The sequence below is a fragment of the Phormidesmis sp. 146-20 genome, assembly GCF_052939475.1.
The window spans coordinates 1-115,343 of the sequence record NZ_JBJPHT010000015.1 but is presented as its reverse complement, the minus strand read 5'-3'; the positions used below and the strand labels follow the sequence as shown (position 1 = coordinate 115,343).

Below are 115,343 nucleotides of genomic sequence, written 5' to 3'. Positions count from 1 at the left end.
AAGATTCTCTCGTATTGACACCCGTTTTGGAATTTGTGCCTTGAGCAACCTGACAAAGTTCTCGAATTTGGGCACCGTCTAAAACAGCGTTGGTGAAGTCGGTTCCGTTAATGTTGATGTCTTTAAAGGTGGAGCGCAACAAAATTGCATCGGTCAAAATCGCATCACTCAAATTCGTGCGAGTAAACTTGACTTGATCCATGAATGCGTTGGTTAAGTCGGCTCCCTGTAAGTCGGTCATCGTCAACACAGAGGCACTTAACACGACCCCTTTCATATCAGCGTTGGCAAAATTGGTGCTTTCGAGATTGGCGTTAGAAAACTCCGCCGATCGCAACGTCTGCCCCGAAAAGTCTTTCCTCGCCAATTCCGCATTGCTGTAAGAAAGGGGTGGCGGATAGTCTAACGCTTGAGCCGGGAGCGAACAGAACCAGAGAATCAGCGCTAACAGAAAGGCAGCCGATCGCCAAAGCATCATAAGATTTCTCGATCGTGAATAAAGTCAGCTTACCTCACGAATGAAACCTTAAATCGACCCCTTGCGGGTAACTCGAAGAGATCGTGCCAAATGCCGAACGAGAACTCAGAAATGCCATCATCTCTAAATCAACCAAACCGTCTTTTCATCTCTCCTCGCGAAGCGGATTACCCCCAAAGGGGGAACAGATCATCGAAGTTCTCCCTCATCCCTTTCTCAACGACAACCCAACGATTCTCTCGTATCAACTCCTGTTTTTGAATTTGTGCCGCTGGCTGATTTGCAAAGCTCTTTGACCTGAAGGGCACTCAAGATTGCACCACTAAAGTCTGCGCCCGTCACGTTGGCATCGCGAAACTCAGTCCGCAGCAGCATAGCGTCGGTAAGAACGGCATCACTCAGATTCACGTTCAGAAGACGAACTTGATCCATCATGGCCTGATTGAGATTTGCGCCCTGAAAGTTGGTTTCTCTAAGCGTTGAGGTGCTGAATACGGCTCCTTCTAAGTTGCTGTTTGAGAAATTGGCTTTATCGAGATCAGCGCCCGGAAATTCTTCGGTTCGCAAATCTCTGCCTGAGAAATCTTTGTTTCCAGATGCGTCGCTGGCAAAGTCGAGGGATTTACCACTGGCCGCAGTCGAGGCGGCCGCATTTGCGGGAAGCGTCCCATTTAGGCAGAAAAGAACGGCAAGAACGATCGACAAAATCAAAGTTCGCAGCCGAGGCATCAACGGTGTGCAGATCATTGCTGAATGTTAAGAGAGTCCATTCTTAGTTTATGAGGAAGGGGCGCTTTGTTGGCCGCTGTCTTCTGTGTATTCCTGGTCTGCATATTCCTGGTTTGATTGAGCGACGGCGATCGTCACGGCTCCAGATCCTTCAACTCGAAAGATTTTCTTGGCAATCAAGAGATCAGGGTTTCCACTTCCCAAAATGGCGGCCGCTTCTGAGACGCTGGGCGTTCCCGATCTGCTGTCAACCACGGCTGAGGGATTGGGGACGCGAATCGATCGCAGCGCCTCAGCAGAAAAGTAACGCAAAGGGAGATGACGCTGACCGCAAAATTCCAGTAGTCCGGCTTCATTGGATTTGGTGTCGATCGTGGTCAAGGCGGCGATCGCCAACTCAGCTAAATGATTCGCTTGAAAAATCTCTTGAATCGCCTGATCAATCAGCGCTGAAGAAACACCCCGCTCACAGCCAACGCCCACCCACAACACTCGCGGATGCCACTGCACTTTGGGTAACTTTGACTCTGGAGCAAACCGCCGCTGAATCGCACTAATCCAAATTCGCGCTTTGGGCGTTGGGGGGTGATCTCGTTGGGTCGCCGTGTATTCAGGAAAGCCAAAATAGAACGAATGATCAGACGGTAATTCAGTTTGCCACTGCGTTGAGCCTGCTTCTTGAATGACTTGAATGGGATCTTGATGAGCGATTGCTTCCCTCACGCCTTCCCAATCTCCGCTGCCTTTTTGCCAGCCGTACAGACTTCCCAAACGGACGATTTCTAGCATGAGCGATCGTTCAAATCCTACTTTTTGAAATTAGTACAACGAGAGGCTTGACAAACACTGAAAGGAGGTGTCATATTTTACGCATAGCGAAAGACATAAACGTTAGGCGCAAGGCTTGGGTTTCCGTCTCATGTGCAGCATCTCAAAGTTTCAGATTAATGTGTAGCTCGTATTTTGGCTCAACATTTATCTAGCTAGAGATTCAGAAGGTCAAAATTTAGATGGATGCTGGTTCAGAATACTGGCTGTACATCAATTTGAAGCTCTGAGATACTGTTTTTGAGACGATAACCATCAAGGTTACTAAGTAATTCGATCGGATTTCTCTTAGAGGATTCGATTTTGTGCCTGGGTTTCTCTTAGAGAATTCAGGTCGCGCCAAATAAATGTCCGACGCTTCTAACAAAATTATTAGGAGCTTACGCATGATGAACATGCAAAATTTTGGCAATTCAACTCCCTCTTGCGCTTTGTATTGGGACTGGCAAAACGTTAGATGTACTGACAACGAAGCAGATTATTTGTTGAGTTGGGCAGACATTGTATTTAACCTGAAGAGCAAAAAAGCTTACGCTTACTGGCGGCGTGAAAACGAGCAACGCGAAGAGTTCCTCTACAAAATTGGACTTGAGTGCGTCAACATCCCTTCCCGCCAAAAGAACAGTGTAGATGACCAACTGATTCAAGATTGTAGAAGCCAAGCTTTGAATAATCCACAGATTAATGTTGTGATTCTCGTCTCTGGAGATAAAGATTTTGCACCATTAGTTCGTGATCTAAAAGCTAAAGGGAAATGGGTCATTATCATCGCTCAAGGCAACGTTAGTAAGAAACTACGTGAACTGGCTAACGAGTTTTATTACGTGAGTGAGCTTTTCAAACAAGCTGCTTAATCAGGTAGAAAATCTACTCAAGAGAGAAGGGATTACAATGCACAAACTTCTGACATTTCACAATGAAAACCTGTTGCGTCATGCACTGACCCATCGTTCTTATATCAACGAAAATCCGGGGGAAATGCAGAATGAACGGCTGGAATTTTTGGGAGACGCAATCCTGACTTTCTTGAGTGGAGAATATCTGTATCGTCGCCATCCAGAAATGGGAGAAGACGAAATGACCCGACGACGATCGGCACTCGTTGACGAAAGACAATTAGCCAAATTTGCCATCGAAGTCGGCATCGATTTTAGAATGCGGTTGGGCAGAGGCACGATTCAAGACGGGGGCTATCAAAATCCAAATTTGTTGAGCAGTACCTTTGAGGCAGTTGTCGCTGCTTACTATTTGGATTGCGATCGAGATATTGAAAAAGTTCGTCCTTTGATCGAGCAATTTTTTGACTCAGTTCCTGAAGGAATCGTCGTGTCTCGCTCTAGCGTAGATTCTAAAAATCGACTTCAAGAAGTGGTACAGGCAAACATCAGTTCAACGCCACCTAAATACCTCACAGAAAAAGCTGGAGGAATGGATCACAAACCAGAATTTGTCTCTAAAGTTTTGGTCGGTGACAAAGTGTATGGAGAAGGCAAAGGCACCAGCAAAAAAGATGCTGAAAAACGAGCAGCCGAAGATGCACTTGCCAAACTCAAAAAACGAGGCTTGATTTGAGCGATCGAGATTAAGACGATCGCTCCTCCAAATCCCTCACAATAAAGAAGCCGCTTTTTGCTTGAGAAATCGCTATGACGCTCAAAGAACTTCAGGCCCAGCTACTTTCGCTCAGTCCTTCCGAAAAAGCCGAAGCGATTTAGATCTTGACGCGCAGCCTCAGCAGCAATTGGCGCGGCATCACCAAAACGCCAGGAGTCTGTGGGGGCGACGCTTGCATCGAAGGAACGCGCATTCCAGTCTGGGTGCTGGTAGAAGCGAGAAATCTGGGAATCAGCGAAATGGATCTTCTGAAAGACTACCTCACTCTCTCTGCAACGGATCTAGCAAACGCTTGGGTCTATGCAGACGCGCATTCTGAGGAAATTGCAGCGACGATTCGAGAAAATGAGGAAGCGTGATTAGTGGCTGACCTCTATGCCGATGAGCAATTTCCTCAACGAGTGGTTGAAGGGCTACGATTCCTACAGCACAACGTACTCACCGTTCAAGAAGCAAACAATCGAGGACTGTCTGACGAGGAAGTTTTGAGCTTTGCCACGATGACTGGAAGAGCCGTTTTGACCCTCAATCGTCGTCACTTGATTCGATTGCATCAGGTGCAACCCGACCATGCTGGGATTGTGATTTGTCGAGACGAGTCCGATCGCGCAAGCATGGCAAATCGAATCAGTGAAGCGACCCCTTGCGGGTAACTCGAAGAGATCGCCCTTTCTGAACCTCTAAATGGCAAGTTAATTCGAGTTAATCGTCCTGGTTAATGACACAAAAAAATCGCCCTCAAGTTTAAGCACTCAAGAGCGATCGGTCTTCAAGCCAAAATTTACAGATTCAAGGGAGATCTCTCTACATCTTTGCTCACTTGCAGAGCAGGTTTGTCAGCCGCTTGCAGCATCGGCGTTTGTGTCACCGAGTTGTTTGCCAGCGTGAAGAGCGGATTGGAGAGAATGCCAGCCACCGTCGTCGCGATCAGCGTCATGATCAAACCGACTTGCAAGGGACGCATTCCCGGCAAATCCCAGCGAATCGCAGGATAGTTTTTCACCGATTCAGACATTTCCTGCGGCTCTTTGACGACCATCATCTTCACCACACGAATGTAGTAGTAGATCGAAATCACACTCGCTACCAAACCCAACAGCACCAACGGATACGCGCCCGCTTGCCAACCTGCCCAAAAGAGATACAGCTTACCAAAGAAGCCAGCCAGAGGCGGAATGCCACCCAGAGACAGGAGACAGACGCTGAGAGCCAGAGTCAAAAGCGGATCTTTCTGATACAAACCAGAGTATTCGCTGATCTGGTCAGTTCCCGTTCTCAACGTGAAGAGAATAATGCAGGTAAACGCGCCCAAGTTCATGAACAGATAGATCATCAGGTAGAAGATCATGCTGGCATATCCGGCATCGGTGCCAATCACCAGCCCAATCATGACGAAACCTGCTTGACCGATCGACGAATAGGCCAAAAGCCGCTTCATACTCGTTTGCGCCAGGGCGACCACGTTGCCCAACACCATACTCAAGAGAGCGAGAGTTGTCATGACCAGGTGCCACTGCTCCGTCACCAGCGGGAAGGCCGTCACAAGCAGCCGAATCGCCAGCGCAAATCCAGCCGCCTTTGACCCCACCGATAAGAAGGCAACCACGGGAGTCGGTGACCCTTCATACACATCCGGAGTCCACTGGTGAAAGGGAACGGCGGCAATTTTGAAAGCGATGCCTGCGATCGCAAATACCAGCGCAATCACCAGACCGATCGAGTTCTCTAAGCCCGCTGCCCCAATGCTGGTAGAGATGGCACTCAGACGAGTTTCTCCACCCGATAGCCCATACAGCAACGACGCACCATAGAGGAAAATCGCCGAACTTGATGCCCCAATCAGCAGATATTTGAGCGCAGCCTCATTCGATCGCGGGTCACGTTTGGTATAGCCCGTTAACAAATAAGAAGAAATACTGAGCGTTTCGAGCGAGACATAGACCGACACTAGCTCGTCTGAGCCAGAGAGGAACATGCCGCCCAAAACAGCCGTGAGCAAGATGGTGAGAAATTCTGCCAGAGCTGTGCCCGACTGCTCGACATAGCGAATCGACATCAAAATTGTCACAGCCGCCGAGAGCGCAATGATCCCCCGGAAGACCACACTCATGTTGTCGGCGTTGAACTCTCCAAAAAAAGAAATTGGGCTGGTGGAGTCCCAGCGCTGGTAGAGGGCGAAGACGGCGGACAGCAAGCCCCCGATCGCCACATAAGGAGTCCAACGGGCGGAGGCGGTGCGCCCCACAATCAAGTCACCCACGATCACCAACAGAATCGTGACGATGACGATTCCCTCTGGCAAGATCGTTCCCGCGTTTAACTGGGCTGCAAGAGTAGCAAAGTCCATAAAGCTGAGTCCGATTGAGCGGTTAATGAAAATTTAGGAACTCAACGCCTTAAAGACAGGAGAATCCTAAGTTAGTACAGATCTTTTACGGATTTTAACGTGCCCGGTACTCTAGATCCCGTTAATTTCTGCGATCCGTGCTCAAACCGAGATTGGTTCTCTTAGAAGCTGGCATCTAATTAAGCTTATGGATCTCGATGATGCATAGAGAAAGCACAAGGGACAAGAGAACGGTTTATCTTGGGTTGACGACTAGAGATTAAAACTTAACGTTGAGAAGAAACCCTCGTAAAGTTTACGCTTTCTGGAGAGAAAACCTGCGGTTGAGCGAGAAAGCCGGCGCAGATTGTAGAGAGATCCGCCAAAAATCTTTGTGGTGAAATCTCCTGGGCTGTGGGTATGGTTATAAGTTAGGAGAGATAGGCTCTTCGATTGTGCGTTTTGTCAATTGTCGAAATCCCCTATAAAAATGGAGATTTAGCAATCTTTTTAGATTTGAGGCACAAAAAGCCTTTAACTTAGTTTCTACACTGGACTTACCAAATCCAAGATTCTGCAATCTACTCAGATTTGGTGTTATTGATGAGATACGTCATCCTGAAATCGCCCTCACTGATTTAATCGCCTGCCCGATCGCTCTTTTCTCTGGAAGCTAACGAGACTCATGTCAACGCTTGTCATCGTCGAATCTCCAACTAAAGCCCGCACCATTCGCAACTATCTGCCGTCTAGCTACCGGGTAGAAGCATCGATGGGGCATGTCCGCGATTTGCCTCAGTCTACTAGCGACGTTCCTGCCTCGATCACTGATAAGAAGGTCAGAGAGATGGGCGTGAATGTGGATGCGGACTTTGAGCCGATTTATCTAGTGCCCAAAGACAAAGCCAAAATTGTCAAAACCCTAAAGGATGCCCTTAAGGACGCGACGGAGTTGGTACTGGCGACTGACGAAGACCGTGAAGGAGAAAGCATTAGCTGGCATCTGTTGCAGATTCTCAAGCCCAAGGTGCCCGTCAAGCGCATGGTGTTTCACGAGATCACGCAAGAAGCGATCCGAGAAGCGATCAATAATTGTCGAGATATTGACGAAGGACTGGTCAGGGCGCAAGAGACGCGGCGCATCCTCGATCGCTTAGTTGGCTACACGCTCTCTCCGCTGCTCTGGAAGAAAGTCGCTTACGGGCTGTCTGCTGGGCGGGTGCAATCCGTTGCGGTGCGGCTGTTGGTGACTCGTGAACGGCAGCGTCGAGCCTTCCGCAAAGGGGCTTACTGGGATCTCAAAGCGCTGTTGGCAGTGGGCGAATCTTCTAGTCTAGAAAAGCCCGACAACCAGTTTGAGGCAAAGCTGACCACCTTGGCCGGACGCAAACTCGCCACCGGAGCCGACTTTGACGAAGCTACCGGACAAGTTGCCGCAGGTCGCAATGTCGTTTTGCTCAACGAAATCGAAGCCAGAGCGCTCCAAGAACGACTGACAGACAAAGCTTGGACAGTTTCAGACCTCGAAGAGCGCCCCGTCACGCGCAAACCTTCCCCGCCCTTCACAACCTCAACGCTGCAACAAGAATCAAACCGCAAGCTGAGTCTCTCGGCTCGTGACACAATGCGGACGGCGCAAAGTTTGTATGAGCAGGGCTACATTACCTACATGAGAACGGATTCAGTACATTTGTCGAGTCAGGCCGTTTCTGCTGCTCGTGAGTGTGTTGAGCAAATGTATGGTGCCAACTATCTCAGTCCTCAGCCACGTCAGTTCACGACCAAGAGCAAAGGCGCACAGGAGGCCCACGAGGCGATTCGTCCGGCAGGTAGTAGTTTCCGCACGCCTCAGCAGACTGGACTGAGTGGGCGAGAGTTTCAACTCTACGATCTGATCTGGAAGCGGACTGTGGCGACTCAAATGGCCGATGCTCGTCAGACCCAGATCTCGGTGCAGATTCAGGTAGAGGATGCTGGATTTCGGGCCAGCGGTAAGCGGATTGACTTTCCGGGCTTCTTTCGAGCATACGTTGAAGGCTCCGATGATCCCAATGCGGCGATCGAGAACCAGGAAATCATTCTCCCCGCCATGCGTGTCGGCGACCATCCCAACTGCCGCAACCTGGACGCGATCGGACACGAAACCCAACCCCCCGCCCGCTACACCGAAGCTTCCCTCGTCAAAATGCTCGAAAGTGAAGGCATTGGCCGTCCGAGTACCTACGCCAGCATTATCAGCACGATTATCGATCGCGGCTACGCTCAATTGGTCAGCAATGCGTTGATCCCCACCTTTACCGCCTTTGCTGTCACCTCTTTATTAGAGAAGCATTTCCCTGATCTGGTAGACACCAGTTTTACCGCCAAAATGGAGCGCACGCTGGATGATATCTCAACAGGTGAGGTGCAGTGGCTGCCTTATCTCAAGGAATTTTATCTGGGTGACGATGGATTGGAAACGCAGGTACGCGATCGCGAAAGCCAGATTGATCCGACCGAAGCCCGCACGGTTGAACTAGAACAACTCGCTGCCAAAGTTCGGATTGGTCGCTATGGGGCCTACATCGAAGTCGAGAACGGCGATGGGATGGTCAAAGCCTCCATTCCAAAAGATCTCACTCCCGCTGATCTTGATCCCGAACAGGTCGAAACGCTTCTCCGACAAAAGACAGAAGGCCCGGACAAACTCGGTTTTCATCCTGAGACGGGTGAACCAATCTACGTTCTGATTGGCGCGTATGGCCCTTACGTTCAGCTTGGCGACGCGACGGATGAAAATCCCAAACCCAAACGGGCTTCCTTACCCAAAGGCGTGACCACCGATACCGTCACTTTAGAGCAAGCAGTTGGGCTACTCGCGCTGCCTCGCAACTTGGGAATGCACCCCGACGGCGGCAAGGTTCAGGCAAGCTTGGGACGATTTGGCCCTTACATCGTGCATGACCAGGGCAAAGGCGTGAAGGAATACCGATCGCTCAAAGGGGATGATGATGTGTTGTCGATTAGCTTCGATCGCGCCTTAGCACTCCTAGCCGAACCCAAAGTCACCCGTGGTAAACGAGGCGCAGCCAAACCGTTGCGAGAACTTGGTGCCCACCCTGAAGACAATGAGCCTGTGAACATTTACGACGGGCCCTATGGAGCTTACATCAAGCATGGCAAGGTGAATGCCTCACTGCCAGAAGGTCAGACCGTCGAGGAAATCTCAATGGAGGTGGCGGTAGAAGCGCTCAATGCCAAAGCAGGCACCAAAGGCAAAAAATCTGGCACGACTAAATCAAAAGCCGCTACCTCCAAAACAACCGCATCCAAAAAGACCGCATCCAAAAAGACCGCAGACGACGATTCTGAAGTAGCTGAAAAGAAAACTACCAAGAAGGCAGCTACCAAGTCTACCGCCAAAAAAACAACCACTCGCAAGACTGCCGCAGCCGCCAAAAAAACGACCAGTACAACCCGCAAAAAGCTACAAACGGCTGAAGAGTAGAAGGTTCTGTCGAGGAGCGATCGTTCACATGGTCGTTTCCACAGGATTGTTTCAAATCGTGGTAAGCGCAAGACGGTTTCTATTTGCACTCTATTTGCAGAATTATGACAAAGCGCGATCGCCCGTTTGCAAATTCTCAAACACCTTCTGATTGCTCAAGCTCAACGACTCGTCGCTGGTTAGAAAGGTTTGCTAACGCGAAATGATTACTCTGCTGCAAATTGTTTTGCTGGTTCTAATTGCTGGCTCGATCGTCTTCTATGTTGCCTGCGCCCTGGTTGCCTATCAGTTTTTTACGGCTCCTAAATCGCTCACAACTTCCGTCCAGGATGCCGCCGTGTCTCTGATGGTGCCAATCTGTGGTCTAGACGAGGCAGCCTGGGAAAACTGGTCAGCTTTTTGTAAACAAGATTATCCCTGCTATGAAGTGCTGTTTGGGGTGGTCGATTTGGATGATCCGGCTATTCCGATGCTTGAAAAGCTGGTCAACCTGTTTCCCGATCACGTCCACCTTTTCACCGGACTCACGCCTCGCGGCATCAACCACAAAGACAGCACCCTCAGCTATCTGCTGGAAGAAGCGCAACATGAGGTAATTATCTTTGCAGACAGTGATATTCAGGTTAGCCCCGACTACATTCAGACGGTGACGGCTCCTCTTGCTGATCCAAAAGTGGGGCTTGTCACCTGCGCGTTTGTGGCTCACAATCCCAAATTCTTAGGATCGGCGCTGGCTGCTTTGGGGCGTTGCTGTGATTTTATTCCTAGTGCGCTGGTGGCTCAGAAGCTCGATCGCGGTCTAAAATTTGCCATCGGAGCCACGATCGCCACGCGCAAATCAACGCTGTCAGACTTTGGCGGACTCCATCTCGATCGCATTGGCTCAGACTACAACCTGGGTAAACGGGCCGCTCAAGCAGGATATCAAATCAAGCTCTCTGATTTGCTGCTGGAATCTGACACCGGACGCGAAAGCATTGATCAACTGTTTCAGCGAGAGTTGCGCTGGTCAAGAACCATTCGCTTTAATCGGGGTGCCATTTACTATACGATCGTCTTTTGTTACGGCGTGATCTTTTGCGTTCCTTTACTTCTGATTTCAGGGTTTGCAAGCTGGGCGATCGCGGTGACTCTCTTCACGTTCGCCGTTCGCTACCTTCAAGCATTCATCGCTGCGTTGAGTATGGGTTGTCCGAAGCTGGTGCGCTGGTTTTGGGCGTTGCCGTTGCGAGATGCACTGAGTTTGGGTGTTTGGGCGATCGGTGCCTTTGGGCGAGGCGTATATTGGCGGGGTCGCAGACTGAGAATTGAAGGCGACGGCATCATCAAACCCTGGGAGTCGAGCAATTAAACGAACTGGCTTGAATTTGGCTTTATGTCATAGATTCAGATTGGTCTAAAATCTTGCTGTAGGTCTCCAGGAGATACTTTGGGTTTTGAGCCGTGATGAAATAACCCATGTAGATGAGAATTGCTGAAGCAATCATAATCGGAATGGCAAATGGAAAGAAAATGGCATGGCGCAGATCATTCTTGAATAACTTGCGGATGCGATCGCTAAAAATCTGAATTTTCCCCTGACTTGACATAGCGGGATCGTTGACTTTTTGAAATCCTCGCGCTCTGAGAATTCGCTTTTGCCAATAGTAATCATGCCCAATCAGCAAAAATCGCCAAAAGAAATGAGATAGCCCGTTGGGAGGGGCGTGGGTCGCTCGTGCTTGAGGCTGTCGCCAAATGGTGTAAGCCTTCTCAGATAGCTCCTGAGCGTGAATGACACAGTTGCCTCGATAAAGTGGCAGATCAGTGGGGATGGGGTTGGCTAAGAGAAACGATCGCCGAAACGCCACGTTATTCAAAAAGTACTGAGAACTGGGGATCAGGGTTTTCTGACCGGAATATTGCGGAAAAATGTAAGTCATAGACATCGCTGTCTCATAAGGGCCAACGCCGCGAGTGGTGGTTTCTCCAGCGATGATTTGGGGGGCAGAGGCGTGAGAAAAACTGGTGAGCATTGTTCTCAACCAGGTTGGCTCGTAGATGCAGTCTGAGTCGTAGTAAACAATGATGTCGCCTGTTGCCAGCGTTGCCCCTAGCATTTTGGAGGCATAGTAGCCTGTCCCTGGAGGTGCCTCGTGAACCTTGATCCAGGCATATTGTTGACACAAACGATCGAGCAACTCAGTTGGCGTATCTCCACTGTCGATCAGCAACACCTCATTGGCACAGGTCGGGGGCGGATCTTGTTGCGCTAAAGATTCGATCGACTTCACCAATCCATTGAAATCCGCATTTGCCAAATTCTCAGTTTCGAGAATGATCGAAAAACTCAACCCCTCAACCGTTTTTACATCCCACTGACGCGCCTCACCCCTCACCCCACACACCTCACTTTATCGACGAAACTTTTGCGAATAAAACGACGCGGATTCTTCTCCGATCGCACACTCCTGCGTAAACTGAATCAGATGATGGGCCACCAATCCGATGTGAATCACCTGTTCGATCTGTCCTTTTTGCAGCGCAGGTTTGGCCATTTTCCAGAACGTTTTGCGATAGTTGCCCAACACGCCCACCCGCAGCAAAATCTTGCTCAACATCGTCAAACCCTTGATGATATTCGCTTTTGACACCCGCGCTGGACTGTTGGGCACCTGAATGCGATTGGGATAGGTGTGTTCGCACTGATAAGCAAATCGCTCAAATAAAAATTCGGGATCGTAAGCCTCAGTGATGCACCGCCGCCACATTTCGATGACTCGCTCGTAAGGCATCAAAAACGCCACGTTCGATTCTCGTCCCTCGTCCAAAATCAGTCGTCCTTCTGCCTCAAGCCGTCGCCAGAGAGGAGTCTTGGGCAACGCATACAGCAGATTGATCGTCAGCATGGGAATCTGAGAAAGCCGGATAAATTCTAGAATGCGATCGCCCGTTTCTGGCGTGTCGGTATCCAATCCCAAAATAATCCCAGAAACCACCTCCATGCCGTATCGATTTAACGTTTTCACAGCTTCGACGATCGGCATACTCAAATTCTGGTCTTTAGAAATTGACTTCAGCGCTTGCGGCTCTGGCGTTTCGATCCCACAAAAAACAGTGCAAAAATACGCTTCCCGCATCATTTCCAGCAGTTTTGGACTCTGGGCCAGATTGAGCGTCGCTTCACAGGCAAACTGTACAGGATAGCCATTTTGTTTTTGCCAGTCGATCAGATGGGGTAACAGATTCATCGCGGCACGACGATCGCCCACAAAGTTGTCATCCACAAAATACACAGCCCCCGGATTGCCCACCTTGAGCATGGCATCCAGCTCACGCATCACTTGTTCTGGCGTTTTCATTCGAGGATTGCGCCCGTAGAGTTCGGGAATGTCGCAAAACTCACAGCGGTAAGGGCACCCACTCGAAAACTGAATGTTGGTCAAAAAATACCGATTTAATTCTAGCTTGTCGTAGGCGGGAACCGGAAAATCACTCAAGGGCAGCCGATTCTGCGTCTCAAATCGAAGCTGCTGATCGGGACGTTCAATCCTCTGATCCAGCCATTTGATCAACCGATCGGTCGCGTCTCCCAATTCGCCAATGTGCAAAATATCAAAGTCAGGATAATACTCTGGACAGCCTGAAACCGATGGGCCACCCACGATCGTCAGCTTTCCTGCCTGATGCGCCAGTTGATTAATTCGATTAATTTGAGGACGCTGAATGTGCATTCCACTTACGATCACAACATCGGCCCACTGATAATCGCTGGGAGTTGTTGCTCGCACATTTTCGTCCACAAATTGCACGTCCCACGCTTGGGGTAAATAAGCGGCCACAATCAACAGACCCTGCGGCGGCATAAAGGCTCGCACATTCCGCATCAAGGGGTAGGCGTGGTGTAGTGTGCCAAACGATCGACTGTATTCAGGAAATACACACAGAACTTTGCGATGGTTTTGTGGCGTATAAAACTTTTGTCTGGACTCAAAAGAAGGGTTAGAAGTCGTCTTTTGGGAAGATGCAAGCAAACCTGTCATTTCGGTTCCTTCTCACACAACAAAGAAGAGGGCTTAGAGGTTTTGGTCAACCTACCCAATTATGAAGTGAACTCCCTTGTTACGCCAGACGCGATCGCCCATTCAATTCCTGACCCCAGTGCAACCTGCCAAAATCTGAGGAGACCGAACCCGAAATGAAGACTACCTGACTGCTTCATCCCTTATCCCTCATCCTTCATCGCAAGTGGATTACCCCAAAAGGGGGAACAGATCATCAAAGTTCTCCCTCATCCCTACTAAAGCGCTCTCCCTTCTGCTGTATCTCGAATCAAAGGCAATCGTTGTTGAATATAAGAATTGAGATAAACGGCGGCTTGATCGTCGATCGGCTGCTGATCTGTAAATTGGTTGAGCAACAACTGCACCAGAGCCGAGTCTTCAAACTGAAGCAGGATAGTGGTTTGGGTCGATTCGATCAGTGTCCACAGACGACGAATCATGGTTGGAGTCAGCATAGATTCTGTATCTCTTAAGCTTTTCTTTATATTTACACAGTTTTTCAGTTTGTGGTGAGTTTTGACACAACATTCACGGATCAATACAGAACGACACGACCACGAGAGCAGCGGCTTCAACGCTTACAACGTCTGCATTTCATGGCTTTCGCGATTCACTGATTCAATCCAATAAATCCCAGACTTGTCAACCGCTAAAGAGAGAAATCTCAGCAAGTCTAGTAAGAGATTTTGGACGCTGAACTTTAGACCTTGAACTCTAGATTTTGGAAAAGTAGTTTTAGAGGCCTTTAATTTTCGGTGCCTCGGTCTTCTGTCAAAGGTTCAACGCCTAAAGCTCTTCCGCAGATTTTTCGTAGAATTTGCACTGTTCGCACAGCCCAGCGGGATTAACTGCACAGCGAATCAGTTCAGAATGGGCGTTAAACCGACAGGTAGCATCTCCCAACACCCAACGCCCCTCAAATAAAGTTCGTTCACTCGGACGTTGAGCCACCTGCACATACAGCGCAACTTTGTGAAGATGATAGCGCCCTGCCTTAAGCTGATAGCGATGATGGCGCTCTAAGACTGCGTAAGTTTCGCCCTCCACATCGAGATAGGCTCCTGGTTGAGGTGACCAATCCAATTGCAGCATCTTGATCGTGCGAAGCGGATGCGTCAAAATCAACTCCGTCGGCAGTGAGGGTTGCTCCATAGGGATAGAGGTGTTGTGGCTGACATCAAAGCTTCTTGATGGTATCGCGATCGTTCCCAAGATGACTTTGAGTTTAGATTCTGCACAGAATTAGTGAGGGGTCAGGGGTGAGGCGTAAAGAGCATCCACAAACCCCACTAACAAACCCCACTTTTTTCCTCACTTTTGCGCTACCGTCTCCCATGCCACGGGTTGACCTGCAAGACACCACTGGGTTTGAAGACAACTTTAAACGAAGCCAGCGATTCAGAAGGAGTCGCGTTTGGATCAGCTGGCTTGCTCAGTTGTGGAAGAGGCGTAGCTTTGGTGTTGTCGTTGGCGAGTTGGCTGTCAGGCTCATAGTCAGCGATCGTGCCATCTGCTTTGACCCTGACACGAAACACCAAATCTTTTTCAAACGAAGGCGTTCCCTTCCAGTTTTGGTCGATCTGGTCGTACAGTTTGGGCTGCAAGTTCTCAAGCTGAGACTTTTCTGTAATCTCTACAGGTGATCCCGAAACAGCACTCACCGCTGCCTCCGGACTGGGCAATGCCTCCGGACTGGGAGAAGCCGCCACCTGCGGGCTGGGTGATGTTTCAGGAGCAGGCGAAGTGCTGACAGAAGCCCCTTCCCAGGGAGTCACTTCTAGCTTGCCTTGGGGCGTAAAGATTACTTTGAACTGAGCGATCGGGTCTTGAGACGGCACACTTCCCCCGACTGGCAGGTAGAGCAAATCCAATAGGGGCGTTTGTTTTACCTGGTCGAGTGCGGCTTGATTGTCGGGTTTGTAGCCCACGATCGCGCCATCTTTACCCACGCCGACTCGATAGACCAAATTTTCTGTAAAGGTTGGAGTTGCCTTCCATTTGCTGCTGATTTGATCAGTGAGCTTTTGTCTCAAAGCATCCAACTCTTGAGGGTCGGTGATCGCAGGAGCCGCGTTCAAGGCAGTTTCTAACTGAGCCAGGTCGGGCGAGGCAGTGGCGATCGGGCTAGAAGTCGGACTGGCCGTTGGGCTGGATGTTGGGCTGGGGCTGACCGCAGGACTGGCCGTTGGATTGGGCGAGGCGGTCGAAGTCGGGCATTCTCCAGCCGTCAAACAGGCGGGTTTGTTGACTCTGGGCATGGGCAACGCGAGAAAAGCGATCGCCGCCAGCGCTAATCCAGACACTCCGATCGCCGCTGGAACAGCCTGCTTGGACACAGATTCACGAGACCCGGCATACTTTTTGGGCACTGGGGCCAGATTGAGCGACCAGAACGGTAAGGTTTGGGTATCAGCCACAAACTGGTCGATCGCTTCTACCAGATCAAAGAGTTGAACGGTATTGATATCAACCGCTTGAGCAGAAGTCGTTTTGTGGTCGGCGCTGGGTTCTACACTGATGCGGTGATGGGTGCGGTTGATCCGCTCTAACTTCACAAACGAAGGCTTATCGCTGTAGGTGTGGCGCGGCAAATGGACTCCACTCAAAAATTCTTGAGCATACAAGCTCACCGCCGTCACCAAACTTTCAAAAAACTCACGCCCTCCGCTCAAAGGCTTTTCTTGACCTGGGAGATGGCATTCTGCATTGATCAGCAGAGACATCACGGGACGAAACTCAGTTTGAGCCGCTGCTGCATCAGACAACCCCTCCAAAACCAGGGTGCAATTGGGCAAACTGTACTGGCGCTGGATGGTCATGACACTTCTCCGTCAAACAAGCTGATCCACAAACGCTGTATTCCTGACGTTCCGGTGCAAAACAGCAGTTGTCCGAGCAATTCGAGCGCCAGTTCATTCAGCGTTTCGTCAGAACTGTACGCCATCACGCCCGCACGACGCGAATTCATTCGGCTGCGAAAATGGGCGCGGAAGCGTTCTAAATACTCAGCCAGTCGGAAATGATGATCAGGAGAAAGCTGTTTGTCGCTGAGTTGCTGATAAGCGAGGAGCAATTGGCGAATCAAAACCGTCAGCCGCCTGGCCAGAGAGCAGGTAATCACCACCAGGGCTTTTGCTTCTAGTAAGGTCAAAGGCCGGCGCTGGCTGTAGCGTCTAAAGGGGTTGGTGCTGCGTAATCTCCAGAGAACTACCCGATTTTTGATCACGCTCCGAAGATCTAGATCAGCGGCAACCGCCAAAATTGCTTCTGAGCCACCCAGATCTAACGCCTCGATCGCCAGCAGCAGCAAATCGATCTGTAACCGAGTCCGCCGGGGACAAACACCCTCTGAGACGGGCGGATCGGGCAAACTGTCTAAAATTAGCGGAGTTGTCGGGGCGGATGGACTATTCAACTGCATTACGCTCACGGAAACACTCATTCCAATTGCGAGTAGGGGGTCTGTCGAAGGCGATCGGAAAACAAAAGTCGTCAATCTGGATACAGATTAATTTCTCAAAGTTCCTGTTTCCAGGCTGGGCAATTTGGCTCAACAATTAACCCTAGTGGCTCAACATCCAGAAGCATTCTACCGAAATCAGGATCTCAGGTGAAAAATCCTGGAAATTAACGAGAATCCTTGCCATTTGTTAGTCAACAATTTAAGAAGGAGCCTGCGCCCATGCCAATTTAGCAGCAGAAACGTTAAAATTCCGAACTATATTGCAGAGTGCCTCGTTTAGAAGAACATCTAACCCACGTTTGAGGGATTAGAACGTCCAACATTCAATTCTAAGGTTTCTTTGAAAATACGTGTAAAAAATATTCAGAGATAGGTGGATTCATTTACTCATTCCCGATTGATCGGTGCAGCAGAGATGGGAGAATAGAAAAATTGGGTCGAATAGGGACGTAGCTCACTTCGTACCTACAGCCAAGTTGATAGGAAATAGGGAAATGCTCAAACGATTCGTCGCGGTATTGCTGGTGGTCTTTAGTCTCGGTTTGCAGGGCTGTGTGTCGGGAGTCGGAGGCTTAAAAAGCTTTGCAGACAGTACGGATGGCTATCGGTTTTTGTACCCCAACGGTTGGTCGCAGGTGCAGGTTGCCAACGGCCCGGATGTGGTGTTTCACGATATTATCCAGCCGACGGAGAATGTCAGCGTTGTGATCAATCCTACGCAGGGTCAGAAAAAACTGACGGATCTGGGGACTCCGAGTGAAGTGGGCTATCGATTGGGCAAGAGCGCGATCGCCCCTCCTGATTCGGGACGCACCGCTGAGTTAGTCAATGCTGAACAGCGCGAAATGGGCGACAAGCTCTATTATTTGCTGGAATATGTGGTCAAGCTCCCTAACAATCAAGAGCGGCATAATTTGGCAAGCGCAACCGTTTATCGAGGCAAACTCTACACCTTTAACGCTTCGACCCCCGAAGACCGCTGGGACAGAATGAAGGATCTGCTGCAATTGGCGGTGAAGTCCTTTTCGGTTGATTAGTGGTTAGTGATACGTCTAGGCGATTTGGTCATGGATTAGAAAGCGATCGGTGACGGGCGGTTTGTAGAATTGTACAGATAGCCCGTTTGTTTTTAGCTGACATTTTTGTATGAGCCTGCCCCAATTTGTCCTGGCTTCTGCTTCTCCTGCTCGACGGCGACTGCTGCAAATGGTGGGGATTGAGCCGATCGTTCACCCTAGCGATTTTGATGAATCTCAGATCCAGTCCAGCGATCCGGCTGAGTTGGTGAAGATTTTGGCAGAACAAAAGGCTGCAACTTCGATGCGATCGCTCTGGGACAAGCGGGGAGAGTTGCAGTTAGCAGGAATCGGACGGCTGTTTTCTCGCACTCCGGGCGTAATTTTGGGATGCGATTCTGTCCTATCTATCCAGGGAGAAATTCACGGTAAGCCCGCCAATCCTAATGAAGCGATCGCGCGTTGGCAAAAGATGCGCGGCCAGGTAGGCGAACTCTACACAGGTCACGCTTTGTTTGCACCCTATTCTGAACATGGGCTGTTGGTGCCCCAAGCGGCGATCGTGCGGGCCCAGGTGACGCGCGTTTTTTTTGCAACTGTGAGCGATCGTCAAATCGCCGCCTATGTCGCTACTGGGGAGCCGCTCAGTTGTGCTGGATGTTTTGCACTAGAAGGGAAGGGAAGTCTGTTTATCGAAAAAATTGAGGGTTGTCATACAAATGTCATTGGGTTGAGTATGCCGCTTCTTAGACAAATGCTGGCAGAATTGGGGCATGACGTAACGGACTTTTGGGCATCTTGAGTTTTGAAGATCTTAAGTTTAAGGATCTTAAGTTTAAAGATTTCACCAGTTCCTCGAATCAATACTTAGACTGGTAGCAATTCAGAATCCTGGTATGACTCAACCGTGACCGCGATGAACCGTCCGCCCGCTAGTTTCTCTAACTTTCGCTCTGATGTATTACACAACACATACTTAGGGCAGATCTGTGGTTCTCAACAGTTGTTTCGCGATCGCTATGAGATTCACAAGATTTTGGGCAGAGGCGGGTTTGGCGTAACGTTTTTGGCGCGCGATCGCAAACTGCCAGCCCAACCCTGGTGTGTGATCAAGCAACTGTGCCCCAAAGTCCAAGATCCTGCTTCTCTCAAAAAGGCTCGCCAACGGTTTGAGCAGGAGGCCAAAACCCTCAGTAAGCTGGGTTGTCATTCTCAAATTCCGCAACTGCTGGACTACTTTGAGGTAAATGGCGAGTTTTATCTAGTGCAGGAATATATTCGCGGCAGCACATTGAATAAAGAAGTGCGGCGATCGGGCTTATTTTCAGAAGCAGAAGTCAAAGATTTTTTGGTGGAGTTTTTGCCGCTGTTGCAGTACGTTCACAAAAATCGCGTCATTCATCGAGACATCAAGCCGCCCAATCTGTTGCGCTGTGAAGACGACGGACGGCTGGTATTAATCGATTTTGGAGCGGTCAAAGAACGGATTATTGGCATTGAGCAGTCCAGCGTTCGCACTTCAACTCAGTTTGTGGGTACGGTTGGGTTTGCGCCGCCAGAGCAGTTGTCGATGCGTCCTTTGTTTGCCAGCGATGTGTATGCGTTGGGCATGACCTGTCTCTATTTGTTGACGGGCAAGGCTCCTCTAGAGTTTGAGTACGAATTTACGACGGGTGAGGTGAAGTGGCGCGGTCTGGTGCGAGTCAGCGACCATTTTGCAAAAGTTTTGGACAAGATGCTGAGGATTTCTCCTCGCGATCGCTACCAATCTGCCGAAGAAGTGCTGCGATCGATCGAACTAGAACCCTACCTCGATCATCTTTTGCCCTGCATGACGAGTCAGCCTCGCTCCTCCAGTGGTCTGCCATCGACCAACAATCAGGGCTACATTCCCCCTTTGATTCGGACGGCGATCGCGATTCGCGAGTGGCAAGAGCGTTTGCAAGCGAGACGAGAACTCCAGGCGGCGATCGAGCAGTTGTCTTCGGAAGGGTGATTGCAGGGGTTTGTCGGGTAGGGCGATTGCGCTTTCAGTGCATTCACATTGTTTCAAACTTCTGTGATCGCACACTTTACGACTTTTTTGCGGTTTTGGAGCGGCGCGATCGTGGTTTTGGCTCCGATTTGGCGGGCTGTTCAGACTGCGCTTCAGAATTCACCAAGACAGAGGGCGTTTCTCGAAGTGTGGCGGCTTGAGCCAAGAGCGATTCTGCAAACGCATAAGCTGCCCCATCCGTGGAGCCATTGTGGTCACCGTTAGACTGTCCACCCGCCAATTGAGCCAATTCTTGCTGACGCTGCTGGCGATCGAGTTGATTCACCCTGACCACCGTTCGCACCTCTGAAGCGGTAGCCAAAGGTTCAGACATCGAATCAGCACTCGACCCATTCTGCGCTGCTTTTTTCTGTTTTTTGGTTCCCGTTCCCGAATGCCCGTTGCCCAGATCGATCACCTGCTTGTCTACATGAAAGTGCTGGTCGGCCATCGCCGCAACGATCGGCTGGTGAGTCACACAGAGAACTTGATGATGACGGCTGAGTTGATGGAGTTTTTCGGCGATCGCCTGGGCTACTCGTCCCGAAACGCCAACATCAATTTCGTCAAAAACCAGCGTGCCCACCGATTCGACTTGAGAAAAGCAGGCCTGTAGCGCCAAAAGAAAGCGACTCATCTCACCGCCAGAAGCGGTCTCCGTCAAAGGTTGCAACGGTTCACCAGGGTTGGGGCTAAACAGATAGGTGATGCGATCGGCTCCTCCGGGTGTGGGAGCGATCGACGTAATGCCGACTTGAAACTGCACTTTCTCCATTGCGAGAGGTTTGAGTTCGGCGATCAGGCGATTTTCGAGATCTTGGGCGGCCGTCTGTCGCAGTTGGGTGAGTTTCTCGCAGGTTTGAGTCAGGTCAGCTTTGCGCACTTCGGCTGTTTTTTCCAGATCTTCGAGCGATTGTCCGGCTCCGGTGATCTCTTCGAGTTCGGTTTGGAGAGACTGTTGAAGGGCGATCGCTTCCCCCAAGGTCGGGCCGTATTTTCGGCAAATTTGTTTGAGTTCGATGATGCGCTCTTCGACTTCTTGTAAACGTTGAGGATCGGTTTCTAAATCGTCTCCGTAGGCGTTGATTTCTTGCCCTGCTTCTTGCACTTGAGCCAGCGCCGACGTGACTAGTTCCAAAATCGGCCGAAGCTGTTCGTCGTAGCGCAACATATCTGTCAGCAGCGATTCAGCCTTAGCCAACAGATCAGAACACGCCTTGTCTCCGGTTTCATTTTGATAGAGTGCCTGATACACCTGATAGCTTTGCTGCTGTAGCTCGACGCTGTGTCCAAGACGTTTGCGTTCTTGTTCAAGCTGCTCCAATTCATCAGGATCGCTCAAACTGGCTGCATTCAATTCACGAAGCTGATACTCAAATAAGTCAAGCTGTTGCAGGCGTTGCTGCTCGGACTGGCGACGTTTCTCTAGCGCTTGAGAGGCTTGCTGGTAGAGAGAATATGCCGCGCTAACTTTTTCTCGCTGTTTGAGCAAAGCGCTACCGCCAAAACTGTCTAGCCAATCGCGCTGTAATCCAGGCTGACCCAGTTGCACCGTTTGCCCTTGGGCGGTGATTTCAACCAGACGATCGCGCAGCGACTCCATTTGCTGTTTGTTGACGAGAATGCCATTCACCCGCGATCGATTGCGAGCGGGACTGGCCACAATTTCTCGACTACAGATTAGAGAATTGCCCTCGATCGGCTCAATTTGCTCTTTAGACAACCACGCTTCAAGACTGGGATCAAGCTGAAATGTGGCTTCGATCGCCGCCCGGTCTGCCCCAGTACGCACGGCTCGACTGGTAACTTTGCCACCAAGGGCTGCGTCGATCGCGTCTAAAATAATCGATTTTCCTGCACCCGTCTCCCCGGTCAAAACGTGCAAGCCTGAACCAAACTCCAGTTCTAGCTGGTCAATCAACGCAAAATTTTCGATCCGCAAAGACAGCAACATGGGCAACTTTCAGGCTGAGGGCAAACCGTCGATCGATCCAATGGTTGATCCATCCGAATCTAACAAGCGATTTTTGTCTGTAAAAAGCTTTTCTAGAGCAATTTGGGCCGTGCAGGCACCTAACTTTATGTTAACTGTCACCGAACGTCTGAAGACTTCTTTTTAGTGCGGCTGATAGTAAATTTGTCCTAAACCCAGGGAAGAGGACGTTTCAGGCTTTTTGAAGAGGGAGAATCTCGCGATCGGCGCTAACTTGAGAAAAGTTGAATCCCGACAGGGCAGTTTTCCTGATCAGATCGTTCGGAAATCCAGAAGGCTCAATTGCTTTCGGATTCGTGAAGAAATGATTAACTGGAATCAGGAGAATGTTCCTCTAGAGTTGTTACAATACTTCACATAAGGCTTATCTGGTTTCCACTCATGAATGTCACGAACGTCAAGCCTGCTTCTGCTGAACCCGCGATCGCTCCCTCTTATGGTGCTGATTTTGAATCAAGCTTGCCGATCGTCTTGACTCAAGAGGAACTTAGACCGACGTTGGCTCAATTGCCAGCTTTGCAGTATGACCCAGACGTGATTGCGGCTGAATATCGCCAGCGTCCTTTGAGCGTCTGGGGTCGAGCGCTGAGTATCTTTTTGCCGTTTCTAGTGTTTGGTCTGCGGTTGTGGGTCGATCGCTTCACAGGCAATCAAAATAATCAGCAAAAGCAAGCGGTTCATCTGAGAGAAATGCTGACTCGATTGGGGCCAGCTTTCATCAAAATTGGACAAGCGCTGTCTACTCGCCCCGACCTGGTGCCCCCTGATTATCTAGAAGAACTCACCAAGCTACAGGATCAGTTGCCTCCCTTTCCCAACGAGATTGCCTTTCAGTTTATTGAGGAAGAATTGGGCGATCGTCCTGAAGTGATCTACGCAGAATTGAGCGCGTTGCCGATCGCCGCCGCTTCTTTAGGACAGGTTTATAAAGGCAAACTCAAGACTGGGGAAACCGTTGCGGTTAAAGTTCAGCGCCCCGGACTGGCCCAAAATATCGCACTGGATATGTACATCCTTAGAGGATTGGCGGTCTGGGCGATGAAAAATATTAAGCGTGTCAAGAGTGATCTTGTAGCCATCACCGACGAGCTTGCGACCCGCATCTTTGAAGAACTGGACTACACCCAGGAAGGCCGCAACGCCGAGCGGTTTGCTGAACTCTATGGGCACATGCCAGAAATCTACGTTCCTCAAATCTATTGGCAGTACACGGGTCGGCGCGTTTTGACAATGGAGTGGATCACCGGAACCAAGCTCACTCAGTTAGACGAAATCAAAGCGCAGGGCATCGATCCCACTCACTTAATCGATTTAGGAGTCCAGTGTTCGCTGCGGCAGTTATTAGAAAGTGGGTTTTTTCATGCCGATCCCCATCCAGGCAACCTGTTAGCGATGGCTGACGGACGACTCGCCTACCTGGATTTTGGCATGATGAGCGAAATTAAGCCTTATCAACGGTATGGATTAATCGAAGCGATCGTTCACTTGGTCAATCGAGACTTTGAAGGTCTGGCCAGAGACTATGTAAATTTAGAGTTTCTCTCGCCGACGACCGATCTGAGTCCGATCATTCCCGCCCTGGCTGAAGTCTTTAATGATGCGTTGGGGGCAAGCGTTGCCGAAATCAACATCAAAAGCATTACCGATAAGCTGTCTGGTCTGATGTATGACTATCCGTTTCAGGTTCCGGCATTTTTTGCGCTGATTATTCGATCGCTCGTTACCCTGGAAGGCATTGCGATTAAAGTTGATCCCGACTTTAAAGTTCTGAGTAAAGCCTATCCCTACGTGGCCAAGCGATTGCTGACCGATCCGGCTCCCGAACTGCGGCTCTCTCTGCGCGATCTGTTGTTCAAAGACGGTAGCTTTCGCTGGAATCGATTAGAAAACCTGCTGAAGAACGCCCGCAGCAACCAGGATTATGATCTGGATCTGGCAATCAACCAGGCGGCTGACTTCTTATTTTCTGAGCGAGGCGACTTTATTCGCAACAATCTAGTCAATGAGATTATCAAGGGACTGGATACGATCGGGCAAACCGTGTGGCACAACTTAACCTACGGTTTGCGGGAGCGCGTTGGGCTGACCGTGGAGCGCCCTGCCATTCCTTCCGAAAATCAGCAAACCCTCGATCATCTCAAGCGCGTCTGGAATATATTGCAGGAAACGCGCGGATTTGACCAGAACAAAGTGCTTTTATTAGTGCCTCGACTATTAGCCAGACCCGAAACTCAGAAAATGGGACAACAGGTTGTGGGTGGACTTGCTCAGAGAGTGGCTGTTCGGCTTCTCCGCGAGTTCTTATTAGCGAACCAGCCAGATGTTCATAACGGTCACCCAATGCCCTTACCTGCATTGCCTGCCGCGAAAGGTTAGGCGTTTCTCCACTAAAAGCAAGTTGCTTGGTGTCGGCTTCAATTAACCTACAGTAGGGGTAGTGCTTCTGTGACTGCCCTTATTTTTTAGGTGAATCGGACTCTGGAGGCGGGTTGATCGGATCAGAAGAACGATCGAGTTCTTGTTTTTTGGACTCTAGCTGCTGGGCCAAAGACTCAAGTTCCTGTTTTTTGGACTCTAGCTGTTGAGACAAAGACTCAAACTGCTTCTTTTCGCGCTTCAGATCTTCTTCGAGGGATTGAATTTGTTCTCGGCGGGCTTCAAGTTCTAGGGCGCGGCGATCGAGTTCTTGACTTTGAAGGGTGAGAGATTGTCTCCATTGCTCGGCGCGTTCGGTTTCTTGATGCAAAAAGGCGGGTGTAACCCCGTTAATCAAAAACTTTTGTACGAGATCGACCACCCAGTCCTTAGCATTTTGGATGCTGAGAACCTGTTGAGTATTGGACAGCTCGACCAGAACGAGCATATTTTCGCTGTAGACGTTTGCTTCTGATGCCAGGATTACTTCTTCTTCAGCATTAACGACCCAGATGTTTTCAGACTTCTGAGTTGCCAGCAAGTGTAAACCTGCCTTACCTAAATAGCCTTTTTTTTGAACTTGAGCCAAGTGCAGCATTACTTGTTCTCTCTACTTGTCTCTGTTGGGAACCACAATAAGAGTAATGTCTCCACCTCTGCAATGGAGGGTCAACCAGTTGCGAAGCTGTCTGTCTAGAATTTTATACCTTGGTAACGAAATAAAAAGTCGATCTGCCTTTAGATTACATTCTCAAGAGTCTTGTGTCGCAAGGCAGCAGTCGAAAGACAGAGAACAGCAAGGTCAAGTGGCGATCGCGCTATGCAAAATAGTATAACGCCACTCTAGACCGTCTGCTGTCATAGAAACTTGTTAGCCACAGGTTCAGAATGCCCTGAATAAAGGTCAGTTCGACACGGGTTTTCGCTTTGCTGTTGAGTGCTTCTACGCTGCAACTCCCTGGTTCTGGAAGCTTCGGGATGACAAAGGCGAAAAATTTCATCAAATTGAAATCTCTTTATTCGAGCCGATCGAGTTTTGCCCGTAGAATCTCCGCTTGCTTTTGGGCTTCGGCTAGAGCGTCTCGCGCAGCTTGCACGACTTCAGGAGGAGCTTTGTCTACAAATTTAGAATTGCTCAATCTTGCAGACAGGGCGTGAATCTCGGCTTCCACTCTATTGAGATCTTTCTCAGTTTTGGCCCGCATTGCCACGAGATCTACTAAACCTGCCAGCGGAATTGAGACTTGTACCGTGCCGACAACGCCAACGATCGTTTGCTCTGACTCCCCATCCACTGGAGAGGGTGCGATTTCGATCACTTGAGGCAGAGGGGACAGAGATTCTCCAACAATTTCGGTTTTAAGCTGTTGAATTTGGCGTGATAAGTGCTGACGATCGCTCCGACTCAGCAAGTTTCTCCGCGCAAACCAAACGCTGTAGGCGATCCCGACCAATTCAGTGAAAGTGGGTAACAGCGGAACTTGATGAATGCCTTCGACAATGCCGCCCAGGAGTTTGAGGGTGATCAGGGTCAGGAGAATGAGTCCGATCGTCGAGAGAAACCGCCGATTTGTTTGAAGGAAGGACTCAACGCCTGTAAAAATCGTCTCCTCAGATTCAGAAACCTGCATTGTCTGAGTCTGAGTCTGAGTCAGAACATCGGGCTGGTTGACGGTCAGCGTCTTGACTTTACACAGGTCTTGAATGTAGGACTGACCCGCGATTAAAATCTGCTCTTCGGACGGACTCTCTGTTTGCAAAAAGGCATCAATTTTGGCTCCGGGCTTGATGTCTGCCTCGGCTCGCAGGTTACGAATTGTGCGAATCGTGCCAATGAGCAGGTCAAACTGCTGCTCTAGAGCAGCGTCAATCCAGGCGGGATCGGGCACTGGATAAGACTGGAGCGCAAGGGCTTTTCCCGACGATTCCTCAGTTTGAGTCAGGGTGTGCCAGATTTCCTCGGTAATGTGCGGCATGAAGGGGTGCAGCAGTTTCAAAATGCCTTCTAAAACCTGGGCGATCGTTTGTTGGGCAACCCTGCGAGAAGTCGCGTTCTCACTTTGAAATCGAGGTTTGACGAGTTCGATATACCAGTCGCAAAAATCGCCCCAAATGAATTCATACAGCAGTTTGGCTGACTCGCCCAAGCCGTAGTTGTCGAGATTGTCTCGAATCTGTTGAGAAATCTGGTTAAAGCGCGAGAGAATCCAGCGATCGCTCAGTTCTAATTGGTCGAAATCTGGTAGCCCTAACTGTTCTGGCGATTTGCCGTCCAGATTCATCAACACAAACCGCGAGGCGTTCCACAATTTGTTGGTGAAGTTGCGTGACGCTTCAACAGAAGCCGACTCATCCGTTTTGCGGTTATATTCTAATCGAATGTCCTGCCCTGCTCCGGTGACTTCGCGAATCAGCGTGTAGCGCAGCGCATCTGTTCCATACTTGTCGATCAAAATCAGGGGATCGATGCCATTGTTGGCAGATTTAGACATCTTTTTGTTGTTTTCATCCCGCACCAGCCCGTGAATGTAAACTGTTTGGAAGGGCATTTTGTCTGTGAAGTGTTTGGCCATCATTGTCATCCGGGCGACCCAGAAGAAAATAATGTCAAAGCCTGTGACCAGCGTGGTAGTGGGATAGTAGCGATCGAAATCAGCCGTCTCTTGCGGCCAGCCCAGCGTCGAGAAGGGCCACAAACCAGCAGAAAACCAGGTATCCAATACGTCAGGATCTTGCTCTAGCTGAACGGTTTCACCAAATATCGCGATCGCTTTCTTTCTAGCCTCTGTTTTATCTCGCGCCACCATAAACGGGGTTTCATCGGTGATCACTCCGCCCGTTTCACTCACGGCATACCACGCGGGGATCTGATGCCCCCACCACAGTTGGCGAGAGATGCACCAGTCTTTCAGGCTGACCAACCAGTCTCGGTAAACTTTTGTCCAGCGATCGGGCACAAATCGCGGTGAAGATTGCTGATCCAAATCAGCTAAAGCCCGTTCTGCAAGGGGACGAATTTTGACAAACCATTGGGTCGAAAGCAGCGGCTCTATCGGAACTTTGCCACGATCGCTATAGGGAACCGTGTGCTTGTAATCCTCAATTTTGACTAACAAACCTTCTGCGTCGAGCCGCTTGACCACATTTTTGCGGGCGACGAAGCGATCCTGCCCCTGAAACTCTCCAGCGTTTTCGTTGAGCGTGCCGTCTTTGTTCAAAATGTTGATGAACTGCAAATTGTTGCGCTTGCCCATCTCAAAATCGTTGGGATCATGGGCCGGAGTCACTTTCACGCAGCCCGTTCCAAAGCTGGGATCGACAAATTCATCGCCAATGATCGGAATTTCTCGATACACCAAAGGCAAAATCAGCGTTTGACCGATTAAATGTTTGTAGCGATCGTCCTGCGGATTAACGGCCACTGCGGTATCGCCCAACATCGTCTCCGGTCGGGTTGTCGCCACTTCGACATAGCCATCCCCATCCAAAAGCGGATACCTGAAATGCCAGAGATGACCGTTGACTTCTTGGTTTTCGACTTCGAGATCAGAAACAGCAGACTGACTCGCTGGGCACCAGTTGACCAAATATTTGCCCCGATAGATCAGCTTTTCTTCATAGAGCATAGCGAAAGCATCCAGCACCGCTTTTGATAGCCCTTCGTCCAGGGTGAATCGTTCGCGTGACCAATCGACCGAAACGCCCAGTCGCCGCAGTTGGTTGACGATCGTTCCCCCAGATTCGGCTTTCCACTTCCAAGCGCGATCTAGAAAAGCGTCTCGCCCCAAATCTTGCCGCGTCTTGCCTTCTGCCTTAAGCTGCCGCTCTAAAATCGTTTGCACTGCAATACTGGCGTGATCCGTTCCTGGAAGCCAGAGTGTGTTGCGTCCGATCATGCGGTGATAGCGTACCAACACATCGATCAGCGAACTTTCAAAAGCGTGACCCATGTGCAAGCTACCCGTGACGTTGGGCGGCGGGATCACAACACAGTAAGGCTCACCGGATGCGTTGGGGTCAGCTTTAAAGACTTGATGTTCTTCCCAAAATTTCTGCCACTTGGCATCGGCACTGGCGGGATCGTACTGGCTGGACAGCATGGGAGGCGTTGCGGTCATGGAAGGACTGGGGGCGTTTTTGCGTATTTAGCCATGATAAACCGGGAGGAGGCAAAGGGCGTGAGGTGAGGGTTAGTTTGCGGTTCCTGATTTGGTCTATTTTTTTGGTCTATTTTGTAGATTATTTTGGAAACTGGTTGGCACAGAGAATTTCGATCGCTTGATCTCCCGAAATTAGACGCTTGAGAACGACTTGACCGATCGCGTTTTCTGGAGTCACGGTCACCGCAACCGGAGTTGGCTTGACTTCGACCATAAGAACAGCATCTTCAACGCGGTAAAGCCAGAGTTTTTCGTTGTTTTCCCAGATGCATACGGTCATTTGCTCGATTTGGGGCTTGCGTCTCCAGGCGATTTCGTTCCAAAGTCCGCCAAGTTCCCAGACGCGACCGACTTCCCACCCCTCCGAAAGGAAAAAATACTTCATGCAGATTGCGTCAACAGGCTGATAATTTGCTGTTCACCTTAGCGTGAAATGCCTGACCTCTCAGCAGATTGCACCAAATTTCGTAATGAGTCGGCGAGTCTGAAAGTTGTTTGTAAAGAGAATGTAAAAATACTCCCGATCGATTTGCGCTCTCCAGCTTTCTAGTAGCCATCTTCAAAGTTCCTGCAATCGTTTTAATCATGGGATGAGGTACAGGTCTTTCTGTGATGATGCGAGAAATTTATTCAGCAAGGCGACTCACTTTAATTCAGGCTTGCTGAAATCGCATCTATGGAGATAATGGTGTCTTGTCTTGCGCCATTGGTGAAGAATGCTGACCTGGTTGCCTAAAACAACAGAAATTCGGCGGCTTAAGTGGGTCATTCTCTTGGGAGTAATTTGCTTGAGCTTTGCGGTATGGCTGTTTGCTCAACCGGGAGTCAGTCAGGAAGTGGACGCGCTCAAACAGCAGCAGCAACAGATTGATCAACAGCGATCGTTGATTCAAAAAGAGCGCGATCGCTTACAAAAACTCGAACAGTCTGCCCAAACCAACCTCAAAGGACTTCGCAAAAATATTCAGGCGACGGCGGCTCAGATTCAACTCGGCGAAGCCAGACTCAACACGGCCACTCAGCAACTCAAAAAGCTAGAAGTTTCGCTAGAAGCGACCGAGAAGATTTATCGCACTCGCCAAAGTTCGACGATTTCTCGCCTTCAGTTTCTTCAGCGTCAGCAAGGAAGTCGCGGGTGGGCGGTATTGTTGCAAAGTCGCAATCTGAATGATTTTCTCGATCGCCGCTATCAACTCAAGCGGATCTTTCAAGCCGATCGCAAAATTCTCGTTAGCCTGAAGACGGATGCCGATCGCCTCGATCGCAAGCGTAGCCAGATCGAACAGCAAAAAAACGACATTGCTCTCCTGACTCAACAGCTACTCGCTCAAAAATCAGAATTTGAGGCACAGGCTGATTATCAAAAACAAGTCGTGGAGCGATTAAAGAGCGATCGCAGTGCCCTCGAAGCTGCCGAAGCGCAACTGGCTCAAGATTCTAAAAATATTGGTGAACTGATTCAAAAACGAGTCGCCGCAGCCCGTGCCAAAGACGGCATTGTAGTGCTAGGAACGGGCGTGATGGGCTATCCCAGTGATGGCGAAATTACGAGCAGCTTTGGGTGGCGAGTGCACCCGATTTTGGGCTATCAGCGCTTTCATTCGGGGGTTGACTTTGGAGCGGACTATGGGAGTGTGATTCGAGCGGCCGATCGCGGAGTCGTGATTTTTGCGGGCTGGTACGGCGGCTATGGAAACGCAGTAATCATCGACCACGGCAACAATATCACCAGCCTTTATGGACACTCCAGCGAACTCTACGTCTCAGAAGGGCAGTCGGTCGAACGAGGACAGCCGATCGCCGCCATTGGCTCAACCGGACTCTCAACCGGGCCACATTTGCACTTTGAAGTCCGGCAAGCCGGAGAGCCTGTCGATCCGATGGCTTACTTTTAACCATTGCCCTCATCAAAATTGCGGAATGTTGAGTTTTTTGTAGAGATAGCGAGTTGCGATCGAAAGTTTTTACTTTCTGTCCACTTTGAGGATTAGAATGATGAGCCACTGACCGGAAGGCAGTTGTTTTAAAGGTGAATTTGATCCGAGTCTTTCGCTTCGCTAATCAGCACTTCTGCCCCCCAAGCTGCCAATTTTGGCGGACTTTCAGAAAAGATCTCTGGTTCAAAGTTCCTGACTGGTGGGAATTTGGAGGCGTTCTCAGAGTCGCAAGCAAAGCGAAAGATGGAATTGAATTCTCGTCAAAAAAGGTGTGAGCGCAGATGGACTTTGTGACAATGACCAAAATTCACCACCATGAACGCGCAATTGAGACCGTCCCAGCAGAGTTTGAACACGCTGGGGAGCCTACTAATGGGCGCAGCAATCTTGTTTGCTTTGCCTGCCCAACCTCAAATGATCGTGCCTCAAGCTACCGCCGCCGCTAGAGTCAAACAGCGCGAACAGCAGGTACAGCAGATTCGTCCCGATCGCTACGACCTCACTCGCTACCCCGTCACCGACGCAAACGAACGCTACTGGCGCAATCTCCTCTGGTCAACCGCGATCACCGAACCTCAATCCGCCGTAGTTGACAAGACGATCGCTCAGATTCTCTCGCTCACGACTCGACGGGGACTTTCTAGCGCCCAAACCAGAACGGTCGAAATGGCGATGCAGGTGGGCACTCAGCTTTATCTGAGCAATCCGACTCAGTACGAAAGCATCCAGCAGCAGTTTCAGCAAACCATTGAACGGAGCAGCAACGCAGAATGGGCGGCGATGTCGCTGTCAGCTTTGGCGCAGAGCGGTGCAGAGCGTGAACCTCGCAAACAGTGGAGCGATCGTCTTCAACAACGCTTTCCTCAATGGCGCAACAATCCGCATTTATTCACAACGCTGCAAGCGGCCAGTAGCCTCGATCGTCCCCGCACGACCCCGCCCCTCAAAGATTTGCTCAACTGGACGATCGCCCCTGGTCAGCTTCAGATGTATGTAATCTGTCGCCCCGATCGCGGTACGCTCTGCCAAACGGTTCTAAAAGATCGTCGCGGTCAGTTTGTGCGAGAAAAAGGGGAATTGTGGTCAGCGCCACTATTGACGCGATCGCTACATGGGTTAGCCAGCATCTTTACTCGTGGGCAAACGCCTCAAGGCATCTATCGCATTGAGGGCAGCATTCCTCAACCAGATACCGAATTTTTTAGAGCCTATGGCACCTTTCCACTGGTCAATTTGTTTGTGCCGTCTGAGCCGGGAGTGAAAGCGTTCTTGCCCGATCGTCCCGGTCAGATTCGCGGATTGTCAGCCTATCGATCGCTTCTGCCTCCTTCGTGGCGCAATGATCTGGCGATGCAGCAAAGCTATTGGGCAGGGAGAGTGGGTCGCGGGCTATTTAGAATTCATGGCAGTGGAGAAGCGCCCACTTTTTTTACCAACAACAGTCGCTATCCCGCAAGCGCTGGGTGGAATCCGACGATCGGCTGTCTCTCGGCTTTAGAGCTTTATGATCAGACCGGGCAACTTCAGCAGGCAGACATGCCCAAAATTTTGAATGTGCTCACAGCGACGGGTGGACGAAACTTTACAGGGTATTTAATCGTGGTAGAAGTTCCGGATTTAGCCAACAAACCCATTGCGATCGAGGAAATTGAGGCGATCGTAAATCCGTAAGTTTTGCTGAAATTCATCGAATCTTGTCAATCGGTTGCAAATTACGCCAATTTGCGGACTTGATCGAAAAGATTTGGGCGATGTGACCCATAGCACCTCAAAATCGCCCCAAAATCAGTTAGATCTAGCAGTGAAGTTGCTGAAACTGATTATGAACTTTTCTCGCTGGACAAAGTTTCTTCCTTTAAAACGCGGGCCGCTAAAATCCAGATGGAACCGATTCATTCTCATCAGCCTTCCGCTCTTTGTGCTGACGATCGCCCTCACCGTCTCATCGTCAAATCGGCTACTGGTGAATGGCATGTCTCAGGTGCCAATGTTCAACCTTGCCGGATTAAATCCTCTAGCTGCCAAAACATTCTCCCCGATTCTCTCTAGCTTTGACATTTCGCTGAAGTCTTTGTGTCGTCAAGGCAACTCGCTGGGCTATCAAGCGGCTACCGCGATCGGCGATCGTTCGATTCGCGATGCTAATTCGAGCGGCAGTTTAGAACCCCTTGCCCCCGACTGGAAAGACAAGCTCTCGGCTCCTCCGTTTCCCCAAATTCACGGGCGGGCGCGTTTGGCAAAAGTTCCGGTGATGATGTATCACGACATCATTGCCGAAAAGCAAGTTTTCTTTGACGTTACGCCCGAAGAGTTTGAGTCTGCGTTGCAGTTGATTCAAAAAAATGGGCTGACTCCGATTAGTTTGGATCAGCTTGTCGAGCATTTAAAGACGGGAATCCCGCTGCCCAAAAAACCGATCGTTCTGACTTTTGACGACGGCTATCAGGGTCACTACAAATTTGTCTATCCGTTGTTAAAGAAGTACGGCTATCCGGCTGCGTTTGCGATCTACCCTGCCAAAGTCGGGACGACAAAGGGACGATCAAGTGTCACCTGGGAGCAACTGCGCGAAATGGTTGCTGACCCGTTGGTAACGATCGCTTCTCACAGCGTGACCCATCCTCTCGATTTGCGGGCACTGTCTGATGAGCAACTCAAAAAAGAACTGGTCGAGTCAAAAAGTACGCTAGAGAAAGAACTGGGACAAGCGATCAAGTATTTTGTCTACCCATCGGGCAAAAATGACGATCGCGTGCAGCAAGGCATTCAGCAAGCTGGGTACGAAGCCGCCTGGACAATGAATGATGAAGAAACTCGGTTTGCAGAAGATTCAGAAAATTTGCTGACCATCGATCGTATTGGTCAGTCCGAGTTAGCTCAAGTCATCGAAAAAGCCGATGGTGGCCCGCCGCTCACCTTTTTGGGCAACAGCGCCCTCAACTTCTACGCCCCCGTGGAATTGACTCGCAAGACTTCTAGCCAAGTGCCGCTAATTTTTGCATCGGGTGGCAGACCGATCACGATTCACGCAGACAGCCGCTACCAGGTTTCTGAAATTATTGAGGGGACGAGTGCGATCGCGGCCGTCGATGGCGGATTTTTCTCACTCGAATCGGTAGATTCCAATATTATGATTGGCCCCGTTTTTAGCCAAAAGACAGGAAAATTTGTGCCAGGAAATCCCAAAGAACTGCCGTTGCTGAAAAACCGTCCTCTGGTCTTGATCAACGCCGACACGGTGAAGTTTATTCCCTTTGACCACACCCGTCACAACACACAAGCTGCGATGGAAGCCGAACTGCCTGGGTTGACCGATGCCTTTGTTGCGGCGGGTTGGTTGGTTAAAGACGGGCAGCCTCAAGACGCTCAATCCTTTGGCAAGCTATATGGATTTGATGCAGAGCGCGATCGGGCCTTTTGGGGCGTAGATTGGGCCGATCGTCCTGTAGTGGGCGTTTCTGGCGATTATGTCAACTCGGTCAAATTTGGGGAAGCGCTGAGTCGGGCGGGTTTGCGAGATGCGATCATGCTTGATTCGGGGGCGAGTGCGTCTCTGGCTTACCAGGGCGAATCGATGATGGGCTACACGCCGCGTCCGGTGCCCCATGTCGTCGCGCTATTGCCCTCTGAGCCAGTCGAGACAGCTTGTGATGTGACCTCTCAAAAGCCTTGATTGCAGGTGAATTTGATCAAATCCTTCGCCGCGATTTTCTGTTCAAGAACGCCTCCTAAATTCCCGCTGGGACTTTGAAACTAGAGATCTTGTCTGAAAGTCTCTCAGAATTGGCAGTTTGGGGGGCAGAAGTGCTGAACACCGCAACGAAAAGACTTTATCTGCCATTTCTGACATTCATCAGGTCTAGCAAAACGACTTCGAGTTGTTCGGTGGCTATGATTTGGCTGAATTTTGAAAGGGCGCGTTGTTGTCCCGCTTGGGCGATCGCTCCCCACCTTTCTCGATCGTTCACCAGCGACGATAGCACTTCTGCCAACTCAAACGGATTCTCTGACTCAAATAGCAAGCCGTCCTTTCCCGGTTCTGCAACGACTTCTTGAGCGCCCCCGGTGCCACTTGTGACCAGCGTTAACCCGGCTGCCATTGCCTCAATCTGACTGATACCAAAAGGTTCTGGAAACCGGGACGGAAACACCAAGACATTGTGGGTTTGATACAGTTCGATCAGGTCTTGTCGAGACAGCGCGCCCACAAACTGCACCGTTTGCATTCCTTCTGACTGAACAAACCGTTTCAGGGCTTCGACAAAATCAGGCTGGAGAGAACCACCTGCGATCGTTGCCCTAAATTCAACGCCCATCTCCTGAAGCATCGATAAAGCCTCGATCAGCACATCTGCGCCCTTATAAGGAGCCACCAGACTCGCGTAGGCAATATGAAGACGATCGCGCTGGGGCAATTTTGCTTGATAAAAGGCCTCAACCTCTGCACCAGGATAAATCGTCTTCGTTGTCTCAGTTGGATATCCCGCCGCTTGCAGATTTTCTCTGACCCAATCGCTACAGGTGATCAGCCGAAACGTTGACTGGCAGGGGGTTTGGTCGGCCTCATAGTTGGGTTTGTCATTCATTAAGTAATGAGCAACCGGTACGTTTGCGGCTAACAACTGCCCTAAAATCTCAGTATCGTATTGCAAAAAATCGAGATTGCCCGCCAGACAAACATCAGGACGAAAGGACTGTAGATGTTGAGCAAGAACGGCTTGATTTTGACTCACGATCGCATCCAGCAATTCTTCTGATCGCCACTTTGGCCCTTGAGAAGTCCATTGACCTAGCAGTGAGAAACAACGCTCGATCGCGGGTTCTGGATACTGACTGGGATGAGAAGCCAAAAATTCTGGGGTGTCGCTCGTCAGCACTAAAACCCTGTGTCCTCGATGTTGAAACAATCTGGCAAAGTCAGCGATCGATCGTTCATAGCCCCCCAAAATCTGCGGCGGATAGAGATTTGTGACGACCAAAATTCTCATAGAGAACGCCCTGTCTAAAGAAAGTCCAATGTCCAATGTCTAATGTCTATCCAATGTCTGATCTCGCTTTAACCCCAGACTCAAGGTACCTTGCCCACATCTGTTCGTAGGCGTTTTCCATCTCACGGGTAAATTGTTTTGCGTTCCACAGGGGTGCAGTGTGTTTGGAGTGTTTCAGCTTCCAGCTCACTTGTTGGCGGAGAGCCGCATCTTGCCCCAAACGAACGCCCCACTCTATATATTCTGCATCCGTCCAGGCGATGCCTTCTGTGATGCCTGCATTTTTGAGCATGGTGTAGCTGTTGCGAGCAGCAAACTGGTTGCCCACTCGTGTGACTAGCGGAATTTCCATCCAGAGAGTTTCGAGCGTTGTCGTTGCGCCATTATAGGGAAAGGTGTCGAGAACAATGTCAGCGATCGCCAAATTGGCCCGATGAATGGCTTCTGACGCGACGTTGGGGAGAAACCGAAAGCGATCGAACGCCACACCTTCCTCGTCAGCAAGTTCTTGAAAGAAGGTCTGGACGGCTTTTTGATCGGCTAATCCTTTGACCAAAAAGTAGCTGTTGGGCACCTGCCGGAGAATTTTTATTTGCAGTTTTGCCGTCTCTCGGTGACGCTTGTAGCCCCGTTGGGCACTCAAAAAAACCACTGCATCAGCAGGAATGTCTAACTCATCGCGCCTCACCGTCGGAATGCCAATCTCAAACCCTTCGACCGCAACGTAGGTCTGAGGCAGCCGCCAAATCTTCTCGACGTAATCCTCATCAGCCGCTTGGGGCAACACATAAGGGTCAGCGATGTAGTAGTCGATCGTAGACATTCCTGACGCATCCCACCCCAGCCATGTCACTTGTACAGGGGCAGGTTTGAGGGCAATCACTTCGCAGGTAATGTCTAAAGTAATGCTGTCTAAGTCGATAAGAATGTCGATGTCGTCTTGAGAAATCTGGTCAGCAATGTCAAGGCTACTGGTCTCCATCAGACGTGCATAGTCAGCGACTTCAACGTACTGCGCCTGGAGGGAGTCGTTCATCTGCTTGTAGTTGACGAAGTAGAGATATAGCTCAAAGCGATCGCGATCGTGATATTTCATCAACCATCGGGCTAACCAACCGACCGAGTGGCTATAAAAGCAGTGACAAATATAGCCAATTTTGAGTTTTGGTTTCGTCGCGGCTTGAGGTTTGAGTGAGTGGCGCTGCTGATAGCGATCGACCCGTTCTTGATAGCGTGACTGCATTTGGGTTCTGCAAATCTCTACGACCTGATTTTGTAGCCAGCGATTGCGCTGTGGCTCGTCGCGAAAGTAGGAGAAAAAGTAGTTGACAACCAGCAATCGGAGGGTCAACACAGAACTGATGGTTGCGGGCGGATTTGCGATCAGTTCTTCGAGCAGTGCCTCATGTGTTTGTAGGGCTGAAATCGCTTCTTGCCAGTAACCTCCGGCATTCATCAAGCCTCGGATCAGAGAATGGCTGCTGTAAACTCGATCGGGCACTGTGTCAGACAGTTCAATACATTGCTTTGCCGCTTCGATGCCTTTGTCGTATTGTCGAGCGTTTTGATAGATGGGAGCTAATTCTGTCAAAACAGGTAAGTCATGCGTCCCAAGCTGAAGGCTCATTTCTAGCAAAGGAATTGCAAGATCGTCTCGGCAGTAGGTAAAAGAAAGTTTTGTGGCCGTCGGAACGAGCAGATAGGTCAACTCTCGACGATCGTCGATATGGGGAATACAAGCTTCTACAAATTTGAGAATGGCTGGATCGGGCAAAATCGTTTCGAGAAGCTGTTCTAACACGTAGAGCAAAAACGCTGAATCGACAACCCCTTCACCCGCCAGCAAGTCCATCACGCCCAGATTGGCAAAGTCGTCAGAGCTAAAACTTCCCAGGTTGATCGCCAGCAGAATACTCTGGAGCAGATTTTCTAAATCCGAAGGATGGAGTTCTCGAATGTATTGCCGAATCGCCCAGGCAATCGGCCACTCTTCCAGCGCTGCCTGTCGTTCTGCTTCTGATTTGAGGACTTGAATCAGGTCGATCGTCCATCGCTCAATTTCGTCAGCTTCTCCGTCGGCCATCGCCAGCATCCAGGTTGTCTGAGCTTCGGCTTCCTGACCTTGCAGCAACAGTGCCAACCCCATGCCCCAATAGAGCGATCGTTCTTCTGGATAAGCCGCAGTTGCCTGATCATAAAGGGAAATGGCGCGATCGTAGTCTTTTTGAATGAGCGCTGCTTTTGCTTGTTGTTGCCAATCCCGCAATTGATTATCCATGTCTGTCACCCATCGCTACAAACCCCTATGACTGAATCTACCCAAACTCAAGACACCGCGTGATACCAAATTAATCTTTGAGTCCTACAGATCTGGGAGAGCAACCTAAATCCGCCACTTCTAGGGAACTTCAAGCCAAAGCAGTCTCGGATTCTCAAAGTCCCCCAGACTGGGGGATTTAGGGGCGAAGGATCTGTAGCATTCACAAATTGATTGGGTATGACTTCTCTGAAATCCAACCTTCCAAAAAAATAGAGCAGGTATCAGGTCTACCCACTCTACGGTCAAATATTAAGCTCTGAAAGATGAAACTAGACCAAACTACTTTGCAAGAGGAATGGTGTCAGGTTCTGTACACTTCAAGTTAGTAGCGGTCAGGGTTGGTGTGGTTGCGTTGGTAGTTTGGGGGTTTTTGCTTTCGCACAAGACAGCCAGCGTCGTTGCTTCGCTCGTGTTGGGGTCAGCTTGAGCAATGGCCGCCATGCCAACGTAGGACTTCAGGGCTGCTTTCAAAGACGTACCGTAGATGACAACGTTCTCATTGGTCGCTTTGAGGTTGTTGACGGTGAATCTGTCGCCATCGTCGGCATAGCGATAGTTTGTGGTGTCACCTTTGACGGGTTTGGCCAGGCTGGTGATGCTGGTGGCGAAGGTGCTGCTTTCTAGAAAGTAAGCTTGTTGAGCGCGGTTGAGGGTGCCCACATATTGTCTGGCTTCAGACTGCTTGGCTTTGTTGGCCTGGTTCAAGAAGGAAGGCAAAGCGATGGCAGACAAAATCCCGATAATGATGATCACAACGAGCAATTCAATCAGGGTAAAACCCTTGTCTTCTTTCTTCGCGATCAGGTGTTGCAGAAACTTTGCCTTGAGTTCAGATTTCATTGAAAGAGGTCTCCTTAAAGATGCGGATTGGTTGAACTTCTAACGCCTGAATTTAACTTGCCCAACGCGATCGACTTTCATATCACTTGCCTAGAAAATCTTTGATGGTCGAGATTGGTCGGGGGAGGCGAGGCTCCTTCCTTCTAAAATTGAACCGATCGCAGTCCTTTAATCCCTAGACCTGGGAGCATGACCCAAACGCCCTTTGACCAACTCGCAAAACAATATCTGGAGGAATTTTTAGCGTCGATCGGTCTCATCGAGCGACGGTATGAGATTCCGGGGGAAGCAAAATTTGTCGATGTCGTGCGATTCGTTGCTAGGTAAATCCATAGCCTCGCCAATCGTTTTCTTTAACGTGAATTCGATGAAATCCCTCGCTGTGGCGATCACTCCAGGCAGCCCCCTAAATCCCCCAAGTTTGGGGGACTTTGAGCAAGAAATCCTGTCCGAAAGTCCCCCAAACTTGGGGGGTTGGGGGGCAGAAGCGTTAAATACCGAAGCGAAAAACCTCTATCGAATTCACGTTTCTTTAACGGTTGAACTTCCGGCTGAATGAGGGTGAAAGTCCCTCCGCCAAAATCTGGGGCTGACTCCCAATCCGTCCACACTGAGTAGTGCCCCATTCTGAACATTCGTTGTTTCAAGTAGGCGCTGATGTCATTTGCCAATTTGCTGTATAACAACGTCGATCGCACGTTCTTTTTGTACATCAACCCCTTGAGAATATTCCAGCGTGAAGGGCACTTCGACATCGGGTATAACGCCTTTGCCTTCTAAGCGATCGCCGTCTACCAAGACATCTGCTACCGCCAGATAAAGTAAACTGCCGTCTTTCATAATAAAGGCTCGACCTGCAACGACGGCCCCGGCGGTTTTGCTACCGACAATTGTGCCAACTCGATATTTGCGAAATCCCTGCGCCAAGATTTCTTTACCGCTTCGAGACCCTTGATTGACTAACATCACGATCGGCTTATTCCATTGACCTTCGATTTGACGGCGATCGCCATCTCGCTCGATCAGTGTCAGAGAAGGAACCGACGACGTAAACAAACCTAGATAGCTCGGACTCGCCCCACCCCAACCATCGCGCAGATCCCAGACAAATCCATCTATGTTTCTCAAGCGATCGCTCAACGCTTCTTCAAGCTGATCTTGATACTGTTGGTCGGCGTATGACCAGACGTGAATGTATCCAATTTGTTTACCGTTGCGCTGAATGATCTCAACACTGTTCTTCATTGCGTCTAAAAACATTCGATTGGGATCAAGTTTTTGAGGCGTGACAGCGATCGTTTGAGCGTTTCCAGAGGTGCGCTGAATTTGAACTTTTACCGATTTTCCAGCTTTGTCTACAAAAGACTGAATCGCCTGAAAGGGCTGATCATCGACGCTGAGAATACGATCGCCGACTTTTAAGCCTGCTTTTTCGGCGGGAGAACCATTCAAAATCGCGTTGATAAAAGTCTGATTGTTAATGTCTTTGGTGAAAATGCCAATGCCCGTATAGTCGAGTTTGCCGTTGGGTAGAAAGGGCTTGAGCTTGGATTGAATGGACGATCGAAAGATGCCTGCCAGTTGATAATAAGCGGGTTCAGTTTGTGTGTAAAAGCGGGTGTGAGAAGTTTTTAGCTCCGCCAGCATTTGATTGATCACGTCAGAAAAGGCGACGATCGACGATGCTTTTGTGGCTTGCGATCGATACTTTTGCCGCATCGCTGACCAATCAACTCCATTAAATTTAGGATCATAAAAATTATCTCGAACCGTCTGCCAAACCTGGTCAAAGACTGCGGGCTGAGAATTAGTCGGAATCGCAGGCGCAATGACGCAAACTAACAGCACAATCAAACCGCTGATCAGGGTCATCATCATCGATCGACGGAACACATTTCCTTGCATGGATCGACCTCTAAAAATCGCTTTTTCACTCTACCGTGTGCTTTCAAAATCGTGGAGAGGATATACGCTATAGGAGTCTCAACGCTTCAAAAAATTGCTTATGCAGTCCCTTAGTCGTGTTCTCAAAAGTTTGAAGGCCTATCGTCTGGTCGCATTTGGAGCCTTGCTGAGTTTGCTGTTGTTGACGGCGGCCAATGCCATCACTCCGCAACTGTTTCGCTGGGGAATTGACGAGGGAATTTATAAGCAAGATTTACGCATTGTTTTGGAGAGTGCAGGCTGGATGGTGGGGGCTGCGATCGCCCGTGGGTTGTTCAATTTTGGGCAGAGTTTTTGGGCAGAAGCGGCTTCTCAAGGGATTGCTTTTGACCTTCGTAATAAGATCTTTAGCAAAATCGAAAATCTTAGTTTTAGCTATCACGATCAGGCGCAAACTTCTCAGCTACTTACCCGTGTCACCAGCGATATCGAGCAGATTCGTACCTTTGTGGGCACTAGCTTGATTCAGGTGATTGGCGCAGTCGTGACTTTGGTGACGATCGCAGTGATTCTATTGCTGATGAATTGGCGATTGGCGTTGATTACTTTGTCCGTTGTACCGCTTGCTGGCTGGATATTAGGGCGATTCCTCACCCGAAACGATCACTTGTTTCGTCAGGTTCAAGAACAGCTTGCCGATTTGAATTCAGTGCTGCAAGAAAATCTATTGGGCGTACGAGTCGTCAAAGCGTTTGTTCGAGAATCAGCCGAGCGATCGCGCTACACCCTAATGAACGATCAGCTTGTGACCGTCAACATGAAAACGATTCGGGCCATTCGCAATACGTTTCCGTTGATCTTTCTGTTGAGTAATCTGATCACGTTAGTGGTCGTAGGTTATGGCGGTGCTGCTGTCATTGATCAACAATTTTCGATTGGCGAACTAGTTGCCTTTAATTCTTACTTACTGTTGGTGCTTCAGCCCATTTTGCTGATTGGATTTGCGGCTCCTGCGATTGCTCAAGCGGCCGCCTCCGCCGATCGCGTGTTTGAGGTCGTCGATGCCGAGATTGAGATTCGCGATCGTCCCAACGCTGTACCATTCAACCAATGTGGGGGACGAATTACCTTTGAGAACGTGTCGTTTCGCTATCCGGGATCAACGATCGAAGCGATCAAAAATATTTCCTTTGAAACCAAACCCAACGAACTAATCGCCATTTTGGGCATGACGGGTTCTGGTAAAAGTACGATCATGAATTTGATTCCGCGATTTTATGATGTGACGGCGGGCGCAGTGCGAATTGATGGGCGAGACGTGCGAGATTTTACGTTACAAAGCCTGCGATCGCGCATCGGCACCGTTTTTCAAGCCACAACCCTCTTCTCTGGGACGCTGCGAGAAAATATTGCTTACGCCGTCCCAGATGCCTCACTCGATCAGATTATCGAAGCCGCCAAAACAGCCCAGATTCACGACTTCATTACCAGCCTGCCTGATGGGTATGACACGATCGTCGGGGAGCGCGGGGTCGGATTGTCGGGGGGACAGAAACAACGGATTGCGATCGCTCGAACGCTACTCACCGATTATCGAATTTTGATTCTAGACGACAGTACTTCAGCCGTGGATGCTCAAACAGCGGCCCAAATCCAATCTGCATTAGATGACCTGATGCGACGAAAAACTTGTACCGCTTTTGTGATTGCTCAGAGAATCAGCACGGTACGTAACGCCGATCGCATTTTACTCATGGATAAAGGACACTTGGTTGCACAAGGAACCCATGAATCGCTAATGCAAACGAGTTCGCTATACGGTGCTATTTTAGAATCTCAAGTAAAACGTTCGGTCACAACTTCTGCAATACAATAAAGAACCAACTGGAAGGTAAAAGATGGTACAAACTTCTCCTAAATCGCTAACGCTGGCAGACTTTCTAGCGCTACCAGAAACTAAGCCTGCCAGTGAGTATATTGATGGTCAAATTATCCAGAAACCAATGCCCAAAGGAAAGCACAGCGTTATTCAAGGTGAATTAGTTCCTGCAATCAATACAGTTCTTAAACCTCAGAAAATTGCGAGAGCTTTTCCAGAATTGCGATGTACGTTCGGAGGTCGATCGACGGTGCCCGATGTATCTGTGTTTGTTTGGGATAGAATTCCTCGTGACCAAAATGGTGAAGTTGCGGACACTTTTCTAATCGCTCCAGACTGGACAATTGAGATTTTGTCACCTGAGCAAAGTCAAACAAAAGTCACCAAAAACATTTTGCATTGTTTAAAACACGACACTCAAATGAGTTGGCTCATTGATCCAGAGGAGCGATCGCTAATCGTCTACTTACCCCAACAGTTGCCTGAAGTGTTTGACGAGCCAGAGTCACCATTACCCGTTCCCGCATTCGCCAACCCATTACAGTTAACGTTGGGAAATTTATTTGCCTGGCTGTCAGAGTGATCACAGATTCAAGTGATCAGAGATTCAATAGAACGGAATCCTTCTCCTCGAATTCTTCTTTAACCGCTATGAGATTTCCCGCAGTTGCATCTGACCAGACAAATCGACAAGCCTCAACGCTAAAACGCTTTTTACAGTACCTACAACCTTATCGAAAAGAGATTCCGATCGCCCTCGGATTTGTGATGATTGGCGCAGCGACCCAGGCGATCGGGCCCTTTCTCATCGGCTGGTCAATTGACAATCTGATTGTTCCAGGAAACTTACCTGGTTTGTTGCTGATGTTGGCAGCGTTGGCGATCGTATATATTCTCGGTGTCACTGCGATTCGTCAACAGATTTTGCGTGTCGGTTTGATTGTGCAACGATTGCTGGCTCAACTGCGACAGGATATCTTTCTCAAAATTCAAAGCTTGCCGTTGAGTTTCTTTGATCGCAGCGAAGCGGGAGATTTGATGAGCCGTCTGCTGAATGATGTCAATACTGTAAATCAAGCATTCGGACAAACAATCGCTCAGATGTTGGGAAATTTGTTCAGCTTGATTGGAATTGTGATCGCAATGCTGATCATCAATCTACAACTGGGGCTTGTCAGCAACTTAGTGGTTCCGTTGATGATTTTTACTACAGGACTGTTTTCACGCTGGGCGAGAGCGAGGTTTCGGGTGACCAGACAAACGATCGGAGAGCTTTCGACTCGCCTTGAAGAAGACTTGGGCAGCGTTCGAGAAGCGCAGGCGTTTAATCGAGTTTCGCTCAACATTGAGGAATTTAGCAGTCTGAATGCGGCCAATCGAGATGCAAATATTCAGGCGGTGGCAATTACGGCGGCATTTTTACCGTCGATCGATTTTCTCAATACGCTGGCGACGGCAGGCGTGCTGGCTTATGGGGGCTATCTTGCGGTGACAGGTTCGGCAACCGTGGGCGTAGTGACGGCGTTTTTGCTGTATGTGCAGCAGTTTTTTCGACCGATTCAAATTCTCAGTCAGTTTTACACGCAAGCACAGTCCGCATTTGCAGGATTAGAGCGCATCTTTTCACTTTTGGATGAACCCTCACAGCTTAAGGATGCTCCAAATGCGATCGAGATGCCGCCCATGCGAGGAGAAGTCACCTTTGAGAATGTCGAGTTTGGCTACACCAAAAATCAGCGCGTTCTGAATGGCGTAACCCTTCAGGCACAACCCGGTCAGATGATTGCGTTAGTCGGACAAACCGGAGCGGGAAAGAGTACGATCGTCAATCTGATTCTACGTTTTTATGATGTGACAGGCGGGACAGTTAGCATTGACGATTGTGATGTTCGGAGTGTGACTCAGGCGAGTTTGCGCCGTCAAATTGGCATTGTTTTACAAGATACCGTTTTGTTTAGTGGTAGCGTTGCTGAAAACATTGCGTTCGGTCGTCCTCAAGCAACCCAGGCTGAAATCGAAGCGGCGGCTCAGGTGGCAAACGTGCATGAATTTATTACAACATTACCTCAAGGCTACGCAACTCTCTTGGGCGAACGGGGCGCAACCCTCAGTCAAGGACAGCGACAATTGATTAGCATTGCCCGCGCCGTTTTGATTGACCCCAAAATTCTGATTTTAGACGAAGCCACCAGCAGTATCGACACGCGCACAGAAGCGCTCGTACAGTCTGCGATCGCTCGTCTCCTAAAAAATCGCACCAGTTTTGTAATCGCCCATCGTCTCAGTACAGTTGCTCAAGCCGATCAAGTTTTAGTCGTTCAGCAGGGTCAAATTGTAGAACGAGGCACCCACACCGAACTGATGGCCCAACAAGGCATCTACGCTAATTTATATGCCCTTCAACTCGGTGCAGCGCTGGTTGAATAAACTCAGTCGATTGGGTGAATCTGACTTTGAATCCAGTTCCCTTCCTTTTTAAGCTACTGTGCACAGACAAGTTGATTAGATTCGTCCTTACCGAATTGCTTCGCCCCCTAAATCCGCCACTCTGAGGGGCTTTGAGCAAAAATAAGTTTTTTAGTTCCAGAAGTTTTTCATTCTTCAAAATTCAGGTCTGTAGCCGCTAAACTGAAACTATCCCCCTCTTTAAATCACCGATGTTTGGAACTTTTCAGCAAAGCAACCTGAGAATCGAAGTCAACGCCTCTGAGGAAACGCTTCGCAAAAATTTGGCTTCTCCTGCTCAATTTCCCAAGTGGCTCTGGTTTGAGCGATTTTCGGCTGGGTTGCCTGATGAAGTGCGTCCGGGGCAGACGTTCAAAAGTTGGGTGGGGCCGATCGCCATTCACCATCAGGTTGAAATTGTGGAACCTAATCGAATTCGGTTTTTGTTGAGTCAGGGAATTGATGGGTTTCACGAATGGGCCTGGGGCGAGGGTTGGATTCAGTCGCGCATTGAAGGCATTTCGGCACTCCCGATCAATCTCGGACAGACGGCAAGTTTGCTGTGTCTCAAGCAGTTTTTGCAAGGTTCTTCGATGAGTTAAGGTCGATTTGGATGGGATTTTTTTGCTTAACCGCTAATGCGATCTGCCCCCTAAATTCCCCATGAGTGCGGGACTTTGAACCGGGAGCATCCCAATTGTGCAAAATCTCGGATTGCCCTCCTCACGAAGTGGGGCGAGAGCTTTGCCAGCCCATCTTCCCAGTGAGAAGGGAGTCAGATCTCTTGTTCCCTCTCCTTGGGGAGCTACGGTGTATACACAAGTCTATACTCACTTCGTTCTAGTCGGCTTCAGCCCCCTAAATCCCCCAGAATGGGGGACTTTAAGCAAAAAAGACTTCCAGAATTTAGAACCCTGATCAGCGTTCAAAGTCCCCCAAATTTGGGGGATTTAGGGGGCGAAGGATTACGGCAAGTACAGATCAATCGACTTATGTATACACGGTAGCCTTAGGGTTAGGGTGAGGGCAAAAAGACTGTGCTACACAATTGGGATGCTCCCCTTTGAACCGAACACTTATCCGAAAGTCCCCCAGAATTGGGGGGCAGAAGACGTAAACGGCAAGGGGCCGCATTCTCATCAAAAACTCACGATTCAGCCAATTTTCGTCGCTGTCGGGTGAGAATACTCATCACTTCGCCAAACGAGGGCGCAGGCAGCAAAGGACTCCAATCATTCGCATTCGCAAATCGTCGAACGTGCAAATTTTGAATGGTTTCGGTCACGCCGTCTGAAGAACCGATGATCAACACGCGCAACGCTTCATACTCATCAGATTGAGGGATCGCAACATCAGGTAAGAGATCCTGAAGCGGAATGCGAAGCGAAGTAATCGTGAAACGGGGAATGGAATCGGGAAGGAAACGACGTTGAATCGCTTCTAGAAATGCGTAGGCGAAATCGCACAGCCAAAAGCCAGCGTTCAAAAGACGTGCCATGATGAATACTCCAAGTTTAGGTTCCCGAAGAAACCCAAAAAACTAGCCGCCCCAAAGAGCAGAACAAGTCGGAGCGGCCAAAGGAGTGATAGAATTCTCCATTAGCCCTCTGGACTGGTGCAGTCAGTCTCGTGGGTTAGCTGCCCTTCGTTGGTTCCAACAACTTGGGGCGGCGACAGACCAGGTTTTTTGGGCAATCAGACAGCCTTCCGGTGACGAAAAGGTGTCCTTGATTTGAGAGAATATCTGGAAATTTGATTCTCGTCAAGTGGATAGTTCAATATTTTTCTAAAGGGTCAGAATCCTCGATAAAACGACGATCGAACATCAAATCCAATGACCGGAGAACACCATTTAGCCAAGCTTCTGAAATCAATCCAGCCAGTTCTTTATCCAGAAGAGTATGTATTTTGCTGCGTCTCTGAGAAGTTGATGAAATGCTTAAACGTGTCTGCGATCGCTCAGTTTCGAGAATCTGAAGGAATCACTTTAATTATTAATAAACAGGAAGCTGAAAACGCAAATCTGGAATATCAGTATATTTCAAAAATGATTACGTTATCAATTCACTCCAGCCTGAACGCGATTGGATTTTTAGCAGTGGTTACCACAAAGTTTACAGAACATGGAATCAGCGTGAATGTCGTTTCTGCTTACTATCATGATCACTTATTTGTAGCGGTTGAGAACGCCGATCGTGCCCTAAAATTACTGCTAGAGATGAGTCATTCCGCAGACAATGAATAATAGATGATCGCCAAAAATCGAATCGGTAACTCAATCAATCGCTCCGGCCCGTGGGGAATGTCGCCCCGAAAGGTCAGCGAATCTCCCGGCTCCAAAATGTAAGTCGATTGCCCGTGACGATACTCGATTTTGCCCTCCAACATGTGAATAAATTCCGTCCCCGGATGCTCAAAGGTGGGAAACACTTCTGATGCATCATCCATCGTGATCAAAAACGGCTCAAATAATTTAGTCGGCCCCTGATCATAAGCCAGCAAATGATACGTATGTCCGCGTTTTGTGCCCCGTCTGACCACCTCCATTCCTGCACCCTGTTTGACCAGTTGTGCGCCCCCTTCTGGAATGTTGTAATTGCGAAATAGGGTAGAAAGCGACACGCCCAACGCTCCAGATAGCTTTGCTAACGTCTCTAGACTGGTCGCGGTTTGAGCATTCTCAATTTTAGACAACATGCCGCGAGAAATTCCCGTCTGATCAGAAACCTCAGCGATCGTTAACCCATGTTTTAATCGTAACTCTCGAATCGTATTGCCCAAATACCGCTCTAACGCATGTTCAGCAAAAGACTCCACGATTTTTGTCGTTGCTTCCGTCATGCTCTCACCTCGCGATCGCTCATAATTTGAATCATAGCAAGAAACTTTGTTGACAGATATGAAACAATCAGGCACTATAAACTAATAACCGATGTCCCCCCATTCATAATCCTCTAGTGTGCACGGCCAGACGGTATACGCTGAGTCTTTCTTGTCCCGATCGCGTCGGTGTAGTGGCGGCCGTGAGTACGTTTATTGCCAGTCATCAGGGCTGGATTACGGAGGCGCAAAACCATGCCGATCAGATGGCCCAGCGTTTCTTTTTGAGACACGAAATTTTAGCGGATTCGTTGCCGTTTGGGATCGATGAATTTCGGCGGCAGTTTGCAGCGATCGCCCAGCCCTTTCACATGGATTGGAAGATCACCGATTCTGCTCAAAAAAAGCGGGTGGTCATTCTGGTCTCCAAATTAGAACATTGTCTATATGATTTGCTGTCTCGCTGGCAAAGTCAGGAACTAGACATCGAGATTCCCTGTGTGATCTCCAATCACGAAAAATTTCGCAAATTTGTCGAGTGGCATAACATTCCTTTTTACCATGTACCCGTCACGCCTGAGACAAAACAAACTGCCTACGACAAAATTCAATATCTGTTTGCTCAAGCTCAGGGCGATGTGATGGTGTTAGCCCGCTATATGCAGATTCTCACGCCGGAAATGTGCGATCGCTATCCCGGACAGATTATCAACATTCACCACTCATTTTTACCGTCGTTTGTTGGTGCAAAGCCTTATCATCAAGCCTACGATCGCGGCGTTAAACTGATCGGCGCAACCTGTCACTACGTCACCTCAGAATTAGATGCCGGCCCGATTATCGATCAAGATGTAAATCGCATTGACCACACCGATTCGATTGAAGATTTAGTCCGATATGGAAAGGATATTGAAAAAACAGTACTCGCTAGAGGATTACGATATCACGTCGAAGATCGCGTTCTGCGACACGGCAATAAAACAGTAGTATTTCGCTAGGAGAAATCGATGCCCCTACGGTTGTTGAAATTTGGATTACTCAAGCAGCATCCAGAGCCGCGAATGTTTCGGCAGCCCGATCGCTTAAAGTCTAATTATGACTTAGTGATCATTGGCGCAGGAGGTCACGGATTAGCCGCAGCGTACTATTTATCACGCGATTATGGCATTAAAAATATCGCCGTTATAGAAAGAGGCTACATCGGCGGCGGCAACACAGGACGGAATACGACGATTATTCGATCAAACTACCTGACTCCCGAAGGCGTTAAATTCTACGATGAATCAGTTCGGCTCTGGCAAGACTTGTCAGAAGACTTTGATTTGAACCTGTTCTACTCGACTCGTGGACATTTCACATTAGCCCACACGGACGCTTCAGTACGCACCATGCGCTGGCGAGCAGAAGTCAACAAACACTGTGGAATCGATAGCGAATTAGTCGATGCGGAAGCCGTCCAAAAAGCCTGCCCTGAGATGGACATTTCCTGCGGCGGCAAGGCTCCCATTTTAGGCGCACTTTATCACGCTCCTGGCAGTATTGCTCGACACGATGCTGTCGCCTGGGGATATGGACGCGGAGCCGACCAGCGCGGGGTGGAAATTCATCAGCAAACCGAAGTTCTCAACATCACCGTTGACTCCGGGAAGGTGACAGGCGTTCAGACTTCACGCGGTCACATTTCTACGCCCAAAGTGCTGTGTGCAGTCGCGGGATTTACGCCTCGATTGTTGGAGATGGTCGGGCTACGATCGCCCCTCTACATTCACCCCCTCCAGGCGATGGTCAGCGAACCGATGAAGGCGTGGCTCGACCCGATCATCGTCTCAGGCAGTTTGCACGTTTATGTCAGCCAGACCGCGCGAGGAGAATTGGTGATGGGCGCTTCGCTTGATCCTTATGAATTGCATTCGACGCGATCGACCCTCGACTTTACCGAAGGATTGGCAGCTCACATGTTAGAGCTATTTCCATTTTTGTCTCACGTCAAGGTGGTGCGCCAGTGGGCAGGCATGGCGGACATGACTCCAGACTTTGCCCCCATCATGGGAAAAACCGCCGTTGAGGGCTTTTATCTCGATTCGGGCTGGGGCACCTGGGGATTTAAAGCAACGCCTGTCTGTGGCAAAACGATGGCGTATACGGTGGCCCACGATCGCCCTCACAATCTGATTCAAGACTTCTCACTGGCGCGCTTTGAAAAGTACGAATTGGTGGGTGAAAAAGGTGCAGCTTCGGTGGGGCATTAATCATGAAAATAATGACTTGTCCGGTAAATGGGGCGCGAGTGATTTCAGAATTTGTCTGTGGTGGAGAAGTGCGATCGATGCCCAACCCACGAACCTGTGATGACAAGACCTGGGCGGATTATGTGTTCCTGCGAAATGGGGCACCAGGAATTAAAAAAGAATGGTGGTGTCATACGCCCAGTAATACCTGGTTTATCGCTGAACGAAATACCCAAACGGATGAGATTTTAAGCACTTATTTGTTCGGTGAGGAAGCGCAATGAGAAGACTACCGCCAATCATAGGTGAATGGATCGATCGCACTCAACCAATCGAATTTTTCTTTGAAGGCCAACGCTTTACAGGCTACAAAGGAGATACGATCGCGAGTGCATTGTGGGCTGCGGGTCAACAGATTTTAGGACGCAGTTTTAAATATCATCGGCCTCGCGGAATTTTGAGTTTGGCGAATCACGACATCAATACGCTGATGCAGGCAGGTGAGAAGCTGAATATTCGTGCAGATGTGACACTGATAGAGCCAGGAATGTCACTCACCTCCATTAATACTTTTGGTGATGTGACGAACGATCGCGCCAGCGTTCTCAATTATTTCTCCCGATTTTTACCCGTTGGTTTTTATTACAAAGCATTCCACGATCGCCGACTTTTTCCCGTTTGGGAACGTCTAATTCGCAACCTCACCGGACTGGGAAAAGCCGATCCATCCACTCCTCATATTTCCACACCCAAACGCTACGATTTTTGTGATGTGTTGGTGATCGGTTCTGGTCTATCGGGACTCTCAGCCGCCCTGTCAGCAGCCAATTCTGGGGCAGATGTGGTGATTGTGGAGGAGAGCGATCGACCCGGCGGATCAAGCACTTATCAAATCGGAACTGAACCGCATCGAGTAGAGAAAGTTAATGAATTATTAAACGCTGTAGAGAATCATTCTAAAATCTGTCTCTACACGGGAACGCAAGCAGCCGCCTACTACGCAGATTACTGGATTCCGCTCGTCGATAAAGAACGCATGACAAAAATGCGGGCCAAAGCGGTGATTATCGCCAGTGGTGCCTACGAACAACCTGCGGTATTTCACAATAATGATTTGCCAGGTGTTATGTTAGCGTCAGCCGCACAACGTCTCATTTATCGCTACGCTGTCAAACCGATGAATCGAGCGATCGTACTTACTGCCAACGCTGAAGGATATCAAGCAGCAATCGATTTGATCACACAGAATGTAACCGTTGCCGCAATCATCGATCTCCGTCAAAAATCCCCAGAAGATTCGCTAAAACAAACGCTACAAGCCAAAGGAATTCCCATCTTTTCGGGCTACTGCCTCTATGCTGCAAAGCCGAATCCAGGCGGTGACGGGCTAAGTGCTGCGGTGATTTGTCCATTTGATGCAGACAGCAGCCCAGAGGTAAATTCTCGCCAAACGATCGCGTGTGATGGCATCGTCATGAGTGTCGGTTGGGCACCTGCGGCCAATTTGCTCTATCAGGCTGGCACCAAAATGCGGTTTGACGATCGACTTCAGCAGTTCGTTCCCGATCATCTGCCGGACGGGATTTTCGCCTGTGGGCGCGTCAATGGTGTGTTTGAGTTTGAGAAAAAATGGCTGGATGGCGATCGAGCAGGATTAGCCGCCGCAAGCTTTCTAGGACTCCCAACTAAAGGCAGTGCATCGGGAGAAATCTATCGATCTCAGGTATCAACGTCACACCCTTGGGCGATCGTGCCTCATCCTGCTGGCAAAAATTTCGTAGATTTCGATGAAGATTTGCAGCTAAAAGATTTCTACAACGCTGCTCAAGAAGGATTTGATAACATCGAGTTACTCAAGCGGTACACAACAGTTGGAATGGGGCCCAGTCAGGGTAAGCATTCTAATATGAACGCTTTGAGAATACTGGCGAGAATCTCTGGTAAATCACCGGGAGAAGTAGGAACGACTACAGCCCGACCATTTTTTCATCCCGTCCCGTTATCGCACTTGGCAGGCAAAGGATTTACACCAGAGCGACAAACGCCCCTTCACAGCCGACATATCGCACTGAATGCGAAAATGATGCAGGCGGGAATGTGGAAGCGTCCTGAATACTATGCCCAGTCAGGGAAGAGCGCCAAGGACTGCATTCGTCAAGAAGTTGAAGCCGTGCGGAAAAGGGTGGGCATAATCGATGTCGGAACACTTGGAAAACTTGAAATTCGCGGGCCAGGTGCGGCTGAGTTTTTAGAGCGAGTGTACACCGGACGTTACTCCAATCTGAAAGTAGAAATATCTCGCTATGCGCTGATGTTAGACGAATCAGGTGTAGTCATTGACGACGGAGTAATCGCCCGATTGGGAGCCGATCGCTTCTACTTTACAACCACGACCTCTGGAGCCACCCAAATTTATCGAGAATTGTCCCGTTTGAACACGATGTGGCGCATGGATTGCGGAATTGTGAATTTGACGGGGGCACGATCGGCGATCAATCTAGCGGGCCGTTATTCTCGTGACGTTCTCTCAAAATTAACCAACCTCGATCTCTCTAGCACTGCATTTCCTTATTTAGCGGTTCGTCAAGGTGACATTGCTGGCATTCCATCCACATTGATGAGAGTAGGATTTGTGGGTGAATGGGGCTATGAAATTCACGTTGCGGCTGAGTTTGCGCCAGCATTGTGGGATGCGTTGATAGAGTCCGGCCAAACCTATGCGATTCGTCCATTTGGAGTCGAGGCGCAGCGGTTGTTACGTCTGGAAAAGGGGCACCTGATTGTCGGCCAAGATACGGACGGGTTAACCACGCCCTTTGAAGCAAATTTGGGCTGGGCTGTCAAAATGGATAAGCCTTTCTTTATCGGTCAGCGTAGTCTAGAAATTGTGGGCAAACGATCGCTCAAACAGCAGTTAGTCGGCTTCATGCTAGACGCAGATTTTTCGGGCACTGCACCCCAGGAATGTCACTTAATTATCGACCACAACAAGATTGCAGGACGCATCACCAGCATTGCCTTTAGTCCGACGCTCAACCGATTTATTGGACTCGCCTACATTCAGCCACACCTTGCCGAGATCGGAACTCGATTTTCGATTCGGGTAGATGGGTTGTCAATCGCGGCCACCGTCACCCCAACGCCCTTCTACGACCCCGGTAACGATCGCCAAGAAACAGAAGTTCCTCAACGTCAGGAGGTCGCAGTATGAAGCGTACCAGCCCACTTTATGACTGTTTGCAATCGCTCAACGGTTCATGGCAAGAAATCAATGGAATGCTCTCTCTGGTTGATGTTCAGACTGATTTAACGTCTCATCTGAGCCTAGTCGATCGATCGTTCCTAACTCGATTTGGGGTGAAAGGTTCGGGTGCAGCGTCCTGGTTAGAAGGTCAAGGAATTGCGGTGCCTGATCGCCCCAACACCTGGAATTCTCTTCCTCAAGGTGGCATCATTGCTCGATTGGGATTGACTGAATTTTTGATTGAAGACAGCATTCACAGTTGCGTTGCCGATCAGTTGTCAACAGCGTGTGATGATCTGCCTTCTAAAGTGTATCCCGTGCTACGTCAGGATGCAGCGATCGCTATTCAAGGAGGTAACATTCATGAGTTATTACAGCAAACCTGTAGCGTTAACTTTCGTGCTTTATCATTAGCCGAAAATCCTGTTATTTTAACCTCAATGGTGGGGGTGTCGGTGACAATCATTCCGGGTGAGTCGTATCGAATCTGGTGTGACGGTACGTTTGGAGCGTATTTGTGGCAAACCTTGGAAGCGATCGTGGAGGAGATGAGGGATTGAAAAGGGATGGGGGATGAGGGATGAGGGATGAGATGGGGTTGGTTAATTTTTAGAGGAGAACATTTGAATGACACCCGCAGACGCAAAGCAATTTTTGGAAAAACATCAGGTTAAATTTGTGCTGGCGCAATTTGTGGATATGCACGGGACTGCTAAAACTAAGGCCGTTCCTGCCTCCCATTTTGACGATATTCTTGACCCTGGCGCGGGGTTTGCGGGGTTTGCAGTGTGGGGTTTGGGAATGCAGCCCAACAGTCCCGATTACCTGGCAGTGGGCGATCCGTCAACGCTGAGTCTGGTGCCCTGGATGCCCGGATTTGCGCGAATGGTTTGCGTCGGACATGTTCACGGACAGCCTTATCCCTACGATGCGCGATACATCTTACAACAGCAGATCGATCGCCTCACCCAAAAAGGCTGGACATTCAACACCGGACTTGAACCTGAATTTGTATTGTTGAAGAAAGACGATCGCGGCAACATTCAACCCTGTGACCCCACAGACACTCTGGAAAAGCCTTGCTACGACTACAAAGGACTGTCTCGCAGTGTCGCCTATATTGAAAAATTAGTGTCCAGTCTGCAAACAGCGGGCTTTGATGTCTATCAAATTGATCACGAAGATGCCAATGGACAGTTTGAAATCAATTACACTTACACCGATTGTTTAACCTCTGCCGATCGCTATATCTTCTTCAAAATGGCAGCGTCAGAAATTGCTAAAGAAATGGGGCTGATTTGCACCTTTATGCCCAAACCGTTTGCAAATCGGACGGGAACTGGGATGCATATTCATATGTCCATGTCGTCTAATGAATCGAGTAATTTGTTTGCGGATGAGAGCGATTTCCGTCAGTTAGGATTGTCAAAACTGGCGTATCACTTTTTGGGCGGATTGTTAGCTCATGCTCCCGCATTGACTGCGATCTGTGCGCCTTCGATTAATTCTTACAAACGGCTGGTCGTTGGTCGGGCATTGAGTGGCGCAACCTGGGCACCTGCTTATATTAGCTACGGCGATAATAATCGAACTAGCATGGTGAGAATTCCCGGTGGTCGGCTAGAGCTGCGTTTGGCGGATGGGTCGTGTAATCCGTATCTGGCAACGGCTGTCGCGATCGCTGCTGGCTTAGATGGCATCGAAAAAGAACTCGATCCGGGTGAACCTCACAACGTTAACTTGTATGACTTTTCGGACGCTGAACTGAAAGAAAAAGGAATCGGAGTTTTACCGCAAAATCTCAAAGAAGCGATCGACGCACTCGAATCAGATCACGTTATCAGGAATGCACTTGGCGTATTAGCGGATGAATTCATTTCACTCAAGCGAATGGAATGGGTTGAATATATGCGTCATGTCTCTGAATGGGAAGTACACCGTTATTTAGAATTCTTTTAAACCTATGTGTGGAATTGTTGGACTACTGATCAAAAAACCAGACCTTCGAGAATCATTGGGCGAATTAATGGTGCCGATGTTGATTGGAATGAGCGATCGCGGCCCTGATTCTGCCGGACTTGCCGTATTTACAGAAACGCTGGCGGACACTCATCGAAAGTACAGCTTATACAGTGGAGAACACGTCATCGACTGGTCAGAACTAGTGCAAGCGTTTCAGACTTTCTCCAACAGTGACGCTGAGATTGAAATTCAAAATAATCATGCCGTTCTCACATCTGACAGCACTTCGGAAACGGTGAAACAATGGCTCAAAGAATGCTATCCACACATTCATCTCTTATCAACGGGACGCAAAATCGATCTCTATAAAGACGCTGGGAAACCCCTGGAAGTTAGCGATCGCTACCACTTCAAAACGCTAAAAGGTACGCATCTGGTAGCACACACGCGCATGGCAACCGAGTCCGCTGTTACCCCCGCTCACGCTCACCCCTTCACGGCTGGAGAAGATTTCTGCCTCGTCCACAACGGCTCTCTGTCTAACCATCACGAGATTCGCCGCAAACTAGAACCGCAAGGCATTGAGTTTGAAACCGACAACGATACCGAAGCGGCCTGTCGTTATTTAGAGTGGCGAATGCGCGAAGGCGACGACCTCGAACTGGCCATGCAAAAAGGCTTTGAGGAACTAGACGGCTTCTACACTTTTCTCATGGGCACTGCGGACAAACTGGCCCTCGTGCGGGATGCGTTTGCCTGTAAGCCTGCGATCGTCGCCGAAACCGATGACTATGTGGCGATCGCGTCTGAGTTTCGATCGTTGGCTCATCTACCTGACGTAAAACATGCTCACATTTATGAACCCGCCCCAGAGGAGATGCACGTATGGAAGGTGTAGTATTTGACCTGACCAAAACGCCATTACGAGAGATCAACCACTTTTTGCATCACGAGTCCGCTTCCAAAGTCACCATTCTCAACCCCGATGGCGCTCACAATATTGCGGTCGGATTAAATGCGCCCATTGAAGTCGAAATCGTCGGACACGCAGGCTACTACGCCGCAGGCATGAATCAACTGGCAAACGTAACCATTTTCGGCAACGCAGGAACCGGGGTCGCCGAAAATATGATGTCAGGGCGAGTGCAGGTCAAAGGCTTTGCGTCAGTCTCAGCGGGAGCTTCAGCCCAGGGCGGTCTGTTGATTATCGAAGGAGATGCCAGTTTGCGCTGTGGGATTTCGCTCAAGGGCGGCGATATTGTGGTGGGTGGCAATGTGGGCAGTTTCTCAGCGTTTATGGCGCAGGCAGGAAGAATGGTAATTTGTGGCAACGCTGGAGACGCACTGGGTGATTCACTTTATGAAGCAATTATTTACGTGAGGGGTGACATCAAATCACTCGGCGCAGATGCACAAATAGAACCGATGTCAGAAACAGATTATGCAACAGTTGAGGAATTACTTGCAAAAGCAAATTTTACATGCGGCTCCAAAGAATTCAAACGAGTTGCCTCTGCCAAAAAACTCTATCACTGGAATGCAGATGCAAATCAAGAATACTAAGGGCTGTAAATCCTTCACTCCAGTTTTTCTACTTCGTTTGGCTCTTCCAGATGCATAACCGAAGTGAATAATTTCATTGAATTTACATTGCTTAGAAATCTTGAATTACAGCGATTTATTCAAAGTTTTTCAGAATTGGCAGCTTGGGGTGCGAAAGTCCCAACGACGCAGCGAAGAATTCTGATTCCACTACCCTTAAGTTTCAGATCAAAAACACACCCATTCTCATTTTATGAACCCTCCAATTACACAACCGTCTCGTGAAGAATCCTGGGGATACGACAATCGAATGATTCAATACATTCAGAATGCATCTGCACATGGATTGTATGAAATTCGTGGACTGGGTGCAAAACGACGATTGCCACATTTCGACGATCTGGTTTTTTTGGGCGCATCGCTAACTCGATATCCGCTGGAAGGCTACCGCGAAAAGTGCGTTACCAAAACAATTTTAGGCACTCGATTTGCTAAAAAACCGATCGAGCTAGACATCCCCATCACGATCGCTGGCATGAGTTTTGGTTCGCTGTCTGCAAACGTCAAAGAAGCGATCGGACTGGCCGCCACCAGAGTCGGAACCTCCACCACAACAGGCGACGGCGGCATGACTTCAGAAGAACGGCTTTCCTCAAAAACGCTGGTTTATCAATGCTTGCCATCTCGCTATGGCTTCAATCCCAACGATATGAGAAAGGCAGACGCGATCGAGATTGTGATTGGTCAAGGTGCAAAACCGGGCGGCGGCGGAATGCTATTGGGGCAAAAAATTAATCCCCGCGTAGCAGCAATGCGAACCTTACCCGAAGGCGTGGATCAGCGATCGGCGTGTCGTCATCCTGACTGGACGGGGCCCGACGATCTGACCATCAAAATTCAAGAACTGCGCGAACTCACCGATTGGCAAATTCCGATCTATGTCAAGGTGGGGGCTTCTCGTCCGTTTAATGATGTCAAACTGGCGATCCAAGCGGGAGCCGATGTGATCGTCGTCGATGGAATGCAGGGCGGCACTGCGGCGACTCAGGCGGTTTTTATCGAACACGTCGGCATTCCAACCTTGGCGGCTGTGCGGCAGGCAGTCGAAGCGATCGAAGACCTCAACATGAAAGGACAGGTGCAACTGATTGTCAGTGGCGGCGTGCGGACGGGGGCAGATGTGGCGAAAGCGTTGGCAATGGGAGCGGATGCCGTGTCGATCGGTCAAGGTATTCTCATGTCGCTGGGCTGCAATAGTGAAACTTATATTCAAGACGGCGAACATCACTCTGCAATTGAAGACTACGCCGCATTGGGAACGGCTCCTGGCACCTGTCACCATTGCCATACCGGAAAGTGTCCCGTTGGGGTCACGACTCAGGATGCCATTTTAGAAAAGCGACTGCAACCCGAAATTGGCGCGCGACGCATTCAAAATTATCTGCAAACCTTGAGCATGGAATTAACCACGATCGCCCGCGCTTGTGGCAAACAAAACGTTCATCATTTAGAGCGAGAAGATCTGGTGGCGTTGACTATTGAAGCCGCAGCGATGGCAAAACTACCGATCGCCGGAACAGATTGGATTCCAGGATTATAAGCATCTTGTCTGAAAGTCCTTGAGAATGGCAGGTTGGGAGTAGAAGATCATAACAACGCAGCGAAAAAACTTCATCAAGTTGGACGCTCTCTCAGGCACATTCTCTACCGCGACGGAAGCACGATCGTAAAGGTACTACCTTCTCCAGGCTTCGATCGCACCGTGATTTGTCCGCCCATTCCTTCTAGCAGCGTCTGCACGATCGCCAGTCCTAACCCATGTCCACCCGACTGTTCTTCATCTGCAAACCTTGCCCGTGCTTCGTCTACTCGATAGAATCGCTCAAAAATCCGGCTTTGGTCTTGTAGCGAAATGCCCACGCCCAGATCGATGACTCGAATCACTGCCTGACGATCGCTAGATTCCAAGTCAATGGCGATCGGCTGATGAGGTGCAGAATATTTAACAGCATTGTCAATGATATTAATCAAAACTTGCTTTAAGCGATCGCGATCGGCAATGGCTTCGATTTGTTTTTCTGCATTGACAGTCAGCGATCGATTGCTAAACTTTTCGGTCATGCCTACAACTTCTAGTACCAGATGATTCACGATCAATGGCTCTAGATGAAACTGCATATAACCGCTATCTGCCCGCGCTAAGTTTAATAGATCTTGTAATAGCTGAATGGTGCGATCGGCTTCAGAAGTGGCGGTTTCTAAAGCTTCTCGCTGATAATCATTTAAGTTAGTGCTGCGGCGCAATAGACTTTGTAGATAGCCATAAACGATTGTTAGAGGCGTGCGTAACTCGTGAGAAACATTGCTGACAAATTGACGCTGTTGTTCCCAGGATTCAGAGAGTCGAGACAACATCCTATTAAAAGTCTGAGCCAGTTCTTTGACTTCGCTGGGTGCATGACGTAATTGCAGCTTTGCTTCTTTCAGATCATTTGCAGAAATCACACCCGCCATCTGACTCATTTCCTGGAGCGGTTGGAGCGATCGCCGAATCCGAATCGTCATTGCCACTATCATCGCGATCGTCGTCAGCAGACAGACCACAACAAGACTGCGAATGGCTGATATTAATTCATGCTGGTCAGCAGTCACATCCTGCGCCATATACACTGTTCCCAGCACTTTGCCCTTTACTGTCACCGTGCCTTCGTATAAAACTAGATAGCGATCGCGCACTTGATAAACTTGCGGTTTGAGCGGCATTTCTGCCAGAGACATCAACTCAGCCGTGGCGGTGAATGCAGAATTTAAGTCCGCAGATTGTGCCAATAGCTGATTGTCTGAACTTTTGACCCAAATCAGTAAACCTGAAGCAGATACATTATTAATTGTTTTTTGAAGTCCGGCCGCGATCGGCAACATTTCACTATAAAGTTCTACATCACGAGGAAAACGAGCAGCGATATATTCAACATTCTGGGTATGAGTTGCAATTAAAATTTGCTGCATTTTCCAGCTTGTCCAGATGCCAACGATACTTAACCCCAAGGTCGATAAAATGACAATTTCCAGAGTGAGACGAAACTGGAGTGAGGCTGGATTAAGGTAGTTTTGTCGGAGTTGACGAATTTCCTCCCGAAGTTGGCGAATCAATGGCATGAGGACGGTGACGATGGATTATTCGATGTACCAAAATTGTATCGAATGCAGAACGATCGCGCTGCTAAGACGTTAGACCTTAGCCTGGAGACGTTGGACTGGAGACATTTTGTTCAGCATCTAGCGCCCAAGCTTCAAAAACCAAAATTCAATCTGACTTCTAGATGAACGTTTGCTGAGAAGAAATCTACAAGAATTTACCTGAACTTATCGTTTTGTAAAGCTCCTCAATCGCCTTCATGACTTCTTTATCTTTGATCTCTATTGTCCTTACTGATGACCTGCACAGCGATTCTCATTTTTACTGCCGAGAGTCGCTTCTGTGATTTCCTGAGATAAAAGCCTTCAGGTAACTTTTAGTCATCATTTTGTGTCGATCGCATTCATTGTTTCGATTCATTTTTCTTGTAAACACTGAATAAAACCCATGACTACAGTTACTCAACAACGACGTAGAATCAATACGCGGTGGGAGCAATTTTGTAATTGGATCACCAGTACCGACAATCGCCTTTACATTGGTTGGTTTGGGGTTTTGATGATTCCCTTACTGATGATTTCAGCGACAGTCTTTACGTTGGCTTTCATCGCTGCACCCCCTGTCGATATTGATGGTATTCGAGAACCCGTCGCCGGATCGCTGCTCTATGGCAACAACATTATTACGGCTGCGGTCGTGCCGTCTTCCAACGCGATCGGGCTACACTTTTACCCCATTTGGGAAGCCGCCAGCATGGATGAATGGCTCTATAACGGCGGCCCTTATCAGATGATTGCGGCTCACTATATTCCGGCTCTCTGTTGTTATATGGGGCGAGAGTGGGAGTTAAGTTATCGGTTGGGAATGCGCCCCTGGATTGCGGTTGCGTATTCTGCTCCACTGGCAGCGACGGCCTCTGTGTTTTTGATCTACCCGATCGGACAGGGCAGCTTCTCAGACGGTTTGCCAATGGGGATTAGCGGCACCTTTAACTTCATGTTTGTCTTTCAAGCAGAACATAACATTCTCATGCACCCGTTTCATATGTTGGGGGTGGCTGGTGTGTTTGGCGGGTCGCTCTTTTCGGCGATGCATGGGAGTTTGGTGACTTCTAGCTTGGTGCGGGAGACGACTGAGAATGAATCTGCAAATGCAGGGTATAAGTTTGGGCAAGAGGGCGAAACCTACAACATTGTGGCAGCGCACGGCTATTTTGGACGGCTGATTTTTCAATATGCCAGTTTTACCAATAGTCGATCGCTTCACTTTTTCTTAGCTGCCTTCCCGGTGGTCTGTATCTGGTGTACAGCGTTGGGGATCTGTACGATGGCGTTTAATTTGAATGGATTTAACTTCAATCACTCTGTGTTAGATACGCAGGGAAATGTTGTCAATACCTGGGCGGATGTGCTCAATCGCGCCAATCTGGGATTTGAAGTCATGCACGAACGCAATGCACACAACTTCCCATTCGACCTGGCAGCAGGAGACGAAGTTCCGTTGATTTCTTTGGTCGATTAGTGATTTCTCCATAGAAGTGAATCTGTTGTAGAAATATCGTTTTTGTGTTTCTACAACAGATTTTCGTGGGTCTAATTTTTATGCGTCAACTCATTCCAAAGCTCATTCCAAAAGTTTTTATCTGTCAATCAAGAAACCATTATCGGCAACTAATAAACTTATGTAAACTCATGCTTATTCTTCATCAGTTCTTCAGGTTTTTTATTTATTCTCCTTTACATCTTGCACATTTGATTCGGTGCTTTAACTCACGTCTTTTCCCCATTACCTCTGATCTCAGAACCTCTAGTAATGGGGCTTTCTACCCCTCTATTTAGGAGAAAACTATGAGCCTTGTCACTGAGCTAATTCTCAACGCAGATAGTGAAGCTCGATATCCGGCACCTAAAGAGATTCGCATTTTTCAGGACTTTTTGAAAACCGGAGAACAGCGCATTCGGATCGCCTCAGTTTTGTCGGAAAACGAACAGCGAATTGTCCAAAACGGTAGTGCCAGATTTTGGGAACGGTGTCCGGTCACACCCAGCAACAGTGGCAATCCTCGCAAGACAGCTTCTTGTCAGCGCGATCAAGGCTGGTATGTGCGGCTTGTGGCTTATTCAGTGTTGGCAGGCAGTGAGCAGCCATTAGTTGAAATCGGCACGATCGGCATCAAGGAGATGTATAACTCGCTAGAAATTCCGCTCAAAAATCTAGTTGAGGCGATGCGCTGCGTCAAAGAAGAAGCGATTTCTCTGTTAAGCGAAGAAGATGCCTTCGAGGTCGCACCGTACTTTGATTACATCATTCGATCGCTGTCTTAGAACAGGTTTGCCGGAGTGTTGAATGGTGACCTCTCTAGATTCTTCACTCCTTACTCTTCAGTTCAATTGAACAACATATAACCTTTAGGAGACTCAAATCATGCAAGATGCCATTACCGCATTAATTAACTCTTCTGATGTGCAAGGTCGCTATCTCGATAATGCGGGAGTCGAGCGGCTGAGAGCGTATTTTCAAAGTGGAGAGCTACGATCGCGCGCTGCCATCAACATTAGCGCCAATGCCAATTCGCTCGTGACGCAAGCTGTTGCAAAATCCCTGATGTACACCGACATTACGGCTCCGGGTGGCAATATGTATACGTGTCGTCGCTATGCGGCTTGTATTCGCGATATGGACTATTTCCTGCGCTATGCGACCTACGCCATGTTAGCGGGCGATCCATCCATTCTAGATGAGCGGATTCTTAACGGACTGCGCGAAACTTATAACTCGCTGGGGGTTCCGATCGGGGCCACCGTTCGAGCCGTGCAATCGATGAAGGAAGTGACGACTGATCTCGTGGGGGCTGATGCGGGGCGCGAGATGGGCGTTTACTTTGATTACATTTGTTCGGGGTTGAGTTAGACGTAGGAGAAGGGATGAGGAATGAGGGATGAGGGATGAAGTTGACAACAATAACTTGTTCCTTGTTCAGCATTCCTCGCCTTTAATTTTGAGGAGAACTATGAGCATTATTACGCGATCAATTGTCAATGCCGATCGTGAAGCACGCTATCTAAATCCAGGCGAACTTCAGGCGATTCGAGGGTTTTTTGAAGAGGGAGAGTCTCGTTTGCGGATTGCGATGGTGCTGTCGGCTAATGAGCGGAAAATTGTGGATAAAGGAACGCAAAGATTTTGGGAGCGATGCCCGGTCACACCCAGCAATAGCGGTAATCCACGGTTTCGAGAATCTTGTATGAGAGATCAGCTTTGGTATGTCCGATTGGTGACCTATTCTGTAATCGTAGGTGATACAGAACTGATTCGCGAGGTGGGAACGAAAGGGGCCCAAGAAATGTATAACTCGTTGGGGGTTCCGATCAAAAATGTTGCTGAATGCATGCGCTGTCTCAAAGAAGTTGCATTAGATTTTCTGCCTCTTGATGATGCGGCGGAGGTGACTCCTTACTTTGATGATTTGATTCAAGCATTCATCCCTTAGTCATTGAATTCTGTATTCACCAGCCTGAATACTAAGTCTTAAACCCTAACTCATTGTGAGTTGATAGAGGGAAAAAGCTCTCTAAATTCCTACCTGTGGAGGACTTTGAACTAGAACACTGGTGTTAAAGTCCCTCAGACTTAGGGGGTCTGCCGTATACACACAAGTCGTTGTCGCTTCGTTTCAGGCGGCTTCAGCCCCCTAAATCCCCCATTCTGGCAGACTTTGACAAAGGAAAGATTTCCAAAGTTCAAAGCCATGACGACGGCTCAATGTCCCCCATTTTTGGGGGATTTAGGGGGCAAAGGATCTCAGCAATGACAGATCGATCGACGTGTGTGTACAGGGCAGGACTTAGGGTGGGGGCAGAAAAGTTGAGTAACGCAGCAAAAAACCTCAACATTTAAAACTTAATTTAGCGGAGCGATCGTATGACGATTCCAACCAGTGGCGGCAGCCCAATTATTCGTCCGCAGCAATATCAAACACTCCCGACGACGGTGATTTCTCACGCAGAACAACACGATCGCTGTTTGCAGGACAGTGAACTCAAGGCACTAGGTGGTTTCTTTGAGTCGGGGACAAAGCGCTTACAGGTCGTAGAGACGCTCAATCAACATGCTGACGAGATTGTGTCAGCGGGAGCCGATCGCATCTTTTTTGGGGGCTTGCCGATGGCGTTTTTAGAGCGTCCGCCCAATCGTCAAAACCTACCGGGATACAACGTCTTATTGAGAGATTTGGGCGATCGTCCCAAAGAAAGACTCAAAGTGCAAAGTTCGACGTTTAATAATCCACTTCAGGATGTGTGGCGGTTTCTCAAAGTGCAGTTGACCGAAGGGCGAGCGCCGCTGCCAGATGGGTTTCGTCCGATCAATATTTCGCGCTATGGGCCGGTGCGAATGAAGCGATCGATGCGTGATCTCGGCTGGTTTTTGCGCTATGTCACGTATGCGATCGTGGCGGGTGATTCTAGCATTATCGCAACCAATGTTCGAGGATTGCGCGGAGTCATTCCTGAAGATGTAACTGAGGCGACTGTTGTAGCGATTCAAGATATGTTGTGGAAGGCGTTGAGTTACTTTCAAGACGACCCAGAGGCGACGGCGATCGTTCAAGAACAGTTTGATGTTTTGCTGACGGAATACATTGTCGAGAAACCACAGAACCGTTTGCGGCAGGGCGTTTCTAGGGATCACCAGGGATTAGAACTGCCCGAAAGCTATGGGTTGTCTGCTACTAATCGACCTAAGTTTGTGATGAAGCCCGGCCTGCCCGCCACCGAACAGGAAGCCGTGATCAAAGCCGCCTATCGCCAAATATTTGAGCGGGATGTGACTCGTGAATATGGCCTATCGCTGACTGATTTGGAATCTAAATTTAAGAGTGGGCAGTTTTCCACCAAAGAATTTGTGCGTCAGATGGGCAAATCTCGCCTCTATCGCAAACTTTGTTATGAACCGTTTGTGATCAGTCGCGTGATTGAGTTAGCTGTTAGACACTTTTTAGGACGGGGCGTGAGTTCGATCGAAGAGTTTCAGACTCACTTCGACACCATCTCACAGAAAGGCTTTCCGGCACTGGTGGATTCGCTTGTAGACTCCGTAGAATACTCTGATTACTTTGGCGAAGAAACGGTGCCCTATCTACGTGGATTGGGACAAGAAGCCCAAGAATGTCGCAACTGGGGCGCACAGATTGAACTGTTTAAACACAGCGCTGTGACTCACAAAGTTCCACAATTTATCACACTGTTTAGTACATATCAGCCAACGTTCCATAATCAACATTTCTATGGGGCTGGAAACGATCCGCTAGAGATTCAGTTTGGCACAATTTTTCCAGAACAGAATTGGAAGCATCACGATCGCCCCGCTGCCTTTAACAAAGATCACCAACGCATTCTGATCGGTTACAGAACAGAAAACGGGAATGGGAACGGCAACGGATACTCAGAAACCTGGGGGAAAGCTCCCGGATTAGACAGTCAGCCTGTTTTGAAACTGCATCATACCAATGGTAAACATGGCGGTAAGAACGGCAAAAATTCAGAGCAGGGAGCCAGCGTAGACCTTCTCAACAACTCTCCAGACTTGTTTATCCAGAAAGCTTACCGACAAATCTTTGGACGCGATATATACCCCGAACAGCGCAACGTCACTGCCGAAATCAAGCTAAAAAGTGGCGAGATCACCGTCAGAGAATTTGTGCGTCAGGTAGCCAAATCACGATCGTTCCGTCAACTCTATTGGGAAACGCTGTATGTGACCAAAGCGATCGAGGTGATTCATCGTCGTCTTTTGGGTCGTCCCACCACTGGCAGGCAGGAAATGAACCGATACTATGATCTGTGCGCCCGCCAAGGTTTCTACGCGCTGATTGACGAACTGATCGATTGCACCGAGTATCGACAAGCTTTTGGAGACGAAACGGTTCCTTTTGAGCGCTATGTGACTCCACGCGGCTTTGAGATGCGATTTCATCGAGGGGAAGCGGCTCGCCTACACGATCGCCAAGGCAATCCTCTAATCGGAGAGCGTGTCTTTCATGGCACATGGGTCAAACCAACGTGGCAAAAAGCCAGAGCCAGCATTCAAGGCGATCGTCCAGAGTTTCGCGGAACCCAAAAATTACTCAGCACCACAAAACTCGATCAACGCCGATTGGAACCGAACAAACATAGTGAAGATCGCGATCAAAGCAATACTCAAGAACCTTCTGAAGTTACATCTGAAGCAACAGAATTTCAACCCGAATTAAACCCAGTTGAGTCATAGACCTATGGTGTTAATCCAAAAGTTTTCAAACAATCCCTGGAGACGATTTTACCGTCGAGTCTTTCGCTTCAAAAAGCTGTCTATCAGTTGGTTTGGAGGAATTCAAGTTTTTTCAGGAGAACCCTATGAGCCTCGTCAAACAAATGATTCTCAACGCCGATGAGGAGTTGCGATATCCCGATCTGAGCGAGATTCGGATGATACAAAACTTCTTTAAAACGGGCGATCGCCGCATCCGCATTGCTGCAATTTTGGCGAAAAACGAACAGCGTTTAGTCGATCGCGGCAGTCAGCGCTTTTGGAAACGATGTCCGGTCACGCCTAGCAACAGTGGCAATCCTCGCAAAACGGCATCCTGTCAACGCGACCAGGGCTGGTATGTGCGGCTAGTCGCTTACTGTGTGCTGGCGGGCAACGACGAACCAATGGCAGAGATCGGCACGATCGGCATGAAAGAAATGTATCGATCGCTGGGTATTCCTCTCGCCAACTGGGTCGAAGCGGTGCGCTGTCTCAAGGAAGAAGCGATCGTTTTACTGGGCGAAGAAGATGCTGCCGAAGCCACGCCCTACTTCGATCACATTATTCAAGCCCTCGCCCTTCCAGGCAGTCCCTATTTTATGAACAACGGAACACGAGAGTACTAATTGGAGGCACGTCCATGACGATCGCATTACAACGCCCCATTTCTGGGGGAGACTGGTTTCGCACGGTAGATGATTGGTTAAAGCGCGATCGCTTTGTGTTTATTGGTTGGTCAGGTTTGCTGTTGTTTCCCTGTGCTTATCTGGCGATCGGGGGTTGGTTTACGGGGACGACGTTTGTGAGTTCCTGGTACACCCACAACATCGCCAGTTCTTATTTAGAAGGCTGTAACTTTTTGACAGCAGCGGTATCGACTCCTGCGGATAGTTTGGGTCACTCACTGTTACTTTTGTGGGGGCCCGAAGCGCAAGGCGATTTGACTCGCTGGATGCAATTGGGCGGATTGTGGAATTTTGTGGCACTGCATGGAGCCTTTGCCCTGATTGGTTTCTGCTTGCGCCAGATGGAGGTTGCGCGGCTGATTGGGCTTCGTCCTTATAATGCGATCGCCTTTTCTGCTCCGATCGCTGTCTTTGTGGCCACGTTTTTAATTTATCCATTGGGACAATCAAGCTGGTTCTTTGCGCCTAGCTTTGGGGTTGCTGCAATTTTCCGATTCCTGTTGTTTGTCCAGGGCTTTCACAATTTTACCTTGAATCCATTCCATATGATGGGCGTAACGGGTGTGTTGGGGGGTGCATTGCTGTGTGCCATTCATGGAGCAACGGTTGAAAATACCTTGTATCAAGATGGTCGTGCCTACAACACGTTTGGCGCATTTGAGCCGACGCAGCAAGAAGAAACCTATTCATTTATCACCGCCAATCGCTTCTGGTCACAGATTTTTGGCGTTGCCTTTTCTAACAAACGCTGGCTGCATTTCTTCATGTTATTTGTGCCCGTGACAGGTCTGTGGATGAGCGCGATCGGCATGGCAGGAATCGCCTTTAACCTGCGAGCCTACGACTTTATTTCACAGGAATTACGCGCCGCCGAAGACCCCGAATTTGAGACTTTCTACACCAAAAATGTTCTCCTAAACGAAGGTCTCCGCGCCTGGATGGCCCCCGAAGATCAGCCCCACGAGCGCTTTGTATTCCCCGACGAAGTACTCCCCAGAGGCAACGCACTGTAGGCACTTCTGTCGGCACTTTAAGAAATGAGCTTTGAGCTTTGCACAAGAATATCCCATCACAATTCTCACTCAAATCCTCAAACTCATTTCTCCTCACTCCTCACTCCTCACCCCTCACTTCCTATGACCACCTTCTTCGATCGCACCAACATCACCACCACAAAAACCCCAAAAGGCAACACCATCACCTCTCCGAGAGAAGGGCGCGATGAAGCGTCTACTGGCTATGCTTGGTGGGCTGGCAATGCTCGGTTTATCAACTTATCAGGGCGCTTTTTGGGGGCACATGTAGCCCACGCCGGACTGATTGCTTTTTGGGCGGGAGCCATGCTGCTCTTTGAGGTGGCACACTACATTCCTGAAAAGCCGATGTATGAGCAGGGAATGATCCTCATGCCTCACGTTGCGACGTTGGGGTTTGGCGTTGGGCAAGGCGGCGCTGTGACGGATATTTTTCCCTTCTTTGCGATCGCCGTTCTCCATCTCATCGGTTCAGCCGTTCTGGGTTTGGGAGGCATTTATCACGCCCTGCGCGGCCCGGCTCGGTTGCCTGGATATTTTGATTTTGATTGGGCAGACAAAGACAAGATCACCTCGATTTTGGGGTTTAACTTAATCTCCTTGGGTCTGGGTGCCTGGTTGCTGGTTTGCAAAGCCATGTTTTGGGGCGGACTCTATGATACATGGCTCCCAGGGGGCGGAAATGTGCGATTGGTCAGCCATCCGACGCTTAATCCGTTGACGATTTTTGGGTATTTGCTCAAGTCACCTTATGGGGAAGCTGGCTCGATCGTCAGTGTCAACAATTTAGAAGATCTGGTCGGCGGTCATATCTGGATGGGTTCGATTTTGATCATTGGCGGCATCTGGCATATTCTCACCAAACCTTTTAAATGGACGGACGGCATCTTTGTCTGGACAGGAGAAGCCTACCTTTCTCAAAGTCTCGGCAACGTTTGCGGACAGGCGTTTATTGCGACAGCCTTTATCTGGTTTAACAACACCGCTTATCCGAGTGAGTTTTACGGCCCGACTGCGCCCGAAGCGTCTAACGCGCAAGCACTGGTCTTCTTAGCGCGTGATCAAGGTTTGGGAGCCAACATCGCCTCAGCCCAAGGGCCGACTGGATTGGGGAAATACCTGATGCGATCGCCCACCGGAGAAGTGATTTTTGGCGGTGAATCCATGCGCTTTTGGGATCTGCGCGCTCCCTGGCTAGAACCGTTGCGGGGGCCAAATGGACTGGATATCAACAAGCTCAAAAGTGATATTCAACCCTGGCAAGTGCGTCGGGCGGCTAACTACATGACCCATGCGCCGCTCGGCTCTCTCAACTCAGTCGGCGGAGTCTCCACCGAACTCAACTCCGTTAACTTTGTCAGTCCGCGTACCTGGCTGGCCTCTGCCCACTTTGTGTTTGCCTTTTTCTTTTTAGTCGGTCATCTCTGGCACGCAGGACGCGCTCGAATCGCAGCGATCGGGTCAGAAAGAGGACTCGATCGAGACAATGAGCCTGTGAAATCGATGAATGATCTCGACTAAATCGCAGGTGGTCGCTCATGACCGATGAATGATGGATCGCGTTCTCAAATCCATCATTCATCTTTCTTCATTACGGTTTACTTTTTTAACACTCATTTATTTGGAGCATTAGATTTACGATGCTTCTACTCGTTGTTTCCACGTTTCAATCGTTCCCACATTTTGTCTACGCAGGATTCGCCTGGTCATTGGTCGGTTTGACAATTTGGAATATTTTGGCTGCGATTCGCAAAGTCACCCAACAAGCGTCACGAATGCACCAAATTCCCTGTGCAACCTGTCAATTTTTTACGGGCAGCTATGACCTCAAATGCACCGTTCATCCCCAAATTGCCATGACTGAGGAAGCGATCGACTGCTCCGACTACACCCTCTCAACCTTCACTGTAGTCACTTCAGGAACGCCCTCTAAATCTCCCATCCCCGGAAAACTTTGACTCAAGACGCTTCTCTCAAAGTCCCCCAGAATTGGGGGTTGGGGGCAGAAGATCTCAAAACCGAAGCCAAAAACTTCATTAACTTCATGTTCTCCAGACTTCAAGTTTCAACATTTACCCTCACAATTAACCCTCACTTTTAGGAGCATCATCTAATGGGACTCCCCTGGTATCGCGTTCATACAGTTGTGATCAATGATCCCGGACGACTGATTGCGGTTCACTTAATGCACACTGCGCTGACGGCGGGTTGGGCTGGCTCGATGGTTTTATATGAACTGTCTCAGTTTAATCCCGGTGATGCGGCGCTCAATCCCATGTGGCGACAGGGAATGTATGTCATGCCGTTTATGGCTCGTCTGGGCGTGGTCAACTCCTGGCAAGGCTGGAATGTGATGGGCGAAGCGGTCAAAGATCATGGGATCTGGACATTTGAAACCGTCGCGGTTACTCACATTGTCTTGTCTGGCTTGCTGTTTCTTGCGGCCTGCTGGCACTGGGTTTACTGGGATCTTGATCTATTCAAAGACGAAAGAACAGGCGAACCGTTTCTCGATCTGCCGCGGGTGTTTGGCATCCACTTATTAGCCGCAGGATTGCTTTGTTTTGGGTTTGGGGCATTCCATCTGACGGGCGTGTTTGGGCCGGGAATGTGGGTGTCTGATGCCTATGGGCTAACGGGTCACATTCAGCCTGTCAGACCTGAGTGGGGGCCGGATGGCTTCAATCCGTTTAACCCTGGGGGAGTCGTGGCCCATCACATTGCCGCAGGTATTACTGGAATCATTGGTGGATTGTTTCACATTAGCGTTCGTCCGGCTGAAAATCTCTATCGATCGCTGCGGATGGGCAATATCGAAACCGTGTTAGCAAGTGCGTTAGCAACTTTCTTCGTCGCAGCATTCACCGTCGCAGGAACAATGTGGTATGGCAGCGCAACCACTCCGATTGAATTGTTTGGCCCAACTCGGTATCAATGGGATAGCCACTACTTTCAACAGGAAATCGATCGCCGCGTCCAATCAAGTCTCGCGAATGGAAAAACCCTCTCTCAAGCCTGGTCAACCGTTCCCGAAAAGTTAGCGTTCTACGACTATGTGGGCAACAGTCCTGCCAAGGGGGGCTTGTTTAGAGTTGGGCCGATGACCAAAGGCGACGGCGTTGCGCTCAATTGGGAAGGACACCCTGTTTTCAAGGATGAGGCAGGACGAGAACTCTCAGTACGCCGGATGCCTAACTTCTTTGAAAACTTCCCCGTTGTGTTGACCGATGCGGATGGTGTGGTGAGAGCCGACATTCCCTTCCGGCGCGCCGAAGCAAAATATAGCTTTGAGCAAACAGGCGTAACCGTTAGTTTTTATGGCGGCAGTCTCGACGGACAGACCTTGAGCGACTCTCCCTTGGTCAAAAAATACGCCCGTCAGTCACAACTCGGAGAACCGTTTGAATTCGATCGCCAAACCTATCGTTCAGATGGCATTTTCCGCACCAGTCCCCGCGCCTGGTTTGCCTTTTCTCACACCGTTTGGGGCTTGCTGTGGTTCTTTGGGCATCTGTGGCATGGAACGCGCACCCTCTTCCGCGATGTGTTTGCAGGCATCGACCCAGATTTGGATGAAGAACAAGTCGAGTTTGGAGTCTTTCAAAAGGTGGGCGATCGTCGCACTCGTCGCAGCGTCCCCGCTTAGAATCAATCCAGAAGGCTGAACGATCGAGGCGAGTCTTCATGATTCACCGCCCACTCAACCGAAGTCCGTCCGCTTCGCCGTTTAGCGCTTCAAGCTGCCAACTCTAGAGACTTTAGCATCGCGCTGACACCACAAAAACGATCATTGAGATCCCTAATTTCTCAGAGAGGTTGGGGATCTGTGATCACTAAAACCAATACAACGCATCGCTGTTCAGAATTGAGTTTTCTCTATTTGTGAAAATGAAGAAATGTAGATAAACATAAACTTCTCATACACATTATGAATTACCGGACGAATTTGAAGATAATACCAACATCACAGAAGTTAGCTTTCGTTATTATATAAGTTTCTGAATTCAAAACTGACACTTACAAGCAGCAGGAGTGATTGCTCATGAGAATTCTGCTGGTAGAAGACGACGAATGCATCGCACAAACGCTTGAAACACTATTAATCAAAGAAAATTACGCGGTTGATATCGCGGTCAATGGTGAAGCAGGCTGGCGATATATCGAAACCTTTGCCTACGATTTGATTTTGCTCGATGTCGTCTTGCCCAAGCTCGATGGCATTACGCTTTGTCGCAAAGTCCGATCGCACCATTACCAAACGCCCGTCCTGTTAATCACGGCTCAAAACTCGCCCACAGAGCGAATTACCGGGCTAGATGCGGGGGCGGATGACTATATGACCAAGCCCTTTGATTTTCCAGAATTGTTGGCGCGAATTCGTGTCCTTCTGCGGCGGGGCAGTACGGCAATTTTGACCATTTTAGAGTGGGAAGATCTGCGTCTCGATCCGGCAGCTTGTAAAGTCAACTACGACGATCGACCGCTTCATCTTACGCCCAAAGAATACCGACTTTTAGAACTGTTTTTGCGAAATCCTCATCAAGTTTTTAGTCGCGGTCGCATTCTCGAACATCTGTGGGGCTGTGAAGAAAATCCTGGCGAAGATACGGTCACGGCACACATTAAAGGACTGCGACAAAAACTCAAACAAGTTGGCGCACCCACCGATCTGATCGAAACCGTTTACGGCATTGGCTACCGACTCAAACAGCTTGCCGTTCCCAAAGCTTCGCTCTCTAATTCGGCGGCCAAAGTGGGACAAGACAGCGCGATCGAGCTAGAACAACCCTTCCTTGATTTAGACCAGCGCAAACAAAAAACCAAAGCCGCTTTGAGAAAACTATGGGAAAAGTTTAAAGCTCAAAATCACGATCGCCTCACCACACTAGAACAGGCGATCGCTGCCCTACAAAACAACGCCCTCGATTCTGAACTGCGCCATCAGGCTCGATTGGCTGCCCACAAGTTAGCGGGGTCGCTGGGCGTATTTGATTTGCACAAAGGGTCACGATTAGCCTTAGCGGTCGAGCAATCCCTCAAACCTGACAGCACCTCAGAGCTACAGCGCCTCGTCAACCTGGTCGAAAATTTGGGCAAAGAAGTCCGACGCGGGTCACCTGACATTTTAGAACCTGTTTCGCAGCAGGGCTGTCCGCTGTTGGTGATTGATCAAGATGCCGAGTTGGTCGATCGTCTGCTCGAAACGGGCTGTTCTCAATCGCTACAGATTGCCAGAATGGCCGAAGACAGCGACCTGAGTTTGGATGCGCTGGTGTTGGATTTTTCGTTAGCAGACTGCTCAGATGATCGTCTGGCTCACCTTGTCGAATTGACGCAATCGATTCCCTTTGCGCCCGTGATGATCTTTACTGATCGCGACAGCCTTGACCTGCGAGTTCAACTGGCTCGATCGGGGATTCATGCCGTCTTTCCCAAGCTTCCTCCAGCGCAAATATTGGAGCTAGTAGGACGAGTGCGATCGCAGCGAGAAGCCGACTCGACACAAGTGCTGATGGTCGATGACGATCCCCAAGTTTTGGCCCTGATGCGAACGCTGCTAGAACCCTGGGGACTGCGATTAACCACGCTAGAAGACGCGCCCCAATTCTGGAATACGCTGCAAACCTGTGTGCCCGATCTGCTGATTCTTGACGTGTCCATGCCGCACTTTAACGGGATCGAATTGTGTCAGGTCGTCCGCAACGCGCCCCAGTGGAGTAAGCTTCCTGTTCTCTTTCTCACCGCCCACACCGACGCAACAACCCTACACCGAGCGCTGATGGCCGGAGCCAACGATCTGATCAGCAAATCGATCGCCGAAACTGAATTAGTGCAGCGTATCTTGAGTCAACTGGAGCGATCGAGAATGCTACAAAGTGTAGGAAGTTAAACCAGAAATCTTGGCTGGAAGTCCCCCAGAATTAGCAGCTTGGGGGGCAGAAGCTTGACAGCGAAACAAAGGAGCTTCATCAACTCACATTAAAAACGTTTTAGACTGCTTTTCTATTTTGTATTGCTATGTCTGACTCCACCCAGCCGAAACTCTCCCAGGGTCAACAGGATGCCTTTCCGTTGCTCCTGCATCGAATGACTAATCGAATTCGGCAATCGCTGGAACTGTCAGAAATTTTGGCCGCAACCGTCGCAGAAGTTCGGTCATTTTTGCAAACCGATCGCGTCAAGGTTTACCGATTTGATCACGATGGCAGTGGTGAAGTGGTGGCAGAATCGATTCACGATCGCCGCTTGCCGTCTCTGATCGGTCACAGTTTCCCCGCCGGAGATATTCCAGAAGTGGCGCGGGAGTTGTTTTTGAGCGCTCGACAACGATCGATCGTCGATGTAGAAACTCAGCAGCTTGGGGCCAGTTCTCTCGCAGAAGAGGGCGATCTGTGGGCAGATATTCGCTTTCGTCCGGTTGATCCCTGTCATGCAGACTACCTGACGGCAATGGGCGTGCGATCGTCGCTGGTGGTTCCGATCGTCGCACATGACCAGCTTTGGGGACTGTTGGTATCTCATCATTGCCAACCGCGTCGGGTGACCGAGCAAGAATTACAGGTGGTGCAACTGGTCGCCGATCAGGTGTCGATCGCCATTGCTCAATCGAATATTCTCCACGAAGCTCGCCTCAGAGCCGCCCAAGAAGCCACGCTCAATCAGGTCGTCTCGCTCTTACATTCTCTGCCCGAAATGCAGATCCAGGAAGCGATCGAGGCGATCATCTCAGCGTTGAATGGATCGGGCGGCAGACTCTTGATTGCCCCTCAAGCGGATGATCAGTCCCCTCAGATTTTGGGCTATGGTGACCAGCCGATCGGCGACATTGAGCAGCATCCCAACTGGCAACCCTGGCTAAACCGTCAGAAAAAACAGGACGTTTGGGCACTTTCTGATCTCCAGCAATCCAGTTTGCCGAGTGAAATTGCGGCCTCTTTTTTAGACGCTCAGGTGCGCGGCGTGTTGATGGTGCGACTTCACTATCGTCAGCAAACCTTGGGATATCTCAGCATTTTTAGACGAGCGATCGACCTTGAGCGAATCTGGGCCGGCGAAGTCGATCAGTCTGATCCGCGTCAGCGCTTACCCCGTCTCTCGTTTGACACCTGGTACGAACTTAAGCAAGGACAATCGAACCCCTGGACAGCGGCCAATCTTCAACTGATGCAGGCATTGGGCAAGCACTTTTCGGTCGCCATTCATCAACACAGACTCTACCAGCGAGTACGGGCGCTCAACGCAAATCTCAAGCAAGATATTCAGATGCGGAAACAGGCCGAGATCAAAATTTCTGCCCTGAATGCACAGCTAGAACAACGAGTCAGAGAACGCACCGATGAACTGCAAAAAACCAACGCAGAACTCCTAAAGCAAATCGCCCAAAGAGAACGAGTCCTCCGCGAACAGCAACAGGCCGAAGCCTCTCTCGCCCGTCTCAGCCACCAAAACGAATTAATTCTCAACTCAGCCGGAGACGGCATTTACGGACTCGACGCAGAAGGAAAAATCACCTTTGCCAATCCTGCTGCCGCCCGAATACTGCACTGCGAAGTGAGAGAATTTATTGGGCAATGGATGCACTCTTATCTCAACTACGCCAAACCAGACGGCACGCCCTACTCACTGGCAGAGAGCCTGATCGAGTCCACGTTGCGCGACGGAACGGTGCAATCTCAAACAGGTGACTTATTTCAGCGCCAGGATGGATCGAGCTTTCCGGTGGAGTATGTCAGCAGTCCGATTCGAGAGCAGCAGACGATCGTGGGAGCCGTCGTGGTCTTCAAAGATATCACTGAGCGACAGATCATCGAACAGATGAAAGATGAATTTGTATCCATTGTTAGTCATGAATTACGCACACCTTTGACATCGATCCGCAGTACGCTGGGACTCGTCGCAAGTGGATGGCTCGATAGTCACCCCGAAAAAAGTCGGCGAATGCTAGAAATCGCCTTTTCTAATACCAATCGTCTCGTTCGATTAATCAATGATATTTTAGATATTGAACGCATTAAATTCGGCAAAATCACGATGGAGAAAAAGTCATGCAACGCGGCTGACTTGATGACTCAATCTGCCGACGCAATGCGGGCCATGGCCGAAAAAGCCGGAATCAAGCTCTATGTCACCCCGATCGCGGTGGATCTCTGGGCAGATCCCGATCGCATCATTCAAACCTTGACCAATTTACTCAACAACGCCCTCAAATTTTCTCCCACTCGCTCTACCGTCTGGCTGACCGCAGAAACTCAAGCCTCATCTCATATTCTGTTTTGTGTCAAAGATCAAGGGAGCGGCATTCCAGAGGATAAATTAGAAGCGATCTTCGATCGATTTCAGCAAGTCGATGCTTCCAATTCTCGCAGTCAAGGTGGAAGCGGTCTGGGATTAACCATTTGTCGAGAAATCGTCCAGCAGCACGACGGCAAAATCTGGGTCGAGAGCCAGCTTGGAGTCGGCAGTGCGTTTTACTTTACGTTACCCCTCATCCCCCATTCTCCCCATGAATAAGCGCATTCTGATCATTGACGACGAAGCGGACATTCGGGAAGCCACCCAGCTTTGTTTAGAGATTGCCAAGGGGTGGGAAGTGTTGACGGCCAGTTCGGGTCGAGAGGGGCTAGAGAAGGCGAGAACTGAGTTACCCGATGCTGTTCTTTTGGATGTGATGATGCCGGATATCGATGGGCTGCAAACCTTCGAGCGATTACAGTCCAATCCGATTACTCAAAATATTCCCGTCATTTTCTTGACCGCAAAAGCCCAAACCGTCGATCGTCGTCAATTTACCCAACTGGCGATCGCGGCCGTCATTACCAAGCCCTACGATCCCCTGACGCTAGGCGATCAAATTGCCGAAATTTTGAGCATTCATCAATAAAATGCCATTAATTCGATCAACGCTGGCGAATACTGTTAGCTTCGCAAGTGCCTTCGGCAACGCGCCTAAAAGAACGAATGCCTTCGCAGACTAGATCCATTCAGGGGTTTGTGAATCCGCGAAGGTGGATCTCATTCTCGTAGCTGCGGTTTTAACCGCCAGGCTGACACAAACTAGAAAATCATCTCAGGCGTAAACTTATTTGAAGACTCTTCACGCTTTCATCAGTTCTTCATTTTTTTCTCCTACGCTTCGGAAGTACGTAATCAGTGTGTTGGTGACAGGTGAAAGCGCAGAAATAATGAGCGATCGCTTCGCCAGTTGCCAGCCACATTAGACACTAGAAGAACTTTGAATACTCAGTTTTGTAAGCAAGGAGTTGTGTAATCCATGCTGACACAATTTGGTCGGGCAATTAGCGGCGGGCGCAACTCCCTGGAAACCGCCCACATCCGCGATCGTCTTGACCAACTTCCAGAAAATAAATCCTCGATTCCCCAACAGAACCAAATCTCCTGGGAGCGTTTCTGTCAATGGGTTACGAGTACTGATAATCGGATTTATATTGGCTGGTTTGGGGTCATTCTCATTCCCGTCATGTGTACCGCAGCGATTACTTTTTTGATTGCGCTGGTCGTTGCTCCACCTGTTGACGCAGATGGTTTGGGAATGATGATCTCTGGATCACTATTGAGTGGTAATAATATTATTACTGCAACGGTGGTTCCGACATCGGCAGCGATCGGGCTGCATTTCTATCCGATTTGGGAGGCGAATTCCATTAGTGAGTGGCTTGCTAATGGCGGCCCTTATCAACTGATCGTTCTTCATTTTATAATCGGGATTATCTGTTACCAGGATCGCGAGTGGGAACTTAGTTATCGCTTGGGGATGCGTCCGTGGATCTCTTTGGCGTTCACGGCTCCAGTTGCGGCGACGGTCTCAGTACTGTTGATTTATCCGATCGGTCAGGGTAGTTTTTCGTCAGGGATGCCGTTGGGAATATCGGGCACATTTAACTTTATGCTGTTATTCCAGGCGGATCACAACATTCTCATGAGTCCGTTTCATCAACTGGGCGTAATTGGAGTGTTTGGCGGGGCGCTGCTTTGTTCGGTGCATGGCTCATTGGTGACTTCGACCGTCGTGCGAAAAACGCACGAAAATGAGTCGATTAATGCGGGATATCGGCTGGGTCAGAGAGAACCAACCTATCGATTTGAAGCGGCCCAGACCTATCAGCAGCGTTTACTGTTCAAGGGGTTCTATTTTCCTAACTCGCGATCGGTGCATGTCGTTTTGGCGGCCGTTCCGGTTGCAGGAATCTGGTCAGCAGCGTTGGGCGTGGATGTTTCTGCGTTTAACTTTCACAAGCTAAATTTTGATCCACCTGCGATCATTCAGAGCCAAGGGGCGGTGATTCCAACCTGGTCAGATGTTGTTCATCAAGCTGATCTCGGAATTGCGGCCCTCGATGAACAAATGGTTCAATTTTTTCCGGTTGATTTAAGTTCAGAGTTAAGTTCAGACTCAAGTACAGATTGGGTTGTGGATGAGTAGATTTCTATTCACAGGGGACTAAACTTTCAATACTGAAGCATGAACAATAAGTAGATTCAAAATTCTACAAGTTGTATTCATTCTTCTGTATTCGATCGATCTTTTCAGCAATCACTGACTTTCAGTAAAACGAATCTCTTTTTGGTTGCCAGTCCCCAATTCCAACTGTTTTCCATCTAGCAAAAGGAGAACCAAATGACTAGTAGTCCTCCAGAGCAACGGCAAGTTAGAGTGGTAACTGATCAAGACCCGGTGCCCACCTCATTTGAGAAATGGTCACAGCCGGGACACTTCGATCGCTCTCTATCGCGAGGAGCCAAGACCACCACCTGGATCTGGAATCTTCACGCCAATGCCCACGATTTTGACAGTCATACCAGTGACTTAGAAGATGTGTCGCGCAAGATTTTTTCGGCTCACTTTGGGCATCTTGCGATCATCTTTATCTGGTTAAGCGGGATGTATTTTCACGGGGCCCGCTTCTCAAATTACACCGATTGGATGGCTAACCCCACGCGGATTAAACCAAGCGCCCAGGTGGTTTGGGATATCTTTGGACAGGATATTCTCAACGGCGATGTCGGCGGCGGGTTTCGCGGCATTCAAATCACGTCTGGGCTGTTTCAATGGTGGAGAGCAGCCGGGATTACGAATGAATTTCAGCTTTATTGCACGGCGATCGGTGCCCTCGTGATGGCGGGTCTGATGTTGTTTGCAGGCTGGTTTCACTATCACAAACGCGCCCCCAAGCTGGAATGGTTCCAAAACGTTGAGGCGATGTTAAATCATCACTTGGCGGGACTGTTGGGATTAGGCTGTCTGGGCTGGGCGGGTCACCAAATTCATGTCGCCTTGCCGATCAACAAACTGTTGGATGCAGGCGTTCCGCCTGAGCAAATTCCATTGCCTCATGAGTTCATTTTGAATTCTCAAGTGATGGCAGATGTATTCCCTAGTTTTGCCCAGGGGTTAACGCCGTTCTTTACGCTCAACTGGGGCGTTTATTCTGACTTTCTCACCTTCAATGGGGGAGTCAATCCCGTCACGGGTGGGTTGTGGCTAACCGATACCGCCCATCATCATTTAGCCTTAGCCGTTCTCTTTATCATTGCGGGTCATATGTACCGCACCAATTGGGGCATTGGTCACAGCCTCAAAGTCATGCTGGATGATGCCAGAACGCCTAACATGCTGCCCTTTTTGAGCTTTATTGGCCCGGTCGGTCACAAAGGACTGTTTGAAGTGCTCACAACCTCCTGGCACGCTCAGTTAGCTATCAATCTGGCCATGATGGGATCGTTAAGTATCATCGTGGCGCACCACATGTATGCAATGCCGCCCTATCCCTATCTAGCAACAGATTATGGAACGGTCGTGTCACTGTTTACCCATCACGTTTGGATTGGCGGATTTCTAATTGTGGGAGCGGCAGCCCATGCAGCCATTTTCATGGTCAGAGACTACGATCCGGCGATGAATAATAACAATGTGCTCGATCGCGTGATTCGTCACCGAGATGCCATTATTTCTCATCTGGTTTGGGTCTGTCAGTTTTTGGGCTTCCACAGCTTTGCGATGTATTGTCACAACGATACGATGCGGGCATTTGGGCGACCTCAAGACATGTTCTCTGATACCGGAATTCAGCTTCAGCCTGTCTTTGCTCAGTGGATTCAGCACATTCACACGATGGCGATCGGTAATCCTGTTCTGAATGCGGCTCAACCGATGGGCAATGTGTTTGGCGGGGTTCACAACATTGTTCTTTCAGGCATTGGCGCAACCGCACCCGGACTGCATGAACCCGTCAGCTATGCGTTTGGCGGCGGTTTGGTGGCCGTGGGCGGCAAGGTGGCAATGATGCCGATTCAACTCGGAACGGCTGACTTTCTGATTCATCACATCCATGCGTTTACCATTCACGTCACAGTGCTGGTTTTACTCAAAGGCGTGTTGTTTGCCAGAGGGTCTCGATTGGTACCAGACAAAGCAAATCTGGGTTTCCGCTTCCCGTGTGATGGGCCCGGAAGAGGCGGCACCTGTCAAGTATCGGGCTGGGATCACATCTATCTCGGCTTGTTCTGGATGTACAACTCCCTGTCAATGGTGATTTTCCACTTTTTCTGGAAGATGCAATCGGACGTATGGGGGACGGTCAGCCCCGATGGGACAGTCACGCACATTACAGGCGGCAACTGGGCTGCTTCGTCAATCACCAACAACGGATGGCTACGAGACTTCCTTTGGGCCCAGGCCAGCCAGGTGATTTCCTCTTATGGCTCTGCGCTGTCTGCTTACGGCCTAATGTTTCTCGCAGGTCACTTTGTCTTCGGCTTCAGTCTGATGTTCCTCTTTAGCGGTCGCGGCTACTGGCAAGAATTGATCGAGTCGATCGTCTGGGCCCACAACAAGCTCAGAATCTCACCCAGCATCCAACCTCGCGCTTTGAGCATCATTCACGGTCGGGCAGTCGGTGTTGCCCAATATCTACTCGGCGGCATCGTCACGACCTGGGCGTTCTTCTTAGCAAGAATGGCAGCGCTTGGATGAGGAAAGCGGTTGCCTTCGGCACGCTTCGCGAGAGGGATGAGTCTGGCTGGCGAGTGCTGAAACTACTTCAATTTGAGTGAGTTTTTTCGCTTCGTTGTTCACCGCTTCTGCCCCCCAACCCCCCATTCTGGGGGACTTAAGACAAGAATTCTAGTTCAAAGTCCCTCACTTGTGGGGGATTTAGGGGGCTTCCAAGATCTCTAACCGCAGCGGATTCCCTTCTGTGGAACACCCCTCACCCCTCACTCCTCACCTCCATTAAAGTTAACCACTACAACGCAATAGCTAACTATGGCGACTAAATTCCCAAAATTTAGCAAAGACCTCGCTCAAGATCCCACGACTCGGCGGATCTTCTACGCGATCGCCACGGCCCACGATTTTGAAAGTCACGATGGCATGACGGAAGAAAATCTTTATCAAAGGATTTTTGCGTCTCACTTTGGTCATCTGTCGATCATCTTTTTGTGGATCTCTGGCATTCTGTTTCACGTAGCGTGGCAAGGCAATTTTGAACAGTGGATTCAAGACCCGATTAACAATCGTCCCATTGCTCACGCAATCTGGGATGCTCAGTTTGGGCCAGCCGCGATCGAGGCTTACACGCAGGCTGGAGCGCTCAACCCGGTTGATATTTGCTATTCGGGGGTCTATCACTGGTGGTATACGATCGGAATGCGAACCAACAATGATCTCTTTGCGGGCGCGCTATTCCTGATTCTATTAGCGGCAGTATTTCTCTATGCAGGCTGGTTACATTTGCAGCCGCGATTTCGGCCTAGTTTATCCTGGTTCAAAAATGCAGAGTCTCGGCTCAATCACCACCTGGCAGGATTGTTTGGTTTCAGCTCTCTCGCGTGGGCGGGTCATCTGATTCACGTTGCCATTCCGGAGTCTCGCGGTCAGCATGTCGGCTGGGATAACTTCTTGTCAGTGCGTCCCCATCCGGCTGGCTTGATGCCCTTCTTTACAGGCAATTGGAGCGTCTATGCCCAAAACCCTGACACCGCCAAGCATCTGTTTGCCACGTCTGAGGGCGCAGGAACCGCCATTCTCACCTTTTTGGGCGGCTTTCATCCCCAAACCCAATCGCTGTGGATGACGGATATGGCGCATCACCATCTGGCGATCGCTGTTCTGTTAATCGTCGCGGGACATATGTATCGCACCAACTTCGGGATTGGTCACAGTATTAAGGAAATGACCAACGCCAAGACATTCTTTGGAACGAAAGTGGAAGGCCCTTTCAACCTGCCGCACCAGGGATTGTATGACGTGATGAACAACTCTCTGCACTTCCAACTAGCGTTTGCTTTAGCAGCCCTGGGAGTCGCCAGTTCACTCACAGCGCAGCATATGTACTCGATGCCGCCCTATGCCTTTATTGCCAAGGATTTTACGACTCAGGCAGCACTGTATACTCATCACCAATACATTGCTGGATTTTTGATGGTGGGTGCCTTTGCTCACGGGGCGATCTTTCTAGTTCGGGACTATGTGCCAGAGGCGAATAAAGGCAATGTGCTGGAACGCATTCTGCAACACAAAGAAGCGATCATTTCTCACCTGAGTTGGGTGTCAATGTTCCTGGGTTTCCACACCTTGGCATTGTATGTTCACAACGATGTTGAGGTCGCCTTTGGCAGTCCTGAAAAGCAAATTTTGGTCGAGCCAGTGTTTGCCCAATTCATTCAGGCGGCTCACGGGAAGGCGCTTTACGGCATCGATACGCTCTTGTCTAACTCAGACAGTGTGGCGGCGACCGCCTGGCCCAACTACGCGAATGTGTGGCTTCCGGGCTGGCTAGAAGCGGTCAACAATGGAACAAACTCACTGTTTTTAACCATTGGGCCCGGTGATTTTCTAGTTCATCACGGGATTGCGCTCGGTCTGCATGTCACGACATTGATTTTAGTCAAAGGCGCACTTGATGCCCGTGGCTCTAAGCTAATGCCCGACAAGAAAGATTTTGGCTACGCCTTCCCCTGCGATGGGCCCGGAAGAGGCGGCACCTGCGATATTTCTGCCTGGGATAGCTTCTATCTGGCGACATTCTGGATGTTGAATACGCTGGGTTGGGTGACGTTTTACTGGCACTGGAAGCATCTCGCCATCTGGTCAGGAAACGTGGCGCAGTTTAACGAAAGTTCGACTTACTTAATGGGCTGGTTCCGCGATTATCTCTGGCAATATTCTGCCCCACTAATCAACGGCTATAACCCGTATGGAACTAGTAATCTAGCGGTTTGGGCCTGGATGTTCCTCTTCGGACATTTAGCCTGGGCTGTCAGCTTTATGTTCTTGATCGCATGGCGAGGCTACTGGCAAGAGCTAATCGAAACCCTGATGTGGGCCCACGAAAACACGCCTCTATCGTTTGGCTACCCCAAAGACAAGCCCGTTGCGTTGTCGATCGTCCAGGGTCGCTTGGTCGGCTTAACTCACTTTACGGTCGGCTACATTGCCACTTATGGAGCCTTTCTAATAGGCGCAACGGCTGGCAAGTTTAACTGACGAGAGGGGTGAGGGGGAAAGATGAGAGACATTAGACATTGAACTTTGGACGAAAGAACATTTTTAGTCCTCAGTCACACCTCACACCTCACTCCTCACTCCTCACTTCTCCAAAAAAGCTTGAGGCAACTCTCCTCTCGTCTCAGGAGTCCTGATCATGGGCTATCACGATCGGGACTTTTCCTATCAATCGCTCAACAAGGTGAAAGGATATGACATCGACTCAGGAAACTACGTTGTCTTCTCCCTATGAGAATGACCCGATCAAGCCCTACAAAGGCGATCCCTGGTTGGCAAATTTATCGACTCCGATTAACGACTCGCCGATCGTCAATGCTTTTATTCGCAATCTTCCCGCCTATCGTCCGGGGCTTACGCCTTTTATGCGCGGACTAGAAATTGGCATGGCGCACGGCTACTTTTTGGTCGGCCCAGAAGTCGTCGTCGGGCCGCTGCGAGAAACGGCTCACGGGGCCAATTTAAGTGGTTTAATTACCGCTATTTACATCACGGTTTCAGCCTGTTTGGGCATCTCAATTTTTGCGTCGGCAACCTTTCAAGGTGATCCCAAAGGCACCTACAATTCGCACTCCAAAGATGACCTAAGACCGCTGCGTAAAAAAGAAGACTGGTTTCAAATTGGCGGCGGAATTTTGCTCGGTGCAACAGGTGGCGCATTATTCGCGTACGCCCTACTCGAAAACTTTGACGACCTCGACGCTATCTTACGCGGCAAAGTCAATGTAGGAATGGCCTTGAGCCAATGGTTTGGTTAACGTAACTTCGATAAAATTCTCCGCTGAACTCGCGATCGAAATGCTTATCCAAAAGTCCCCAGAATTGGCAGTTTGGGGGGCAGAAGATCCCAATAACGAAGCGGAAAATCTTCATCGAATAGACGTTTGATTAGCAACTTTTACCTGGAGAAACGATCATGGCCGACTTAACTCAACTCACAGGACACTATTCGCTTTCATGGTTACCCTGGATTATGATTCCTTTAATCTTTTACATTCTGCCGTTTCCCATTTTTGCAATCATTTTTCTATGGATTGAGCGAGAATCTCCAACCGAAGAACCTTAACTTTTGCAAATAGGAGCCATTTTTGTGAACAAACTATTTCTATTATTGCTGACGTTCCTTTCTGCATTAACGATCTCATTTACTCACCTATCACCTGCCCTTGCTGTCAATACGACACTGGTGCCCTGTGGTGAGTCTGCCGCCTTTCAACAGCGTCGAGAAAATGCCCCAAAAAACAACTACTACTACACCAAGCCGTTTGAAGCCTATTCTTCAGAGCTGCTGTGTGGAGAAGACGGACTGCCTCACCTACCGCTCGATCGCCTCGATTTAGCCCTTGATGTCCTTGCGCCCTTCTCACTTTTTCTCTATGTAGCTGGCTTTATTGGTTGGTCAGGGCGGGCTTACTTACTCAAAGCTAACAAAGCTGACAAGCCAGAAGAAATGGAGATTTTTATCAATCTGCCTGTAGCGATCGCTTCAATTCTGCAAGGCTTATTATGGCCGCTGCTCGCGCTCAAAGAATTCGTCAGTGGCGAACTAACCGCAAAAGATAACGAAATCCCCGTTTCACCTCGCTAGTCTCATCTTCAGGAGTTCAAATCATGCAATATCTTGCGAAGTATCTGACCAGCGCTCCCGTTGTGGCGATCGTGACGCTAGTTATCATTTCTACAATCCTGATTGAGTTAAATTACCTGTTTCCAGGATTGCAGTATGGGACTTATTTCCATCCCATTCCCTAATTTTTTGTAGATTTCAAGTCGGCTTTCTTCATTCCTAATCGTGATGTGAGAATTTGTCTTTGCTGTTCGCGATGCTGTTTGTAGTTGTGTTTACAAGTGCATTCCTGATAGCCTCTACTCTGGGCAAATTCTCCATCTTTATTACAGATGTTATTAGCGGTAAATAGCCGCGATCGCAAACGCAGCAATCAAAGGAAGAATAATTGGCACCGCCACCACAAGCGCCCATTTGTCTACTTTGAGCGGCAGCCCTTCAGCTTTGAGAACGAAGACCCAAACAGCAATTGCTAACACAATCCAGATGCAGCCAAAGAGAAAGAAAACCGAATATCCTGCGTCTGCCATTTTAAGGTTTTTCCTCTCACTCAATTCACTCACTATAGCAACCCCCCAAAGTTGACAAAGTATCTCTAGAGGGACATTGCTGATTTGAAGTTTCAAGAATATTAACGAAGATTTCAAACCCCAATTTTTCACAGAGGGATTCTAAACCTCTATCAGGATTAGGGATTTTTGCGTGGTCAAAGGTTGAACGACTTTTGGGTTCAGACTATCCTGAGTGAGAGCCTGCCAAACAAACCATGACCAGCTACCAATTTCCAGAAGACTTTGAGTGGGGGGCGGCGACTGCTGCCTATCAAATTGAAGGAGCCGCTCAAGAAGATGGACGCAAACCCAGCGTGTGGGATGTGTTTAGCCAAAAATGGGGACGGACTCGCAATCGAGACACGGGAGCGATCGCCTGTGACCATTATCATCGCTATGAGCAAGACATAAAGCTGATGGCCGACCTGGGTATCAAACACTACCGCTTTAGCATTTCCTGGTGTCGGATTGTTCCCGATGGGCGCGGGGCGGTCAACGAAAAGGGCGTGGATTTTTATCGCAGGTTGGTTGATTGTTTGCTCAAACATGGCATTACGCCTCATGCGACACTGTTTCACTGGGACAGTCCCCAGGCGTTAGAGACGCGCTACGGCTCCTGGCAAAGTCGAGAAATGGCGCAGGATTTTGCAGACTATGTGACCGCTACGGTGACGCGGCTGGGCGATCGCATTCAACACTGGATGACGCTCAACGAAATCACCTGTTTTACTCACATGAGCTACGACGTTTGGAAACCGGCCCAACATGCCCCCGGAACTCGCGTCAAAAATCGCAAAGCCGTCTGGCAAACCTCTCATCATGCTCTATTGGCACATGGTTTGGGCTGTCAAGCCATTCGAGCCGCTACGCCTGTCCCTTGTTCTGTGGCACTGGTGGATAACTTTGGTGTGACTGTTCCGTTAAATGAATCGCCCAATCATATTGAAGCCGCTAAAAAAGCATTTCCATATCACTGTGGGAATGGTGGAATCATCTATCCATCGATTACTGGCGAGTACAGTCCATTATTACTCAAACAACTGGGAGAAGATGCCCCAGAGATACAAGACGATGATTTGAAAACCATTCATCAGCCGATCGATGCTTTAGGATTAAATATATATACCGGAACATACATTCGAGCATCCGGCAACGATCAGGGCTGTGAATGGGTTGATTTTCCTAAAGGGTATCCAAAATTACATATGCCGTGGCTGCAAATCGTACCCGAAAGTTTATATTGGGGCATTCGTCACGTTAGCGAAACGCTGAATCGTCCCGACTTACCGATTTACATCACAGAAAATGGCTGCGCTGCACAAGATGAAGTCAACTCAAACGGGGAAGTGATGGATCTCGATCGCATTCTCTATCTGCGACAATACCTTCAATCAGTTCATCGTGCCTCTAGCGAAGGGTATCCGATCAGAGGGTACTTTATCTGGAGCTTGATGGATAACTTTGAGTGGTCTTGGGGGTACGATCGACGGTTTGGTATCACTTACATTGACTATCGCACCCAAAAGCGTCTCCCAAAATCAAGCTATCACTGGTACACAGATTGTATTCGTCAAAATCGAGTTGTTTAAACGCTATCACAAACTCAAATGTTCACCCCCAAAAAACTCCCCTGCCTGTCCCTTTCTCTGCTGTTGGTTGCGTATGTGATCTTCGGGAAATTTCTAACCTTGACCACTCATTCCCATTTTTTGTGGGGCATGGCGATCGGCTGGGGATTGCTCGTCGCGATCGTGCTGATGCATCCCCTACAAGGACTTCAACGCATGGTTAAACGCTGGTTCAAATCAGACACCGTAGCATTTTGCGCTTTGGTCGGACTTGCCGCCTTTGCCTCGATTTTTCTGACCTGGTTCAAGCTGTTTATGCCGATCGTGATGATGGTCAGTGCCGAATTTCTAGCCCGCATCGATTTGCAAACGTCCGAATTTACTGAGCTTCAAGCCTGCTGCCTACTGACTGCAACCGCCTGGATTGGTTTAGGGGTGGGCTGGATGGTCGGGCAAGCTGTTTAGTTAGGGGAGGGATGAGGGAGAACTTCGATGATCTGTTCCCCCTTTGGGGGTAATCCGCTTCGCGAGGAGGGATGAGGCTTATCCTGCCAGGGCTACTAGCGATCGAAAAATACTCTCGTATCCAAACTGCCCTTTTCTCTGAGATAGCGCTGCATCGTTTCTGCCTCCCCAATTTGACCAAATGGGCCGATCGCCACATGGGGCCCCAACGGTCGATCGCGCAGTTGAATTGAATTTTGCTGAACGCCTAATCGAATGGCTCGATCGCGCAGTTCTGGCAGAGTCGATCGATTTCCTGGAACCACGACGTAGTAGCCTCTTGCACTGTTTTCACCAATGAGTGAGCCTGTGCCGCCGACAGCAATTTGACTGGAAATTCCTTGCAATGCCAGTTTTGCTACTTGCTGCTGTGCATTAGCTTCGGTGCGAAACACCCCCACCTGAATCACCCTGCGCCCATCCAACCGTTGCACAAAAGCCCCCGGCTCAACTCGCTTCACTTCCTGCAAAAGGAGCGGGCTATCCCCATTCACAAACACCCGATATTGATTCAAGTTAGCCGCAGGTGGACTAAACAAAGGAGGATTTGCGACAGGCGGCGCTTGATAAACTCGCTCTCCAGGAACCGGGACAACATTATTGGGGTTAACCGTGGGTAATTCCAAAGGCGCAACCGAAGGCGCGGGCGGCAGATTGATATCAGAAGAAACCTGTGCGTCAGCGCGTTTAATCAGCGCCGAAAATGACAAAATACACGCGATCGCGATCAAAAAAGTGAATCGAGTCTTAAACAAAACTGAAATAGCGTGACGATAATAATCAGAAATGCAGGTCATAGCAGATGAATCCCTTGACTGCCAAATTTTGCGGTCAGCATAACATACAGAAGGGATAAGGGAGAACTTCATTCCGCTTCGCCAGGAAGAATGAGGGATAAAAGTTCTCAAATTCAAAGGCTCACTCCTCACTCCTCACCCCTCACTCCTCACTCCTCACCCCTCACTCCTCACTCCTCCCAAGTGTTAGCCTAGAGAAGCATTCGCGTATTTCGTCCCATGAACAAAGTTGTAGTCGGACTCTCCGGCGGAGTCGATAGCTCAGTTGCAGCAGCCGTTTTGCACAATCAAGGCTTTGAAGTGGTTGGCTTGACCCTCTGGTTGATGAAGGGGAAAGGTCAGTGCTGCTCTGAAGGCATGGTAGACGCTGCCAAACTTTGTGAATTTTTGGGCATTCCTCACCACATTGTCGATAGCCGCGATCGCTTCCAGGAAAACATCATCGATTATCTCGTGACCGGGTATGGCGATGGCATTACGCCGCTCCCGTGTTCTCAGTGCAACAAAGCCGTTAAATTTAGCCCGATGCTCACCTTTGCGCGGGAGTTAGGGATCGAGAAGATCGCCACGGGGCACTATGCACGCATTCAATACAACCCGCAGACCCAACGGCATGAACTGTGGCGGGCGGTCGATCGCACCAAAGATCAGTCCTATTTTCTCTACGATCTCAGCCAGGATGTGCTCGCTCAGGTCGTGTTTCCGCTCGGCGATCAGCCCAAAACTGAAACTCGTCGCATCGCGGCTGAATTTGGACTCCACACTGCCGATAAGCCCGAAAGTCAAGACCTCTGTCTCGTCGAAGCTAATGGCTCTATGAAGTCGTTTCTCGATAAATACATCACGCCCCAAAAAGGTGACATCGTAGATCAAGCGGGACGAATTTTGGGTCAGCACGAAGGCGTTCATCACTATACGATCGGACAGCGCAAAGGGCTGGGAATCGCCCACAGTGAGCCGCTCTACGTGATCGGATTGGATGCCGGACGCAACCGCGTGATTGTCGGCGATCGTTCTGAAGCCTGGGAAACCGAATGCAGCGTACAGCGCGTTAACTGGGTGTCGATCGCAAAACCAACTGCGCCCATTCATGCCGATGTGCAAATCCGCTATCGATCGCCTGCGATGCCTGCGACGGTGATTCCACTGGCTAACGATCGTATCCGCATTGTCTTCGACGATCCTCAGTTCAGTATTACGCCCGGTCAGGCAGCTGTCTGGTACGACCAAGAAGTGCTACTCGGCGGCGGCATCATCGAAAAGCGGTAAAGAGAGGTCAATTTGATGAAGGTCTTTCGCTTTGGTGTTCAGATCTGTTGTCCCTAACCTTCACACCAGGTTTCTGGTTCAAAGTCCCTGACTCGTGGGAGATTTGGGGGGCTGAAGGGCTGAACACCGAAGCAAAAAACTGCATCGACTTCCCAATCCTAGCTAATCAGACCCACCCGAAACTAGCTTAAAAACCCTTTCTGTCCCACTGCCCGATCGTCTAAATACATACCGCTTTCCGATCGTCAGCGTGGTTGAAGTCGTGGGATCGCAATCCGCGCAAGTGCTATTAAATCTTACCTTTAGCCCAAACGACGAGTTAGAAGAAAAGCGTCTAGAGTCGCCCGGATTCAGTACTTCTGAGTCTCCGTCAACCGTGAAGGCAATCACGCTGCTGGTATGGTTTGAGATGCGGGTGTAGGTTTCGCGATCGTCTGGTTCCATAATCGATTGCAAGACTCTGCCATCCCTGCATTTAAATTCGCGCACCTTACGAATATCGGCGCATTCATTCAGTGAAACGCTGGAATTTTTGCAGATTTTTTTCTGCTCCCACTTTGCGTCACTTTGGACTCGCTCCAATCTTTTGAGCACTTGAGCGCTAAATTTACCCGAATCGATCACCCGATTGCGCTCTTTAATCTCATACTGAAACTCGTTGTTGCCTTCTACCAGGTTAAAGCGTCGTCTGTCGTGGGTATTGCCTAACGAAGCGCGGGCGGTTTCGGAGGTGGGGCGACGTTCGTCATATTCCCGATCGGTATAGGGATAAGGATTGGCGCTCACTCCCTGGGTGACATTGCGAATGATCACACGGCGATGAGGAGCAGGCGGCGTTTTTTCTGAGATAAAACTCGCTTCCAGTTCAGAAATCACCGTACTCTGGCAGTCTCCAAAGTATTCTGTCATGACAAAGTTTGCTTGATTAAGGGGCGATCGCCCTCCAAATCTCAGCCCAACTGAGGGAGTAGGGTTCGTGACAGATTGAGTTTGAGCAGACGTGGGGAGAGAATGGGTGACCGCTGCAAAAACTCCGACGATCGCGCTCACTGACAAAATCCAACTTCGCTTCATCAAAGCCTCCCCATTATTCTTTCTGGTTTACTTACCCTATGATTTACACGAACCCAGAGGATAAATCCAGAAATTACACGTAGGGTTTACTGAATGTAATTCAAAAGACTTTGCTGTTTAAATTGATCTACCCGATCGTACTACTCAAGGGAACAGGGGCGCTCTAAAGCCGATCGCAGCAGATCCTTATAGCCTCGACTGCTAATCACATACGCCCCAAATCGCTCTAAATGAGGATTCATCATCTGAGCATCAAATAAGACAAACTGCCGATCTCTCAATCGCTCCACCAGCTTGACCATCGCGACTTTAGAACCTTCTGGAATCCGAAAAAACATCGATTCGCCGATAAACGCTCCACGAATCACAATTCCTAAAATGCCACCTGCCAATCGATCGCCCTGCCAGGTTTCAAAACTGTGGGCCCATCCCGCCTTGTGCAACTCCCAATAGACTTCCTTCATCTGCTCAGAAATCCAGGTCGTCTCGCGATCGGCACACCCTTCTACCACTGACTTAAAATCTCGATTGATGGCCACCGTAAACCGCTCTTGATTGAGAACGCGCTGCAACGATTTGGGATAGCGAAAGCGATCATCCAACGGAATCAACGTTCTCTCTCGACTGCTATACCAACTCAGATCACTGCCTGAGTCGTCCGCCATCAAGAAATAACCCTGAGCATACCCTTCGACGATGGAGGCAACATCAATCTGCATAGCGGTAGTTGCAGGGTCGTCCATCCCTGAAGTCCATCATTACAAAAACGTCCATCATTACAAATGACAACGGACAGATCACCAATCACAAACGGGTGAGTGTATAGTTTGGATAGTTTAGCCGATCGCGGAAGGTGTCCCAATGGTTGAACCCATTCCACCCATCACATTACCCCCTGCCAAACATCCAGAGCAGGAAGGAGCCTGGTTACAGCAAAATCTTCAACAGTGGCTAGACCAGGAATTTTTGCCCGAAGCGATTAACGGAACGATCGCCCAACGTGCGGCTCAGATCTACGTTCGGCAGCGTATGGAAGATGAGAACGATCTGGGTGCGCTGGTGATGGCGATTATTTCAGAAATGCAGGCGTTTGACTTTTCACAAAGTTTCTATAGCGAATTTGCCGTCGCCAACGCCGTTAGTGATCTGCTGCTCGACAGCCTGGGCATCGATCGCTGTTGTGGACAGTAACGAATAAAATTAACCTATAAAAAAGCTTTGAGTTTTGAGCCTGCCGCTTTGAGTTGAATCTCTCCAACCCAAAAACTTAAGAACTCAGCCCTCAAAACTCTCTTACCAGCTAGACTTGACCACGCCTGGCAACAAACCCTGGTGAGCCATTTCGCGCAAAACGTGGCGAGACAGACCAAAATCGCTGTAAACGCCTCTCGGACGACCCGTTGCCCAACAAATCTTACGAACCCGCACACGAGCGCTGTTGCGAGGAAGCTGCTGAATTTCGCGATGGATTGCCAGCTTTTGTTGCTGAGAGGTGGCCTTCGCGAACTGTTCTTTGAGTTCTTGTCGCTTCTCAGCGTACTTCTCGACCGTTTCTTGACGCTTTTTAGCGCGCTCAATCATGCTCTTCTTAGCCATGAATCGTCAAACCATAAAAAGACAGTGCCTCTCATTGTACCGAATGAAGGGTGAGAAGGGGGAGAGAATTTTTGGGTGAGGCGTGAGGAGAAACCAAATCACAATCATTGAATCCAAGATCTTTGATTTGAAGTTCCCTAGAATGGAGGGTTTGGCGGGCAGAAGCGCCGAATAACAAAGCGAGGTCTCAACTTCACGTCAATTTAAGACTCGCTGACTGCGGTTTCTAGCGGTTTTTGGGATAGGTTGGCGGAGGGGCACAGATCAGAAAGGGCACAGCGATCGCACTGTGGTTTTCGAGCGTTGCAAATGGCGCGACCGTGGTAGATCAGACGAATCGACCAATTTTCCCAGTCAGGTTGAGGGATCAGCTTGATCAGGTCTCGCTCGATTTTGACGGGTTCTGTCTCTTTGGTCAGTCCCAGCCGATAGGTGAGGCGTTTGACGTGGGTATCGACGGTGACTCCCAAATTGATGCCGTGGGCGTGGGCTGAGACGACATTGGCAGTTTTGCGGGCGACCCCTGGCAGACGCAGCAGTTCCTCCATCGTTTTGGGCACCTTGCCGCCAAATTCAGTCATGATCATCCGACAAGCCCCCTGAATATTCTTGGACTTGTTGCGGTAAAAGCCTGTAGAACGTACCAATTCTTCGATCTCAGCCAAGTCAGCCCCCGCCAAAGCCGCCGCGTCAGGAAATCTGCGAAATAGCTCAGGCGTAACCAGATTTACCCGTTCGTCGGTGCATTGAGCCGAGAGGATGGTCGCAACCATTAGCTGAACGGGAGTTTCGTAGTCCAACGTGCAAGGAGCTTCGGGGTAAAGGCGTTTTAGCCGAATTAGAATCTCCAATGCACGCTGTTTTTTAGCGGATAGTTTGCGCGTACTCACTGTGGAATCAAATTGACGGTATCGCGAATGATCAAGAAAACGCCCAATCCCAACAGCAAAACCAATCCAGTTTGCATCACGCCGTCTTGAATTTTGCTGGGAAGGGGCTTACCGCGCAGACCTTCGATCAGCAAGAAGGCGAGTTGACCACCATCCAATGCAGGCAAGGGCAAGATGTTGATGACTGCCAGGTTAATACTGATCAGCGCTGCAAAGTTAAACAGACTGGACGCATCTGATTGAGCAATTTTGGCCCCAGTTGCCACGATCGCCACTGGACCCGATACCTGTTCTGCGGTTTTGCTAAAGTTGCTAATCAGTTGCCCAAAGCCTTGCACCGTCAACACCACAATACGCTGAAACTCGTCAGCCGCCCAACCAAATACCTCCGAAATGTTAGCAGGATGCTTGTAGTAGACAGCTTTGCCATCCGGCTGCTTTTTGACATGAGGCTGTAGCGCAATCCCGATTCTGCCTTTACCATTCACGTCGGACGGGGTGACGTTGAGGTTCAGATTCTCGGATTGGCGTTGGACGCTGAGTTGGAGGGGCTTATTGGGACTCGATTCGATCGCGTTTCTCAAATCCGTCGCCGCCTGACTCGTCGCATCCAAGGTTTGACCGTTGACCGCCACGATGATGTCTCCATCTTTGATGCCCGCTTGCGCCGCCACTTCTTGAGGAGTCACCTTGGGAATCACCACGCCAGGGAGATAATCAACAGCAGGAGAACCGACGATCGCCATCTGCCCCGCCAGCACAAAGTAAGCAAAAATCAGGTTCGCAATCACCCCTGCACTGATGACGATCGCCCGATCCAAAACGGGACGATTTCTCAACAGATTGGGATCATTGGGGGGAATGTCGCTGTCAGGATCATCATCGGGAAAGCCCACAAATCCGCCTAATGGCAATGCGCGAAGGGCATATTCTGTCTGCGATCCCTGATATTTCCAGAGAATGGGGCCAAAGCCGATCGAAAACCGATTTGCATAAATACCCTGAAGTCGAGCAGCCAGAAAGTGACCCAGTTCGTGGACAAAGATCAAGACTGCGAGAAGGGCGATAACTGCCAGGACTGACATAGGCAAAGACTCGTAAGCTTTTGATGTGAATATCTCTCTATTCTAAGGTGTCCTCAGAGTTGTTAAGAAACTTTACTACTCAAGGATGATAGAACGCCCATTCTAGAATTTAAGCTGGCGAATGCAGTTAGCTTCGTAGCCTGAACCTACTTAGACTTCTGTTAATCCGCGAAGGCGAATTTTGTTCTCTTAGCTGCGGTTTTAATCGCCATGACAAAATCGTGGTTGATCGACAGGCTAGAAGGCGATCGTAAAGACCCAATCGTGATATTCAGGCGCTTTGTTTTCGGTAATTGCGGTTAGTTTGTCTTTGAGTCGATCGGTGATTGGGCGCGCTTTTGGCAGGTCAAAGGTTTCGATTTTTTTGACGGGCGTAATCTTAGCGGCCGTTCCGCTTAAAAACACTTCATCTGCGATAAAAAGCTCTGATTTATCAACTGGTCTTTCAACCACTTTGATTTCCAAATCTTGGGCGACAGTGAGAATGCTGCCTCTGGTAATTCCTTCTAAGATGTCCTGATCGTACCCAGGCGTAATCAGTTCACCGTTGCGAATAATGAAAATATTCATGCCAGACGCTTCGCTGACTTTGCCTTGAGAATTTAACAAAATTGCTTCATCAAATCCCGATTCCACTGCTTCAGTTTTTGCCAAAGATGAAGTGATATATGCGCCACTGATTTTGCCTCTCAAGGGCAGACTGCGATCTTCTTGACGACACCAGGAGCTAATTCGACAAGTCACGCCATCCGGAGATAAGTAATCGCCCAACTCTAACCCATAAACAAAAAAGTCTTTTTCAATATTGTGTAAACGTGGGGCAATGCCTAACCCAGATGTATAGACAAACGGACGAATATAAAAGGATTGAGTCGGTCTATTTTTTTGAACAAAATCAGTAATAATCGCTTGAATTTTATCAGCAGGTAGATCGTAGTTAATCAACGTGGCGCTCTTGCTAAGTCGCTGACAGTGTTTGTCGAGTCGAAATAAAAGCACTTGATTGGGATTAGTCGGATCAGGAACGCCGCGCAGCCCCCCAAATGCTCCCGTTCCATAGTGCAAAGCGTGCGTTGCGATCGACAGATTTGCCTCAGCAAACGGCATGAACTGATTTTTGAAGTAAGCGATCGGCAGAAAGTTGTGCATAAGAGGTTCGCGTGTTGATAGAAAAGAATTTCTATTGTATCGACCCGCACTCATTCTCATCCCCGATCGACCACCAAAATTTGATCGCAGTCTGGTCGATCACTTCTCTGAAGACAAATGATTCACTCAAATCAGTTACTCAACAATTCACCATTGACACGCGCAGCACAAACTGATGATAATGGGAGGCTGTTGAAAACTTTAGCACTCTTTTAGAAACCCTTGGCTAACGTAGTTGTAATTGGTGCCCAGTGGGGCGATGAAGGGAAGGGAAAAATTACCGATCTGCTCAGTAAGTCAGCAGATGTGGTGGTTCGTTACCAGGGAGGCGTAAACGCTGGACACACCGTTGTCGTCAAGGATCAGACCTTCAAACTGCACCTTATCCCTTCTGGCATTTTGTATCCTGAAACCGAGTGCATTATCGGCTGCGGGACGGTGATTGATCCCAAAGTTCTGATTGAGGAACTGGATCAGTTAAAGGAATTGAACATTTCTACCGAAAACCTGCTGATCTCCGAAACGGCTCACGTCACAATGCCTTATCATCGGCTGATCGATCGCGCCTCTGAAGAACGGCGTGGCACCCACAAGATCGGCACGACCGGGCGAGGAATTGGCCCAACCTATGCTGATAAGTCTGAACGAACGGGGATTCGAGTTGTGGACTTGATGAATCCTGACATGCTGCGGAAACAGCTAAATTGGACGATCGCCTACAAAAACGTCATTCTCGAAAAGATGTACGATCTGCCGCCCCTGGATGCCGAAGCGGTGATCGCTGAATATTTGGAATACGCCGATCGCCTGCGTCCCCATGTGGTAGACAGTTCGCTTAAAATCTACGATGCGATTCGCCGCAAGCGCAACATTCTCTTTGAAGGCGCACAAGGCACGCTGCTTGATCTCGATCATGGCACCTATCCCTACGTCACTTCTTCAAATCCCGTAGCGGGCGGTGCCTGTGTGGGGACGGGGATCGGGCCGACGATGATCGATCGCGTGATCGGAGTTGCCAAAGCCTACACCACTCGCGTCGGAGAAGGGCCGTTTCCGACCGAACTGCACGGCGAGGTGGGTACGACCCTTTGTGAGCGAGGCGCAGAATTTGGCACGACGACAGGCAGACAGCGACGCTGCGGATGGTTTGATGCCGTGATCGGGCGCTACGCCGTGCGGATCAATGGGTTAGACTGTCTAGCGATCACCAAGCTCGACGTGTTAGACGAAATGGAGGAAATTCAAGTGTGTGTTGCCTACGAAATTGATGGGCAGCGCTGCGAAGATTTCCCCAGTAACTCGCGTGTGTTTGCCCGATGCAAGCCGATCTACAAAACCATGCCAGGGTGGAAGCGATCGACCGAAGACTGCCGATCACTCGAAGATTTGCCGTCTCAAGCGTTGGACTATCTCAAATTCCTGGCAGAATTAATGGATGTGCCGATCGCGATCGTCTCTCTGGGAGCCAGCCGCGACCAAACCATCATCGTCGAAGATCCCATCCACGGGCCCAAGCGCGCTTTGTTGTACACCAAATAGCAGAAAGAAAGAGAGGAGGGGTTGTCTTTAGACACGCTTCGCGAGGGGGATGAGGGATGATGTGGAGAAATTTTTTCCGTCGTTCCTTACCCCTCACTCCTCACTCCTCACTCCTCACTCCTCTAGTCAAAAGGTCATTATGCAAATCACAATCGAATGTCAGAAACGCGCTCCCGGAAGCAAACCGAATGCGCTGCGTCGTGAAGGAAAAGTTCCTGCGGTGCTCTATGGTCACAATGGGCAGGAGTCTGTTGAATTAACGCTGGATGCCAAAAAAGCAGAATTCTTAGTGCGCGATGCGTCAGTCAACAACACCTTGATTGATGTCAGCGTCCCTGAGCTACCTTGGTCGGGGAAAGCGCTGTTGCGTGAGATTCAGTCGCATCCTTGGAAGCAGAGTCTCTATCACCTCAGCTTTTTCTCGGTGTCGGCGCACGGCGTTCTCGAAATTACGGTTCCGCTGCACTTTGTGGGCGAATCTTATGGAGTCAAGCAAGAAAGCGGCATTCTCAACACTGAGTTGACTGAATTGGAAGTGAAATGTCTGCCCGATCGCATTCCTGAAGGCATCGATGTAGACATTACTGATCTCAAAGTGGGCGATTCTCTGCATGTGCATGAGTTGAAACTCCCCGAAGGAGTAATAGCCGTCGGTGAAGCCAGCCGCGTGGTTGCTCAGGTGACGGCCAGCCGCGAGTAGTTGCCTGTGAATTTCAAACCATGAATTTCAGGTGTATTTAGAACCAGGGAGCCGATTTCCCTGGCTTTTTTATGGTTGAATCTCAGTGAGCTTCATCGAATTGACGTTAACCGCTACTCTCTACGCTATTACAACTCGCTAACCTATGACTGACACCAACCTGCCGCTTCTCGTTCAACAGATGCTCAAGTCGGATTTTTATCCACATCCGGTGACCGAACCGATCGAGCTAATTCAAACTCACGTCTCGTATGTGCTGCTGACGGGGGAATTTGTCTATAAGCTCAAGAAGCCTGTCAACTATGGCTTTCTGGATTTCTCGACGCTCGAAAAACGAGAGCACTTTTGTCACGAAGAACTGCGCCTCAACCAGCGAGGAGCCGCCGAACTGTATTTAGACGTTTTGCCTGTGACGCAAGTGGGCGATGCGTTTCAACTAAGTGGGACGGGAGAGGCGGTTGAATACGTCGTCAAAATGTGTCAGTTTCCGCAAGAGACGCTATTGAGTGCAATGTTCGATCGCAACGAACTCACCGAACAGCATCTCAAAGATCTGGCAAAAGAATTGGCTCGATTTCACGCACAAGCGCCCACCAATGACTACATTCTCAGCTTTGGGGAGGTGTCGCAGATTCGGCAGGCGATCGACGAAAATTATGATCAGACGGTCGGCTACATCGGTGGCGCACAAACTCAACAGCAGTTTGATGAAACCCGTGCCTATACCGATCGCTTGTTTGCCGAGCAGAAAGCACTGTTTGATAGTCGCGTCGCTCACCAGTGGATTCGAGAATGTCACGGCGATGTGCATTTGAGAAACATTTGTTTTTGGCACAACAAAATTCTCTTGTTTGACTGCATTGAGTTCAATGAGCCGTTTCGGTTTGTCGATGTGATGTTTGATATTGCCTACATCATCATGGATTTGGATGCCCGCAACCGTCCCGATTTGAGTAATTTATTTCTCAACGCTTACATTGAGCAAACGGGCGACTGGGAAGGGTTACAGGTGTTGCCGCTGTATCTCAGCCGTCAGTCCTACGTGCGGGCAAAGGTAACTTCGTTTCTGTTGGGCGATCCGTCGATTCCAGAGGCAGTCAAGCAAGAGGCGATGGCGACCGCAAAACGATATTACACGCTGGCCTGGGAGTATACCCAACACAAGTCGGGGCGGCTGATCCTCATGGCTGGCTTGTCTGGATCGGGCAAAAGTACCGTAGCTGGGCAGTTAGCCCGTCAGACAGGAGCCATTCAGATTCGATCGGATGCCGTTCGCAAACATCTGGGCGGCGTGGCGTTGGATGAAAAAGGCAGCGCGGATCTGTACAGTCCTGAAATGACGCAAAAAACCTACGATCGCTTGCTCCAACTCGGTTCCATTCTGGCGGCTCAAGGCTACACCGTAATTTTGGATGCTAAATATGATCGTCAAGCGCTGCGTCTCCCGGTGATTTCTCAAGCCCAAGCCCATCAGATTCCTTTACAAATTTTGCATTGTGATGCGCCTCTGTCGGTGTTGCGCGATCGAGTAGAAAAACGCGAAGGAGATATCTCTGACGTGACGGCTGATCTCCTCGACCAACAGCAACTGGAATCTTTCTCAGAAATCGAACAACCCTATCTAAAGACCCTGGACACGACTCAACCGCTGGAGGAACAATTGAAATCAATAAGCTAAAAATTAGCGATCGGCTGAATGAGCGAAAACTAACGTGAATTCGAGGCGCTTCTTCATCGAACGGTCGTAACTTGAAGACGGAGCTGACCCTTGATCTGAGCGATCGCCGCAAAACCAGGGAGATTCACTGTCCAAAAACTAGACTTGAACAGGTCAGCAGATCATTAAGTTAGAGTTGAATCCGATTAGATTTTCTTATTGGAGAGGAGCGATCGCCTCTTTCCTGTGGAAAACCACCCCCATTTCTGTGGAAAACTTTGTGGGAAACCTGTCAAAAACTCCGATATTTAGTGGAAAACATCCAACAGCTCACCACATGTAGTGGCAAAAACAGATCTTTTCCACAAGTTTTCCACAGGCTGACTGACCCTCAAAATCGCTTTGGAAAGTCGATCAAGCTTCTTTTCCACAGTTTCCACAGTTTCTTTTATCACAAATTAACCCCTCAACTCAAGCGTTACAATCCTTTCACCAAGCCAACTTCAGACCCGGTGGAACGATCTAGAAATGGGTGCTACTATGCTCAAGCAAGAATTTCTTAGAACTGTTTGAGCCGCTTCCCAAATCCAAAACGACCTTTAAAACAAGTTCATCTGCCTTTTTCCTCTTAGCCCTCCCAACTGCCATGAAACTGGTCTGCGCCCAAAATAACCTCAACACTCACCTCTCACTGGTCAGCCGTGCCGTTTCATCACGCCCCACGCACCCAGTCTTAGCCAACGTCTTACTCAACGCTGATGCCACCACTCAACAAGTCAGCCTGAGCGCCTTTGATCTCAGCTTAGGAATTCAAACTAGCTTTGCTGCCAAAGTTGAAGAAAGTGGCACCCTTACCCTGCCTGCCAAACTGCTCGGTGACATCGTTTCACGCTTGCCTGATGGCGACATTACCTTAGACAGTGACCTCAACGCCGAGACCGGAATGTTGACCACCCTGACCTGTGCATCGGGACGCTATCAAATGCGAGGACTGGGAGCCGAAGAGTTTCCCGAACTGCCTGCGATCGCAGAGGGCGAATTAGCTCACCTCTCCACCGAAGCGCTCATTGATGGACTGCGTGGCACCCTCTTTTCTTCGAGCGCGGACGAGACCAAACAGGTTTTGACGGGTGTTCACCTCAGTTTGCAGCCCGATGGGTTGGAGTTTGCTGCTACCGATGGGCACCGTCTCGCCGTCGTGCAGACCCTCAACCAGGAAGAGGATGGATCACCCGCCAGCAAAACCGAAAACGATGCCAGCTTGAATGTGACGATTCCTGCCAAGGCGCTGCAAGAATTGATGAAAATGTTGGGGCAAAGTGGCGCGTCGATCGCAGTCCGATTTGATCAAGGGCAAGTCGTTTTTGAATGGACGGATCAACGCCTGACCAGCCGCTTGCTAGAAGGGCAATATCCCAACTATCGGCAACTGATTCCTCGCCAGTTTTCGCATCAGATGACGCTCGATCGTCGCCTTCTACTCGGTGCTTTAGAACGGATCTCGGTGTTGGCTGACCAGAAAAACAACATCGTCAAAATGACGCTCGACAGTAGTAATCAAGAACTTACGCTGTCAGTAGACGCTCAAGATGTGGGAAGTGGTCGCGAGTCGATGCCTGCTCAAATCACGGGCGATGGGTTAGACGTTGCTTTTAATGTGAAATACCTTGTCGAGGGTCTCAAAGCAATCAATACATCCGAAGTTCAGATGCAGCTAAATACTGCCACCAGTCCCGCGATTCTCACACCGTTGGGAAGTCTGAAGATGACTTATTTGGTGATGCCTGTGCAAGTAAGATCTTGATCTATAGCAATCCGAAATGAGTCATGAACAGATTTTTATCGCTCCGTTCCAGTCCGCTTCGCCCCCTAAATCCCCCATTCTGGGGGACTTTGAAACTGGGGAATGGGTCTTGAAATCTAGGAAGTCTCTCGGCTCAAAGTCCCCCAACTTTGGGGGATTTAGGGGGCACGATCAAGTCTGCATTTCACGAGTGATTTGGGATTGCTGTACAAATGTCAACTCTAGAAAATTTGTAGGCTTCGTTGTTTAGATCTTCTGCCCCCCAACCCCCAATTCTGGAGGACTTTAGAGCAAATGTTTGAGTTCAGAGTTCCTCACGGGTGGGGATTTGGGGGCATTTTCAGGTGGATATGGATGAAAAATTTGATCGAATTCACACAATCTGAGTCTTAAAGTCGTTAAGTAAAGCGAACGCTACAAATATTTTTGCAATAAGAGCGCCAGCTTCTCTTTGGTTGCAGCAGGGACTTTTTCTAACGGTGTAAGAATGGCGTATTTCAAGGCGGAGTGAGCGTCAGAAACGGGTGGGTTTTGAGTCAGGCGGCGCACGGTTTCTTGAATAACTTTTTGAGCGTTGGCGGCATTTTTTTGCAAGTTGCCAATCACCATCTCGACCGTTACGCTGTCATGATCAGGATGCCAACAATCGTAATCTGTGACCAAGGCCAGCGTTGCATAGGCGATTTCGGCTTCTCGTGCCAGCTTTGCTTCGGGCAAGTTTGTCATGCCGATCACCGTTGCGCCCCAACTGCGGTGCAGGTTTGATTCGGCTTTGGTCGAGAAGGCAGGGCCTTCCATGCAGACATAGGTGCCGCCTCGATGCAGCGTGACTTCAGAGAAATTGAGATCGGCAACCGTATCCGCTAGTATGTTGGCCAAACGAACGCAAATCGGATCACCAAAGGCAACGTGAGCGACAATGCCATCGCCAAAAAAAGTGGAAATGCGATTTTTGGTACGATCGATAAACTGATCGGGCACCACCATATCCAACGGTTTGGCTTCTTCTTTGAGCGACCCGACCGCCGACGCAGAGATCAAGTATTCAACGCCCAAACTCTTCATAGCGTAGATGTTTGCTCGAAACGGTAGCTCGGTTGGCAACAGATGATGGTTGCGTCCGTGACGAGCTAGAAATGCAACTCGCGTATCCTCCAGGGTGCCCAAGATCAGCGCATCCGAGGGTGACCCAAAGGGCGTTGTGATCTGGACTTCTTCTACGTCTTTGAGGGCATCCATTTTATAGAGACCACTGCCACCGATGATGCCGATTTTTGCTTGAGACATATGAGGTTTTTGCGTTTGCGAATCGGGATTATTTTACTGTGTTCTGTTGAGCTTGAGAATTGAGCAGCCAAAAGCCTGTGTAGGTCATCCCCGAATCGTCGGGTTGGATCAAGAGAAAATGGAGTCCCTGGCTAGTTTGTTTGCGCTGTTGGTAAAGTTGGGCAGCCGATCGTACCTCTGAGTCTTCAAAGGTGGCGACTATCCAGCGATCGACGGCTCCCGCTTCTAAAATGAGTCCGTCGGGTGCGCCTGCAATGTGATTGAGTGAGACAGGTTGGGCGGTTTGTAGCCAGCGAGCGATAGCGAGCGATCGCCGTCCTCCATCAATGACAACCCCCGGAATCAGTGTGATAGAGGCGACACCCAACGCGATCGGCAGCCATTCTGTCGGCATTTCTAGAATGGGAATCAGGCGATCTCTAAAGGCATCTTCGAGATCAGCGGCGGGTAGGGAGGCAAATCGCCAGCGATCGCCCCAAAGATTATCTGGTAAAGGTTGAGGTGGGTTTCTCATAAATAAAGAAAAAGAAAAGCGCTAAAGATGGTTTAATAACGACTCGCCATCTGAGGATTCTTGACGTTTCCTCGTAGTCTGTCAAGAAATTTTGGTTAATCGAACGTGAATTGATGAAACAGCTTATCTATTAAATAGAGAACTTTGAACCAGAACGCTGATCTTAAAGTCCTCTAAAATTGGCAGTCTGGGAGGCAGAAGCGCTTGACAACGAAGCAAAAAATCTTCATCGAATTCAAGTTAGCGCCAATGGTCGGTAATTTTTTGGACGGTGCCGAATTTGGGATAATAGAAAATCCCTCCGTCCGCAGGATTTAGGACAGAGATAGAAAATTTTGATTTGCGCCTCAATTTTTAGCGGTGTCATGACTCAAACTTTAGTGGTCAAAATTGGTACTTCTAGCCTGACTCAACCCGAAACGGGACAATTGGCCCTCTCGACGATCGCCACCTTAGTCGAAGTTCTCAGCACGTTGCGGCAGCAGGGTCATCGAGTCGTCTTGGTGTCGTCAGGGGCGGTGGGCGTTGGCTGTGCAAGATTGGGGTTAACCGAACGGCCCAAAGCGATCGCCCTCAAACAGGCCGTAGCCGCAGTGGGTCAAGGTCGTCTGATGCGAATTTATGATGACTTTTTTACGGCAATGCAGCAACCGATCGCTCAGGTTCTCTTAACTCGCGGCGATCTGGTCGAGCGAAACCACTATGTAAATGTGTACCGCACGTTTCAAGAATTATTGCGGCTGGATGTGATTCCGATCGTCAATGAAAATGATACCGTTGCGGTCGATGAATTGAAGTTTGGCGATAATGATACGCTGTCGGCTCTGGTGGCGAGTTTGGTGGATGCCGATTGGTTGTTTTTGATGACGGATGTCGATCGTCTCTACTCGGCCGATCCCCGTAGCGATCCCAATGCTCAACCGATTTCACTTGTGCAGAATATCGAGCAGTTGACCGTCAGAACGGGCAGTTCTGGCTCTAATTGGGGAACGGGCGGCATGGTGACCAAGATTTCGGCGGCCCAGATTGCCACAGGGGCGGGCGTGAGAACGGTGATCATGCAGGGTCGATCGCCCCACAATTTATTCAAAGTGCTGCAAGGGGAAGCGATCGGGACGCAATTTGAGCCACAGCCCCGGCCGATCAACGCCCGCCAACGCTGGATCGCCCACGGACTCATTCCCACAGGCAAACTCTTGTTAGATGATGGAGCCGTCAAAGCCATTCGCAAAGATGGCAAGTCGCTCTTAGCTGCCGGGATCATTCAAGTCGAAGGCAAGTTTGAGAGTCAGGATGCGGTGAAATTGTGTGATCATTCCGGTCACGAAATCGCCAGAGGTCTCGTCAACTACACCAGCACCGAACTCCAAAAAATTCGCGGTCACAAGTCCGAAGAGATTGCCGAAATTCTGGGTTATGCGGGGGCAGAGACGATCGTCCATCGAGACAATTTAGTTTTGAAGTAGAGGCTTCTAGACATTGGACACTAGACAATAGGCGTTGGCTTCAAAGTCCCCCAGAATTGGGGGGTTGGGGGGCAGAAGATGTAACCAGCGAAGCGAAAGAACTGCATTGGACAGAAGTCGATTTGTCGATTTAGAGAATTGATATCGTTCCTCACGCACCATTTCATAACATTTTGTCGCATTTCCTCAAGCGTTACGCCTGATCGGTAAGATGAAAACTGTCAGTTCGTTTCAGGACGGCTAACGGAGTTTAACAAGATGCAACAAAATCAGAATTTGACAGTTGTGGTCACCGGGGCCTCTTCTGGTGTTGGGTTGTATGCTGCAAAAGCGCTGGCCCTACGGGGATGGCATGTAGTGATGGCGTGTCGAGATCTAGAAAAAGCCAAACAAGCCGCCCAATCTCTAGGAATGTCGCCCGATCGCTACACCTTAATGCACATTGATTTGGGGTCACTGGCCAGCGTGCGTGAGTTTGTCAAAACCTTTCACGAAAGTGGCAAATCGTTGGATGCTCTCGTCTGCAATGCTGCGGTTTATCTGCCGTTGTTAAAAGAGCCGCTGCGATCGCCCGAAGGCTATGAGTTAAGTGTGGCAACCAATCATCTGGGTCATTTTTTGCTGTGCAATTTGCTATTGGATGATCTCAAACATTCCGCTTCGGGTGCAGCAAGACTGATCATTTTAGGAACGGTAACCGCAAATTCCAAGGAGTTAGGCGGCAAGATTCCCATTCCTGCGCCTGCTGACTTGGGCAATCTCGAAGGCTTTGAAGCGGGCTTTAAGGCACCCATTTCGATGATTGATGGCAAACCGTTTAAGGCAGGCAAGGCTTACAAAGACAGCAAACTCTGTAACATGATCACCAGTCGAGAACTGCATCGCCGCTATCATGACTCGACGGGCATTGTGTTTAACACGCTCTATCCGGGCTGTGTGGCAGATACGCCGCTTTTTCGCAATAGCTATCCGCTGTTTCAAAAGGTCTTCCCGTGGTTTCAGAAAAATATTACGGGGGGCTATGTGTCGCAGGAGTTGGCCGGAGAGCGCGTCGCTCAAGTGGTGGCTGACCCACAGTTTAAGCAGTCAGGCGTGCATTGGAGTTGGGGCAATCGTCAAAAAGAAGGGCGTGAGTCGTTTGTGCAAGAGCTATCCGAAAAAGCCAGCGACGATCGTTTAGCTGCTCGCATGTGGGACTTGAGCGAAAAGCTGGTATCCATAGCGTAGACTTCACCATTCTATTTGTGATTCACCTTTTGATAAAGTTCCCATTCAGCATAACGTTTCTCAAAGTACTCTGCGATCGACCTTTTTCAACCTGAGATGTGATCATCTTGGGTTTTTTGATTTGAGTGAATGAGCGTCGATCGCCAAAATGTCATTCACAAAACCGATGTCACACGCGGTACAAAAGTAACCTTCTAGAAATTGCTCAAGCGGTTTTTCTTTGAGCACTTCGGGATTGCACTCGTCGATCGCAAGCTGATCTTTTCGATGATATCCACAGCGTTCTTCGTCACCAAATAAAGCTTTAGGGCTTTTGGCTCCAATCAAAATCAATTTTTTGATCACGTTGTGGTTACTTTGACAGTTAGGGCACAGGTTTTCAGAATTCTTAACCATAGAATCCTAGCGTCTTCAGCGTGAGTTGCCTTTTGATGCATTGTTTGATGCATTGATCGTAGTCGATCGTCGATTTATTTTCCTAGATTGCTTTTGATGGGAGGAGTGTCGATCGCACCTGGCAAATCCTCACAGTCAAACGTCACAAAAAAGTCACCCGCCGGAACGCTTCGCCGCAAAAAACGCACCATTGCATCTGCGTCACTTCGATTATTAAATTGTCCAATTTCTCTCGGTTTGTGTCCTGGCATCACGGCAACCACCGCATAAGGACGATGGAAATGAGGATTCAGTCGGGAATCTCGCATCGTTTGGCACCTCAATTTACCCATGTAATCTTATTGAAAAGCATAGTCTTACCCGTGTAAAATTGCAACTACCAAGCATGGGTAAAATAAGGGGGTGTTGCATGGGGAATCATGATGCCAAAAGCTCGGAAAGCCGAACACGGAGAGCCAAAGCGAGATGTGACCGTGACCTTGACGGAGCGCGCGATCGTCGGGCTGGACAATTGGGCGAAGAATCTGGGAGTCAGTCGATCGGAGCTGATCACCCAACTGGGACTAGGCAAAATTCAGGTGCATCCCGACTTGAAAGCCTTGGGGGAATCTATAGCCAGTTGTTAGAAGAAGCCGAAGAGCAACTGGCCGAACTAGAAGATCGGCTCGAAGAAACAAAAACAAAAACGATTCGATATGAGCAAAAAATAGAGAAAGTGCGATCGCGCCGCCAACAAATCTTAGAATCGCTCGAATCCTGGCGACAAACTTTGCAGGGCTAATTGGCTCCTGACAAGGCTAGATTTCATCTGGATTCACACCCATTGCTCTTAAGCGATCGGCTAGACGATCGGCACGTTGACGTTCCACTTCCCGACCTTCTGCGCCCGTGGGGATGACTTGACCTTGACGATCGCACCAACGTAACCAAAGTCCAGCCTGCTCTTCAAAGGTTCCTTCCCAGACCGTTAATCCGAGTCCAACTGACTCCAACCAAACGGGGGCAGCGCATTCCCGATAGTTCTTCCCGGTCAACTCCCAAACCTTGAGAAGCGATCCATTCAGTTCGTCCTGACCCTGAAGCTGCTTTAACGGGTCAAACACCGCATAGTAAGCAACGCCGATGCGGGCATAGTCAGCTTTTTTGGTAGCCAACTCATTGCCTTTGCGATTGGAGACAATTTCAATACAAACCTCCGGCAGCTTGCCAAACTCCCAAACAAAATAGGAGCGGTTTTGCTTTTGGCTCCAGTCCGCAGGCATTTGAAGATTGAGACTCAGAAACGCATCAGGGACGATCGGGTCTTGCTTTAACGCATAAAACAATCCTACATTTGCCGCCGCAATGAATGAAACTTCTGGCGACCAAGAACTATAGAGCGGTTCTACTAAGAGCCGTTGCTGCTTTTCAGATTGAAAGTTGTCCACCGGGATGTCGTCCTCAATCACCAAATGACTAATATCAGGCTGGGTGACGAGTTCGTCGTTATCTACGTCATTGTTTAGAAGTTGTCCAGTCATGGGCAGTTACTAAAGCTGATGCCTTATTATCATCCAGATTCTGAGTGAAGCTTGAATAAGCCGTGTGACTACTCCTCTAATTTCAGACGCTCTTGTTTTTTCTTGGGATGTCAAAGTCCTTCATGTGTGAAAGATTCAAGAGGCAGTTGCAAATTGGCGATTAGCGCGGAAAAATCGATCGAATTCGTATTCAACCCAACGCTGAGAGTAGGATTCGGATGACAGAATGGTACGATCGCAACTTCAACCCGCAGGTATCGACATGACTCCTACCCCGATCATCATCGCCAGAGAGGTCGAAAAGTGGTACGGCAACAACTTTCACGTACTCAAAGGCATCAGTTTGACGGTCAATAAAGGCGAAGTCGTCGTGATGATGGGGCCCTCTGGGTCAGGCAAATCCACCTTTATTCGCACCTTCAACGCCCTCGAAGAGTATCAAAAAGGCAGCATCGAGATTGACGGCATTCAGCTATCGCAAGACATGAAAGATGTGGGAGCAATTCGCCGCGAAGTGGGCATGGTGTTTCAGCAGTTCAATTTATTTCCGCATCTGACGGTGTTAGAGAATGTGATGCTGGCTCCCACCCACGTCCGCAAATGGACAAAAGCCAAAGCCAAAGATGATGCAGGTCAACTCCTAGAGCGCGTCGGCATTTTAGAACAGGCGAATAAGTATCCCGGTCAGCTTTCGGGAGGACAACAACAGCGAGTCGCGATCGCCCGTGCCCTAGCCATGCAGCCCAAAGTCATGTTGTTTGACGAACCCACCTCCGCCCTCGATCCCGAAATGGTGCAAGAAGTCTTACAGGTGATGCGATCGCTGGCCAACTCTGGTATGACAATGGTCTGCGTCACTCATGAAGTCGGATTTGCCCGCGAAGTCGCCGATCGTGTGGTCTTTATGGACGAAGGCTTACTCATCGAAGACACCACCCCCACTGAGTTTTTCACCAATCCCAAAGGCGATCGGGCTAAAAAATTTCTCTCACAGATTCTGCATTAAAGAGAGACGTAGAGGACGTTAGACGTTAGACATTAGACTGGAGACTTTAAATACTGTCCAAAGTCCAAAGTCCCCCATGTCTGCTGATTTAACAAAAAAGGGCATCTTTCGTAGTGTTGTAGTAAGCCGATCGCCATGCTCGACCCCACACCCGATCCAGCACCCGACCCCACACCCGACCCACAAGACTCGCTAGAATCGTTGCCTGCAATGACTTTAGACGAATGGCTGGACAAGCTGAGACGAGCCGATCGCGCCTTCTACAACATCATGGCGATGGAAGTGTGGTCGATTGCCAAAACAATGGACGGCATCATCCCCGGCTTTTGGAGTCGCTTTATGACCAATCGCCGCATCGCCATGAAGCAATTTATCGAAAAAAGTCGCATTCAACATCCCGGATCAGCCTCAGCGATCAACGAAGTAAAGGAACAAGCAGACAGCGATCGCTAATTAATTTTCTCTCAGCTTCAAGTAGCAGGATTGTAGCCAGAAATGCTTGTAGCACAGCTTAACCATACAGTAGGATCACCGAAGCGTTGACAAAGCAATCCATCGGCTGCTTTAGCTCGTACTCCTGACGTTCCCGCACTAAAAAGACCATGAAAGCTCCTAATTCACTCTCGGTCTGGCAACAACTCAAAAACCGTGAAATCACCTGCGAACAAGCGCTTCATCTGCTGGTCGATTCAGAAAACAACGTCACACTGGAACTGTTGGATCGAGAAGTCAGCCATCGATTTTTGCGAGAATTTCCCGATCGCAACGCCCTGCCGCCTCTGATTCCCCTTTTACTCTGGCGCAACTGTTTTTATCTCGGTAGCCCCGTAACGCTTTCTGACAAGCAGGTTCAGGAACTGAGCGATCGCACCTTCACCAACGTCAAAATTATTCCCGTCACCGATAAAAGCTACCGCGCCTGGTATCACACCGCCAACCTCGACCACCATCAAATTAGCTCGACTCCCCTGGTCAACCCCCTCACCGGAGAACTCGAAGCCGAAAACATTGGCGAAGTCACCGAACTCTATCTCTCAAAAGCAGCCGACCAGATCGGACGGATCAGAACCATTATTTCGGGGGCCTTGCGAAATCGGGCCAGCGACATTCACTTAGAACCGACCCCTGCTGGGCTGCGCGTTCGCTATCGAATTGACGGAATTTTACGCGACATTACCACCCTGCCTATCGAAGTGAGTCGGCGAGCGATCGTCGCCCTCAAAGTCATGGCCAACATGGATATCTCAGAAAGCCGTCGCCCTCAAGATGCCCGCATCGGAGAAAGCTACGCCTCTGGTCAAGACACCGACCTGGGACTGGATATGCGCGTCAGCACCTTGCCCTGTGTCGGCGGAGAAAAGGCCGTCATCCGACTGCTGCCCCGTCAAAATCCCTTCTCGAACATGGAAGAATTGGGCTTTTCTCCCAAAACGCTCGAAATCTACCAGCGCTGGCTGCGTCAGCCTCAAGGCATGATTATCTTTACGGGCCCAACGGGGTCAGGCAAAACCAGCACTCTGTACACGAGCTTGCAGGCGATCGCTACTGAATTTGTCAACGTCGTCACGGTCGAAGATCCGGTCGAGTACATTCTGCCGCGCATTACGCAAACTCAAGTCCATGAGGCAGCGGGGATGACCTTTGCAGCCGGATTGAGAGCCATTTTGCGCCAAGACCCCGACATCATCATGCTGGGCGAAATTCGCGATCACGAAACTGCCGAAACGGGCATTCGAGCCGCCCTAACCGGACACCTGGTTTTGACAACGCTACACACCAATGATGCAATGAGCGCCGTTCCCAGACTTAAGGATATTGGCCCCGACCCTGGTTTGATCAGTGATGCGTTGTTGGGAGTGGTGGCCCAGCGTCTCGTGCGAAAAAATTGTCCCCACTGCTCTGAGCCTTACCAACCTAGCGAGAAAGATCTCAAAGCTTTGGGCATCGATCGCGACCACATCGGACACGAATGGCGCAAAGGCAAAGGCTGCAATCGCTGCTTTAATTCGGGGTATTTGGGACGCGAGGCAATTATTGAGCTACTCAACGTCGATGATACGCTGCGACAAATTATTTACGAAGGCACGATGACCCAGCTACAGCGCTACTTATTAGATGGCGACAATTTTGACTCGTTTCGGGTGTCGGCGATCGAGAAGATCACCCAGGGGATCACGACCGTCGAAGAAGTGCTGCGCGTTTTGCCTCACAGTTCGCTTTATCGCAAATCAACAGTAAGCGAAGTTCGCCCAGCCCACACCAAAAAGAAATTGATGAATGCGTCTGGCAGTTGAGGGCGCAGGCTGTGTCAAGATTTCAGTATCCATGTCTCGTTGGTTGAAGCGATCGCTTCCCCAGTGTCCTCTATGTCCAACTTTGACAGTCAACCGCTCTCTCAGATCAGCGTCACCGAACTGGCCCAAAAGCTGGCCGATCCCCAAGACTTACAGCTTGTCGATGTGCGAGAAGTTTGGGAAGTCGAAACGGCTGGCTTGCCTGGGTTTATCGTGTTGCCCCTGAGCGACTACGCCGAATGGTCTGAAGAGATTCACACTCGTCTCGATCCTCAAAAAGAAACGTTGGTGCTGTGTCATCACGGAATGCGATCGGCGCAAATGTGCCAATGGCTAATTCAACAGGGCTTTACGCAGGTGAAGAATATTATGGGCGGGATTGATGCGTATGCGATCGCCGTGGATCGATCAATTCCCAGATATTAGCGAGGGATGAGGGAGAGCTTCGATAGTCTGTTCCCCCTTTGGGGGTAATCCGCTGCGCGAGGAGGCCGTAAATTGTCCGGAAGTCCCCAGAATGGGGAGTTGGGGGGCAAAAGCGCTGAAGATCGAAGCGAAAGAACCTCATAGAATTTAAGCTGACGAATGTGGGAACCGCTTCGATCGCCAACCAAGGCCTTGTAGACCTGTCTTGTGTCCAAAGTCTAAAGTCTCTTCTGTCTTCCTGCCGCGTTTGCTACCACAGCGATCCCAAATAAAAGCCAAAATCAAGAATCTGCTATCTTAGGTTCAATTGGTGTATCTGACTGAGACTGAATCCTAGTCTGAGATTTAAGATTTAGCTTTTCAAAATGTCTACTCACATGAATCTGACGAATCGACAGCAGCAAGTTCTTTGGGCAACGGTGCGCCACTACATCGCGACGGCCGAGCCTGTCGGATCTGAGGCCCTCGTGAAAGGATATCAACTTAGCGTTAGTTCGGCGACGATTCGCAATGCGATGGGCTTTTTAGAAAAAGCAGGATTGCTCTATCAGCCTCACACCTCGGCAGGGCGCATTCCGTCTGATTCGGGCTACCGCATCTATGTTGATCAGCTAATTACCCCTTCGACCGAGTTGAGCTATCAGGTTGAGCAATTGTTAACAGGTCGGCTCAATTGGGACGAATGGAGTTTTGAAGCGCTGCTTAAAGGGGCGGCTCAAATTTTGGCGACGTTGAGTGGCTATATTACGCTGATCACGATGCCCTTTAGCCGGACGACCGAGTTGCGTCACTTGCAGCTTGTGCAAATCGACCCCCAGCGCGTCATGCTGATTGTGGTCAACGATACTTACGAAACGCAATCGGTTTTGATGGAGTTGCCGCAGGTTGAGGAAGATGGCGATCCAGAACTGGTCGCACGAGAGTTGCAGATTCTCTCTAACTTTTTGAACGATCAGCTTCGGGGGCGATCGCCTGCTGAGATTGCGACTTTAGACTGGAGTGAGTTGGGGCGAGAGTTCGATCGCTACAGTCAGTTTCTCACCTCGCTGGTCACAGATCTGTCGCGCCGTCTGTCCAAATCATCAGCCCCTACCCAGATTATGGTCAGCGGTGTGTCTGAAGTGCTGCGTCAGCCAGAATTTTCGGAACTCAGCCAGATCAAAACGATCATGCACCTGCTCGAAGAAGAACAACATCAGTTGATGCCCCTGATTTTCGAGCCACCCGATTCTGAACTGTTGGGCAAACGAGTCACCGTTCGCATTGGTTCCGAAAATTCGCTAGAGCCGATTCGCACCTGTACGCTGATTTCTTCGACCTATAGTCGTGGCACTGTCCCTGTCGGAAGTGTTTGTGTGTTGGGGCCGACGCGCATGGTCTACGAAGATACGATCGCCCTTGTCGAAGCTACCGCCGATTACATTTCAGACGCTCTGAGTTAGGGATGAGGGATGAGGGATGAGGGATGAGTGTATTTCTCGCTACGGTTGTAAATCCGGGCAGCCCCCTAAATCCCCCACGAGTAGGGGACTTTGAACCAAAATTCTTCTCTTAAAGTCCTCTAGAATTGGCAGATTGGGGCAGAAGCGTCAAATATCGAAGCGAAGAATTTACCAATTCACGATCAACGATCGTCCTACCGATCGACGCTACTTATGATTGGAAGATTCAAGTTTGTAATGGCAGCAATCACGGCATCGGGTTCGATCGGTTTGGTCAAATAGGTTTGAAATCCGGCAGCCATTACTCTTTGGCGATCTTCTTCTCTGGCGTAGGCGGTGATGGCGATCGCGGGAATGTCTGCTTGCTGTAGTTGCAGTTGGTTGATCAATGCGTACCCATCTTGATCGGGCATTCCAACATCACTGATGAGCAGGTTGGGGACGGCTTGTTTGACGGCAGATAGAGCGGCTTGGACGGATGAAACAGGAGTCACGATCGCGCCTGCTTCTTCGAGCAAAAAGGTCAGGAGGTCGAGGGTGTCTTTTTCGTCGTCTACTACGAGAATCTGCATACCTGCCAAAGGCGCTGACATGAGAGGAGGGGCAGGCGTTGGAGCCGAGAAGTTGTCTGCGGTTTGTTTGAGGGGCAGCTTTACAGTAAAGGTTGAGCCTTGTCCTTCTCCGGGGCTGTCTGCATGGACGGTGCCGCCGTGAAGTTCGACGAGATGACGAACGATCGCGAGTCCGATTCCCAGTCCGCCAAAGGTGCGCGTTGTGCTGCCGTCTGCCTGGCGAAAGTAGTCAAACACATAGGGCAAAAAGGAGGCGGGGATGCCTTTCCCGGTGTCGGTGATTTGGATTTGAGCAATGCCCCCTTCAGAGTGCGGATTGCTGGCTGTGATGTGAATTTGTACCTGTCCGTTGGGCGGCGTAAATTTAATGGCGTTGGAGAAGAGATTCCAAAAAACCTGCTGGAGCCGACTCGCATCACCAATGATTTGAAAGGCTGGCGCTTCAAGATGATCTGATATGGAAAATGTCAGGTTGACCGCTTTCGCTTCTGCGGATAATCGTACCGTTTCTAACGCTGATTCAATAATCGGTATCAGGCTGACCAAATTGTGTTTTAAAGTTAGCTTTCCGCTGAGAATTCGAGAGACATCTAAGAGATCTTCGATCAGTTGCGTTTGGATCTGGGCGTTGCGTTCGATCGTTTCCAGCCCGCGTATCAAAGTGGTGCGATCGTAGAGTTTTGCTTTTAATAACTTTGACCATCCCAAAATTGGATTGAGTGGCGTTCGCAATTCATGAGACAGGACGGCTAAAAATTCATCTTTGAGGCGATTAGCTTCTTGTGCTTGCTCATAGAGTTGGGCATTGTCTAATGCGATCGCGGCCCGGTTGGCTAATTCTTCTACAAGTCGGAGATCGGTTTCTGTATAACGTCGCCCGGAAGCAGCAGTATAGCCACAAGTCAACACGCCCAAGCGTCGATCGTGAATCACCAACGGCACCACAATTTCTGATTGAAACTGAAGCGCTCGCATAAATTTTAAATGTTCGTCACGAGTCGCGATCGTTTGCATCCATTCATCCGTGACGACGGGCGTTAGAGCAGATCTGCCACTGGCGATCGCTTGTCGAGTGGGATGATGAGCAAAACGCTGAGACGGGACAAAGGACTGAATCTGAGCAAACCAATCAGTCTGAGCGCGATCACAATAACTCCAGGCTGCCCGCTGGATCTCTCCTTCTGAAGTGACCACATCAAAAAAACAAAAGTCCGCCAAAAAAGGCACTGTCAGACTGGCAATATTTTCGAGCGTGATTTTGTAATCGAGAGACGCGGTGAGAATGACGCTGGCCTCCGCCAAAAATCGCAGACGATTCTCACTCTCTTGAAGGGCAAGTTCGGCTTGCTGGCGATCGCGTCGAGCCTGGGCTTCTCGCAGGGCCCGCTTGACCGAGGGAACTAGCCTGTCGAGTCGCTGTTTGAGAATGTAATCAGTTGCGCCACTTTTGAGCATCTCGATCGCCAGTTCTTCGCCCAGCGTCCCCGATACGATGATAAACGGCACTTCGGGACGCATACTTTGAGCCACCGCGAGGGCAGAAATCCCATCAAACCCTGGCAGCGCATAGTCTGACAATATCAAATCAAACGAATCTGTCTCTAGCGCCTCAACAAAGTCCGATCGCGTGTCTACCCGTTTCATTTCACACTCAATTTCTCCGTCTGCCAGTGCAATTTGCACCAGTTCTGTGTCTAACAAACTATCTTCTAACAGCAAAAAGTAAAGTGGACTCATGAGAGTGAAGGGATGAGGGGTTGTCTTCGACACGCTTCGCGAGAGGAATGAAGGATGAATGCAGATATCAAAGATCTGAATTGATCGTTCTTTGCTGATCAGTTAAGTAACGTTAAGGTTGGGAAGACATTAGACAAAAGGCGTTAGGCAAAGTAGAAAAGGCGTTAGGCAAAGTAGAAAAGGCGTTGGGTAAAACAGAAAAGGCGTTGGGTAAAACAGAAAAGACGTTGAGCGAAAGGGAAAAGGCGTTAGACGAAACACAAAAGGCGTTAGGCAAAGTAGAAAAGACGTTAAGCAAAATAGAAAAGAGGGTATGTCAATAGTTTTGTGTCAAAGGTGAAAAGTTAGAGGGGAAATCGG

The 115,343-nt window shown here is 49.5% G+C and carries 103 protein-coding genes (1 of these 103 running past the window's edge); 68 read left to right on the top strand and 35 right to left on the bottom strand.

Going from position 1 to position 115,343, the window contains the following annotated elements; all coding sequences use genetic code 11:
• From ACKFKH_RS14505 to ACKFKH_RS14495, 3 genes are all read right to left on the bottom strand, one after another.
• Window positions 1-478 carry the 5' portion of a pentapeptide repeat-containing protein gene (locus ACKFKH_RS14505; RefSeq protein WP_446859027.1) on the bottom strand. Its footprint begins 14 nt before the window's first position, so 478 of the gene's 492 nt are visible here — the first part of the coding sequence; the start codon lies at window positions 476-478; its stop codon lies beyond the left edge, outside the window.
• A 216-nt stretch (window positions 479-694) separates the two neighbouring features.
• Window positions 695-1,225: a pentapeptide repeat-containing protein gene (locus tag ACKFKH_RS14500; RefSeq protein WP_446859026.1), complete on the bottom strand. Its 531-nt coding sequence runs from the start codon at window positions 1,223-1,225 to the stop codon at window positions 695-697.
• A 30-nt stretch (window positions 1,226-1,255) separates the two neighbouring features.
• The gene (locus tag ACKFKH_RS14495) at window positions 1,256-1,996 is read right to left on the bottom strand and encodes a cobalamin biosynthesis protein (RefSeq protein ID WP_446859025.1); all 741 of its coding nucleotides are present in this window, start codon (window positions 1,994-1,996) and stop codon (window positions 1,256-1,258) included.
• A gap of 425 nt (window positions 1,997-2,421) precedes the next feature.
• Here ACKFKH_RS14495 and ACKFKH_RS14490 point away from each other — a divergent pair, with 425 nt between their 5' ends.
• The 4 genes from ACKFKH_RS14490 (at window position 2,422) to ACKFKH_RS14475 (ending at window position 4,302) form a co-directional block, all read left to right on the top strand.
• Complete coding sequence (locus ACKFKH_RS14490; RefSeq protein WP_446859024.1) at window positions 2,422-2,889, top strand: NYN domain-containing protein; 468 nt, start codon at window positions 2,422-2,424, stop codon at window positions 2,887-2,889.
• 37 nt (window positions 2,890-2,926) lie between these two features.
• Entirely contained in the window at window positions 2,927-3,607 is a 681-nt protein-coding gene (rnc, locus tag ACKFKH_RS14485) for a ribonuclease III (RefSeq protein WP_446859023.1), read from the top strand.
• Window positions 3,608-3,753: 146 nt separating this feature from the next.
• Window positions 3,754-4,008: a DUF433 domain-containing protein gene (locus tag ACKFKH_RS14480; RefSeq protein WP_446859022.1), complete on the top strand. Its 255-nt coding sequence runs from the start codon at window positions 3,754-3,756 to the stop codon at window positions 4,006-4,008.
• A gap of 3 nt (window positions 4,009-4,011) precedes the next feature.
• Window positions 4,012-4,302, top strand: coding sequence for a DUF5615 family PIN-like protein (locus ACKFKH_RS14475; RefSeq protein ID WP_446859021.1), 291 nt, complete (start codon window positions 4,012-4,014; stop codon window positions 4,300-4,302).
• Between the two features lie 128 nt (window positions 4,303-4,430).
• Here ACKFKH_RS14475 and ACKFKH_RS14470 read toward each other — a convergent pair whose 3' ends face one another.
• Window positions 4,431-5,996 carry an NAD(P)H-quinone oxidoreductase subunit N gene (locus ACKFKH_RS14470; RefSeq protein WP_446859020.1) on the bottom strand — a complete coding sequence of 522 codons (1,566 nt, stop codon included), beginning with the start codon at window positions 5,994-5,996 and terminating at the stop codon, window positions 4,431-4,433.
• Between the two features lie 664 nt (window positions 5,997-6,660).
• Between ACKFKH_RS14470 and topA the strand changes: the two genes are divergently transcribed.
• The 3 genes from topA to ACKFKH_RS14455 are packed head-to-tail and all read left to right on the top strand — an operon-like array spanning window position 6,661 to window position 10,813.
• The gene (topA, locus tag ACKFKH_RS14465) at window positions 6,661-9,462 is read left to right on the top strand and encodes a type I DNA topoisomerase (RefSeq protein WP_446859019.1); all 2,802 of its coding nucleotides are present in this window, start codon (window positions 6,661-6,663) and stop codon (window positions 9,460-9,462) included.
• 28 nt (window positions 9,463-9,490) lie between these two features.
• A complete protein-coding gene (locus tag ACKFKH_RS14460) occupies window positions 9,491-9,613 on the top strand; it encodes a hypothetical protein (RefSeq protein ID WP_446859018.1) in 123 nt (40 codons plus the stop codon).
• 51 nt (window positions 9,614-9,664) lie between these two features.
• Entirely contained in the window at window positions 9,665-10,813 is a 1,149-nt protein-coding gene (locus ACKFKH_RS14455) for a glycosyltransferase (RefSeq protein ID WP_446859017.1), read from the top strand.
• Window positions 10,814-10,835: 22 nt separating this feature from the next.
• Here the strand turns inward: ACKFKH_RS14455 and ACKFKH_RS14450 are convergent, their stop codons facing one another.
• The 6 genes from ACKFKH_RS14450 to ACKFKH_RS14425 all read right to left on the bottom strand — a co-directional run bounded on the left by ACKFKH_RS14450 (window position 10,836) and on the right by ACKFKH_RS14425 (window position 16,947).
• A complete protein-coding gene (locus ACKFKH_RS14450; RefSeq protein ID WP_446859016.1) occupies window positions 10,836-11,840 on the bottom strand; it encodes a glycosyltransferase in 1,005 nt (334 codons plus the stop codon).
• Between the two features lie 15 nt (window positions 11,841-11,855).
• Window positions 11,856-13,484 (bottom strand): B12-binding domain-containing radical SAM protein, encoded by a 1,629-nt coding sequence (locus tag ACKFKH_RS14445; RefSeq protein WP_446859015.1) that lies wholly within the window; start codon window positions 13,482-13,484, stop codon window positions 11,856-11,858.
• Window positions 13,485-13,741: 257 nt separating this feature from the next.
• Complete coding sequence (locus ACKFKH_RS14440; protein WP_446859014.1) at window positions 13,742-13,960, bottom strand: hypothetical protein; 219 nt, start codon at window positions 13,958-13,960, stop codon at window positions 13,742-13,744.
• Between the two features lie 331 nt (window positions 13,961-14,291).
• Window positions 14,292-14,657, bottom strand: a complete 366-nt coding sequence (locus ACKFKH_RS14435; protein WP_446859013.1) for a DUF6464 family protein — start codon at window positions 14,655-14,657, stop codon at window positions 14,292-14,294.
• A gap of 170 nt (window positions 14,658-14,827) precedes the next feature.
• Window positions 14,828-16,324, bottom strand: coding sequence for a DUF4335 domain-containing protein (locus ACKFKH_RS14430; protein WP_446859012.1), 1,497 nt, complete (start codon window positions 16,322-16,324; stop codon window positions 14,828-14,830).
• Window positions 16,321-16,947, bottom strand: coding sequence for a DUF3038 domain-containing protein (locus ACKFKH_RS14425; RefSeq protein ID WP_446859011.1), 627 nt, complete (start codon window positions 16,945-16,947; stop codon window positions 16,321-16,323). Before ACKFKH_RS14425 ends, ACKFKH_RS14430 begins: the two co-directional genes overlap by 4 nt.
• Window positions 16,948-17,462: 515 nt before the next feature.
• On the opposite strand from ACKFKH_RS14425, the gene psbP reads away from it, so the two are divergent.
• The 3 genes from psbP to ACKFKH_RS14410 all read left to right on the top strand — a co-directional run bounded on the left by psbP (window position 17,463) and on the right by ACKFKH_RS14410 (window position 19,980).
• The gene (gene psbP, locus ACKFKH_RS14420; protein ID WP_446859010.1) at window positions 17,463-18,005 is read left to right on the top strand and encodes a photosystem II reaction center PsbP; all 543 of its coding nucleotides are present in this window, start codon (window positions 17,463-17,465) and stop codon (window positions 18,003-18,005) included.
• A gap of 109 nt (window positions 18,006-18,114) precedes the next feature.
• Window positions 18,115-18,786: a Maf family protein gene (locus ACKFKH_RS14415; RefSeq protein WP_446859009.1), complete on the top strand. Its 672-nt coding sequence runs from the start codon at window positions 18,115-18,117 to the stop codon at window positions 18,784-18,786.
• Between the two features lie 114 nt (window positions 18,787-18,900).
• A complete protein-coding gene (locus tag ACKFKH_RS14410) occupies window positions 18,901-19,980 on the top strand; it encodes a protein kinase domain-containing protein (protein ID WP_446859008.1) in 1,080 nt (359 codons plus the stop codon).
• A gap of 76 nt (window positions 19,981-20,056) precedes the next feature.
• Here ACKFKH_RS14410 and recN read toward each other — a convergent pair whose 3' ends face one another.
• The gene (recN, locus tag ACKFKH_RS14405) at window positions 20,057-21,973 is read right to left on the bottom strand and encodes a DNA repair protein RecN (RefSeq protein WP_446859007.1); all 1,917 of its coding nucleotides are present in this window, start codon (window positions 21,971-21,973) and stop codon (window positions 20,057-20,059) included.
• Here recN and ACKFKH_RS14400 point away from each other — a divergent pair.
• Both ACKFKH_RS14400 and ACKFKH_RS14395 read left to right on the top strand, forming a co-directional pair.
• Complete coding sequence (locus ACKFKH_RS14400; RefSeq protein ID WP_446859006.1) at window positions 21,972-22,139, top strand: hypothetical protein; 168 nt, start codon at window positions 21,972-21,974, stop codon at window positions 22,137-22,139. The two genes, recN and ACKFKH_RS14400, sit on opposite strands and share 2 nt — an antisense overlap.
• A gap of 254 nt (window positions 22,140-22,393) precedes the next feature.
• Window positions 22,394-24,388, top strand: coding sequence for an ABC1 kinase family protein (locus ACKFKH_RS14395; RefSeq protein WP_446859005.1), 1,995 nt, complete (start codon window positions 22,394-22,396; stop codon window positions 24,386-24,388).
• A gap of 79 nt (window positions 24,389-24,467) precedes the next feature.
• Here ACKFKH_RS14395 and ACKFKH_RS14390 read toward each other — a convergent pair whose 3' ends face one another.
• The 3 genes from ACKFKH_RS14390 to ACKFKH_RS14380 form a co-directional block, all read right to left on the bottom strand.
• Entirely contained in the window at window positions 24,468-25,025 is a 558-nt protein-coding gene (locus ACKFKH_RS14390; protein WP_446859004.1) for a hypothetical protein, read from the bottom strand.
• Window positions 25,026-25,443: 418 nt separating this feature from the next.
• Window positions 25,444-28,545: a valine--tRNA ligase gene (locus tag ACKFKH_RS14385; RefSeq protein ID WP_446859003.1), complete on the bottom strand. Its 3,102-nt coding sequence runs from the start codon at window positions 28,543-28,545 to the stop codon at window positions 25,444-25,446.
• A 121-nt stretch (window positions 28,546-28,666) separates the two neighbouring features.
• The gene (locus ACKFKH_RS14380) at window positions 28,667-28,972 is read right to left on the bottom strand and encodes a hypothetical protein (RefSeq protein WP_446859002.1); all 306 of its coding nucleotides are present in this window, start codon (window positions 28,970-28,972) and stop codon (window positions 28,667-28,669) included.
• Window positions 28,973-29,303: 331 nt separating this feature from the next.
• On the opposite strand from ACKFKH_RS14380, the gene ACKFKH_RS14375 reads away from it, so the two are divergent.
• From ACKFKH_RS14375 to ACKFKH_RS14365, 3 genes are all read left to right on the top strand, one after another.
• Window positions 29,304-30,482, top strand: coding sequence for a murein hydrolase activator EnvC family protein (locus ACKFKH_RS14375; protein WP_446859001.1), 1,179 nt, complete (start codon window positions 29,304-29,306; stop codon window positions 30,480-30,482).
• Window positions 30,483-30,839: 357 nt separating this feature from the next.
• Complete coding sequence (locus ACKFKH_RS14370; RefSeq protein WP_446859000.1) at window positions 30,840-32,195, top strand: hypothetical protein; 1,356 nt, start codon at window positions 30,840-30,842, stop codon at window positions 32,193-32,195.
• 151 nt (window positions 32,196-32,346) lie between these two features.
• A complete protein-coding gene (locus ACKFKH_RS14365; RefSeq protein WP_446858999.1) occupies window positions 32,347-34,197 on the top strand; it encodes a polysaccharide deacetylase family protein in 1,851 nt (616 codons plus the stop codon).
• A gap of 157 nt (window positions 34,198-34,354) precedes the next feature.
• On the opposite strand, the gene ACKFKH_RS14360 is transcribed toward ACKFKH_RS14365, so the two are convergent.
• The 3 genes from ACKFKH_RS14360 to ACKFKH_RS14350 form a co-directional block, all read right to left on the bottom strand.
• Window positions 34,355-35,512, bottom strand: a complete 1,158-nt coding sequence (locus ACKFKH_RS14360; protein WP_446858998.1) for a glycosyltransferase family 4 protein — start codon at window positions 35,510-35,512, stop codon at window positions 34,355-34,357.
• Between the two features lie 46 nt (window positions 35,513-35,558).
• Window positions 35,559-37,790, bottom strand: coding sequence for an O-linked N-acetylglucosamine transferase, SPINDLY family protein (locus ACKFKH_RS14355; protein WP_446858997.1), 2,232 nt, complete (start codon window positions 37,788-37,790; stop codon window positions 35,559-35,561).
• A gap of 321 nt (window positions 37,791-38,111) precedes the next feature.
• Complete coding sequence (locus ACKFKH_RS14350) at window positions 38,112-38,672, bottom strand: type IV pilin-like G/H family protein (protein ID WP_446858996.1); 561 nt, start codon at window positions 38,670-38,672, stop codon at window positions 38,112-38,114.
• Between the two features lie 189 nt (window positions 38,673-38,861).
• Here ACKFKH_RS14350 and ACKFKH_RS14345 point away from each other — a divergent pair, with 189 nt between their 5' ends.
• Together ACKFKH_RS14345 and ACKFKH_RS14340 are read left to right on the top strand one after the other, a co-directional pair.
• Entirely contained in the window at window positions 38,862-38,999 is a 138-nt protein-coding gene (locus ACKFKH_RS14345) for a hypothetical protein (RefSeq protein ID WP_446858995.1), read from the top strand.
• Between the two features lie 40 nt (window positions 39,000-39,039).
• Window positions 39,040-39,231 (top strand): hypothetical protein, encoded by a 192-nt coding sequence (locus ACKFKH_RS14340; protein ID WP_446858994.1) that lies wholly within the window; start codon window positions 39,040-39,042, stop codon window positions 39,229-39,231.
• Between the two features lie 101 nt (window positions 39,232-39,332).
• Here ACKFKH_RS14340 and ACKFKH_RS14335 read toward each other — a convergent pair whose 3' ends face one another.
• Window positions 39,333-40,577 carry a S41 family peptidase gene (locus ACKFKH_RS14335; RefSeq protein WP_446858993.1) on the bottom strand — a complete coding sequence of 415 codons (1,245 nt, stop codon included), beginning with the start codon at window positions 40,575-40,577 and terminating at the stop codon, window positions 39,333-39,335.
• A 100-nt stretch (window positions 40,578-40,677) separates the two neighbouring features.
• On the opposite strand from ACKFKH_RS14335, the gene ACKFKH_RS14330 reads away from it, so the two are divergent.
• The 4 genes from ACKFKH_RS14330 to ACKFKH_RS14315 all read left to right on the top strand — a co-directional run bounded on the left by ACKFKH_RS14330 (window position 40,678) and on the right by ACKFKH_RS14315 (window position 45,482).
• Window positions 40,678-42,432 carry an ABC transporter ATP-binding protein gene (locus ACKFKH_RS14330; RefSeq protein ID WP_446858992.1) on the top strand — a complete coding sequence of 585 codons (1,755 nt, stop codon included), beginning with the start codon at window positions 40,678-40,680 and terminating at the stop codon, window positions 42,430-42,432.
• Window positions 42,433-42,454: 22 nt separating this feature from the next.
• A complete protein-coding gene (locus ACKFKH_RS14325) occupies window positions 42,455-43,018 on the top strand; it encodes a Uma2 family endonuclease (RefSeq protein ID WP_446858991.1) in 564 nt (187 codons plus the stop codon).
• A gap of 68 nt (window positions 43,019-43,086) precedes the next feature.
• Complete coding sequence (locus tag ACKFKH_RS14320; RefSeq protein WP_446858990.1) at window positions 43,087-44,862, top strand: ABC transporter ATP-binding protein; 1,776 nt, start codon at window positions 43,087-43,089, stop codon at window positions 44,860-44,862.
• Between the two features lie 230 nt (window positions 44,863-45,092).
• Window positions 45,093-45,482 (top strand): hypothetical protein, encoded by a 390-nt coding sequence (locus ACKFKH_RS14315; RefSeq protein ID WP_446858989.1) that lies wholly within the window; start codon window positions 45,093-45,095, stop codon window positions 45,480-45,482.
• A 545-nt stretch (window positions 45,483-46,027) separates the two neighbouring features.
• On the opposite strand, the gene ACKFKH_RS14310 is transcribed toward ACKFKH_RS14315, so the two are convergent.
• Window positions 46,028-46,378 carry a hypothetical protein gene (locus tag ACKFKH_RS14310; protein WP_446858988.1) on the bottom strand — a complete coding sequence of 117 codons (351 nt, stop codon included), beginning with the start codon at window positions 46,376-46,378 and terminating at the stop codon, window positions 46,028-46,030.
• Window positions 46,379-46,714: 336 nt separating this feature from the next.
• Between ACKFKH_RS14310 and ACKFKH_RS14305 the strand changes: the two genes are divergently transcribed.
• Window positions 46,715-47,125, top strand: coding sequence for an ACT domain-containing protein (locus ACKFKH_RS14305; RefSeq protein ID WP_446858987.1), 411 nt, complete (start codon window positions 46,715-46,717; stop codon window positions 47,123-47,125).
• Here the strand turns inward: ACKFKH_RS14305 and ACKFKH_RS14300 are convergent.
• Entirely contained in the window at window positions 47,104-47,721 is a 618-nt protein-coding gene (locus tag ACKFKH_RS14300) for a helix-turn-helix domain-containing protein (RefSeq protein ID WP_446858986.1), read from the bottom strand. The genes ACKFKH_RS14305 and ACKFKH_RS14300 overlap by 22 nt on opposite strands.
• 116 nt (window positions 47,722-47,837) lie before the next feature.
• On the opposite strand from ACKFKH_RS14300, the gene purU reads away from it, so the two are divergent.
• From purU to ACKFKH_RS14255, 9 genes are all read left to right on the top strand, one after another.
• Window positions 47,838-48,698: a formyltetrahydrofolate deformylase gene (purU, locus tag ACKFKH_RS14295; RefSeq protein ID WP_446858985.1), complete on the top strand. Its 861-nt coding sequence runs from the start codon at window positions 47,838-47,840 to the stop codon at window positions 48,696-48,698.
• 9 nt (window positions 48,699-48,707) lie between these two features.
• Window positions 48,708-49,949: an FAD-dependent oxidoreductase gene (locus ACKFKH_RS14290; protein WP_446858984.1), complete on the top strand. Its 1,242-nt coding sequence runs from the start codon at window positions 48,708-48,710 to the stop codon at window positions 49,947-49,949.
• A 2-nt stretch (window positions 49,950-49,951) separates the two neighbouring features.
• Entirely contained in the window at window positions 49,952-50,212 is a 261-nt protein-coding gene (locus ACKFKH_RS14285; RefSeq protein WP_446858982.1) for a sarcosine oxidase subunit delta, read from the top strand.
• Window positions 50,209-53,139, top strand: a complete 2,931-nt coding sequence (locus ACKFKH_RS14280; protein WP_446858981.1) for an FAD-dependent oxidoreductase — start codon at window positions 50,209-50,211, stop codon at window positions 53,137-53,139. The genes ACKFKH_RS14285 and ACKFKH_RS14280 overlap by 4 nt, the downstream gene beginning before the upstream one ends.
• Complete coding sequence (locus tag ACKFKH_RS14275) at window positions 53,136-53,732, top strand: hypothetical protein (protein WP_446858980.1); 597 nt, start codon at window positions 53,136-53,138, stop codon at window positions 53,730-53,732. The genes ACKFKH_RS14280 and ACKFKH_RS14275 overlap by 4 nt, the downstream gene beginning before the upstream one ends.
• A 67-nt stretch (window positions 53,733-53,799) precedes the next feature.
• Entirely contained in the window at window positions 53,800-55,131 is a 1,332-nt protein-coding gene (gene glnT / locus ACKFKH_RS14270) for a type III glutamate--ammonia ligase (RefSeq protein WP_446858979.1), read from the top strand.
• A gap of 4 nt (window positions 55,132-55,135) precedes the next feature.
• A complete protein-coding gene (locus ACKFKH_RS14265; protein WP_446858978.1) occupies window positions 55,136-56,032 on the top strand; it encodes a class II glutamine amidotransferase in 897 nt (298 codons plus the stop codon).
• Complete coding sequence (locus ACKFKH_RS14260; RefSeq protein WP_446858977.1) at window positions 56,020-56,697, top strand: GltB/FmdC/FwdC-like GXGXG domain-containing protein; 678 nt, start codon at window positions 56,020-56,022, stop codon at window positions 56,695-56,697. The genes ACKFKH_RS14265 and ACKFKH_RS14260 overlap by 13 nt, the downstream gene beginning before the upstream one ends.
• A 232-nt stretch (window positions 56,698-56,929) precedes the next feature.
• Window positions 56,930-58,276, top strand: coding sequence for an FMN-binding glutamate synthase family protein (locus tag ACKFKH_RS14255; RefSeq protein ID WP_446858976.1), 1,347 nt, complete (start codon window positions 56,930-56,932; stop codon window positions 58,274-58,276).
• A gap of 104 nt (window positions 58,277-58,380) precedes the next feature.
• Here the strand turns inward: ACKFKH_RS14255 and ACKFKH_RS14250 are convergent, their stop codons facing one another.
• Window positions 58,381-59,835 (bottom strand): sensor histidine kinase, encoded by a 1,455-nt coding sequence (locus ACKFKH_RS14250; RefSeq protein WP_446858975.1) that lies wholly within the window; start codon window positions 59,833-59,835, stop codon window positions 58,381-58,383.
• 427 nt (window positions 59,836-60,262) lie between these two features.
• Between ACKFKH_RS14250 and psbA the strand changes: the two genes are divergently transcribed.
• The 20 genes from psbA to ACKFKH_RS14150 all read left to right on the top strand — a co-directional run bounded on the left by psbA (window position 60,263) and on the right by ACKFKH_RS14150 (window position 85,098).
• Window positions 60,263-61,336 carry a photosystem II q(b) protein gene (gene psbA / locus ACKFKH_RS14245; protein ID WP_446858974.1) on the top strand — a complete coding sequence of 358 codons (1,074 nt, stop codon included), beginning with the start codon at window positions 60,263-60,265 and terminating at the stop codon, window positions 61,334-61,336.
• A gap of 326 nt (window positions 61,337-61,662) precedes the next feature.
• Complete coding sequence (apcD, locus tag ACKFKH_RS14240; protein WP_446858973.1) at window positions 61,663-62,139, top strand: allophycocyanin subunit alpha-B; 477 nt, start codon at window positions 61,663-61,665, stop codon at window positions 62,137-62,139.
• A gap of 100 nt (window positions 62,140-62,239) precedes the next feature.
• Window positions 62,240-62,725 carry an allophycocyanin subunit beta gene (locus ACKFKH_RS14235; RefSeq protein WP_446858972.1) on the top strand — a complete coding sequence of 162 codons (486 nt, stop codon included), beginning with the start codon at window positions 62,240-62,242 and terminating at the stop codon, window positions 62,723-62,725.
• Window positions 62,726-62,825: 100 nt separating this feature from the next.
• The gene (apcD, locus tag ACKFKH_RS14230; RefSeq protein WP_446858971.1) at window positions 62,826-63,305 is read left to right on the top strand and encodes an allophycocyanin subunit alpha-B; all 480 of its coding nucleotides are present in this window, start codon (window positions 62,826-62,828) and stop codon (window positions 63,303-63,305) included.
• 431 nt (window positions 63,306-63,736) lie between these two features.
• Window positions 63,737-66,082 (top strand): phycobilisome rod-core linker polypeptide, encoded by a 2,346-nt coding sequence (locus tag ACKFKH_RS14225; RefSeq protein WP_446858970.1) that lies wholly within the window; start codon window positions 63,737-63,739, stop codon window positions 66,080-66,082.
• 125 nt (window positions 66,083-66,207) lie between these two features.
• Window positions 66,208-66,729 carry an allophycocyanin subunit alpha-B gene (gene apcD, locus ACKFKH_RS14220; protein ID WP_446858969.1) on the top strand — a complete coding sequence of 174 codons (522 nt, stop codon included), beginning with the start codon at window positions 66,208-66,210 and terminating at the stop codon, window positions 66,727-66,729.
• Between the two features lie 14 nt (window positions 66,730-66,743).
• Complete coding sequence (gene psbD / locus ACKFKH_RS14215) at window positions 66,744-67,802, top strand: photosystem II D2 protein (photosystem q(a) protein) (protein WP_446858968.1); 1,059 nt, start codon at window positions 66,744-66,746, stop codon at window positions 67,800-67,802.
• Between the two features lie 123 nt (window positions 67,803-67,925).
• Complete coding sequence (psbC, locus tag ACKFKH_RS14210; protein WP_446858967.1) at window positions 67,926-69,344, top strand: photosystem II reaction center protein CP43; 1,419 nt, start codon at window positions 67,926-67,928, stop codon at window positions 69,342-69,344.
• Between the two features lie 119 nt (window positions 69,345-69,463).
• The gene (locus ACKFKH_RS14205; RefSeq protein WP_446858966.1) at window positions 69,464-69,781 is read left to right on the top strand and encodes a hypothetical protein; all 318 of its coding nucleotides are present in this window, start codon (window positions 69,464-69,466) and stop codon (window positions 69,779-69,781) included.
• 155 nt (window positions 69,782-69,936) lie between these two features.
• Window positions 69,937-71,469, top strand: a complete 1,533-nt coding sequence (gene psbB / locus ACKFKH_RS14200; protein WP_446858965.1) for a photosystem II chlorophyll-binding protein CP47 — start codon at window positions 69,937-69,939, stop codon at window positions 71,467-71,469.
• 396 nt (window positions 71,470-71,865) lie between these two features.
• Window positions 71,866-73,713: a response regulator gene (locus tag ACKFKH_RS14195; protein ID WP_446858964.1), complete on the top strand. Its 1,848-nt coding sequence runs from the start codon at window positions 71,866-71,868 to the stop codon at window positions 73,711-73,713.
• Window positions 73,714-73,841: 128 nt separating this feature from the next.
• Entirely contained in the window at window positions 73,842-76,334 is a 2,493-nt protein-coding gene (locus ACKFKH_RS14190) for an ATP-binding protein (protein WP_446858963.1), read from the top strand.
• Window positions 76,327-76,704 carry a response regulator gene (locus tag ACKFKH_RS14185; protein WP_446858962.1) on the top strand — a complete coding sequence of 126 codons (378 nt, stop codon included), beginning with the start codon at window positions 76,327-76,329 and terminating at the stop codon, window positions 76,702-76,704. The genes ACKFKH_RS14190 and ACKFKH_RS14185 overlap by 8 nt, the downstream gene beginning before the upstream one ends.
• A gap of 390 nt (window positions 76,705-77,094) precedes the next feature.
• Window positions 77,095-78,264 carry a photosystem II q(b) protein gene (locus ACKFKH_RS14180; RefSeq protein WP_446858961.1) on the top strand — a complete coding sequence of 390 codons (1,170 nt, stop codon included), beginning with the start codon at window positions 77,095-77,097 and terminating at the stop codon, window positions 78,262-78,264.
• Between the two features lie 195 nt (window positions 78,265-78,459).
• On the top strand, window positions 78,460-80,814 hold the full coding sequence (gene psaA / locus ACKFKH_RS14175) for a photosystem I core protein PsaA (RefSeq protein ID WP_446858960.1): 2,355 nt from the start codon (window positions 78,460-78,462) through the stop codon (window positions 80,812-80,814).
• A gap of 291 nt (window positions 80,815-81,105) precedes the next feature.
• Window positions 81,106-83,328, top strand: a complete 2,223-nt coding sequence (gene psaB / locus ACKFKH_RS14170; protein WP_446858959.1) for a photosystem I core protein PsaB — start codon at window positions 81,106-81,108, stop codon at window positions 83,326-83,328.
• Between the two features lie 212 nt (window positions 83,329-83,540).
• Window positions 83,541-84,104 carry a photosystem I reaction center subunit XI gene (locus ACKFKH_RS14165; protein WP_446858958.1) on the top strand — a complete coding sequence of 188 codons (564 nt, stop codon included), beginning with the start codon at window positions 83,541-83,543 and terminating at the stop codon, window positions 84,102-84,104.
• A 158-nt stretch (window positions 84,105-84,262) separates the two neighbouring features.
• Window positions 84,263-84,412, top strand: coding sequence for a photosystem I reaction center subunit VIII (gene psaI, locus ACKFKH_RS14160; RefSeq protein WP_446858957.1), 150 nt, complete (start codon window positions 84,263-84,265; stop codon window positions 84,410-84,412).
• A gap of 24 nt (window positions 84,413-84,436) precedes the next feature.
• A complete protein-coding gene (locus ACKFKH_RS14155; protein WP_446858956.1) occupies window positions 84,437-84,934 on the top strand; it encodes a Photosystem I reaction center subunit III in 498 nt (165 codons plus the stop codon).
• 23 nt (window positions 84,935-84,957) lie between these two features.
• Window positions 84,958-85,098: a photosystem I reaction center subunit IX gene (locus ACKFKH_RS14150; RefSeq protein ID WP_446858955.1), complete on the top strand. Its 141-nt coding sequence runs from the start codon at window positions 84,958-84,960 to the stop codon at window positions 85,096-85,098.
• Window positions 85,099-85,251: 153 nt separating this feature from the next.
• Here ACKFKH_RS14150 and ACKFKH_RS14145 read toward each other — a convergent pair whose 3' ends face one another.
• On the bottom strand, window positions 85,252-85,443 hold the full coding sequence (locus tag ACKFKH_RS14145) for a hypothetical protein (RefSeq protein ID WP_446858954.1): 192 nt from the start codon (window positions 85,441-85,443) through the stop codon (window positions 85,252-85,254).
• Between the two features lie 236 nt (window positions 85,444-85,679).
• Here ACKFKH_RS14145 and ACKFKH_RS14140 point away from each other — a divergent pair, with 236 nt between their 5' ends.
• Window positions 85,680-87,053, top strand: a complete 1,374-nt coding sequence (locus ACKFKH_RS14140; RefSeq protein ID WP_446858953.1) for a GH1 family beta-glucosidase — start codon at window positions 85,680-85,682, stop codon at window positions 87,051-87,053.
• A gap of 99 nt (window positions 87,054-87,152) precedes the next feature.
• A complete protein-coding gene (locus tag ACKFKH_RS14135; RefSeq protein WP_446858952.1) occupies window positions 87,153-87,497 on the top strand; it encodes a hypothetical protein in 345 nt (114 codons plus the stop codon).
• 95 nt (window positions 87,498-87,592) lie between these two features.
• On the opposite strand, the gene ACKFKH_RS14130 is transcribed toward ACKFKH_RS14135, so the two are convergent.
• Window positions 87,593-88,333 (bottom strand): SPOR domain-containing protein, encoded by a 741-nt coding sequence (locus ACKFKH_RS14130; RefSeq protein ID WP_446858951.1) that lies wholly within the window; start codon window positions 88,331-88,333, stop codon window positions 87,593-87,595.
• Window positions 88,334-88,552: 219 nt separating this feature from the next.
• Between ACKFKH_RS14130 and mnmA the strand changes: the two genes are divergently transcribed.
• Window positions 88,553-89,602: a tRNA 2-thiouridine(34) synthase MnmA gene (gene mnmA, locus ACKFKH_RS14125; RefSeq protein WP_446858950.1), complete on the top strand. Its 1,050-nt coding sequence runs from the start codon at window positions 88,553-88,555 to the stop codon at window positions 89,600-89,602.
• A gap of 162 nt (window positions 89,603-89,764) precedes the next feature.
• Here mnmA and ACKFKH_RS14120 read toward each other — a convergent pair whose 3' ends face one another.
• On the bottom strand, window positions 89,765-90,676 hold the full coding sequence (locus ACKFKH_RS14120; protein WP_446858949.1) for a hypothetical protein: 912 nt from the start codon (window positions 90,674-90,676) through the stop codon (window positions 89,765-89,767).
• Between the two features lie 140 nt (window positions 90,677-90,816).
• Window positions 90,817-91,419 (bottom strand): leucyl/phenylalanyl-tRNA--protein transferase, encoded by a 603-nt coding sequence (gene aat / locus ACKFKH_RS14115; protein WP_446858948.1) that lies wholly within the window; start codon window positions 91,417-91,419, stop codon window positions 90,817-90,819.
• Between the two features lie 118 nt (window positions 91,420-91,537).
• Here aat and ACKFKH_RS14110 point away from each other — a divergent pair, with 118 nt between their 5' ends.
• Window positions 91,538-91,867, top strand: coding sequence for a hypothetical protein (locus ACKFKH_RS14110; protein WP_446858947.1), 330 nt, complete (start codon window positions 91,538-91,540; stop codon window positions 91,865-91,867).
• Between the two features lie 102 nt (window positions 91,868-91,969).
• Here the strand turns inward: ACKFKH_RS14110 and rpsN are convergent, their stop codons facing one another.
• The 4 genes from rpsN to ACKFKH_RS14090 form a co-directional block, all read right to left on the bottom strand.
• Window positions 91,970-92,272 (bottom strand): 30S ribosomal protein S14, encoded by a 303-nt coding sequence (gene rpsN / locus ACKFKH_RS14105; protein ID WP_446858946.1) that lies wholly within the window; start codon window positions 92,270-92,272, stop codon window positions 91,970-91,972.
• A 203-nt stretch (window positions 92,273-92,475) separates the two neighbouring features.
• On the bottom strand, window positions 92,476-93,162 hold the full coding sequence (gene nth, locus ACKFKH_RS14100) for an endonuclease III (protein WP_446858945.1): 687 nt from the start codon (window positions 93,160-93,162) through the stop codon (window positions 92,476-92,478).
• Window positions 93,159-94,247 carry an RIP metalloprotease RseP gene (gene rseP / locus ACKFKH_RS14095; protein WP_446858944.1) on the bottom strand — a complete coding sequence of 363 codons (1,089 nt, stop codon included), beginning with the start codon at window positions 94,245-94,247 and terminating at the stop codon, window positions 93,159-93,161. The genes nth and rseP overlap by 4 nt, the downstream gene beginning before the upstream one ends.
• Before the next feature lie 237 nt (window positions 94,248-94,484).
• Window positions 94,485-95,396 carry a branched-chain amino acid transaminase gene (locus ACKFKH_RS14090; protein WP_446858942.1) on the bottom strand — a complete coding sequence of 304 codons (912 nt, stop codon included), beginning with the start codon at window positions 95,394-95,396 and terminating at the stop codon, window positions 94,485-94,487.
• A 222-nt stretch (window positions 95,397-95,618) separates the two neighbouring features.
• Between ACKFKH_RS14090 and ACKFKH_RS14085 the strand changes: the two genes are divergently transcribed.
• The 4 genes from ACKFKH_RS14085 to dnaN all read left to right on the top strand — a co-directional run bounded on the left by ACKFKH_RS14085 (window position 95,619) and on the right by dnaN (window position 101,096).
• The gene (locus ACKFKH_RS14085) at window positions 95,619-96,935 is read left to right on the top strand and encodes an adenylosuccinate synthase (protein ID WP_446858941.1); all 1,317 of its coding nucleotides are present in this window, start codon (window positions 95,619-95,621) and stop codon (window positions 96,933-96,935) included.
• 139 nt (window positions 96,936-97,074) lie between these two features.
• Window positions 97,075-97,635, top strand: coding sequence for a 50S ribosomal protein L25/general stress protein Ctc (locus ACKFKH_RS14080; RefSeq protein ID WP_446858940.1), 561 nt, complete (start codon window positions 97,075-97,077; stop codon window positions 97,633-97,635).
• A gap of 145 nt (window positions 97,636-97,780) precedes the next feature.
• On the top strand, window positions 97,781-99,313 hold the full coding sequence (locus ACKFKH_RS14075; RefSeq protein ID WP_446858939.1) for a bifunctional aminoglycoside phosphotransferase/ATP-binding protein: 1,533 nt from the start codon (window positions 97,781-97,783) through the stop codon (window positions 99,311-99,313).
• Window positions 99,314-99,938: 625 nt separating this feature from the next.
• Window positions 99,939-101,096 (top strand): DNA polymerase III subunit beta, encoded by a 1,158-nt coding sequence (dnaN, locus tag ACKFKH_RS14070; RefSeq protein WP_446858938.1) that lies wholly within the window; start codon window positions 99,939-99,941, stop codon window positions 101,094-101,096.
• A gap of 414 nt (window positions 101,097-101,510) precedes the next feature.
• Here dnaN and ACKFKH_RS14065 read toward each other — a convergent pair whose 3' ends face one another.
• Together ACKFKH_RS14065 and ACKFKH_RS14060 are read right to left on the bottom strand one after the other, a co-directional pair.
• The gene (locus tag ACKFKH_RS14065; RefSeq protein ID WP_446858937.1) at window positions 101,511-102,383 is read right to left on the bottom strand and encodes an S-methyl-5'-thioadenosine phosphorylase; all 873 of its coding nucleotides are present in this window, start codon (window positions 102,381-102,383) and stop codon (window positions 101,511-101,513) included.
• A 28-nt stretch (window positions 102,384-102,411) separates the two neighbouring features.
• Window positions 102,412-102,897, bottom strand: coding sequence for a Tab2 family RNA-binding protein (locus tag ACKFKH_RS14060; RefSeq protein WP_446858936.1), 486 nt, complete (start codon window positions 102,895-102,897; stop codon window positions 102,412-102,414).
• Between the two features lie 365 nt (window positions 102,898-103,262).
• Between ACKFKH_RS14060 and proB the strand changes: the two genes are divergently transcribed.
• Entirely contained in the window at window positions 103,263-104,363 is a 1,101-nt protein-coding gene (gene proB, locus ACKFKH_RS14055; RefSeq protein WP_446858935.1) for a glutamate 5-kinase, read from the top strand.
• A gap of 258 nt (window positions 104,364-104,621) precedes the next feature.
• Window positions 104,622-105,590 carry a protochlorophyllide reductase gene (locus ACKFKH_RS14050; protein WP_446858934.1) on the top strand — a complete coding sequence of 323 codons (969 nt, stop codon included), beginning with the start codon at window positions 104,622-104,624 and terminating at the stop codon, window positions 105,588-105,590.
• A gap of 102 nt (window positions 105,591-105,692) precedes the next feature.
• Here the strand turns inward: ACKFKH_RS14050 and ACKFKH_RS14045 are convergent, their stop codons facing one another.
• Both ACKFKH_RS14045 and ACKFKH_RS14040 read right to left on the bottom strand, forming a co-directional pair.
• Window positions 105,693-105,986, bottom strand: coding sequence for a hypothetical protein (locus tag ACKFKH_RS14045; RefSeq protein WP_446858933.1), 294 nt, complete (start codon window positions 105,984-105,986; stop codon window positions 105,693-105,695).
• Window positions 105,987-106,060: 74 nt separating this feature from the next.
• Complete coding sequence (locus ACKFKH_RS14040; protein WP_446858932.1) at window positions 106,061-106,294, bottom strand: hypothetical protein; 234 nt, start codon at window positions 106,292-106,294, stop codon at window positions 106,061-106,063.
• Between the two features lie 114 nt (window positions 106,295-106,408).
• On the opposite strand from ACKFKH_RS14040, the gene ACKFKH_RS14035 reads away from it, so the two are divergent.
• Both ACKFKH_RS14035 and ACKFKH_RS14030 read left to right on the top strand, forming a co-directional pair.
• Window positions 106,409-106,612 (top strand): hypothetical protein, encoded by a 204-nt coding sequence (locus tag ACKFKH_RS14035; protein ID WP_446858931.1) that lies wholly within the window; start codon window positions 106,409-106,411, stop codon window positions 106,610-106,612.
• A complete protein-coding gene (locus ACKFKH_RS14030; protein WP_446858930.1) occupies window positions 106,606-106,767 on the top strand; it encodes a hypothetical protein in 162 nt (53 codons plus the stop codon). The genes ACKFKH_RS14035 and ACKFKH_RS14030 overlap by 7 nt, the downstream gene beginning before the upstream one ends.
• A gap of 16 nt (window positions 106,768-106,783) precedes the next feature.
• On the opposite strand, the gene ACKFKH_RS14025 is transcribed toward ACKFKH_RS14030, so the two are convergent.
• Window positions 106,784-107,506 (bottom strand): Uma2 family endonuclease, encoded by a 723-nt coding sequence (locus tag ACKFKH_RS14025; protein WP_446858929.1) that lies wholly within the window; start codon window positions 107,504-107,506, stop codon window positions 106,784-106,786.
• A gap of 226 nt (window positions 107,507-107,732) precedes the next feature.
• Here ACKFKH_RS14025 and ACKFKH_RS14020 point away from each other — a divergent pair, with 226 nt between their 5' ends.
• The 5 genes from ACKFKH_RS14020 (at window position 107,733) to hrcA (ending at window position 112,674) form a co-directional block, all read left to right on the top strand.
• Window positions 107,733-108,512 carry an amino acid ABC transporter ATP-binding protein gene (locus ACKFKH_RS14020; RefSeq protein ID WP_446858928.1) on the top strand — a complete coding sequence of 260 codons (780 nt, stop codon included), beginning with the start codon at window positions 107,733-107,735 and terminating at the stop codon, window positions 108,510-108,512.
• Between the two features lie 135 nt (window positions 108,513-108,647).
• Window positions 108,648-108,965 carry a hypothetical protein gene (locus tag ACKFKH_RS14015; protein ID WP_446858927.1) on the top strand — a complete coding sequence of 106 codons (318 nt, stop codon included), beginning with the start codon at window positions 108,648-108,650 and terminating at the stop codon, window positions 108,963-108,965.
• A gap of 149 nt (window positions 108,966-109,114) precedes the next feature.
• Window positions 109,115-110,806, top strand: coding sequence for a GspE/PulE family protein (locus ACKFKH_RS14010; protein ID WP_446858926.1), 1,692 nt, complete (start codon window positions 109,115-109,117; stop codon window positions 110,804-110,806).
• A gap of 72 nt (window positions 110,807-110,878) precedes the next feature.
• On the top strand, window positions 110,879-111,232 hold the full coding sequence (locus ACKFKH_RS14005) for a rhodanese-like domain-containing protein (protein WP_446858925.1): 354 nt from the start codon (window positions 110,879-110,881) through the stop codon (window positions 111,230-111,232).
• A gap of 365 nt (window positions 111,233-111,597) precedes the next feature.
• Window positions 111,598-112,674, top strand: a complete 1,077-nt coding sequence (gene hrcA, locus ACKFKH_RS14000; RefSeq protein ID WP_446858924.1) for a heat-inducible transcriptional repressor HrcA — start codon at window positions 111,598-111,600, stop codon at window positions 112,672-112,674.
• Between the two features lie 194 nt (window positions 112,675-112,868).
• Here the strand turns inward: hrcA and ACKFKH_RS13995 are convergent, their stop codons facing one another.
• The gene (locus ACKFKH_RS13995; protein WP_446858923.1) at window positions 112,869-114,983 is read right to left on the bottom strand and encodes a response regulator; all 2,115 of its coding nucleotides are present in this window, start codon (window positions 114,981-114,983) and stop codon (window positions 112,869-112,871) included.
• Window positions 114,984-115,343 lie beyond the last annotated feature (360 nt).

What these genes read in the sequence shown, in the direction of transcription:
- ACKFKH_RS14400 (WP_446859006.1), top strand. Translation starts at nt 21,972, where the DNA reads ATGGGCAACTTTCAGGCTGAGGGCAAACCGTCGATCGATCCAATGGTT.
- ACKFKH_RS14290 (WP_446858984.1), top strand. Translation starts at nt 48,708, where the DNA reads ATGCCCCTACGGTTGTTGAAATTTGGATTACTCAAGCAGCATCCAGAG.
- ACKFKH_RS14360 (WP_446858998.1), bottom strand. Translation starts at nt 35,512, where the DNA reads ATGAGAATTTTGGTCGTCACAAATCTCTATCCGCCGCAGATTTTGGGG.
- ACKFKH_RS14080 (WP_446858940.1), top strand. Translation starts at nt 97,075, where the DNA reads ATGCAAATCACAATCGAATGTCAGAAACGCGCTCCCGGAAGCAAACCG.
- aat (WP_446858948.1), bottom strand. Translation starts at nt 91,419, where the DNA reads ATGGACGACCCTGCAACTACCGCTATGCAGATTGATGTTGCCTCCATC.
- ACKFKH_RS14140 (WP_446858953.1), top strand. Translation starts at nt 85,680, where the DNA reads ATGACCAGCTACCAATTTCCAGAAGACTTTGAGTGGGGGGCGGCGACT.
- ACKFKH_RS14445 (WP_446859015.1), bottom strand. Translation starts at nt 13,484, where the DNA reads ATGACAGGTTTGCTTGCATCTTCCCAAAAGACGACTTCTAACCCTTCT.
- ACKFKH_RS14305 (WP_446858987.1), top strand. Translation starts at nt 46,715, where the DNA reads ATGACCGGAGAACACCATTTAGCCAAGCTTCTGAAATCAATCCAGCCA.
- ACKFKH_RS14180 (WP_446858961.1), top strand. Translation starts at nt 77,095, where the DNA reads ATGCTGACACAATTTGGTCGGGCAATTAGCGGCGGGCGCAACTCCCTG.
- dnaN (WP_446858938.1), top strand. Translation starts at nt 99,939, where the DNA reads ATGAAACTGGTCTGCGCCCAAAATAACCTCAACACTCACCTCTCACTG.
- apcD (WP_446858973.1), top strand. Translation starts at nt 61,663, where the DNA reads ATGAGCCTTGTCACTGAGCTAATTCTCAACGCAGATAGTGAAGCTCGA.
- ACKFKH_RS14110 (WP_446858947.1), top strand. Translation starts at nt 91,538, where the DNA reads ATGGTTGAACCCATTCCACCCATCACATTACCCCCTGCCAAACATCCA.
- ACKFKH_RS14185 (WP_446858962.1), top strand. Translation starts at nt 76,327, where the DNA reads ATGAATAAGCGCATTCTGATCATTGACGACGAAGCGGACATTCGGGAA.
- rseP (WP_446858944.1), bottom strand. Translation starts at nt 94,247, where the DNA reads ATGTCAGTCCTGGCAGTTATCGCCCTTCTCGCAGTCTTGATCTTTGTC.
- psbB (WP_446858965.1), top strand. Translation starts at nt 69,937, where the DNA reads ATGGGACTCCCCTGGTATCGCGTTCATACAGTTGTGATCAATGATCCC.
- ACKFKH_RS14050 (WP_446858934.1), top strand. Translation starts at nt 104,622, where the DNA reads ATGCAACAAAATCAGAATTTGACAGTTGTGGTCACCGGGGCCTCTTCT.
- ACKFKH_RS14145 (WP_446858954.1), bottom strand. Translation starts at nt 85,443, where the DNA reads ATGGCAGACGCAGGATATTCGGTTTTCTTTCTCTTTGGCTGCATCTGG.
- ACKFKH_RS14325 (WP_446858991.1), top strand. Translation starts at nt 42,455, where the DNA reads ATGGTACAAACTTCTCCTAAATCGCTAACGCTGGCAGACTTTCTAGCG.
- ACKFKH_RS14455 (WP_446859017.1), top strand. Translation starts at nt 9,665, where the DNA reads ATGATTACTCTGCTGCAAATTGTTTTGCTGGTTCTAATTGCTGGCTCG.
- ACKFKH_RS14280 (WP_446858981.1), top strand. Translation starts at nt 50,209, where the DNA reads ATGAGAAGACTACCGCCAATCATAGGTGAATGGATCGATCGCACTCAA.
- ACKFKH_RS14435 (WP_446859013.1), bottom strand. Translation starts at nt 14,657, where the DNA reads ATGGAGCAACCCTCACTGCCGACGGAGTTGATTTTGACGCATCCGCTT.
- ACKFKH_RS14225 (WP_446858970.1), top strand. Translation starts at nt 63,737, where the DNA reads ATGACGATTCCAACCAGTGGCGGCAGCCCAATTATTCGTCCGCAGCAA.
- ACKFKH_RS14415 (WP_446859009.1), top strand. Translation starts at nt 18,115, where the DNA reads ATGAGCCTGCCCCAATTTGTCCTGGCTTCTGCTTCTCCTGCTCGACGG.
- ACKFKH_RS14375 (WP_446859001.1), top strand. Translation starts at nt 29,304, where the DNA reads ATGCTGACCTGGTTGCCTAAAACAACAGAAATTCGGCGGCTTAAGTGG.
- ACKFKH_RS14460 (WP_446859018.1), top strand. Translation starts at nt 9,491, where the DNA reads ATGGTCGTTTCCACAGGATTGTTTCAAATCGTGGTAAGCGCAAGACGG.
- ACKFKH_RS14385 (WP_446859003.1), bottom strand. Translation starts at nt 28,545, where the DNA reads ATGACCGCAACGCCTCCCATGCTGTCCAGCCAGTACGATCCCGCCAGT.
- glnT (WP_446858979.1), top strand. Translation starts at nt 53,800, where the DNA reads ATGACACCCGCAGACGCAAAGCAATTTTTGGAAAAACATCAGGTTAAA.
- ACKFKH_RS14320 (WP_446858990.1), top strand. Translation starts at nt 43,087, where the DNA reads ATGAGATTTCCCGCAGTTGCATCTGACCAGACAAATCGACAAGCCTCA.
- ACKFKH_RS14120 (WP_446858949.1), bottom strand. Translation starts at nt 90,676, where the DNA reads ATGAAGCGAAGTTGGATTTTGTCAGTGAGCGCGATCGTCGGAGTTTTT.
- ACKFKH_RS14355 (WP_446858997.1), bottom strand. Translation starts at nt 37,790, where the DNA reads ATGGATAATCAATTGCGGGATTGGCAACAACAAGCAAAAGCAGCGCTC.
- ACKFKH_RS14395 (WP_446859005.1), top strand. Translation starts at nt 22,394, where the DNA reads ATGAATGTCACGAACGTCAAGCCTGCTTCTGCTGAACCCGCGATCGCT.
- ACKFKH_RS14165 (WP_446858958.1), top strand. Translation starts at nt 83,541, where the DNA reads ATGACATCGACTCAGGAAACTACGTTGTCTTCTCCCTATGAGAATGAC.
- ACKFKH_RS14150 (WP_446858955.1), top strand. Translation starts at nt 84,958, where the DNA reads ATGCAATATCTTGCGAAGTATCTGACCAGCGCTCCCGTTGTGGCGATC.
- proB (WP_446858935.1), top strand. Translation starts at nt 103,263, where the DNA reads ATGACTCAAACTTTAGTGGTCAAAATTGGTACTTCTAGCCTGACTCAA.
- ACKFKH_RS14075 (WP_446858939.1), top strand. Translation starts at nt 97,781, where the DNA reads ATGACTGACACCAACCTGCCGCTTCTCGTTCAACAGATGCTCAAGTCG.
- topA (WP_446859019.1), top strand. Translation starts at nt 6,661, where the DNA reads ATGTCAACGCTTGTCATCGTCGAATCTCCAACTAAAGCCCGCACCATT.
- ACKFKH_RS14350 (WP_446858996.1), bottom strand. Translation starts at nt 38,672, where the DNA reads ATGAAATCTGAACTCAAGGCAAAGTTTCTGCAACACCTGATCGCGAAG.
- ACKFKH_RS14205 (WP_446858966.1), top strand. Translation starts at nt 69,464, where the DNA reads ATGCTTCTACTCGTTGTTTCCACGTTTCAATCGTTCCCACATTTTGTC.
- ACKFKH_RS14380 (WP_446859002.1), bottom strand. Translation starts at nt 28,972, where the DNA reads ATGAAGTATTTTTTCCTTTCGGAGGGGTGGGAAGTCGGTCGCGTCTGG.
- ACKFKH_RS14335 (WP_446858993.1), bottom strand. Translation starts at nt 40,577, where the DNA reads ATGCAAGGAAATGTGTTCCGTCGATCGATGATGATGACCCTGATCAGC.
- ACKFKH_RS14015 (WP_446858927.1), top strand. Translation starts at nt 108,648, where the DNA reads ATGCTCGACCCCACACCCGATCCAGCACCCGACCCCACACCCGACCCA.
- ACKFKH_RS14195 (WP_446858964.1), top strand. Translation starts at nt 71,866, where the DNA reads ATGAGAATTCTGCTGGTAGAAGACGACGAATGCATCGCACAAACGCTT.
- ACKFKH_RS14370 (WP_446859000.1), top strand. Translation starts at nt 30,840, where the DNA reads ATGAACGCGCAATTGAGACCGTCCCAGCAGAGTTTGAACACGCTGGGG.
- ACKFKH_RS14035 (WP_446858931.1), top strand. Translation starts at nt 106,409, where the DNA reads ATGCCAAAAGCTCGGAAAGCCGAACACGGAGAGCCAAAGCGAGATGTG.
- ACKFKH_RS14310 (WP_446858988.1), bottom strand. Translation starts at nt 46,378, where the DNA reads ATGGCACGTCTTTTGAACGCTGGCTTTTGGCTGTGCGATTTCGCCTAC.
- ACKFKH_RS14285 (WP_446858982.1), top strand. Translation starts at nt 49,952, where the DNA reads ATGAAAATAATGACTTGTCCGGTAAATGGGGCGCGAGTGATTTCAGAA.
- psaB (WP_446858959.1), top strand. Translation starts at nt 81,106, where the DNA reads ATGGCGACTAAATTCCCAAAATTTAGCAAAGACCTCGCTCAAGATCCC.
- ACKFKH_RS14045 (WP_446858933.1), bottom strand. Translation starts at nt 105,986, where the DNA reads ATGGTTAAGAATTCTGAAAACCTGTGCCCTAACTGTCAAAGTAACCAC.
- ACKFKH_RS14300 (WP_446858986.1), bottom strand. Translation starts at nt 47,721, where the DNA reads ATGACGGAAGCAACGACAAAAATCGTGGAGTCTTTTGCTGAACATGCG.
- ACKFKH_RS14190 (WP_446858963.1), top strand. Translation starts at nt 73,842, where the DNA reads ATGTCTGACTCCACCCAGCCGAAACTCTCCCAGGGTCAACAGGATGCC.
- psbC (WP_446858967.1), top strand. Translation starts at nt 67,926, where the DNA reads ATGACCACCTTCTTCGATCGCACCAACATCACCACCACAAAAACCCCA.
- apcD (WP_446858969.1), top strand. Translation starts at nt 66,208, where the DNA reads ATGAGCCTCGTCAAACAAATGATTCTCAACGCCGATGAGGAGTTGCGA.
- psbA (WP_446858974.1), top strand. Translation starts at nt 60,263, where the DNA reads ATGACTACAGTTACTCAACAACGACGTAGAATCAATACGCGGTGGGAG.
- ACKFKH_RS14040 (WP_446858932.1), bottom strand. Translation starts at nt 106,294, where the DNA reads ATGCGAGATTCCCGACTGAATCCTCATTTCCATCGTCCTTATGCGGTG.
- ACKFKH_RS14060 (WP_446858936.1), bottom strand. Translation starts at nt 102,897, where the DNA reads ATGAGAAACCCACCTCAACCTTTACCAGATAATCTTTGGGGCGATCGC.
- apcD (WP_446858971.1), top strand. Translation starts at nt 62,826, where the DNA reads ATGAGCATTATTACGCGATCAATTGTCAATGCCGATCGTGAAGCACGC.
- rnc (WP_446859023.1), top strand. Translation starts at nt 2,927, where the DNA reads ATGCACAAACTTCTGACATTTCACAATGAAAACCTGTTGCGTCATGCA.
- ACKFKH_RS14440 (WP_446859014.1), bottom strand. Translation starts at nt 13,960, where the DNA reads ATGCTGACTCCAACCATGATTCGTCGTCTGTGGACACTGATCGAATCG.
- ACKFKH_RS14090 (WP_446858942.1), bottom strand. Translation starts at nt 95,396, where the DNA reads ATGCACAACTTTCTGCCGATCGCTTACTTCAAAAATCAGTTCATGCCG.
- recN (WP_446859007.1), bottom strand. Translation starts at nt 21,973, where the DNA reads ATGTTGCTGTCTTTGCGGATCGAAAATTTTGCGTTGATTGACCAGCTA.
- ACKFKH_RS14265 (WP_446858978.1), top strand. Translation starts at nt 55,136, where the DNA reads ATGTGTGGAATTGTTGGACTACTGATCAAAAAACCAGACCTTCGAGAA.
- ACKFKH_RS14490 (WP_446859024.1), top strand. Translation starts at nt 2,422, where the DNA reads ATGATGAACATGCAAAATTTTGGCAATTCAACTCCCTCTTGCGCTTTG.
- ACKFKH_RS13995 (WP_446858923.1), bottom strand. Translation starts at nt 114,983, where the DNA reads ATGAGTCCACTTTACTTTTTGCTGTTAGAAGATAGTTTGTTAGACACA.
- ACKFKH_RS14020 (WP_446858928.1), top strand. Translation starts at nt 107,733, where the DNA reads ATGGTACGATCGCAACTTCAACCCGCAGGTATCGACATGACTCCTACC.
- ACKFKH_RS14340 (WP_446858994.1), top strand. Translation starts at nt 39,040, where the DNA reads ATGAAATCCCTCGCTGTGGCGATCACTCCAGGCAGCCCCCTAAATCCC.
- ACKFKH_RS14430 (WP_446859012.1), bottom strand. Translation starts at nt 16,324, where the DNA reads ATGACCATCCAGCGCCAGTACAGTTTGCCCAATTGCACCCTGGTTTTG.
- ACKFKH_RS14250 (WP_446858975.1), bottom strand. Translation starts at nt 59,835, where the DNA reads ATGCCATTGATTCGCCAACTTCGGGAGGAAATTCGTCAACTCCGACAA.
- ACKFKH_RS14330 (WP_446858992.1), top strand. Translation starts at nt 40,678, where the DNA reads ATGCAGTCCCTTAGTCGTGTTCTCAAAAGTTTGAAGGCCTATCGTCTG.
- rpsN (WP_446858946.1), bottom strand. Translation starts at nt 92,272, where the DNA reads ATGGCTAAGAAGAGCATGATTGAGCGCGCTAAAAAGCGTCAAGAAACG.
- psaI (WP_446858957.1), top strand. Translation starts at nt 84,263, where the DNA reads ATGGCCGACTTAACTCAACTCACAGGACACTATTCGCTTTCATGGTTA.
- psbD (WP_446858968.1), top strand. Translation starts at nt 66,744, where the DNA reads ATGACGATCGCATTACAACGCCCCATTTCTGGGGGAGACTGGTTTCGC.
- ACKFKH_RS14500 (WP_446859026.1), bottom strand. Translation starts at nt 1,225, where the DNA reads ATGATCTGCACACCGTTGATGCCTCGGCTGCGAACTTTGATTTTGTCG.
- ACKFKH_RS14425 (WP_446859011.1), bottom strand. Translation starts at nt 16,947, where the DNA reads ATGAGTGTTTCCGTGAGCGTAATGCAGTTGAATAGTCCATCCGCCCCG.
- mnmA (WP_446858950.1), top strand. Translation starts at nt 88,553, where the DNA reads ATGAACAAAGTTGTAGTCGGACTCTCCGGCGGAGTCGATAGCTCAGTT.
- ACKFKH_RS14410 (WP_446859008.1), top strand. Translation starts at nt 18,901, where the DNA reads ATGAACCGTCCGCCCGCTAGTTTCTCTAACTTTCGCTCTGATGTATTA.
- ACKFKH_RS14130 (WP_446858951.1), bottom strand. Translation starts at nt 88,333, where the DNA reads ATGACCTGCATTTCTGATTATTATCGTCACGCTATTTCAGTTTTGTTT.
- ACKFKH_RS14255 (WP_446858976.1), top strand. Translation starts at nt 56,930, where the DNA reads ATGAACCCTCCAATTACACAACCGTCTCGTGAAGAATCCTGGGGATAC.
- psbP (WP_446859010.1), top strand. Translation starts at nt 17,463, where the DNA reads ATGCTCAAACGATTCGTCGCGGTATTGCTGGTGGTCTTTAGTCTCGGT.
- ACKFKH_RS14390 (WP_446859004.1), bottom strand. Translation starts at nt 25,025, where the DNA reads ATGCTGCACTTGGCTCAAGTTCAAAAAAAAGGCTATTTAGGTAAGGCA.
- ACKFKH_RS14005 (WP_446858925.1), top strand. Translation starts at nt 110,879, where the DNA reads ATGTCCAACTTTGACAGTCAACCGCTCTCTCAGATCAGCGTCACCGAA.
- ACKFKH_RS14495 (WP_446859025.1), bottom strand. Translation starts at nt 1,996, where the DNA reads ATGCTAGAAATCGTCCGTTTGGGAAGTCTGTACGGCTGGCAAAAAGGC.
- ACKFKH_RS14315 (WP_446858989.1), top strand. Translation starts at nt 45,093, where the DNA reads ATGTTTGGAACTTTTCAGCAAAGCAACCTGAGAATCGAAGTCAACGCC.
- ACKFKH_RS14065 (WP_446858937.1), bottom strand. Translation starts at nt 102,383, where the DNA reads ATGTCTCAAGCAAAAATCGGCATCATCGGTGGCAGTGGTCTCTATAAA.
- ACKFKH_RS14365 (WP_446858999.1), top strand. Translation starts at nt 32,347, where the DNA reads ATGAACTTTTCTCGCTGGACAAAGTTTCTTCCTTTAAAACGCGGGCCG.
- ACKFKH_RS14275 (WP_446858980.1), top strand. Translation starts at nt 53,136, where the DNA reads ATGAAGCGTACCAGCCCACTTTATGACTGTTTGCAATCGCTCAACGGT.
- ACKFKH_RS14470 (WP_446859020.1), bottom strand. Translation starts at nt 5,996, where the DNA reads ATGGACTTTGCTACTCTTGCAGCCCAGTTAAACGCGGGAACGATCTTG.
- ACKFKH_RS14010 (WP_446858926.1), top strand. Translation starts at nt 109,115, where the DNA reads ATGAAAGCTCCTAATTCACTCTCGGTCTGGCAACAACTCAAAAACCGT.
- ACKFKH_RS14345 (WP_446858995.1), top strand. Translation starts at nt 38,862, where the DNA reads ATGACCCAAACGCCCTTTGACCAACTCGCAAAACAATATCTGGAGGAA.
- ACKFKH_RS14025 (WP_446858929.1), bottom strand. Translation starts at nt 107,506, where the DNA reads ATGACTGGACAACTTCTAAACAATGACGTAGATAACGACGAACTCGTC.
- psaA (WP_446858960.1), top strand. Translation starts at nt 78,460, where the DNA reads ATGACTAGTAGTCCTCCAGAGCAACGGCAAGTTAGAGTGGTAACTGAT.
- ACKFKH_RS14260 (WP_446858977.1), top strand. Translation starts at nt 56,020, where the DNA reads ATGGAAGGTGTAGTATTTGACCTGACCAAAACGCCATTACGAGAGATC.
- ACKFKH_RS14235 (WP_446858972.1), top strand. Translation starts at nt 62,240, where the DNA reads ATGCAAGATGCCATTACCGCATTAATTAACTCTTCTGATGTGCAAGGT.
- hrcA (WP_446858924.1), top strand. Translation starts at nt 111,598, where the DNA reads ATGTCTACTCACATGAATCTGACGAATCGACAGCAGCAAGTTCTTTGG.